The organism is Amycolatopsis sp. A1MSW2902 (genome assembly GCF_017312175.1).
In the GTDB taxonomy this organism is placed as follows: Bacteria; Actinomycetota; Actinomycetes; order Mycobacteriales; family Pseudonocardiaceae; genus Amycolatopsis; species Amycolatopsis nivea.
Genome location: NZ_QJPO01000001.1, coordinates 7,233,783 through 7,348,636, shown reverse-complemented (window position 1 = coordinate 7,348,636; position 114,854 = coordinate 7,233,783). Strand labels below are relative to the sequence as shown.

Below are 114,854 nucleotides of genomic sequence, written 5' to 3'. Positions count from 1 at the left end.
TCCCGGGCGTGGTCCGCGGCGCGCTGGGCCGCTGGCTGCACACGCAGGGCGCGGCGATCCAGAACCCCGACGGTTTCCTCGTCAAGGTGCCCGAACTGCACGCCCGCCGCGCGATCGAGGACGCCGAGCTCAACGCGTACCACGCGCTGGTCACTGGCGATCCGCAAGCCGCGCCGATGTCGGGTCCGGCCGCGCTGCTCGGCGCGCTGCCCGCGGTGCTGACCGCGGCGGGTCCGGGCACCGGGTTCAGCGGCGGCATCGGCCAGGTCGTGCGCGATCTCGCCGGAGTGACGCACCAGCCGGACGACGTGGCCGCCGCGACCTACCTGGCGTGGGTGTTCGAGAAGGCGCTCACGAAGGATTCGTTCAGCTATCCGGTGTGGAATCTGTCCCGCGAGGTCCTCGAGGAACACGACGGCCCGGAGTGGGGGCCGGTGCGCGACCTGGTGGCCGAGGCGGTGCCGTTCTTCGGCGAGCACGGCCTGCCGGACCTGCGGATGCCGGAGCTGATCGGCGACGGGCACAGCACGCTGTCCGTCCTCGGCCGCTCGTTCGCCGCGTTGTCCGGCTTCGAGAACTACCCGGAACAGGCCATGCTGCGCGCGGTTAACCACTCCGGCCGCAGCGCGCTCACCGGCGCGTTGACCGGTGCGCTGCTTGGCGCTCGGGTGGGCGTTCCCGGGTTGCCCCGGAAGTGGGTCGAACAGCTTGAGCTGCATCACCTGATCGAACAGGTGGCGACCGACGCGCTGTGGCATTTCGACCGCCATTCGGCGCGGAACGCACTCGGCGACGCCTGGGTGCAGCGCTACCCACGGCACTGATCGGTCACCCGAGCAGGTATTTGTGGGCGCATATTCTCCCGTCTCCGGTGACCGATGGTCGGGTCGTGACACGGTCAGATAGGTTCGTTGCGGCTACACGGGGGACTTCGGGGAGGAACCAGACGTGCGGTACCGGGTGGAATCGGGAGAACGCCCAGACGGCCTGTACGCGACGCTCGACGATCGCACTTTCGCGGCACAACGCTCGACCACCGACGGCACGCTGCTGCTGACCGTCGTCGGCGACGAGGAAGCGCCGGAAGGGTTCGACCGCGAGCACGAGGGGAAGCCGGCGCGAGTCGTGCTCGCGAACGAGGTGCCCGCGACATTCGATCTGCGCACCTACGTCGAATACGACGACGAACTGTTCGAGGTCGCGCCAGGCGACCAGCCGAACCTGACCCTGCGCTGGACGCGGCACGATCCGGTGCGCGCCGCGCAGCTCGGGCTCACCGATTTCTCGGTGACCGTCCCGGGCAAGCAGCTCACCGGGCTCTGGCTGACCCGGCACGACTACGGCGAGCCGAAGGCCGAGACCGAGGGCGGCGACCAGACCCGCATCTTGCGGGGGATCGGCCGCACGCTGCGCCAAGTACCCGGCGGGTGGACGCGGGTGGCGGCGCAGTTCCGGCAGGTCGGCGACTACTCCGAGCTGGAAGTCCGCGCGGTCGGCGACGAGAACGGCCCGGTTTCGGTCGCGCTGCCCGGCACGCCGCAGCTGAGCACGCTGTTCTCCCAGCTGCGCGCCGCGATGTACCAGCCGGAGACCGGCACCTGGTTCCAAGGCACCTTCACGCTCGACGCCGACTCGCAGTTCGATTTCGACTTCGACGCCGACCAGGAGCCGGACTGGCGGCTGCCGCCCAACGACGGCGGCGAGCCGGCCCGCGAGTCCTATCTCGTGGAGCTGACCCGTTTCCCACGCCCGGACAAGCACCTGCCGGACTGGCTCGGCGCGAAAGCCGGGCTGCCGCTGACCGTCGGGTTCCGCCAGGCGCGGCCGGTCGACGCGCACAACGAGGGCGAGCGCCCCGTGGTGAACCGCCCGCCGGTGCCGCCGGACCAGGTCCGCGGCGTCCTCGACTACCTGTTCCGCTCGCCCGTCGTGCTGCACCGGCCCGTGCCGCAGCCGGACATCTTCGCGCCCGGCGCGCCGCCGGACGTACCGCAGGCCTTCCACACCGACGGCACCTGGATCTGGCCCGCCGCCGTACCGCACTACCTTCGCAAATACGGTGTTCCGCCGGAGCCGGAGCTGGTCGAGCACATCCGCGCCGCCGGGTTCCGCCCGCCGATCGTGCGCGACCTGGTACGCGCGACCGCCGAAGCCGACGTGCTCGGCAAACCGCGCCCGGGCCGTACCGAGGCCGACATCCCGGACGACAGCTCGCTCGCCCGCGCGGTCCGCGGCGAGCCGACCCTTGGCCTGCGCAGTGCCGAAACGCTGTCGCTGTTGCAGCAGCGGCTCGTCGAACACGGCGTGCCGTCGTCGGCGTACCGGATCGGCGCGAACGAGGTGCCCGCCGAAGGCGTGTGGACGTTGCGCCGCGCGGAAAACGGCTGGGAGGTGTCGCGTCCGCCCGCAGTGGAGCCGGTCGCGTTCGCCAACCTCGCCGACGCGGCCCGGTTCCTCCTCGGCACGCTGCTGATGCTGCCGCCGCAGGCCCCGGACGAATCCGATCAGCCCGCGGACTGGCCGATCCTGCCGATGCGCGGCGAGCCGCCGTTGTCGTTCTTCCGCGGCAAGCGGATCGTCGTGCTGCCCGCCGGAACCACGGTGGTCCGCTTCGGCCCCGAGACCGGGAACCTGGTCCACGCGAATTCGGTGCGGTTCCTGGAAACCTCGCTGACGCCGGACCGCGAACGCGACCGGCACGAGTACCGCGTGCAGCGCACTATCCGGGTGCTGACCGGCGTCACCGCGCCGTGGGCGCAACAGCCCGGCGGGGCCACCGCGTACCTGCTGCCGCGCCCGATCGCGCAGCACCTCGAGCAGGGCGCGCTATCCCGGCTGTGAAGCCGTGATCAGGACGGCGGGCGACCACCAGTAGTCCGCGAGCGGTTCCACCGTCACGTCGGCGAACCCGGCGGCCTCGAGCTGCCGGGTCCACTGCGCGGCCGGATGTTCCCAGTTCGTCCGTGCCGTCCCGGCAGCGACGCCGAGCAGCACCGGCAGCAGAAATCCTTGTGCCACCAGGGAAGCCTGCTCGCCGTATTCGGCGACGCCGCGTTCGTACCGGCGCACGAGCGACTCCAGGTCAGCAGTGTCCGGCACGTCGAATTCGGCCAGCACCAACCGTTCCGTCCGCGCTCGCAACGCACTCAGCACCTCAGCGCGGACGGAGGGCTCGATCGACTGCAGCGCGAACGTCGACTGCGTGAGGTTCCACGTGGAACCATCCGCGGCGAGAAAGTCCTGCGCGGTCAACGAAAACCGGCGCGCACCAGGCACTTCGACGTCCGCGAGCAGCGCATCGGACGGCTCCACCAGGTCGATCCGCTCCGGCCGGAACGAGGCCCGCGCCAACGCCGGTTCGATCGCCAACCCGTCGCCGCACCCGAGATCCAGCAACGCGGCCGGACGCCAGGAGTCGTACCGCGCAGCCAGTTCTTCGCTCAACCGCCGGTACAACTCGACGTTGCCGCCACCGCGGATGAACGCCGTGAACGCGGCCGGCTGGTCGTACACCGGACCGCTCGGACCCGCCGCGAGATACGTCGCCAGCTCGGCGCCCAACGGCGTTCCAGCCTCTGCGGCAAGCGCACCCGCCCGCTCGACCTCGCCGTCCCGGTACGCCGCCAGCGCACCCGCCACCCCGCTCACAGCGGCACCCACAACGTCACCCTCGTTCCGCTCCCCGGACTCGATTCGACCAGCGAGGTCCCGCCGACCTCGGACAGCCGCGCGGTGATCGACTCGCTGATGCCGAACCCGGCCGGCCGGTCTGCCGGACTGAACCCGGTGCCGTGATCCCGCGTGATCACCGCGATCCCGCCGTTGCGTTCTTCCACGCGTACCACGACCTTGTCCGTCTCCGCGTGCTTCATCGTGTTCCGCATGGCTTCCCGCACCGCGTCGCGGATCGCGATCTGCCGGACCTCGGACAGCGTGTCGTCGTCCAGCTCGGCGATCACCAGCTGCGCGCGCAGCCCGTCCCGCGCCATCTCCGCGGCCAGCGCCGCGAGCTTCTCGCCGAGCGGCCGCGCGCCCTCCTCGGCCCGCTGCGCGGCGGCGGTCTCGATCGTCTGCCGCAGTTCGATCGCCTGCGCCCGGGCCAGCCGCTGCACCTCGACCAGCCGCTGATCCGAATCGCCCGGACCGCCGAGCGCGATCGCCTCCAGCGTCTGCAGCACCGTGTCGTGCAGCATCCGGTGCTGCCGCGCGCGTTCGGCGAGCCGTCCGTTGCGAATGCCGTACGCCAGCGCCAGCCGGATCCCGAGGCCGAGCAGGATCAGCGCGCCGACCGCGGTGAACAGGACGCCGAACATCGTCGGGTACAGCGACGCGGCCTGCGCGAAATCGAAGGTGCCGTGGTTGAGCAGATCCGACAGCAGCCGCACCGGCAGGCTGAGCGCCGCCAGCCCGATCCCGGACGGGATGCCGACGGCGAGGGTGAGCAGGGCGACGCTGCCGAGCAGGTGCTTGTCCGCGACGCCGACCGCGTCGTGGAATACCGCGGGCGACACCGTCGCGCCGATGAACAGCTCGAACGCGAGCGTGGCGACGAGGTCGATCAGCAGCAACCGGCCCGCGAGATCACTGCGGAACGGGGCCCGGCGCATCATCCAGAACAGGCCGAACGCGCTCAGCGCCACCGAGCACACCGCGACGATCGCGACCGACGCCAGCCCGGCCGACCCGTGCCTGACCGCGTACGACCCGAATGTCGCGGGCACCATCAGCAGCCGGTAGACCAGCGGAACCAGCACCACGTACCGAGCCGCGCGCAGCAGCAGCCCGTCGCGCTGCCGCTCGTCGACCGGACCGGCCATCCGCGAGATCCGCTGCAACGCGCGCACCGGGGTCGGATCGCCGATCTCATCGGTCAGCCCGGTCGTCGCCGTGGCCAGCGCCGGCGTGCCGCGCCGCAGCAGCATGACGAGAAAGCTGGCTCCGCGCCGGTCCCCGTCCTGCTGCCGCGTCATCGATCCCCCCGGTTCGGTTCGAGACAGGGAGTATCTCGGCTGGCCGAGCGATGATCCAGAGGCCAAAGGGGGATCGTGGCTGTAATTTGGCGTCGGCTCCGCCGCCGCGGCGGGATCGCCTTTAAGTCGGCGTGTGGAGGGGCAGCGCACCCGGCCCGGGGGCCGTGCACACTGCCCCTCCACACGCCGACGCGATCCCGCGGTTCGGTTCAGTTCGGCGGCTGGTCCGAGCCGAGGCCCTCGGCCGCCGCCCACTTCTTCAGCTCGGCGACCGCCTCGTCGTGCTCCAGCGGACCGCGGTCCAGCCGCAGCTCCTTGAGGAACTTCCAGGCCTGCCCGACCTGCGGGCCCGGCGGGAGGCCGAGCAGCCGCATGATCTCGTTGCCGTCGAGGTCCGGCCGGACCCGGTCGAGGTCCTCCTGCTCCTTGATCCGCGCGATGCGGGCCTCGAGATCGTCGTAGGTCGCCTGCAGCGCGGCCGCCTTGCGCTTGTTGCGCGTGGTCGAATCGGCGCGGACGAGCTTGTGCAGCCGGGTCAGCAGGTCGCCGGCGTCGGTGACGTAGCGGCGGACCGCCGAATCGGTCCACTCGCCGCCGCCGTACCCGTGAAACCGCAGGTGGAGGAACACGAGCTGGGAGACCTGCTCGATGATCTCCTTCGAGTACTTCAGCGCCCGCAAACGTTTGCGGGCCATCCGCGCGCCGACCACCTCGTGGTGGTGGAAGCTCACGCCGCCGCCCTGGGTGAACTCGCGGGTGGCCGGTTTGCCGATGTCGTGCAGCAGCGCGGCCAACCGCAGCACGAGGTCCGGCTCGCTGGTCGGTTCGTGCGATTTCTCCAGCTCGATCGCCTGCGCGAGCACGGTCAGCGAATGCTGGTAGACGTCCTTGTGCTGGTGGTGCTCGTCGATCGCCAGCCGCATGCCGGGCAATTCGGGCAGCACCCGGTCGGCCAGTCCGGTGTCGACCAGCAGCTCAAGGCCCGGCCGCGGGTCGGGGGCCAGCATCAGCTTCGACAGCTCGGTCTGGACCCGTTCGGCGGTGATCCGGTCGATCTCCTCGGCCATCGACGTCATCGCCTCGACCACGCGCGGCGACGCAGTAAAGCCGAGCTGCGCGGAGAAGCGGGCCGCGCGCATCATCCGCAGCGGGTCGTCGGCGAACGACTCCTGCGGCAGCGCCGGGGTGTCGAGCACCTTCAGCCGGAGCGCGTCCATGCCGTCGTGCGGGTCGATGAACGTCTTCCCGACCAGGTCGATCGCCATTGCGTTGACGGTGAAGTCGCGGCGGAGCAGGTCGCCCTCGATGGTGTCGCCGAAGGTGACCTCGGGGTTGCGGCCGACGCGGTCGTAGCTGTCCGCGCGGAACGTGGTGATCTCCAGCGTCGTGCCGTTCTTGGTGACGCCGACGGTGCCGAACGCGATGCCGACGTCCCAGACCGCGTCACCCCACTCGCTCACGATCTGCAGCACCCGGTCCGGGCGTGCGTCGGTGGTGAAGTCGAGGTCGTTGGACAGCCTGCCGAGCAGCGCGTCGCGCACGCTGCCACCGACCAGGTACAAGCTGTGGCCGGCGCGGGCGAAGCGCTCGGCCAGCTCGTCGGCCAACGGGGACACTCGCATCAGTTCCGTCACCGCGTTCTGCTGGGCGACCAGGTTGTTCACTCGAATCCCACCACGAAAATGACGCCGCCACCGCGGACGCCGCCGGACACGGACACGGAGAGCCAGAGTACCCGGGCGACCGTTTGCTCTAGCATCGCAGCATGTCTGGATCCGCCGGTCGCGCCGGGCCGCCGACGCCGCGCCGGCGGCGACGGCGCCACCGCGGCAGGCGGCTGACCACGGTCGACGAGACCTCGGCTGGCGGACTGGTCGTCGACCCGGAGCGCGAACACGCGGTGCTGATCGGGCGGCTCGACCGACACGGCAGACTGCTGTGGTCGCTGCCGAAGGGCCACATCGAGGACGGGGAGACGGTGGAGCAGACCGCGGTGCGCGAGGTGAAGGAGGAAACCGGCATCTCCGCGCGCGTGCTGCACCCGCTTGGCGCCATCGATTACTGGTTCGTCGCGCAGCAGCGCCGGGTGCACAAGACCGTGCACCATTTCCTGCTCGAAGCCACCGGTGGCGAACTGTCGGACGAGGACGTCGAGGTGACCGAGGTCGCCTGGGTTCCGCTGGCCGAGCTGGAGACCACCCTCGCCTACGCGGACGAGCGCAAGCTGGTTCGCGGGGCAGCAGAACTTTTCGCGCCCGACGAGCGCGGCTGAGAGGGAGCACCCGAGTGAAGCGGCCCGCCGCCTTCTTGCTGTCTTTGCTGATCGTCGCCGCCACCGCGTTGTTCGGTGCGCCGGCGGGCGCGCAGGAGAATCCGTCTCCGGAACCGGCCCGGCTGCGGCTCGACCTCGGCCAGTTGACCCCGCGCGTGATTTCCAGCGCGGACCAGGCGATCACGGTGGCCGGGACGGTCACCAACACCGGATCCCGCCGGATCGTCAAGCCGATGGCCCGGCTGCAGATCGGCGAACGCCTCGCCAGCCCGCGCGCGATGGACTCGGTGCTCGCCGGGACCCCGGTGCAGGACACCCCGCTGACCGAGTTCACCACGCTCGCCGAGGACCTGGAGCCTGGTCAGAGCGCCCGGCTGAACATCACCGTGCCGCTCACCGGGCCGCGCGGCGCTGGCCTCCGGCCGGGCGTGTACCCGCTGCTGGTGAACGTGAACGGCACCCCGGAGTACGGCGGCCCGGCCCGGCTCGCCGCGGTGAGCTTGCTCATGCCGGTGCTGTCGACGCCGGGCCACGCGAACAACCAGGCGACGCAGCGGCATTCGAAACTGGCCGTGCTGTGGCCGATCACCGACAGCACCCCGCACATCCAGTCCGCCCCGTTCGGCGTGCCGATGACGCTGACCGACGATTCGCTCGCCGACCAGCTGAGCCCCGGCGGACGGCTGTATTCGCTGGTCTCGGCGGCGCGAGCGGCGCAGGAGACGAATCCGAAGATCGGCGGCTCGCTCTGCTTCGCGCTCGATCCGGACCTGCTGCGCACCGTGGACGCGATGAAGAACGGCTACCGGGTCAGCGGCGGGGCGGCGGGCAAGGGCGCGGACGCCGCGTCGAACTGGCTGGCGGCGCTGCGTGCGCTGGTCACCGGCCGGTGCGTGATCCCGCTGCCGTTCGCCGACGCCGACCTCACCACGCTGGGCAAGATCCGCGGCGCCGACGGCAACCCGGACACCGGCCTCATGACCACGGCGCTGAACGGCACCGCCACGATCCGCCAGGTGCTCGGCGTCGAGTCGAAGAGCGGCGTGCTGTGGCCGGGCGGCACGCCGGACGACAAGGCGCTGTCGGCGATTTCGTCGGGCGGCTTCCAGACCGTGCTCACCGACAGCGGCAAGCTGCGGGCGGGCGGTGACGACGAGACCGTCACCGGCGCGGCGACCCTGTCCGACGGCCTGCGCGCGCAGCCGACCAACTCGATGGCCACCGCGGGTCTCACCGGATTCACGCCGAGCCCGCAGGCGCCGACCACCTACAGCGGAGCGTCGCAGCGCGCGGTCTCCACGCAGAACGGTCTCGCCGCGGTCGCGTTCGAAGCCGGGCTCGGCCGCACCGAAGGAACCACCGGCGGGCCGCTGCTCATCGCGCCGCCGCGGCGCTGGGACGCCACCACCGACGAGCTGAACGCCTTCCTGTCCGGGCTCGGCAAGCTCACCACCGCGGGCGTGACGGCCGGTTCGACGCTCGACGACCTGCTGGGCACCGCGCCGGAAGGCAGCGCTTCGCTGGCCGCGGACACCCGTTCGGACGGCGGCGCGGCGGTCGCCGGCCAGCTGTCCGGCCTCGACCAGGACGCCACCGGCCTGGTCTCGGCGATGCAGGTCGACCAGCGGAACCAGGTCGAACCGAAGGCCGTCGTCGGTCCGGTGCGCGACGCGCTGGTCCGCGGCAGCTCGACCGCGTTCGGCCCGTCGGCGGTGGCGTCCGCCTCGGCGAACGCCACCGCGGAACTCGCCGCGATCCGCGACCAGGTGACCGTCGAACAGCCGAAGCAAACGTTTGCGCTCGCGTCCGGGTCCTCGCCGCTGCCGGTGTACGTGCACAACGACCTGCCGGTCGGCGTCACCGCGCAGATCGTGCTCCGGAACAACATGGGCGTCCGGCCGGAACAAGCGGGCAAGAACCTGCTTTTCCCGGCGAAGGGCGGGCAGACCAAGTACGTGCAGATCGAGGCGCTGCGGGCCGGCCGCCTGTCGGTCGATGTGTCCTTGACCACCCCATCGGGCACGGATCTCGGCGCGACCGCGCGGTTCGAGCTGACCTCGACCGAATACGGCCCGATCACCATCATCGTCACCGTCGTCGCTGGTTGCGCGCTGCTTCTGCTGGCGTCCCGGCGGATCTACCGGCGGATCAAGGAAAGCCGCGGCGGCACGCCCTGACAGGCCAAGGGGCCGGGTGCTCGCGCCCGTTCCCGATTACCCTGAGTCCGCGCTGCCACAATGGCAGGGGCAAGGGGACCGCCGAGGATTGGGCACGCGTTGGACAAAGAGCCGGGTCAACCACCCGAGCGTGCGGGTCGTCCTCGGCGGGACGGCGCGGCGCCGAGGCGGAGCGACCAGCCTCGCCGCGCGGTGCGGGACGCCCGTCGCCAGCCGCCCCCTCCGCCGCCGCCCGCCGACCGCAGGCAGCCGCCGCCCAACGGCACCCGCCGGATGCCGTTGCCCGACGAACGTCCGCCCGCCGACCGGGCGCCTTCCGACCGGGCCCAGCCGCGCCGGATCGATCCGCGCCGCGGCGACCCCCGTGAGCCCCGCGAACCTCGTGAACCCCGCGACCCCCGGGACCGCACGCCGCGCCGGGTCCCGCCGCCGCCTCCGAACGGCCAGCGTCCGGCCCCGACCAGGGCCGCCATGCCGCCGGTGCGCAGGCCGCCCCCGCCGAGGCAGTCCGGGCCGCCGTCCGGCCCGCAGCAGCTCCCGCCGTCGGGTCCGCAGCCGATCCCGCCGAACCAGCCGCCGAACCGCGGCCAGCTCCCGCAGCCGACCCCGCCGCCCGCGAACGTGCCGGGCCCGCAGCCGCCGGTGCACCGCGGCCGCGGCCCGCGTCCCGGCACGCCGATCCGGCCGTGGCAGGAAGAGGCGATGCGGGACCCGGACGCCACCCGGTTCATCCCGCGCACCGCGGGCGTTCCGCTGGCGGCCCCGTCGCGCTGGCCGACCGCCGACCCGGACGTGCTGCGCCCGTACGACGCGCTGGCCACCCAGGTCATGCCGCGGATCAAGGACGCGCCGCTCGCGCGTCCGGCCGAGGCGCCCGAGCAGCCGAAGGACGAGGGTCCTTCGGTCGCGAAGGAATCCGGCCGGATGGCGATCGCGTCGCTGATCAGCCGGATCACCGGGTTCCTGTGGAAGGTGCTGCTGGTCGCGGCGATCGGCAACGGGATCGCGACCGACTCGTTCAACGTCGCGAACACGATGCCGAACATCATCTTCGAGCTGCTGCTCGGCGGCGTGCTCACCAGCGTGGTGGTGCCGCTGCTGGTGCGTTCGCAAGACGACCCGGACCACGGCCAGGCCTACGCGCAACGGCTGCTGACCACCGGCGTCACCGTGCTGTTCATCGGCACGGTGATCGCGGTGATCGCGGCGCCGGCGTTCACGTCGCTGTACATCGATTCGTCCGGCAACGCGAGCGCGGGCCTGACCACCGCGTTCGCCTATCTGCTGCTGCCGGAGATCTTCTTCTACGGCGTGTTCGCGCTGGTCTCGGCGATGCTGAACGCCAAGCACGTGTTCGGTCCGACCGCGTGGGCCCCGGTGATCAACAACCTGGTGGTCATCTTCACCATCCTCGTGGTGTGGCTGATGCCCGGTTCGATCGACACCGGCAATCCGTCGCTCACCGATCCGAAGGTGCTCACGCTCGGTCTCGGCGTCACCGGCGGCATCGCCGCGCAGGCGCTCATGCTGATCCCGCCGCTGCTGCGGTCGGGCTTCCGCCCGCGCTGGCGCTGGGGCCTGGACAGCCGGATGAAGGAGTTCGGCGGGCTGGCCCTGTGGGTCGTCGGCTACGTCGCGGTCAGCCAGGTCGGCCTCACGATCACCACTCGCGTGCTCACCAAGGGCACCTCGGGCGGCGTCACCGCCTACAACTACGCGTGGCTGCTGTTCCAGCTGCCCTACGGCGTGCTCGGCGTCTCGCTGCTGACCGCGATCATGCCGCGAATGAGCCGCGCCGCCGCCGACGGCGACACGAAGAAGCTGGTCAGCGACCTGTCGTATGCCTCGCGGATCTCGACGGTGACCCTCGTCCCGATCTCCGCGGTGATGACGATCGTCGGCTCGTCGATGGGTGTCGCGCTGTTCGCGCTGGGCAAGGGCTCGCTGGAAGGCGCCGAGCGAATGGGCCAGGCGCTGGCGATCACGGCGTTCGCGCTGCTGCCGTACGCGCTGGTGATGCTCCAGATGCGGGTGTTCTACGCGATGAAGGACGCCCGCACGCCGACGTTGATCATGATCGTGATGACCGTGGTCAAGGTGCCGCTGCTGTTCCTGTGCCCGGTGCTGTTGAACCCGGAGAACGTCGTGCTCGGCGTGATGATGGTGAACGCGCTGACCTACGTGATCGGCGCGATGCTCGGCCAGGTGTGGCTGTGGGTGACGCTCGGCAACCTGCGCAGCAAGCGGGTGATCGGGGTGATCCTGTTCACGGTCGTGGCGAGCGTCCTCGGGGTCGGCGCGGCGTGGGTCGTCGGGCTGATCGTGCCCTCGTCCCTCGGCCCGGTTCTGCACGCCTGGATCAAGCTCGTCCTGCAGGGACTCGTCGGGATCGTGGTCTCGTTCGGGGTGCTCATGGCGCTGAAGGTCGAGGAGCTGAAGCCCGTAACATCGAGATTCACCCGATTGATCAAGCGCGGGTAACGATTGATTCACGACTCACGACGCTTCTACGGCTGATGATCCGGGTACCCTCGGTGCCGGGAGCGAAGCGGGAGAGAGCGTGGACACGAGACGAAGCGAGCAGGCGGGGGACGCCGCGGGCATTCGCGCCCGGGGCGGATCGCTCGCGCCCGGACGCGTCGTAGGGGACGGCCGGTATCGCCTGCTTGCCCAGTTCGGGGTAGACGAGCGGGCCGCCGCGCACCTCTGGCGCGCGCGGGACGGGCAGCTCAAACGGGACGTCGCACTGACGCTGCTGGTCGGCGATCCGGCCGATCCGGAGGCGGCGCGGCAGGCGAGGCGCACCCTCGAACGGGCCGCGCACGCGTCGAAGTTCGGGCACGGCGGCGTCGCGCGGGTGCTGGACGTGCTCAGCCTCGGCAGCGGGGTCACCTCCAGCGAGGGGCTGCTCGGCGTCGTGGTGGCGGAGTGGACCAAGGGCAGCGACTTGGTGGACCTGGTCGCGCAGCGCCCGGTGGCCCCCGCCGCGGCCGCGCGGATGGTGCAGGCGCTCGCCGAAGCGGTCGACCACGCCCACCAGAACGGTCTCGTCCTCGGCCTCGACCACCCGCAGCGGCTGCGGCTCACGCCGGGCGGCGCGCTCAAGCTCGCCTTCCCCGGCCCGCTGCCCGAAGCCACTCTCCGCGACGACGTCAAGGCGCTCGGCGCGGTGCTGTATCTGCTGCTCACCGGACGCTGGGCGCTGCCGGGCGGACCGCCCGCGATCCCCGCGGCCCCGCTCACGCCGCAGGGGCACGTGGTGCCGCCGCGGTCGCTGGTGCCGGCGGTGCCGCCGGAGCTGTCCTCGCTGGCCGTGCGCACGATCGAGGACGGCGGCAGCGGCGGGATCCGCACCAGCTCGGCCATTCTGCGCGTGCTCGGCCAGGTCGCCGAGCAGGAGGAACGCACCCAGCTGATCAACGCGGTCGGCAAGGACGATCCGGCGGCGGAGACCGACGGCACGATCTGGACCACGAAGAAGCCGGTGAAGGACGTCGCGCGGCGGCGGAAGCTGGCTTTCGGCGTCACCGTGCTCGTGGTCGCGACCGTGGTCATCCTCGCGTGGGGCGGGCTGATGCTGATCAACCTGTTCCAGGGCGACGGCAAGCCGACCGGTCCCACGATCAACGTCGCGGCCCCGCCGAGCAGTGCTCCGGCGAAACCCGGCAACCCGGCGCCACCGCCGGGCAACCAGCCGCCCGCGGCGCCGAAGATCGGCGACCCGGTGGCCCCGAAGTCGGCGACGCTCTACAACCCGCAGGGCTCCGGCGACAACGCGGGCCGGGCGAAGAACACGATCGACGGCGACCCGGGCACGGTCTGGAAGACCGACCAGTACCAGCAGCAGCTGCCCGCGCTGAAGCCCGGCGTCGGCATCGCGGTCTCGTTCGACAACCCGGTGAACCTCGCGCAGGTGAAGATCAGCGCGGACAGCCCGGGCACGAAGGTCGAGATCCGGTCGGCGGACAGCAAGAATCCGCAGCTCGACGACACGAAGGTGGTCGGGAGCGGCGACCTGAACGGGCCGGACACCACGATCACCCTGCAGCAGCCGACGCAAAGCCAGTACTTCATCGTCTGGATCACCCAGCTGGGCGACAACGGCGGCGACGGCTTCCTGAGCCAGATCGGAGAGCTGAGCTTCCTGCCTGCGGCGTGAGCTGCGAGCACGACTCAGTAGGCTCTGCCGGGTGACGGCTGCAGCTCCCACGGATGCGGATCTGATCGCGGCGCACGCCGCGGGCGATCCGCATGCGTTCAGTGAACTGGTCCGGCGGCATCGAGACCGCATGTGGGCGGTAGCGCTGCGCACGCTGCGCGATCCGGAAGAGGCGGCGGACGCGCTGCAGGAGGCGTTCATCTCGGCCTTCCGCGCGGCGGGCAAGTTCCGCGCGGAGTCGCAGGTCACGACCTGGCTGCACCGGATCGTGGTGAACGCGTGCCTCGACCGGATCCGGCGGAAGCAGGCCCGGCCGACCGTGCCGCTGCCCGAGACCGGCGAGTACAACGAACCGGCCGCGCCCGGCGACTCGATGGCCGAGAAGGAGACCAGCCTGCTGGTCCGCAAAGCGCTCGACGAGCTGCCCGAAGACCAGCGCGCGCCGATCCTGCTCGTCGACGTCGAGGGCTATTCGGTGGCCGAGACGGCGAAGATGCTCGGCATCGCCGAGGGCACGGTCAAGAGCCGGTGCGCGCGCGGGCGGGGAAAACTCGCGAAGGTTCTCGGGCATCTGCGGAACCCGGACGGGGGTGGCGACGTCCCAACTAACGAAAGCAAACGCAAGCACGCCACTTCGGAGGGGTCCCGGAGTGCCGGGCGAGCCCAGCGCTCGCCGGGGAACGGGGAGGGACGATGACGGACGAGAGCCGGGGGGCAGGCGGAACCATCGGGCCGCCCTGGTCTGTCGACCTGCTCGCCGACCTCCACGCCGGGGTCCTCGACGACCAGGAGGCAGCGCAACTGTGGCCGCGGGTGAACGCGGATCCGGAGGCGCGCGCGATCATCGAGGCCCTGGAGGCGACCACCGCCGACCTGTCCGCGCTCGCCGCGGAACCGGCGCCGCCGATGCCCGCCGAGTTCGCGGCGAGGCTCGACGCCGCGCTCGCCGCGGAGTCGGCGGCCCGGCAGGAGGCGACGTTTCCGGCGGCCGCACCGGAGCCCGCTGAACAGGCGGTCGCGCCGGTGGTGGACCTGTCGGCGGCGCGGAAACGGCGGAACCGGCAGCTCGGCTGGGGCGCCGGGATCCTGACCGCCGCCGCGGCCGCCGCGGTAGCGATCACGCTGACCGTTCCCGGTGCGACCAAGACCAATACGTCCGGCGTCGCCGCGCCCGCGCCGTCTTCGGCAAGCGGCCCGTCCGTCGGCAGCGACGGCAGCGGTGCGGAAGCGCTGCTGGGCGGCGGTCTCGGCGTGCGGAACTACGGTCCGCTGCAGGACTCGAAACGCTTCGACGCGTGCGTCGCCGCGGCCGGCCTGGACCCGGCGGTGCGGCCGGAGGGCGTGCGGCCGGTGACCGTCGAGGGCAAGCCGGGCGTGGTGGCGATTTACACCACCGGCAAGCTCGCGCAGTTCCGGCTGGTCGCGTTCGGCGCGGACTGCGGCCCGGGGAACCCGGACAAGCTGTTCGACAAGGTGGTCGGCAAGAAGTAGCGGGCAGGACGTAGCGGGCGTCACCGCCGGGAACACCTCCACCTACGATCGTGTTGAGCCTGGAGCACAGGTCATGACGAGCGGAGGGTTGACGGGTGGCTGCCGAGGAAATCAGGAACCTGATCGTCGTCGGGTCGGGTCCTGCCGGTTACACCGCAGCGGTCTACGCGGCGCGCGCACAGCTCGAACCGCTGGTGTTTGAGGGCACGCAGTTCGGCGGCGCGCTGATGACGACCACCGAGGTCGAGAACTTCCCGGGCTTCCGCGACGGGATCCAGGGTCCGGACCTGATGGAGGAGATGCGCAAGCAGGCCGAACGGTTCGGTGCGGAGCTGCGCGCGGAGGACGTCGAGTCGCTTGAGCTGACCGGCGACGTGAAGTACGTCGTCGCGAACGGCAAGCGCTACGCCGCCCGCGCCGTCGTGCTGGCCATGGGCGCCGCCGCGCGGTACCTGAAGGTGCCGGGCGAGCAGGAGCTGCTCGGCCGCGGCGTGTCCGCCTGTGCGACCTGTGACGGTTTCTTCTTCCGCGACCACGACATCGCGGTGGCCGGCGGCGGCGACTCGGCGATGGAGGAGGCGACCTTCCTGACGAAGTTCGCCAAGTCCGTCACGATCGTGCACCGCCGCGACGAGTTCCGGGCGTCGAAGATCATGCTCGAGCGCGCTCGTGCGAACGACAAGATCAAGTGGCAGCTGAACTCGCAGATCACCGGCGTCGAAGGAGACGGGACCGTGTCCGGCCTGAAGGTGCGCGACACGCAGTCCGGCGAGGAGAAGACGCTCGACGTGACCGGGTTCTTCGTCGCGATCGGCCACGATCCGCGCAGCGAGCTGGTGCGCGGTCAGGTGGACGTGGACGAGGACGGCTACGTGCTCACGCAGGGCCGCACGTCGTACACGAACCTGCCCGGGGTGTTCGCCGCCGGCGACCTCGTGGACCGCACGTACCGGCAGGCGATCACCGCGGCCGGTTCCGGCTGCAGCGCGGCGATCGACGCGGAACGATGGCTCGCGGAGCACGGCGAGGCCGAGGCGAACGAAGCACCGGAACTGGTCGGCGGCGGCTACGGCGCCGGCGAGCACTGACTTTCCCACCGAGTTGAAGGAGCAAGCGATGTCCGAACCCGTGAAGGTGACCGACAAGTCGTTCGTGGACGACGTCCTGACCAGCGAGAAGCCCGTTCTCGTCGACTTCTGGGCGACCTGGTGCGGGCCGTGCAAGATGGTCGCCCCGGTGCTCGAGGAGATCGCGAAGGAAAACGGCGACAAGATCACCGTCGCGAAGCTCGACATCGACGAGAACCCGAACACGGCGCGTGACTACCAGGTGATGTCGATTCCGACGCTGATCCTGTTCCAGGGCGGCAAGCCGGTGAAGCAGATCGTGGGCGCGAAGCCGAAGGCCGCGCTGCTGTCCGATCTCGCCGACGTGCTCTGAGCGGTCCACCTGCTGAGAACCCGGGCCAGCGGCTATCGACTCGCCGGTCCGGGTTCTCGCACGTTCGGGAACCACCCGCACGGGGGTGGGCACGCAGGTGCACTCGGCGTGTCCGCCGCGCGGCGACGCACCCGCCGGTGGCGCACCGACCGGGCCTGCGTCCTTACCGAGAGTTCACAGGGCACAATAGGTGCCTGGGTACACCCCCTACCCGGGTTTCTGTTTCGCATCGAGCCGGTTTCGGTGCCTGAGGAAGAGCGAGGAGTGCATGCGGGTACTCCGCCGCGGTGACGCCGGTCCCGACGTCGCCGAGATCAGGTCGATCCTTGCCGGGATGGATCTGCTCCCGCCGGTGGCGGGGACCGAGCGGTACAACACGTTCGACGTCGCGGTGGAGCAGGCCGTGCGCGCGTTCCAGCAGCGCCGCGGGCTCATCACCGACGGGGTGGTGGGCCCGGCGACGTACCAGGCGCTCAAGGGCGCGAGCTATCACCTCGGGAGCCGCCCGCTCCAGTACCTTTTGTCGTCGCCGGTGCACGGCGACGACGTTTTCACTCTTCAGGAGCGGCTCACCGAACTGGGCTTCGACGCGGGCCGCCCGGACGGCTATTTCGGCCCCCAGACCGAACGCGCCCTGCGCACGTTCCAGCGCGACATGCGGCTGACGTCGGACGGCATCTGCGGCCCGGCCACCATCCGCGAACTGCACCGCCTGTCCTCGCCGCGCGCTCGCGGCGGCCGCCCGGTTTTCCTGCGCGAGCAGGAGCAGGTGCGCCAGGCGGGCCCGCGGCTGCGCGGCAAGCGCATCGTGATCGACCCGGGCCACGGCGGCGAAGACCTCGGTGTCGTCGCGGGCGGCCTGCGCGAGGCGGACATCGCCTGGGATCTGGCGCGGCGGCTGGAAGGCCGGATGCAGGCCACCGGCATGGAGGCCCTGATCAGCCGGGGCCCGAACCACAGTCCGACGGATTTCGAACGCGCCCGTTTCGCCAACGACGCTGGCGCGGACCTGTTCCTGTCGCTGCACAGCGACGGCAACCCGTCGCCGCGCGCGCAGGGCGTCGCGAGCTTCCACTTCGGCACCGGCAACGGCACGACGTCCACCGTCGGCGAACTGCTGGCCGGCTTCATCCAGCGCGAGGTCGCGGCCCGTACCGGCCTGCTGGACTGCCGCACGCACTACAAGACGTGGGAGATCTTCACCCGCACGCGCTGCCCAGCCGTCCGCGTGGAAATCGGCTACCTGACGAACCCGGACGACGCCGCCCGCCTTGGCGACCCCGCCTTCCGCGACGTCGTGGCCGAGGGCATCCTCATCGCGGTCAAGCGCCTCTACCTCCTCGGCGAAGGCGACCAGCCCACCGGCACCTTCACCTTCGCCGACGTCCTGGCCCACGAACTAGCCAAGGCCGAATAGCCCTCTCTCGCTATTCGCCCCCTCCGGTTCTCCCTGCCTTACCCCTAGCCCCACCCTGATTCGCCCTGCCCCGGCCTTTCCCCGCGAAGACCACCCAGGGCCCCACTCAGCGCGCCCCGCCGCCGCACCGCCCTCTCAGCCCGTGTTTACCCGTGCTGACCCGCCCGCACCCCGAGCAACCACTACCCACAGTCACCACCAGCCGCCACCCCCTCGGCGACCCCTCCCGAGCACCGCCACCCCCGAACCAACCGCACCCGGACCCCAAACAACCGGAGCCCCCACACCGCTTAACCGGCGCCACAAGAACTTGCGCCGAACTGCCACACCACCAACCACACCTGGGGGGCAGCCCCCACCCTTCCCGGGGGGCGTCCCCAGATCCATTCTATCCATCCACAGCTTTTCCACGGCCTCTATCTGCAATCTGTGGATAACTCGGGGACTCTTCCACAGTTGTGCACAGGTACCGGGAGTGGGTGTTTTCCCTGCGGATCCGAGGTGGTATGGGGCTCGTCGGACTCGGTCCTGGGGCATCCGAGTTCCACCCCCGGCGGCGGCGAACAGGCCTGGGCTGACCTCGGGCGATGCTGGTCGAGCGGCTGCACAACCCAGTTGGGAATGGGGATTGCAGTAAGCAGGAAAGCGGCGAGCGGCGGTAGTTGTCGCAAAGGTGGGCACGGAGAGTGACCGGGTAGCCGGGGAGTGGCGGAGTACTGCGGGCTAGCCGGGCGGGGCGTTCAGGGTGGGTGCCAGCGAGGTCATTCTGGCTGACCTGCCTGGGGCACGAAGCCGGTCAGGCGCGGCCGAGGCTCGGTTCCGCGGTCGTGATCGTCACTTGGCCCAGCAGACGTTCGAGTGCCGCTTCGACGTCTTCCTTCCAGGTGATCGCCGAGCGCAGTTCCAGGCGCAGGCGCGGGTACTTCGGGTGCGGACGCACCGTTTTGAAGCCCACGCTCTGCAGGAACGCCGCGGGGAGCACGCACGAGTGCTGGCCCAGCGGGTCCTCGTCGTCAGGGGTGGCGTCGCCGAAGGATTCGATCGCGCGGACGCCGCGTTTGGTCAGGTCCTTCGCCACGGCCTGCACCAGCATCCGGCCGAGGCCGCCGCCGCGGAATTCCGGCAGGACCTGGAAGGCGGTGAGCAGGACGGCGTCGGCGCTCGGCGGCGACGTCGGGAAGGCCAGCGAGCGGGGCACCGCGTTCGGCGGGGCGTAGAGCACGAACCCGACCGGCAGCGTGTCGCTGTAGACGATGCGGCCGCAGGAACCCCATTCCAGCAGGACGCTGGACACCCAGGCTTCCTTCTCGACCTCGGTGGAGCCGTACTCCTCGGCCTGCGCCTTCAGGTGCGGCGCGAGCTCCCAGTACACGCACTGTCGGCAGTTCTTGGGAAGGTGCTCGAGATTGTCCAGGGTGACGCCCACCACGCGACGTGACACCTGAAACCTCCCTGGACCCCGCAACTCCGGCCATCGCGCCCGCAAGAGCGCAGGCAGCACCGGAAGAACCACCCCGAGGATAGGCCGATGTGACAAGCGCCGGAAGAGCGGGGAGCCGGAAGAGGCCGCGGTTACACTCGATGGATCTACCAGCAGGTACCCACCGAGCCCTCAGGTGTCCGATGACCGAGAACCGCCCCGCCAAGCCGCAGACCGGCCGCCACAATCTCGACCCGCACCTCGACCGGTACGCAGCACGTACCGCCGGGATGACCGCATCCGAGATCCGCGCGCTTTTCGCAGTGGCAAGCCGGCCGGAGGTCGTCTCGCTCGCCGGCGGCATGCCGAACCTCGCCGCGCTGCCGCTCGACACCCTCTCGGCTCAGGTCGGCGAGATCATCGCGGAGGAGGGGCTCGTCGCCCTGCAGTACGGGTCCGCGCACGGGATTCCCGCGCTGCGTGACCAGATCTGCGAAATCATGGCTCTCGAGGGGATCAAGGCGCACCCCGACGACGTCGTGGTCACCGTCGGTTCCCAGATGGGCCTCGACATGGTGACCCGGCTTTTCTGCGACCCGGGTGACGTCGTGATCGCCGAGGGCCCGTCGTACGTCGGTGCGCTCGGTTCGTTTTCCGCTTACCAGGCGAACGTCGTGCACGTCGCGATGGACGAGCACGGTCTCGTGCCCGAAGGGTTGCGGGAAGCCTTGCGCCAGGCCGAAAAGGCCGGGCAGCGGGTCAAATTCCTTTACACGATCCCGAATTTCCACAACCCGGCCGGCGTGACGCTGTCGGTCGACCGGCGGCCGGAAATCGTCGAGATCTGCCGCGAGCACGGCGTGCTGATCATCGAGGACAACCCGTACGGCCTGCTCGGTTTCGACGGCCAGACCTACCCGGCGCTGCGCTCGCTCGACCCGGACAACGTCGTGTACCTCGGCTCGTTCTCGAAGACGTTCGCCTCCGGGCTGCGCGTCGGCTGGGTGCTCGCGCCGCACGCGGTGCGCGAAAAGCTCGTGCTGGCTGCGGAATCCGCGACGCTGTGCCCGCCGACCTTCAACCAGATGATCGTCTCGCGCTACCTCGCGACGCACGATTGGAAGGGCCAGATCAAGAAGTTCCGGGAGAACTACCGCGAACGCCGCGACGCGATGTTGTCGGCGCTGCAACAGTATTTGCCTCCCGGCTGCTCCTGGACCCACCCCGACGGCGGCTTCTACGTGTGGGTCACCGTGCCGGAAGGCGTTGACACCAAAGCGATGTTGCCGCGTGCGGTCACCGCTCGGGTCGCGTACGCGTCCGGCACCGGTTTCTACGCCGACGGTTTCGGCTCCCGCCAGATGCGGTTGTCGTACTGCTACCCCACGCCGGAACGCATCCGCGAGGGCGTGCGCCGGCTCGCCGCCGTGCTCGAGTCCGAAATGGACCTCAACCGCACCTTCGGTAGCGTGAAGGCGCGCACCATCCCGGGGCCCGAGACCCCGTCTCCGGACACGGTCTGACCGGCCCAGCAACACTAAGGAGTTCCCACGGTGGTCGACCGTACCGTTGCCGTGCTCGCCGGCGGGCTTTCCCACGAACGCGACGTTTCGCTCCGCTCCGGGCGCAGGCTTTCCGCCGCGCTGCGTGCCGAGGGCCTCACGGTGGAGGAGTGGGACACCGACGCCGGGCTGCTGGAACGGCTGCGCACGCAGCGTCCGGACGCGGTTGTCGTCGCCCTGCACGGCGGTGAGGGCGAGAACGGCTCGGTGCAGACCGTGCTGGAGATGCTCGACGTCCCGTTCGTCGGCACCCACTCGCAGGGCTGCCGCCGCGCCTGGGACAAGCCGACCGCGAAGGCGTTCGTGCAGCAGGCCGGGTTCTCGACGCCGGACTGGATTGTGTTGCCGCACAGCACTTTCCGCGAACTGGGCGCGCAGTCGGTGCTCGACGCGATGGTCGAGCGGCTCGGTCTGCCGCTGATCCTCAAGCCGGATCAGGGCGGGTCGGCGCTCGGCACGCAGGTGGTCCGGGAAGCGGCGGAGCTGCCCGCGGCGATGGTCGGCTGCTTCGCCTACGGCGACACCGTGCTCGCGGAACGGTTCGTAGACGGCGTTGAGGTGGCCGTCACGGTCATCGAAGGGGAGAACGGGGCCGAGGCCCTGCCCGCGGTCGAGATCGTGCCGGAGAGCGGCGTCTACGACTACACCGCGCGCTACACTGCGGGGCTCACCGATTTCTTCACCCCGGCCCGGATTTCCGACGAGGCCGCGAAGGCGGTCAGCGAACTCGCCGTCGGCGCGCACCGGTGGCTCGGGCTGCGCGACATCTCGCGCACCGACGCGGTCATCACGCCGGACGGGGGAGTCCACTTCCTCGAAGTGAACCTCTCGCCGGGTCTCACCGAAACGTCGACGGTGCCGATGGCGGTCGAAGCCGCCGGCACCACGCTCGGTTCAGTTTTCGCGGACCTCGTCGCGCGCGCCGTCGCTCGCGCGAACTGAAAACTGGCGGACGGGGGCGGGCGGCGGACTGCCGCCCCTCCCCGCGCCGGTCGATTTCCGGCGGCCACTCCGCGTGACCGTGGCCGCCTCGATCCGCAATCATCACCGTGACGAAACGCCCCTGGGTGATCCCTAATCGGTTTCGTCGCTCTGATTCGCCGATTTTTCCCCGGAATTCGCGTCGATGATCCCGACGATCCGCTCAAGATCGTCAACCGACCCGAACTCGAGAACGATGCGCCCCTTGCGCCGGCCGAGGTCGACCTTCACCCGGGTGTCGAACCGATCGGACAGCCGGTTCGCGAGTTCCTGCAATCCGGGCGCCTGGATCTGCTTTCGGGGAGCGGCCTTCGGCTTCGCCGGCTTCTCGCTCTTCTTCAGCGTGACGGCTTCCTCGGTGGCCCGCACCGACATGCCCTCCGCGACGATCCGCGCCGCCAGTTCCTCCTGGCTTTCCGGATCCTCCAACGACAGCAGCGCCCGCGCGTGCCCGGCGGACAGGACGCCCGCGGCCACCCGCCGCTGCACGGGGAGGGGGAGCTTGAGCAACCGGATGGTGTTCGTGATGACCGGACGGCTGCGGCCGATGCGCCCGGCCAGCTCCTCGTGCGTCACCGCGAACTCGTCGAGCAGCTGCTGATAGGCCGCCGCCTCTTCGAGCGGGTTCAGCTGCACGCGGTGGATGTTCTCCAGCAGCGCGTCCCGCAGCATCGACTCGTCGGCGGTCTGCCGCACGATCGCCGGGATCGCCTCGAGCTCCGCCTGCTGCGAGGCGCGCAGGCGGCGCTCGCCCATGACGAGTTCGTACTCGTCGTCGCCGAGTTCGCGGACGACGATCGGCTGCATGAGCCCGAACTCGCGGATCGAATGCTCGAGTTCGGCGAGTGCTTCCTCGTCGAAAACCTGACGCGGCTGCTTCGGGTTCGGCTTGACCGAGCTGACCGGGATCTCGCGGTACACCGCGCCGGCGACCTCGCCACTCGGCTGGCCCGCGGCACCGTTCGCCGCGAACCAGCCCTTGTCCTCGCGTACCGCTTTCTCCGCGGGCGTGCTGGCCTCGGTCGCGGCCGGAGGAGGCGTCGCCGGTCCGGTCGGGATCAGGGCCGCCAGTCCGCGGCCGAGCCCTCCTCTGCGCTCAGTCATGCGGTGCTGCTCCTCTCGTTCACACCCCGCTCGGCGATCTCCTTCGCCGCGTCGAGATAGCTCATGGCGCCACGTGAACCGGGGTCGTAGGAGAGGACGGTCTGGCCGTAGCCAGGCGCCTCGGACACCTTCACGCTGCGCGGGATGACGGTCTTCAGCACCGTTTCGCCGAAGTGGTTCCGGACCTCGTTGGTCACCTGGTCGGCCAGTTTGGTGCGACCGTCGTACATGGTGAGCAGAATCGTCGACACGCTGAGTTCGCGGTTGAGGTGCTGCTGCACGAGTTCGATGTTGCTGAGGAGCTGCCCGAGACCTTCGAGTGCGTAGTACTCGCACTGGATCGGGATGAGCACTTCCTGCGCCGCCACCATCGCGTTGACGGTGAGGAGGCCGAGCGACGGCGGGCAGTCGATGAAGACGTAGTCGACGCCGATCTCGTCGAGCGCGCCGGACGACAGTGCCTCCTTGAGCCGCGTCTCGCGGTTCGCCATGGAGACGAGTTCGATCTCGGCACCGGCGAGGTCGATCGTCGCGGGCACGCAGTAGAGGTTGGGGGACTGCTCGCTCTGCTGCGCGGCCTCGGCGATCGAGACCTCGCCGATGAGCACCTCGTAGATCGACGGCGTCCCGGAGCGGTGGTCGATGTCGAGCGCGGTGCTGGCGTTGCCCTGCGGGTCGAGGTCGATCACCAACGTTTTCAGCCCGTGCACGGCGAGCGCCGCGGCCAGGTTGACGGTGCTCGTCGTCTTGCCGACCCCGCCCTTCTGGTTGGCGACGGTGAGCACCCGGCGACGAGACGGCCGGGGGAGTACCCCTTCCTTGGGGTGGAGCACGCTCGCGGCGCGAACGGCTTCTTCAGCGATCGGCGTCCAGCCCATCTCCTGGCTGGCCTCCGCGGAGTCGGACGGCGGGGGATTCACCGGTCTCGACACCTCCTCCTGGTAGACGATTCGGGGGCGTTCACACCGCGATGTTTCACGTGGAACGGCGCGGCTGTTGTCGTTCGCTAGCTCCGTCTGCCGCGTGGCCGGTTCGGCTTCGGCGGCAGGCGACGGATCAGGACCACCGTGCTGGGGACTTCGAGTACTGCCTTCCCGCATTCCGCGACCTGTGGTTCGGCCCCACCGGCCTTGCGCACCGCGTCGCGGTCACGGGAGATCTCTTCGGCGGCGCTGGCGCCTTTGAGGGCAACCAGTCGACCTTCGGGACGAACCAGGGGAAGGCACCAGCCCGCGAGCCGAGCAAGAGGGGCGACCGCGCGGGCGGTGACGACGTCTGCGCCACTCAGCTGCTCGCGTACGGACCGCTCCTCGGCGCGTCCACGGACGATGGTGATCGGGAGTTCCAGCTTCTCGGCGACCTCGGCCAACCAGTCAACCCGGCGAGCCATGGGTTCCAAGAGCACGATATCGAGGTCCGGTCGAGCGATCGCCAGCGGTACTCCCGGAAGCCCCGCGCCCGACCCGACGTCGACCACGCGCGCCTCGGACGGGATCTGCTCACCGATCACCGCGGAGTTCAGCACGTGCCGCTCCCACAGCCGGTCGACCTCACGCGGTCCGATCAACCCTCGCTCGACCCCATGAGTCGCCAGCAGCTCCACGTACCCGGCGGCTTGCTCGACGCGCTCCCCGAACACCTCCACCGCCGCGGTCCGGACCGTCCCGGTGGCGCCGTCCAAGCTCACTACTCGCACTCCTCGCTCCGCGCGTTTCACGTGAAACGCGCTCGATTGATTGTCCCTGATGCCGACGCCAAATCGAGCCGACAGACCGCAACTGTGGACAAGTCCACTCGAGTCGCCGAGCGATCCACAGGTCGTTTCACGTGAAACGCGATCGGCCGGAGGAGGAGGCGGCGAGTTTCACGTGAAACGCCACGCTTGTAATTCGCTGCGGCGTCGAGTCGGAGCGATGACGATCCTCGGGCGACTGCAGGCTCGGGCGTCACTCGTCGCGTGCGAGGGAGCCGGGCGGCGGCTGATGAACGTGACGGCAGTCGTCCTTGCCTAACCGCTGCCTAGAACATGACAGGGAACAGGAGTGCCGCCAACGGACGACGCGCGACGCGGCATCGCCTAGAGGCCAGGGGCTGCTCGGCGGGTCCGACAGGCACGGTGCCGGTCGTACTCGCGGTGCCGAGGGACCGCGTCAGAAGGCAGGCATAAAAGAAGCGGCCCACCGGAGTGAATCCGGTGGGCCGCTTCCGCTCAGTGCTTCCGAGGGCTCAGTCCTCGGGGAAGATCACCACGCGCCGCTTCGGGTCCTCGCCCTCGCTCTCGCTCGTGACGCCCTTGACCGTCGCGACCGCGTCGTGGACGACCTTGCGCTCGAACGGGCTCATCGGCTGCAGGCGAACCCGCTCGCCGCTCGACAGCACCGACTCCGCGGTGGACCGGCCGAGTTCGCGGAGCTCCTCGCGGCGGTCCGCGCGCCAGCCGGCGATGTCCAGCATCAGCCGGCTGCGCGAGCCGGTCTCCTGCTGCACCGCGAGACGGGTCAGCTCCTGCAGCGCTTCGAGCACCGTGCCGCGGGGGCCGACCAGCTTCTCGAGGTCGTCGCCGCCGTCGATGCTGACGATCGCGCGGCCGGCTTCGACGTCCAGGTCGATGTCGCCGTCGTAGTCGAGCAGGTCCAGCAGACGCTCGAGATAGTCGCCGGCGATGTCGCCCTCTTGCACGAGAGCGTCGTCACCGCCCGCCTTCGGCTCGGCCGCCGCACTCGTCTCTTCCTGATCGGCGTCGATCGTGTCGACCGTCTCCGACATCTTCAGTCTCCTCTCCGAACCCGAAGCGTCAGCGACGCTTCCGGCCCGACTTCCTGTTCGAGTCCTTGAGGAGCCCGGGCACTCCGGTGCCGTTCTCCTTCGATCCGTTCTGGGTCGACGTCTGCTCCGGCGCGCTCTCCGCCGCCTCGGCCGTCTCGGCTGCCTTCTTCTGCGAGGAAGCGACACCGCCGGACTTGCCGCTGGAGGACGAGGTCTGCGCGAAGCCGTGCGCCGAACCCGCCTTGGTCACCTTGCCCTGCTGACCCTGCTGCTGGTTCTTCTTCTGCTGCACCGGCTTCTGCCCGACCTTCGGCGCGGTCGGCTTCTGGCCCGGCTTCGGGCCGAGCGACGCGCGCTTCTCGGCCGCCTCGGCCTTGCGGGCTTCCTCTTCCTTGTCGATCTTCGTGTAGACGAGGCGCTGCTGCATGAGCGTCCAGCCGTTGTTCGCCAGCCAGTAGAAGAGCAGGCCGAGCGGGAAGAACGCACCGAAGACGAGCACACCGAGCGGGAAGACGTACATGGTGAGCTTGTTCATGATCGCGGTCTGCGCGGTGCCCGCGGCCGACGCGTTCTGCCGGGAGACCGAGTGGCGCGCGGTGAGGTGCGTGGCGATCGAGGCGATGATCATCAGCGGCAGCGCGACCGGGAGGACCTCCCAGTGCCACCCGCCGTTCGCGACGTGTCCGGCGACGGCGCCGACGCCGTTGTTGACCGCCTCGCCCAGGTTAACGCCGAAGAGCTTCGCGCTGACGTAGGAGTTCACGTCATGGGCGTTGAAGAAGTAGTTCTCGGTCTTCGGGCTGCCGTCGGCGGGCTTCATGGTGAACGCGCGCAGCACGTGGTTCAGGCCGATGAAGACCGGGATCTGAAGGATCATCGGAAGGCAGCTGCCGAGCGGGTTGACGCCGTGCTCGCGCTGGAGCTTCTGCATCTCCTGCGCCTGGCGCTGCCGGTCGTTCGCGTACTTCTTCTGGATCTTCTTCATTTCCGGCGCGAAGTCTTGCATCTTCTTCATCGACCGGACCTGGTTCACGAACGGCTTGAACATGATGCCGCGGACGGTGAACGTCAGGAAGATGATGCCGAGGATCCACGAGATCGCGGTCGCTTCCCCGAAGACGAACCCGAAGACCTTGTGCCAACACCACAAGATGAAGGACACGGGGTAGTAGATGAAATCGAGCACTGAGCTACTCCTCGATCGGTGTTTCAGGCGTGCGGTGCCGCCACGAGAACTTCTCGGGCACCGGGTCGCGGCCGGGCGGGGTCCACGGGCCGCAGCGAAGCAGCCGGCGCAGCGCGAGGTAGGAGCCCTTGGCCGCGCCGTGGCGGGTCAGTGCTTCGACTGCGTACGCGCTGCAGCTCGGGTAGAACCGGCAGGCCGGAGGAAGAAAGGGCGAAATCGCCTTGCGGTAGAACCGCACGGGGAGGAGCAGCACCCACGCGACCGGTCCAGGCCGGGGCGGCGACTCGTCCTCGGGTACTTCGGTGGTGCTGTGTTCGGAGGTGGCGTCCATAGCCGTTTACACCGCTGATCCGTGGTCGGGTGCCGTGCCCTGCTGGCGCGGCTGCCGGGGAGCATCGGCCCCGGCCGGGCGGCCGGACGGCGCGAGGCCGAGCCGGCGCAGTGCGGCGTCGAGATCCGCGGCGAGCTCAGCGCTCGACGCGGACGCGGCCGGAGGCAATGCCCGTACCACCAACGAGCTGCCCGCGGGCAGTGTTCCGAGACGCGCGGAAACCAGGTGCCGCAACCGCCGGGTCACCCGGTGGCGCACCACCGAGTTCCCGACGGCCTTGCTCACCACAAAACCCGCCCTGGCCGCGAACGAAGCGGCCACGGACGGGTCCGTGGTCAACGCGTGGACGACGAGGCGGCGCCTGCCGGCTCGGGACCCCCGGCGGAGGACGACCCGGAAGTCCTCGCTCCGCCGCAGACGTGCGCCAGCGGGCAGCACGACGCGGTCCGGCTGAGCCGGATCAGGCGGACAGCTCGGCGCGGCCCTTGCGACGGCGCGCCGCGAGGATCGCGCGGCCCGCACGGGTCCGCATGCGCAGGCGGAAACCGTGGGTCTTCGCGCGACGACGGTTGTTCGGCTGGAAGGTGCGCTTGCCCTTGCTCACTGCTTCTCCTGTGTCTCGGCCGTCGGGCGACGGCGGATTCCCCGGCGCCCGGCGTGTCGTGCGGGTCGCACGGAAGTTCGTGCTGTCTCCTACCACCGGGTGGCCTCGTCACGACGAGCGACGACATACGTAGGCACGCGAAACGCACCCGTCGCATACGGGAGACCTTACGAGGGTACGCACCCCGGTCGTGAACGCTGCAGGCGCCCCTCCGGCGCCCTCGGCGACCGACCGGCGAGACTGCCTTCCGGCACGGCGCGGCACCGAATGGCAACACGCCGTACACCGTGAAATGCTTGCGCAGCACCACGTCTTGTGGCATCGAGCAGGGCTTGTTAGCGTGCCTCTCTCGGCCTCCGGGCAGGACTGATTCGGCCTCGCCGACGCCGGGGGGTGTGGAGGCGCCCGGGGAGTACGCCGAGCCCGCAGGTCGCGTGGCTGCGGACGGCCGTACATTAGTGCACAGCTGTGGACAACTTTGTGGATATCGCTGTGCCGTCGCGCGGGTGAGTCCGGACCGCGTGCTCGAGGCGAGCTTCCAGGACGTGCTCGGGGCGGGTCGCAGGCGTGCGCGCCGACGAGGGGAGGGGAGTCAGACCGGTGTCGGAGCACCAGCACAATCTGGGCGTCATCTGGGAGCAGGTGGTGCGGGAGCTGTCCGACGGCACCCTCTCCCCGCAGCAACGAGCCTGGATGCGGGTGACCCGCCCGATCGGTCTCCTCGACGGCACCGCGCTGCTCGCCGCGCCGAGCGATTTCGCGAAGGAAGCCATCGAACGCGCGCTGCGCACCTCGATCACCGAAGCACTGTCGCGGCGGCTTGGCCGTCCAGTGTCGCTCGCGGTGAAGGTCGACAGCACCGAACCGGTCGCGCCCGCCCCCCGCTATGCGGCGTCACCCGCCCGGGTGGAAAACGATGTCCCGCGGCCGGAGCCGGTGCCGCAGGCGAGCCCGCACCTGGAGAACGGCCAGGCCGACCACGTGCGCCCGGAGCGCCCGAAGCCGAAACCGCCGCCGCGCCGGCCTCAGGTCGAAGCGGCCGGTCTTCCGCCGGCCCGGGTCGACCCGCCGCCGCCACCGCCTCCTCAGCAGCCGCTGCACCCCGTCCTCGACGACCTCGAGGACCCGGACGAAGAAGTCGACGAAGAGGGCGAAGCGCTGGCGACCGCGAACGAGATCTGGCCCCGGTTCGCCGGGCAGCCGATCGCGGGCCAGCCCTACACCGCTCCCGCGCAGCCGCAGACGTCGAAGACGAAGCTGAACGAGAAGTACAACTTCGACACCTTCGTCATCGGCGCGTCCAACCGCTTCGCGCACGCCGCCGCGGTCGCCGTCGCCGAGGCGCCCGCCCGCGCGTACAACCCGCTGTTCATCTGGGGCGAGTCCGGGCTCGGCAAGACGCACCTGCTGCACGCGGTCGGGCACTACGCCCAGCGGCTGTTCCCCGGCATGCGCGTGCGCTACGTCTCGACCGAAGAGTTCACGAACGACTTCATCAACTCGCTGCGCGACGACCGCAAGGTCGCGTTTCAGCGCCGCTACCGCGACGTCGACATCCTGCTGGTGGACGACATCCAGTTCCTGGAGGGCAAGGAAGGCACCCAGGAGGAGTTCTTCCACACCTTCAACACGCTGCACAACCAGAACAAGCAGATCGTCGTCAGCTCCGACCGACCGCCCAAGCGGCTGGAAACCCTGGAGGACCGGCTGCGGACGCGGTTCGAATGGGGCCTGATCACCGACATCCAGCCGCCTGAGCTGGAGACCCGGATCGCGATCCTGCGCAAGAAGGCGGCTCAGGACCGGCTCGCGGTGCCCGGCGAGGTGCTGGAGTTCATCGCGTCGCGGGTCGAGGCGAACATCCGCGAACTGGAGGGCGCGCTGATCCGCGTCACCGCGTTCGCGTCGCTGAACCAGCAGCCGGTGGAAGTCGGGCTCGCCGAGATCGTGCTGCGCGATCTGATCCCGGATTCGCACACGCCGGAGATCACCGCGCCGACCATCATGGGCGTCACCGCCGAGTTCTTCGACGTGACGCTCGACGAGCTGTGCGGGCCCGGCAAGACGAAGGCGCTCGCCACGGCGCGGCAGATCGCGATGTACCTCTGCCGCGAGCTGACCGAGATGTCGCTGCCGAAGATCGGCCAGACGTTCGGCGGCCGCGACCACACGACCGTCATGCACGCGGACAAGAAGATCCGCAAGGAGATGGCCGAGCGCCGGCGGATTTACGACCAGGTGCAGGAGCTCACCTCGCGCATCAAGCAGCGCGCTCGGCAGTAGCCGACTGCCGCGTTTGGACACTCGCTTGTAGACAGTCTGGTTTCGACCTCAAGGGCACCACGGACCCCCGTGGTGCCCTTTTTGCTGCCATGACTGGCTTCTCGCGCGTACGCAGCCGAAGCGTGCGTACGGATCAGCAGCGGAGCTAAGCACGCGTACGCATCCACAGACGTCCACAGCCTGTGTACAGAGAATTTCCCAAACTCATTGATACACAAGGGGTTTTCCCCAGGGTGTGCGCAGTTTGCCCACAGTGCCAACGAATCCCAGACCTGCGGGGACCCGGATTTGATCCACATCCCGTTCACACCGAATCCACAGGTTGTCCCCAGGGTTGTCCACGCGGATTCCCCAGGTTGCCCACAGGTCATCCACAACTGTGGGTCGTCACTCACCAGGGCGATCCCGGCCGCTTCGGCTGCCCCCAGAGCCTGGGTACAACTCGGTCCCAACCTGGGGACAACCGTGGGGATAACTGGGGACAACTGTGGATGAATCCGGGACGGCTCGAAACCATCCACGGATCGCCCGAACCATCCACCGATCCGCCACCAGGGCTGCCCACAGGCCGACGCACGCCACGACCAGCGCGAACGAGCGCTGTCCACACAATCCACAGCCCCTATTACTGCTACTGGTTTTTCATCTCTTCTCAGAAAGAACAGAACAAAAACAGGCGGAGGACGAAACTGGGGACAAGCCGAGATTCGTGTCGTCTTGTCGACAAAGTGAAGGGGAGGCCGAGGTGACGGCACCCCCGGCGACGGCCTAACGTGGATGTCTGCAGCTGGTCCGTTCCCGCGCGGGGCGGACCGGACCGGCGGGGACCCGGTCGCGCGCGGTGCTCACGACTGGCGCCCGGCGACCCCTTCACGAGCCGAGGGGCTCGGCTGTCGAAAGGAAGCGCGCATGAAGATCCGCGTCGAGCGCGACGGGCTCGCCGACGCCGTCGCGTGGGTGGCCAGAAGCCTCCCCTCCCGGCCTCCGGTGCCGGTGCTGGGCGGTGTTCTCCTCGACGCGGGCGCGGACGGGGAGTCCGACGCGCTCACGGTCTCCGGCTTCGACTACGAGGTCTCGGCCACGGTCGGCGTTCCCGCGACCATCGCCGACGGCGGACGGCTGCTCGTATCCGGCCGCCTCCTCGCCGACATCACCAAGGCGCTCCCCGCGCAGCCGGTGGAGATCTCCGTCGACGGCGCCCGCGCCACCATCACGTGCGGCAGCGCCCGGTTCAGCCTCCCGACCATGCCGGTCGAGGACTACCCGCAGCTGCCGTCCCAGCCCGCGCACGCGGGCGAGCTCACCGGCGACGTCTTCGGCCAGGCGGTCACCCAGGTCGCCACCGCGGCGGGCAAGGACGACACCCTCCCCATGCTCACCGGCATGCGGCTGGAGATCTCCGGCGAGACGCTCACCCTCGTCGCCACCGACCGGTTCCGGCTCGCCATGCGCGAGTTCACCTGGAAGCCCGCCGAGGGCCTGTCCGACGCCGCGGTGCTCGTCCCGGCGCGCACGCTCGCCGAGGCGGCCAAGACGCTCGGCGGCGCGGGCACCACCGTGCAGCTCGCGCTCGCTTCCGGCGACGGCCTGCTCGGCCTGTCCGGGGCCGGCCGCTACACGACCACCCGGCTGCTCGACGCCGAGTTCCCGCCCTACCGTCAGCTGCTGCCCGCGAACCACACCTCGCGCGCGGTCATCGAGGTCAGCGCGCTCACCGAGTCGATCAAGCGCGTGTCGCTGGTCGCCGAGCGCGGCACCCAGGTGCGGCTCGAGTTCGGCGACGGCTCCCTGCGGCTGTCCGCTGGCGGCGACGACGAGGGCAGCGCCGAGGAAGAACTCCAGGTCGACTACGAGGGCGAGCCGGTCACCATCGCGTTCAACCCCGGCTACCTCGTCGACGGGCTCGGCGCGCTGCACAGCGACCGGGCCGAGCTGACGTTCACCACGCCCAACCGCCCGGCGCTGATCAAGCCAGCCGACGCCGAGGGCAACGTCGTCCCCGGGTATCTCTACCTGCTCATGCCGGTCCGGCTGCCGGGCTGAGCCGCGCGCGTCCAACCGAGGAAAACCGATCCAATCCAAAGGGGATCTCATGGTTCAGCTGGGTCTCGTCGGCCTGGGCAAGATGGGCTTCAACATGCGCGAGCGGCTGCGTGCCGCCGGGCACGAGGTGGTCGGCTACGACCGCAACCAGGACGTCAGCGACTCGACGTCGCTCGAAGACCTGGTGTCCAAGCTGTCCGGTCCGCGGATCGTGTGGATCATGGTTCCGGCTGGCGAGCCGACCCGGCAGACCGTGACCGAACTCGGGCAGCTGCTGTCCGAGGGCGACCTGGTGATCGACGGCGGGAACTCGAAGTTCACCGACGACAAGCTGAACGCTGATCTGCTCGCCGCGCACGGCGTCGGCTACCTCGACTGCGGCGTCTCCGGCGGCGTGTGGGGCAAGGACAACGGCTACGGCCTGATGGTCGGCGGCGCGGCGTCGGACGTCCAGCGCGCGATGCCGATCTTCGACGCGCTGCGTCCGGAGGGCCCGCGCGAGGAAGGCTTCTCGCACGCCGGCTCGGTCGGCGCCGGGCACTACGCGAAGATGATCCACAACGGCATCGAGTACGGCATCATGCAGGCCTACGCCGAGGGCTTCGAGCTGCTCGAAGCCGCGAAGACCGTCGACGACGTGCCCGCCGTGATCAAGGGCTGGCAGCGCGGCACCGTGGTCCGCTCCTGGCTGCTCGACCTGCTGGTGCGCGCGCTGGACGAGGACCCGGAGCTGGACGACCTCGAAGGCTACGTCGAGGACTCCGGCGAAGGCCGCTGGACGCTGGAGGAAGCGGTCAACAACGCGGTGCCCGCCCCGGTGCTGTCGGCCGCGCTGTTCGCCCGGTTCTCCTCCCGGCAGAAGGACTCCGCCGCGATGCGTGCCGTCGCCGCGCTGCGCAACCAGTTCGGCGGCCACGCTGTGAAGAAGGCCGGGAGCTAGCTCCCGCGGTCCCCGCCCGTGTATCTGCGACATCTCCAGGTCACCGACTTCCGGTCCTGGCCGCTGGCCGACCTCGCCCTCGAACCGGGGCCGGTCGTGCTCGTCGGCCAGAACGGCCGGGGGAAGACGAACCTGCTCGAAGCGATCGGCTACGTGGCGACCCTCGGTTCGCACCGGGTCGCCACGGACGCCCCGCTCGTCCGGCACGGCTGTGAGCGCGCGCTCGTCCGGGTCGCGGTCGTCAACGAAGACCGCGAGCTGACGGTCGAACTCGAGATCACGCCCGGCCGCGCCAACCGTGCGCGGGTGAACCGCGGCGCGGTCGGCAAGCCGCGCGACGTGCTCGGCATTCTGCGTACGGTGCTGTTCTCTCCGGAGGACCTCTCGCTGGTGCGCGGCGATCCGAGCGAACGCCGTCGGTTCATGGACGAACTGCTCGTGCTTCGCGCGCCTCGGTACGCAGGCGTGCGCGCGGACTACGAGAAGGTGCTTAAGCAGCGCAACGCGCTTCTCAAGACTGCGGGCAAACGCCGTACTGGTCGCGAAGACCCGTACGCGCTGTCGACGCTCGACGTGTGGGACGACCATCTCTCGGTGGCTGGCGCGCAGCTGCTGGCGGCACGGTTGAACCTCATCGCTGACCTCGCGCCGTACACGGCCGACGCCTATATGGGGGTCGCGCCCGACTCTCGCCCGGCGAAGATCGCGTACAAGTCTTCGCTCGGCGAAGCGCTTCCGCCGTCGTACGGAGTGCCTGGCGGAGAGCGTGCCGAGGCAGAGGTACTGCGCGAGTTGTTGCTGAAGGCGCTGGCGGACACGCGTCGGCAGGAGCTGGAGCGGGGGATCAGCCTGGTCGGCCCGCATCGGGACGAACTGGAGCTGATTCTCGGCGAAGCGCCGGCGAAGGGGTACGCGAGCCACGGCGAGTCGTGGTCGTTCGCGCTCGCGTTGCGGCTCGGAAGTTACGAACTTCTGCGCGCCGAAGCGGGCGAACCGGTCTTGTTGCTGGACGATGTGTTTGCCGAACTCGACCGCAAGCGCCGGGCGCGGCTGGCCGAGGTCTCCGCGAGCGCCGAGCAGGTGCTCATCACCGCGGCGGTGGCCGAGGACGTGCCCGAGGAACTCGCCGGTGCGAGGTTCACGGTGGCCGACGGGGAGGTGAACCGTGCCTGAACAGCCACGACGACCACGCGGGGTGACCGGGGTCACGCGGGTTGCCCACCGATCTGGGGACAAACCTGTGGACAGTGTGGATAAACCCGGAGCCGCGTTATCGCCGCGAGTGACGAACCGGCCGGATGGCGGTCTTGACACCCCGGCAGCGGGCGACACTTCCGGAAATCCCGCGCGTGGCGCGACTGAGCGTGACAGTTCCACTGGGCCGAACGAGACGGCCGCTGGGGACAAACCGAGCGGCCGCGACCTCGCGCACGCCGCGCTCGAAGCGGCGAAGGCGAAAGCCCGCGAACGCGGAGCCCCGCCGAACCTCCGGCGCGGCCGGATCAACGGGGGCGGCGGGCAGAACCGGGCGCGGCGGCGCTGGTCCGGTCCCGGCGCGGATCCGCGCGACCCGCAGCCGCTCGGCAGGCTCGTCTCGCGGCTGATCTCCGACAGCGGCTGGCAGGACACGATGACGAACGCGCGCGTGTTCGGGCAGTGGGCTCGGCTCGTGGGCGAGGACGTCGCCGAACACGCCCAGCCGGTCGCGCTGAAAGACGGCGAGCTGACCGTTCGCGCGAGTTCCACCGCGTGGGCGACGCAGTTGCGGTTGCTGCAGGGCAAATTGCTGGCGAAGATCGCCGCGGGCGTCGGGAACGGCGTGGTCAAGCGGATGCGGATCCAGGGTCCGACCGCTCCGAGCTGGCGGAAAGGGCCCCGGCACGTGCCTGGTCGCGGGCCGCGTGACACGTACGGCTGACGGGGGTTGCGCTCCGGCGGATGAGTTCCCCGAGGACCGGGCCGCGCAGCTTCGGATACGAGATGACTCAACTGAGGGTGATTTCGTCCCTCTGCGACCGGCTGAGGGGTGTCCTAGCCGCATGTGAGCGCGTGCGGGCAAGTACACTGTTGTAGTAGCGGGCGTCCGCTCGGGCGAGACGAGGAGAAACAACGCCGGTGACCGAGAACAAGAGCGAGTACAACGCGTCGTCCATCACCGTGCTCGAAGGCCTCGAAGCAGTTCGCAAGCGCCCCGGCATGTACATCGGTTCCACCGGTGAGCGCGGCCTCCACCACCTGGTCCAGGAGGTGGTGGACAACTCCGTGGACGAGGCGATGGCGGGGTACGCCACCAAGGTCGAGGTTACCCTGCTCGCGGACGGCGGGGTGCGCGTCGTCGACGACGGCCGCGGCATCCCGGTCGACATGCACCCCAAGGAGAAGAAGCCGACCCTCGAGGTCGTGCTGACCATCCTGCACGCGGGCGGCAAGTTCGACAGCGACTCCTACGCGGTGTCCGGCGGTCTGCACGGCGTCGGCGTCTCCGTGGTGAACGCGCTGTCGACGAAGCTGCTCGCCGAGATCAAGGTGAACGGGCGCAGCTGGCGCCAGGAGTACACCAACCAGGTCCCCGGTCCGCTCGAGGACCTCGGCCCGGCCAGCGACACCGGCACCACCATCACCTTCTGGGCAGACGGCAGCATCTTCGAGACCACCACCTACAACTTCGAGACCATCTCGCGCCGCCTGCAGGAGATGGCGTTCCTCAACAAGGGCCTCACCCTGTCGCTGCGCGACGAGCGCGTCGCCGACGAGGAGACCGAAGAGGACGCCGCGGGCAAGCAGGCCAGGGTCAAGGAAGTCGTCTACTGCTACCCGGGCGGGCTCGAGGACTTCGTCAAGCACATCAACGGCAGCAAGGACCCGATCCACGAGAGCGTCATCTCCTTCGACGCCAAGGGCGCCGGCCTCGAGGTCGAGGTCGCGATGCAGTGGAACACCGGGTTCACGCCGTCGGTGTACACCTTCGCCAACACGATCAACACGCACGAGGGCGGCACGCACGAAGAGGGCTTCCGCGCCGCGCTCACCCGCGTGGTCAACGCGTACGCGCGCGACAAGAAGCTGCTCAAGGAGAAGGACGCGAACCTGACCGGCGACGACGTGCGCGAGGGTCTCGCCGCGATCGTGTCGATCAAGCTGTCCGAACCGCAGTTCGAGGGCCAGACCAAGACCAAGCTGGGCAACAGCGAGGCCAAGACGTTCGTGCAGCAGCAGTCGAACGAATGGCTCGGCGACTGGTTCGAGCGCAACCCGAGCGAAGCCAAGACGATCATCAACAAGTCGATCTCGTCGGCGCAGGCCCGGCTCGCCGCCCGCAAGGCGCGCGACCTGGTGCGGCGCAAGGGCGCGCTGGAGATCGGCGGTCTTCCCGGCAAGCTCAAGGACTGCCGTTCGAACGACCCCGGCGAGTGCGAGCTCTACATCGTGGAGGGCGACTCGGCCGGCGGTTCGGCCAAGGAAGGCCGCGACTCGATGTACCAGGCGATCCTGCCGATCCGGGGCAAGATCATCAACGTCGAGAAGGCCCGCATCGACCGCGTCCTCAAGAACACCGAGGTCCAGTCGCTGATCACCGCGCTCGGCACCGGCATCCACGACGATTTCGACATCTCGAAGCTGCGGTACCACAAGATCGTGCTGATGGCCGACGCCGACGTCGACGGCCAGCACATCACCACGCTGCTGCTCACCCTGCTGTTCCGGTTCATGACGCCGCTGATCGAGCACGGCCACGTGTTCCTGTCGCGGCCGCCGCTGTACAAGATCAAGTGGCCGCGGTCGGAGCCGGAGTACGCGTACTCGGACAAGGAACGCGACGCGGTCATCCAGGCCGGCGTCGAGGCGGGCCGCCGTCTTCCGAAGGACGACGCGATCCAGCGGTACAAGGGTCTCGGCGAGATGAACGCCGAGGAGCTGTGGGAGACCACGATGGACCCGGCGAACCGGCTGCTCGGGCAGGTCACCCTCGACGACGCCGCACAGGCCGACGAACTGTTCTCCGTGCTGATGGGCGAGGACGTGGAAGCCCGCCGTTCGTTCATCACGCGCAACGCCAAGGACGTGCGCTTCCTGGACGTGTAGGCGTCCCCTTCTCACCCGCTTCCCAGGACTGCTCACAAGAAGGACCCCATGACGGAAACCTTGCCGCCGGAACACGACCGGATCGAGCCGGTCGACATCCAGCAGGAGATGCAGCGCTCCTACATCGACTACGCGATGAGCGTCATCGTGTCGCGGGCGCTGCCGGACGTGCGCGACGGCCTCAAGCCGGTGGCGCGCCGGATCCTGTACTCGATGTTCGACTCCGGGTTCCGCCCGGACCGCGGGTACAACAAGTGCTCCCGCGTCGTCGGCGACGTCATGGGCAACTACCACCCGCACGGCGACTCGGCGATCTACGACGCGCTCGTGCGCCTCGCCCAGCCGTGGTCGCTGCGCTACCCCTTGATCGACGGCCAGGGCAACTTCGGCTCGTCGGGCAACGACCCCGCGGCCGCGATGCGGTACACCGAGTCCCGGCTCGCGCCGCTCGCGATGCAGATGCTCGCGGACATCGAAGAGGACACCGTCGATTTCCGCGACAACTACGACGGGCGCACCCAGGAGCCCGACGTTTTGCCGTCGCGGTTCCCGAACCTGCTGGTCAACGGCGGTTCCGGGATCGCGGTCGGGATGGCGACGAACATCCCGCCGCACAACCTGCGCGAGGTGTCCGAAGGCGTCGTGTGGGCGCTGGAGAACCCGGAAGCGACCGACGACGAACTGCTGGCCGCGCTGCTCGTGCGGATCAAGGGCCCGGACTTCCCGACCAAGGCGATGATCCTCGGCACCTCCGGCATCGAGGACGCCTACCGCACCGGTCGCGGTTCGATCCGGATGCGCGCGGTCGTCGAGGTCGAGGAGGACGCGAAGGGCCGCACCATCCTGGTCGTGTCCGAGCTGCCCTACCAGGTCAACCCGGACAACCTGGTGGAGAACATCGCCCACCTGGTGCGCGACGGCAAGATCACCGGCATCGCGGACATCGCGGACGAGTCCAACAGCCGTTCCGGCATGCGGATCGTCATCACGATCAAGCGCGACGCGGTGGCGAAGGTCGTGCTGAACAACCTGTTCAAGCACACCCAGCTGCAGCAGAACTTCGGCGTGAACATGCTGGCGCTGGTCGACGACGTGCCGCGCACGCTGCGGCTCGACCAGATCATCCGGCACTACGTGAAGCACCAGGTCGACGTGATCGTGCGGCGGACCCGGTACCGGCTGCGCAAGGCCGAGGAACGGGCCCACATCCTGCGCGGTCTGGTCAAGGCGCTCGACATGCTGGACGAGGTGATCGCCCTGATCCGGCGGTCGCCCTCGGCCGACGAGGCCCGGCCGGGCCTGATGTCGCTGCTCGAGATCGACGAGATCCAGGCGACCGCGATCCTGGACATGCAGCTGCGCAGGCTGGCCGCGCTGGAGCGGCAGCGGATCATCGACACCCTGGCCGAGATCGAGCTGGAGATCGCCGACCTCAAGGACATCCTCGCGAAGCCGGAGCGGCAGCGGTCGATCATCCGCGACGAGCTGATGGAGATCGTCGACAAGTACGGCGACGACCGGCGCACGCAGATCATCCCGTTCGACGGCGACGTGTCGGTCGAGGATCTGATCGCGCAGGAAGACGTCGTCGTCACCATCACCCGCACGGGCTACGCCAAGCGGACGAAAACCGATCTGTACCGGTCGCAGAAGCGCGGCGGCAAGGGCGTGCAGGGCGCGACGCTGAAGCAGGACGACATCGTCCAGCACTTCTTCGTGTGCTCCACGCACGACTGGATCCTGTTCTTCACGAACAAGGGCCGGGTGTACCGGGCGAAGGCCTACGACCTGCCCGAGGCCAACCGCAACGCGCGCGGCCAGCACGTGGCGAACCTGCTCGCGTTCCAGCCGGACGAGCAGATCGCCCAGGTCATCGAGATCCCGAACTACGAGGTCGCGCCGTACCTGGTGCTCGCCACGCAGCGCGGCCTGGTGAAGAAGACGAAGCTCACCGACTTCGACTCCAACCGCGCGGGCGGGCTCATCGCGATCAACCTGCGCGAGGGCGACGAGCTGATGGGTGCGGTGCTGGCCGCGGCCGAGGACGACCTGCTGCTGGTGTCCGCGGGCGGCCAGTCGATCCGCTTCCACGCCACCGACGAGGCGCTGCGCCCGATGGGACGGCCGACCTCGGGCGTGCTGGGCATGCGGTTCAACGAGGGTGACGAACTGCTCGGCATCAGCGTGGTCAAACCGGACAAGTTCCTGCTGGTCGCCACGGACGGCGCGTATGCGAAGCGGACGCCGATCGAGGACTATCCGGTACAGGGCCGCGGCGGCAAGGGCGTGCTCACCATTCAGCACGACAGCAAACGTGGCAGGCTGGTGGGGGCACTCATCGTCGACGAGGACGACGAGCTGTTCGCCATCACGTCCAGCGGCGGGGTCATCCGCACGCCGGCGCGGGACGTGCGCAAGGCGGGCAGGCAGACCAAGGGCGTTCGGCTGATGAACCTGGGTGACGGAACCACTCTTCTCGCGGTCGCACGCAACGCGGACGAGGGTTCGGACGTCGCCAATGGTGGCGAGGACTCCGCCGAGGAAGCTCCCGAGATTTCGGGGACTCCGGAAGACTCGGCCTCCGAGACGGTTTCGGAGGACGCGGCGGAGGCTACGCCGGAGGAGCCCACAGCAGAAGACGGCACGGCGCCGGAGCAGTGATCGGCGCCCCACGCACGGGTAAGGACTGACTCAACGTGGCACCATCCGACAAGGCCGACGACGCGTCGGCCAACCCGCCCTGGCAGCGCACCGCCAAGGACGGCGGCGGCGACTCCGAGGCCATGGCCACGGCGCGGATCGCGACCGAGGACGTGCCCACCGCGGCTCCCGAACCGGCCGCGCCCGAGAACGACTACCCGGTGACCGGCTCGGCGGCGCCCCGGCTCTTCGGAGGCGAGGCGCCACCACCGGCGGCCGACGTGCCGGCCGCGGGCCGCACCCGGCCGACGCCGAGCGCGCTGCGCCGCCCCGGCCGGGGCCCGCGGCGGGCGAGCCTGCAGATCAAGCGGTTCGACCCGTGGTCGGTGCTGAAGCTGGCACTGGTGCTCGGCGTCGCGATGTTCTTCGTCTGGCTGGTCGCGGTCGGCGTGCTCTACACGGTGCTCGACGGCATGGGCGTGTGGGACAAGCTGAACGGCACGTACTCGTCCCTGGTCGGCGGCGAGGGCGCGAACGCCTCCGCGGAACCGCTGATCAGCGCCGGTCGCGTGTTCGGCATCGCGGCCATCCTCGGGGCGATCAACATCGTGCTGGTGTCCGCGCTGGCGACGGTGAGCGCGTTCATCTACAACGTGTCGGCGGACCTGGCGGGCGGCCTGGAGGTCACGCTCTCGGAGCGAGAGTAACCCGGTTGCAAGGGCGGATGGGGAGTCCGGTAGAGTTCTCCTCGTTCGACGGGCCCATAGCTCAGGCGGTTAGAGCGCTTCGCTGATAACGAAGAGGTCGGAGGTTCAAGTCCTCCTGGGCCCACATTTCCGGAAGGCCGGTTCGCAGTCGCGGACCGGCCTTTCTGGTATTTCGGATGACTGCCCGGCTGGGTTCTCGCCAGAATCAGCGGCATGCAGACTCCCGCGCAGATCCGTGCGCAGCTGAGCCTCGGCCGTGATCAGTCTGGTCTGGCCGAAACCGAGGCATGGCTCGCGTCGGCGACTGCGCGCGAGCTGCTGCGGATCGACCACTACGCCCGCCAGGCTCGTTATCCGGTGCCGCTGCTGGGACGGGCGCGCAGTTGGCAGCTGAAGAACGCCTCACCGGTTGTCGCGGCGCTGGCTTCGATGCATCCCGACGGTCGTCTTCGGGAGCAGGCCGTACGCGTGTTGTGCGGGTTGGCTGGTGCGTTGAGCGATCGAGCGTTGGCGATTCGGGTTGCCGATCACGTCGAGGTGGTCCGCGAGCTGGCCGAAGAAGAGGTGCTGCGGCGTACGACGTTGGCGCAAGCGGAGCGGATCGTGCCGGTGGTGCAGCGGATTTCGCAGCGCGGTCGGGGTTCGCAGGTGCAGGCGCGCTATCTGCGGGCGCTGGTCGACGCGCATGGCGAGGCGTCGGTGTGGGCGTGCTTGCGAATTTCTGCGGACGTCGACGTACGGCGGAGCGCGTTCCGGCACAGTTTCGAGACTGGATTGCTCGGCTCGGTGGACGCGGTCCGGTTGCTGCCTCGGGAACGGGACCAGGTCGTTCGTCGGAAGTTGATCCAGGTGATTGCCGAGACGGCGACGCCGGAGGTTATCGCCGAGACGTTGCTTCGCGGCCGGTCCGCGGAAAGCCGGGTGCTGGGGTTGGTGAAGCTGACCGCGGCGCAGCTCGATCCCGTTGCGGTGGAACAACTTCTGCTCGACCGGTCGGTGCTGGTGCGGTTGTGGGCGCGGTTGCGCTGGCAGGAAATGGGCCGGGATGCGGGCGAGGTTTATGCCGCGGTCGCGCGTTCTGCTGCCAAGCCGGTGGTGCGGGCTCGTGCGTACGCCGAGCTCGCGGAAACCGGGGCTGAGTTCGACCGGGCGGAGGTTGTCGAGCTCGCGCAGAACGCGGATTTGGCGTTGAAGAAAACCGGGTTGTCGTTGCTGCGCGGCAAAGTTGTCGCAGCGGACGTGCCTTGGCTGCTGCGGGAGATGACCGGGGAGGACTCCCGGGTGGCCCGGCTGGCGGGAGACGTGCTGAGCGGTAGTCCGCAGCTGTGGTCGTTGGCGGATTTGGGTGTGCTGAAGGATTCCGCGGATGTCGTGATTCAGCGTCGGGGATGGTGGCTGCACCGCAGTCTCGGCGGTTGGGAGGCGGTGATCGTCGACCTGGAGTCCGGAGCGTTCCGGGATCGGCTGGAGCTGCCGATGTATGTTCGGCCGACTGTCGCGCAGCAGCAACGGATCGCGGACCTGCTCGACACGCTTTCCCTTGGCCTTGATCAGGTTTCGGGGATCGCGTTCGCGGCGGGGCTTCCGCGGTGAGCGGCGAGGAACTGGGCGAGGGCTGGGACAGCGTCGCGACGCTCGTCGACGGACGGTGGGTCGAGCGACGGCCCAAACGGGACGAGGTGCGCGCGTGGCTGCTGCGCGAGACGCGGGTGCTGCCCTGGCTGGCTCCGCAGTTGCCGTTGGCGGTGCCGATTCCGTTGGTGTGGCAGGAAAACCCGTTGGTGATCCGGCATGAACTGGTGCCGGGCGAGCCGGGCGAACTGACCGCTGACGACGGCCGCGCGCTCGGCCGGTTCCTCCGCGCGTTGCACAGCGCGGACGTCGCCAAGGCGCGTGAACTCGGTGCCGCGACGGAAGTACTGGCGCTGGACGCGGTCCCGCCGTTGCTCGGTCCGCTCGCTGATCGCGGGTGGGCGCTGCTGGCGGAAGTCCGGGGTTATCCAGCAAACACGGTCATCCATGCCGACCTGGGACCGGAGCATGTGCTGAAGCGGGACGGCCGGGTGAGCGGGGTGATCGACTGGACCGACGTGTCTGTCGGCGACCCCGCGCGGGACCTGGCGTGGCTGCTGCACGGGACCTCGGCGGAGTGCGTCGCGGGGTTCTCCGCGGAGTACGAGGTCACGCCGGAACTGCGTCGGCGCGCTGGGGCGTGGAACCGGCTGGGACCGTGGTACGAGGTGACGTACGGGCTGGAGAACGACCGGCCTGACCTGGTCGAATCAGGCCTCGCCGGCACCCGCGCGCGGCTCGCGGAGACGAGTCAGCCCTGCCGGGAAGAGAAGGACCGGCAGGGCTGAGTTGTGCGTGGCCGCTGGGACCGTCTGTTTCAACGGACCGCTCACTCCGGATATTCCCCGGTGTTCCACGTGGAACGAGCGAGACGGAACCGCTGGACGGGACGCGCGGCGGGTCCGGTAGCATCGTGGGGTAGCGCAAGCACTCAGAAGGGGGCTTCAGGTGAAGAAGCTGTTGGCACTCGCGGTCGTCGCGGGCGGCGTCCTGTTCGTCGTCAAGCGCAACAAGGCGGCCAAGGCCGAGGCTGACCTGTGGCGGGAAGCCACCACGCCTGCCGCCCCGTCGGCGAACGGCAGCGCGCCGGCCAAGGCCGCGGACGCGTCGCGCAACTGACGTAGTACTTAGCGGACCCCGGTCCGCACCGGGCCTGTAGCTCAATTGGTAGAGCACCGCCTTTGCAAGGCGGGGGTCAGGGGTTCGATTCCCCTCAGGTCCACCCGCACTCCCCGTTCGGCCGAAGCCGGGCGGGGATTTGTGCGCTTCCGGGTTGATGTCTTGACTTTAACTTCCCTTGAAGTTCGATCCTTCAAGAGTCGTCATCGATCTTGGAAGGACACTCATGACTGTCAATCGCGTTGCGCGCCCTGACTTTGTGCGCACGGACGTCGACGCTGTGCTGGTTGCCGAAACGACCGTCGAGGCGGCGGAGGTGCTTGCCCGGCTGGAGAAAGAACCGTGGCCGGCCGGGCTGATTTCGTTCAATACCTTGGCCAGTACTGAGGGCGACGGGACGCTGGTCTATACCCAGTGGGCCGAGGGAGCAGCTGATCCCGGTCTGGTGCAACGGGTTTCCGCGAGTGATCCGGTCGAATATCGGTTGTATCGCAGCGGAAATCGGGACAACGCGACCGTTCCGGGGTGCATTGTCGTGGTGAGCGTTGAGTTCGACGGTGCGGACGCGCAGCGCCAGCGGCGTTGGGTGGACACCGTGTTCGGCGCGTTGGCCAGTGAGGAGAAACCCGCGCCGGGCGGGCTGTCCGGGCACTTCCATGTCAGCACCGACGGGACGCGAGTGCTCAACTACGCGGAGTGGACCGACGAACAGTCGCATCGCGACGCGTTGGCGCGGTCCGGCCGGGGGACGGTCGGGGTGTCCGACGAATGGCAGAAGGTGCAGGAATTCCCGGGCGTGCGCGGCGGCGGGTTCCGGCGGTATCGGATGGTGCGCAGCCTTTCGCTCGGGCTGTCCGCGAAAGAGCCAGCCTGATTCAGGCGTCTTGCGGAGCGAAGTCGGGCGCGGGCAGCGTGCCGAGCTGGATGCGGGCGCCGAGTTCGTCCCGGACGCCCCAGTGTTCGGCGAGCAAAGTGCCTTCGGTGCGGTAAATGTGCACCGTGGTCATCTGGTACGGCTTGCCTGCGGCGCCCGCGCCGTGCACCGCGTCCACTCCGGTTCCGGTGGCGGTCGCGCGGACGACGACGCGGTCGTCAGTGTCGAAGATGTCGTCGATCGCGTATCTGATGTTCAGCACGTGGTGCACGAAGGTGAGGATCTGCCGGTAGCCCGCGGGTCCGGGCGGCAGCGGGAACGGGGACCCGTGGTCGACGAAGTCCGGGGTGACCAGGTCGTCCAGGACGGAAAGCTCTCCGGTGTTGATCGCGTCGAACACGGCAAGGGCGGCGGTGCGTGCGGGGTTGGTCACGGCTAAGCTCCTCTTCGAACTTGACTGGAACCCAAATCCAGTGGAATCAGAATCTAGCGGATTGGGAGGGCTGTGGCAAGGCAATACAGTGCCCCGCAGCGCGAGGAGAAGGCCCAGGCCACCCGCGCGCACATCGTGCGGACGGCGCGCGGGCTGCTCCTCGGCGGTGGTGGCTACGCGGGCATGACGATCAGTGGCCTCGCCGAGGCGGCGGGCGTCAGCCCCCAGACGGTGTACAACTCCGTCGGTGGCAAGGCCGAGGTCATCAAGGCGGTCTATGACGTGATGCTCGCCGGCGACGAGGATCAGACGCCGATGAGCGAACGTCCCGAATTCCGCCGGGTGGCCGACGCGACCGACGTGCCGTCCTACGCGGCCGCGTATGCCGCTTGGGTGCGCGCCATCTCCGATCGGGTCGGGCCGCTGCTCGGGGTGCTGGTCGAACACGGTCCCGGCGGCGACAAGGTGCTCGAGGCCTTCGTGGCGACCATCGACTCCGAACGCAGAAAGGGCAACACGAATAGCCTGCGCGGTCTCGCGGAACGCGGGCACCTGCCGCCGCAGAGATTCGACGAGGCGGTCGACGCGGTCTGGACGCTCACCGCGCCCGAGGTGTACGACCGGCTCGTCCGACGCTGCGGATGGACATCGGCGGCCTTTGAACGATGGCTGGCCAACCAGTTGGGCGCGGTGCTGTCCGGTTAACGGTGGTAGTCCGGCGTGGTCATCGGCAACGGGGTCGGGTTGAGCCGGACCCACGCGACGGCGAGTTCGGACAGCCGGGCCAGTTCGTCGTCGGCTCCGTTGCCGGAGCGGATGCGCTTGGCGAGGGTCTGCGCTTCCTGAAGTTCGGGCAGCGGGGTGCCCGACGCGAAGCAGGCAGGGAGCGCGTCGGCCATCGCGCGGAACGAGCGGTCCCAGTTGATGCTGCCGTTGTCGAGGATCTCGTGCGCAACTTTGCCGGAGAGACGGATCGCTTCTCCCTGCACGGTTTTCGCCGCGCCGGAAGGCGGTACGAGCAGCTCCCACAGATGGTCATGCTGCTTCTGCCAGGGTCCGTCGGGCACCGCGATCGGGGAGGTTCCGTCGTGGATCAGCCGCGGCGGGACCGGTTCGACGTCGAACAACCGGTACAACTCGTGCAGTCCGGCGTCGGTCGCGTCGAGGAGATCGTGGCTGAAATTCGGGCGGTGGAACTCGAATTTGGCCCCGATCCGGCGGACCAGCTCTCGCGCCTCGTCCGGTATGGGAGCGCCGGCTTCGAGGAGCAGCGCGGCAGTTTCGGCCATCCCGGCGATCCCGATGTTCTCGGTGAGCTGCAAGCCGTGCAGGAGCGGGGTGCGGCCTGGTTTGCCGTCGATCGTCGCGTGCACATTCGCGCCGTGCTCGATCAGGACTCGTACGGTCTCCGGTCTTTGCCTGCCGGCCGCACCGTGCAATGGAGTACCGCTGTGCGCGCGTGACCGTTCGATGTCCGCGCCGAGCGAAAGCAGCAGCGGGATTTGCGCAGCCGCGCCTCTCGCGGCTCGTGTCCACAGTGGAGTCTCGGCGTACTGGTTGGCGGCGTCCACGTCGAGGCCTTGCTCGACTAGCCAGACGATGAGTTCGTCGGGACACTCGAGAAAGCCAATCGCAGTCTCCTTGCCGTAGCCGCCGCGCGCGGCCAACTCGGTGCGCCGGAACACTGCCTGGAGTTCTGCGAGCGATGCGGAGGACAGCAGTTCGCCGAAGTTCTTCGGCAGCGTTTTTCGCTTGCGCATCGAGGGTTTCTCCTTGGCGTGGCATCCGGCGACGCCAGCTTAGGTCAGTTCGGACCGCAGACGATGGCGCAGCTCGATGAGCGTCTGCCGGGCCAGTTCGAGGCGTTCCAGGTCCAAGCCGTCGGTCGTGCGGAGAGCCAGATCTTCGTACGCTGCTTGCATTCGGTGCAAAGCCGTGCGTCCGGCCGGAGTCGCTTCGAGCAGTTTGGCGCGTTGGTGCGCGGGGTTCGGGCGATAGCCGGCGAGGCCGTCGTCGACAAGCAGGTCGGCGACTCGTTGGACGCTTTGCCTCGTGTGGCCCAGCTGCGAGGCGATGGTTACGACCGGGGCGGCTTCCGCTTCGACCGCGGCCAGCACCTGGTACCGCGCGACGCTCAACCCCGTCGGGCGGGCGATGCCGTTGCCGACTGCTTCCAGGACGTCGGAGAGCCGGATGACCTCGTCCATCAGGTCGTTGTAGGCGTCGCAGGCCTTCTTGACAGCATGCTGTCGTATCGCTAGCTTGTCGGACATGACAGCATGCTGTCATTGAGAGCCGGGTCAGGCAACAGTTCGAGAGGATCATCGGGTGCGAATCAGCATCGGACTTCCGAATCAAGTGCGCGACGTCGACCCCGCGGTCGTGCCGCGGTGGGCGGCGCGGGCGGAGGAGGCGGGGTTTTCCTCGCTGGCGACGATCGGCAGATACGCGTATCCGGGGGTGAGCGACACGGTTTCGCTGGCCGCCGCGGCCGGGGCGACGACACGGATCGGTCTGCTGAGCGGCGTGCTGCTCGCGCCGACGTGGCCCGGAGCGTTGCTGGCCAAGGAAATCGCGAGCATCGACGGGGTTTCCGGGCATCGGCTGACGTTCGGGGTCGGGGTGGGGCTTCGGGAGGAGGAGTTCACCGTGCCTGGGCTCGGCGCACGTGGCCGGGGCGCGCGATTTGATGCGGACCTGGAGACTTACCGGGAAGTCTGGGGCGGCAAGAACGCGGCGGTGCCGAGCGGGACCCGGCAGGTGCCGATGTTGTTCGGCGGCTACACCGAGCAGGCGTTGCGGCGGATGGTGCGGTGGGGCACCGGATACATCGCCGGTTCGGGCTCGGTGGCGGCGACCGCTCCTCGGTTCGAAGCGGCGAAACGTGCTTGGCGCGAGGGCGGCCGGACCGGGGAGCCGCGGCTGGTTTCGTTGGCGTACTTCGTTTTGGGAGACGTCGACGCCGGGTTGGCGAACGTCCGGGACTTCTATCGGTTGGCTCCGAAGGAAGTCGCGGACAGTGTCGTGCCCTGTGTGTCTCCGGAGATGGTCCAGAAATGCATCGCGGATTTCGCCGAGCTGGGCGCGGATGAGTTGGTCTTCGTGCCGACGACTGACGACGTCGACGAAATCGCCCGGCTGGCGGACGTCGTCAGCTGAGCATCGTCCTGGAAGATGACTTCGCTATCGGGGGCATCACCGATGCTGCCGGGGGTCGCGCGGCTCCAAGCTGGAGTCATGAGACTACGCGTAATTGCGATCGTCGCGGCGATGCTCGCCGTGGTCGGGGCGGGGACAGCGCAGGCGGCACCGAGATTGGCGTTGCCGCGGCCTGGCGGGGTCAGCCCGGTCGGGACTACTGCCTTTCACTTCACCGACACTTCCCGCGCGGATCCGTGGGTTCCTTCGCAGCGGCGGGAAATGATGGTGACGCTGTGGTATCCGGCGCAATATCCCGGATGGCGGCCCACGCAGTACCTCACTCAGCGAGAGTCGGAGCTGATGGTGAAGGAGCTGGGCGATAAGTCAGTTCCGGAGGACGCGCTGACGAAGGTGCGGACACACTCCACTGTGGACGCTCTGCCGCAGTTCCGGCGGATGCCGTTGGTGGTGCTGTCGCCTGGGTTCACGTTGCCGCGCGCGACGTTGTCGTCGTTGGCGGAGGAGTTGGCCAGCCGCGGGTACGTCGTGGCGGGGATCGGGCACAACTACGAGTCGACGGCGATCACCTTCCCGGACGGGCATACGACGGAATGCGTGGCATGCGTTGCGAAGGACTGGGTGAAACTTGTCCAAGCCCGGGCGGCGGATGTGTCGTTCGTACTCGATCGGCTCGTGGGCCGGAATCCGGTGTGGGGCGGCGGGCGGCTGATCGACGCGCGGCGGATCGCGATGGTCGGGCATTCGATCGGGGGAGCCAGCACGGCGCCGGCGATGCTGGCCGACCGGCGGATCCGCGCCGGCGCGATGCTGGACGGCATGTACTACCTCCCGGTGACCGGGCTGGATCGGCCGTTTCTGCAGTTCGGAGCGCCGGTGCACGAGCCGGGCGGGACGGTTGATCCGTCGTGGGATTCGGCGTGGCGCGAGATGACCGGATGGAAGCGGTGGATCACCGTTAACGACGGGGAACACAGCATGTTCACTGATCAGCTGCTGCTCTGCCAGCAGGCCGGGGTGCCGGTGCCGGGACTGAAGATCGATCCGCTGCGGGCGATCCGGGTCAGCGAGGCGTACCTGACCGCGTTCCTGGACGAGCACCTGCGCGGGATGCCCCAGCGGCTGCTGGACGGGCCGTCGCCGCGGTACCCCGAAGTGCGGTTTTGGGGCTGAAGCGCTTTCCCGACGAAGTCCGCGGAATTTCTTCGCAACCCTCTCCAGCGGTGTGCGTCTCTATAGGCAAAGGGAAAGCCAAGAGCTGGTCAGGGGAGAATGGAAATGCTCAAGAAGACTGTCAAATTGGCCACCGTCGGAGCGGCTCTCGGTGCGGTCGCACTGCTTTCCGCGTGCTCTGGCCAGAATTCGGCAGCCCCGGCGAGCAACCAACCCGCCCCGGTCAACGTCGCGGCGAAAAGCCAGGTGCAGCAGCCGGAAACGCCGGTGAAAAAGGGCGGCAGCGGTGGTGGCGGGGCCAGTGCGGAGGACGTTAATTGCAGCACCCTCGGGGGTCCGGTCGGTCCGCGGAAGGTTGATTTGATCGCGGACGAAACCAAGGCAGGTACCGTTGGTTGCGTCGAAGCGTTCAATGTCATCACCGAATACTTCGACAATATCGACAAGGCCGTCGGGTCCAACTACATGATGACTGTTCGGGGCTGGCAGTGCCTCACCGACACCGGCGCGGAGGGCACGCACGAGATCCGCTGCGCGAAGGACGGTTTCAAGCTGCACACCACGCCGCCCAAGGATGAGAACACTCCGGACCCGCAGGAACAGGGCACCGGCTACAACGGGGTGCCGATCGACCCGCCCGCCGACCAGGACCAGGGCACCGGCTACCACGGGGTTCCGGTGGACCCGCCGAACGCGCAGGACCAGGGGACTGGGTACCAGGGCGTGCCGGTCGACAGCCCGGATCAGAACTGAGCCAGCGCGAGCTGCGGGAGCGGGCCAGGCCTTGCGAGGTCTGGCCCTTTTCGCGCGGCCCGCGGACTGAGTCACAGGACCGAAGCCAGCCCCTCCCGCAACATCCGATACGCCGCCTCCGCCTGGGCAACAGCGTCCGGATAAGTTTCATCAGCGCTACGCCCACCGCGGATTTCCCGGGCGTTGTGGAACCCCAAGATCCGCTGCGCCCCGAAGATCTGCGCAGCCACCAACCGTGCGGTGAACTCGTCCGGAACCCCGCACGACGCGCGCAGTTCCTCGACCAGTTCCTGTTCCTTCTCCAGCAGATACGTGGCAAGCCGCGCCAGTAGCGCAGGCGTTGAGTACAGCAGCGTGTGGCACGTGATCGCGTCCGGCGAGTCGTTCAGGCCGGTCAGCGGGTCGCGGGCGGCCAGGCGGTCCAGGAAAGAACGTTCCAGCGCGGACAGTGCCGACACCTCAGTCGGCCGCGCGCGGACGATCTCCGCGGGGCCGTTTTCGTCGACGAACTGGTGGATGACCAGATCTTCCTTCGTCGGGAAGTACGCGAACAGCGTCGGCTTCGAGATCTCGGCCTCGGCGGCGATGTCGGCCACCGACACGCCGTCGAAGCCGGATTCGCGGAACAGGCGCAGGGCCGCCGAGGCGATGGCTTCCCTCGTGCGGCGGCGTTTGAGCTCGCGCAGTCCTGACACGGCCGTCAGCCTAACCGGAACTCGAACCAGGATAAAAACTTGACTCGGTTGTATATTTAACCCAGTGAAGATACTGGAACCAGAGATCCGGGCGGAGCGCGAGTTTCTCCAGGCCTGTCACGCCGAGCTGGACCGCATGCGGGCAGAGATCAAGACCGCGATCGCGACGGGAATGGGCGAGGGCGACGCGGTCGACGACAAGTACTTCAACCACGTCCTCAGGCAGTTTCGCATCGAGATCGCCGAGGAGCTAGCGGATATCGACGAGGCGCCGCTCTTCTTCGGCCGCCTCGACTATCCGCCGGGCGAGGTCTACGAGGCGGCGCGCGGGTCGCATACCCGATCGCCCGAGCATGACCTCGTTTACCTGGGCCGCAGAGGGATTCGTGACGACGACGGCGAACCTCTGGTGATCGATTGGCGGGCACCGCTCGCGAGGGCGTTTTACGAAGCCGATCACGATCATCCGATGGGCGTGCGGGTCCGGCGGCGCTACGGGTTCGACCAGGCCGGAGTGCTCAGCGCGTACGAGGACGAGCCGCTCGATCAGCCCGGCTCGTCAGAGAATCGGCTGCTCACCGCGGAGATCGAGCGGCCTCGGCAGGGGCCGATGCGCGACATCGTCGCGACGATCCAGCCGGACCAGATGCGGCTCGTTCGCGCGCCGGTCGACCGGACGATCTGCATCCAGGGCGCACCGGGCACCGGCAAAACCGCGGTGGGGCTGCATCGGCTGGCGTACCTACTCTACACCGAGCGGGTGCGGCTGCAGAAGGCAGGCGGGGTCGCGGTGATCGGGCCGAACCGGTCGTTTCTCGCTTACATCGCGGGTGTGCTTCCGGCGCTCGGCGAGGTGGCGGTTTCCCAAGCCACGATTGACGAACTGACCGGGGCGGGCCAGCCCGCGGACTACGTCGACGATCCGCGGACGGCGCGCATCAAGGGCGACGTCCGGATGGCGGAGGTCGTCCGGCGGCACGTGTGGGCGCGGATCCGGCCGGTCGACCGGACGCTCGAGGTGAAGTACCAGCACCGGACCTGGCGGTTGTATCCCGAGGACATCGCCGAGGAGCTCACGGAAATCCTCAGCCGCGGCGCGGATTACAGCGCGGGGCGCGAATTGCTGGCCCAGCGGCTCGCGCATCGGGTCCTGCGCGAGATGGAGCGGTCCGGCGGCACGAGCGCGACTCTGCATCAGCTTCGCCGCAATGCCGCGATCAACAAGGCGGTCCGCGACATGTGGCCTGCCGTCGAGCCCGCGCGGCTGGTCTATGACTTGCTTACCGATAACGCACTTCTCGCCGAAGCGGCCGACGGAATTCTCACTGCGGAGGAACAGGAAGCGCTCATCCGTCCGCGTCCGCGCAGTCGCAAGGCGATGACCTGGTCGACGCTCGATCTCGCGTTGCTGGACGAGGTCGCGGCGCTGATCGAGCGGCCGGCGAAGCTCGGGCACGTCGTGGTCGACGAGGCGCAGGACCTCAGCCCGATGCATTTGCGGGCGATCGCGCGCAGGCTGGCCGGTGCGTGCACGGTTCTCGGCGACGTCGCGCAGGCGACCAGTCCGTCCGCGGTCCGCGATTGGACGACCGTGCTGACCCATCTAGACCGGCCCGGCGGGCGGATCGAAGAACTCACGCACGGCTACCGCGTTCCGGCGGATGTCCTCGACTTCGCTGCCCGGCTGCTCCCGCACATCGCGCCGGAGCTGCGGAGTCCCACGTCGTTCCGGCATTCCGCGGATGCCTTGCACCTGACCGAAACGGACGAGACGGTCGCCGCTGCGGTCGACGCTTGCGCGACAGCTTTACAGGAGGAAGGGTCGATCGGGCTGCTGGCCGCGGACGCGGATATCCCCGAATTGCACCGCGTCCTCACCGAGCGCGGGCTGGACCACACGGTGCTGGGTACCGAGGGGACAGCCCGGATTACGCTGGCACCGGTGAGTTTGGCGAAGGGGCTGGAGTACGACACGGTCCTGGTGGTCGAACCGGCGCGCATCGTGGCGGCGGAAGAGCGTGGGCTGCAACGGTTGTACGTCGCGCTCACCCGCGCGGTCAGCACCTTGCACGTACTCCACGCGGACCCGTTGCCGGAGCCGTTGCTGGCTCAGACCGCGGCGGTCTGACGGCGCGTCGAGTAGCACTGCCAGCCCAGAAAACCCAGCGCCAGCAGCAAGTAGCTGTTGCCGATGACGTGCTCGACCGGTCCCCAGGACAGCTCCAGGTACCCGTTCTTCGGCAGCCACGCATGCGGGGCGATCACGAAAATCGCCGCCACGGCAGCCAAACCGGCGACCGCGGTCCGGGTGTGCGCGCGAGCGGCGAACAGCACGATCGCGGGCACGATCCACACCCAGTGGTGCGACCACGAAATCGGCGAACACACCAGAATCGCCGCCGCGTTGAGCAGGAACGCCATCGACGGGTCGGCGCGCAGCATCGCGGGAACGGTCAGCGCGAGCGCGGCCAGGGTCAGCACCGCGACCAGGATCAGCGTCGGCGTTTCGGCGAGCCCGAACCGGTGCACCGCGCCCTGGATGGTCTGGTTTGTCGCGAAAATCGATCCGCTCATCCCGGACGCGCCGGTCAATCCGCCGCCGAACCAGTACTTCATCGACGCTTCCGGCGCGATCACGAACCCGGCCACGCCGGCGAGCACGAAGGTGATCACTGTGGTCAGTGCCGCCCGGAAGTCCCTTTTCAGCAGGAAGAACAGCAGGAATCCGGCCGGGGTGATCTTCATGGCGGCGGCGAGGCCCAGCAGGACGCCGCGGGGCAGCCGGGTCCGGGGGCCGAGGCAGTCGATCACCACGAGGGCCATCAGCAGGAGGTTGATCTGCCCGAACCACAACGTCTCGCGGACCGGTTCGAACGCCAGCGAACCAGCGCCGATCACGAGCGCCGCCAGCATGGCGGTCCGCCGCTCGGCATGCGGCCGGACCACGACGTAGACCGTCCCGCACAAGCACGCCAGCGAGACGGCGAGCATCAGCATCGCGCCCAGCGGCAACGGCATCGCGGCGAACACCAGGAACACGACGGCCGCGAACGGCGGGTAGATGAACGGCAGGATCAGCCCGGCGCGGGTCGGCGGGAGCGGACCGTAGACGTCCTCGCCCTGGGCCAGCGCCCGCGCGCCGGACCGGTAGATCTCCAGGTCGAGCGGCCACATCGTGCAGACGAGCCACAGAATCGTCACTGCCGCCGCCACCGAGGCGAGGACCAGCAGGAACACCGCCGGACGACGGGTGCCGGCGTCGTCTAGCCACCGGCGCAGCGCGACAGCGGGGGGCCGGATGGAAGTCACTCCGCGATCATGCCGGTGCGATCACCCGTTCGCGCAGTGGGGGCGAGACCAGGCGACCTCGTCGACCGCGAGCCACGGCGCGTTCGCGGCGGCGGAGGGGGTGACCCCGGCGAAGGCTTTGACCTCGTGGTGCAGGTGCGACTGGTCGACGTAGCCGCTCTCCACCGCCACCAAAGCGGGACTTTCGCCAGCGGCGAGCCGGTGCACCGCGTGGTCGAACCTGACCAGCTGCGCGGCGCGTTTCGGGCTGAGCCCGAGCTGGCTCCGGAACCGGGACCACAGGCGTTTCCGGCTCCATCCGGTCTCGTCGGCCAGTTGCTCGATCCGCACCTGACCGTGGTGCGCGTCCATCCGCCGCCAGGCGAAGGCGACTTCCGGATCGACCGTGCGACCGGCCTCGTATCGCTTGCCCAAAGCGGCTTCTACCAGGGCGAACCGGTCGTTCCAGGAGTCGAGCGCGCGCAGCCGGCCGGGCAGTTCGGTGGGCCAGACGTCCTCGAGCGACACGACCTCGCCGCTCAACTCCGTCCCGAGCACCGCGTGTGCGACCTCGGGCGACAGCCGGATCTGCACGCATTCGATGCCCTGCCCGCGCACGCGCATCCCGTGCGGCACGAGTCCGGCGACGACGCTGCCGCGCGTCACGTCGTTGACGAGCAGCTTTTCGCGCAGGTTGAGAAACAGCGTGACGGCCGGGTACGGGACCACTGTCAGGTCCACCTGGTCCACGGTGTCGCCGACGAATCCGGCCATTCGCACCCCGGGCAGCCGGAGCGGCCGGGACGGCACGGCGATGCCCCACACCGCTGGTCCGTCGCGAGCCCACTCGGCTGGTCGCATGCCGCCATCGTACGTAACTTCGCCCGCGCGACATTTCTCCAAGACCGGCCACCACCGCCCCGACCAGGCTGAACGGGTACCGGAAAGGGGATCCGTGATGATCAATCCGTTCAGCTCCGCCGTCGAAGTCGCCGCCGCCATCCGCGCGAAGGAGGTGAGCCCGGTCGAGGTCGCTGATTGCTACCTGGACCGCATCGCCGAGCTGGATCCGAAGTTCAACGCCTTCTGCTTCCGCGCCGACGACGAGGTCCGTGCCGCGGCGAAAGCCGCCGCCGACGCTGTGGTGCGGTGCGCGCCGGAAGAACTGCCGCCGTTCCACGGGGTTCCGCTGCCGATCAAGGACCTCGTCAACGTCCAAGGCTGGCCGACCACTTACGGCTCGCTGGCCACCGACCGTTCCCCGCAGCCCAAGTCGGACCCGATCGTGCAGCGGTTCACCGACGCGGGTTTCCTCCCGCTCGGCAAGACCACGACGTCGGAATTCGGCGCGGTGCCCTTCACCGAGAGCGAGGCGCAGGGCATCTCGCGCAACCCGTGGGACCCGGACCGCACGCCCGGCGGTTCGTCGAGCGGCGCGGGGGCCGCCGTCATCGCCGGAATGGCCCCGGTCGCGCACGCGGAGGACGGCGGCGGGTCGATCCGCATCCCGGCGTCGTGCACCGGTCTCGTCGGGCTGAAGCCGACCCGCGGCCTGGTCACGAACGCCGTGGTGGAGGTCGAGGGCTTCGCGACCAGCGGAGTCGTCAGCCGGACGCTGGCCGACACCGCGGCCGCGCTGGACGTCCTCACGCGGCACGACCCGGGCGCGTGGTGGTCGCAGCCGACGCCCACCCGGTCGCTCACCGATGCGCTGAACACCGAACCCCCGACTCGCCTGCGGATCGGTGTCCTCACCACCTCGCTGATCGACGGCATCGAGGTCGACCCGGCCTGCCTGACCGCGGTCGACAAAACCCTTCGCGCGCTGGAGGAAGCCGGACACCAGATTGTCGACAAACCGCTTCCGCTGCCGACATCCGCGGAACTGCTGGCGACATTCCTGAAGGTCTGGAACGTCGCCAGCGCAGGCGTCCCGGTGCTCGACCAGGACCGCATCGAACCGCACAACCGGGCACAGCGCGAAGCCGCGAAGTCGGTCGATTCCTGGACTTACGCGGAGAGCGTGCACCAGACCCAGGTGTTCTCCCGCCGTATTGTCGAGGCCTTCGTCGGCAGCTTCGATCTGCTGGTCACGCCGACCATGGCGTGCCTCCCGCCGAAGGTCGGCGCGTGGCGAGCGAGCGGAAATCCGGTGGTGGCCGCGTACCCGATGGGCGTGTTCACGTCGCTGTTCAACGTGACCGGCCAGCCCGCGATCTCCCTCCCGCTGCACCACGACGCGGCGAGCGGCCTGCCGGTCGGCGTCCAGCTGGTCGCCGCGCCCTGGCGGGAAGACCTGCTGCTGCAGGTCTCCCGCACCCTGGAACAGGCGCTGCCCTGGACCGACCGGCGGCCGCCGCTCGACTAGCCCACGTAGGCGGCCAGGTGCTTCCCGGTCAGCGTCCGCTTCTTCTTCACCAGCTCGGCGGGCGTCCCCTCGAAGACCACCTGGCCGCCGTCGTGCCCGGCCCCAGGGCCGAGGTCGATGATCCAGTCGGCGTGCGCCATCACGGCCTGGTGGTGCTCGATGACGATCACCGACTTGCCCGATTCGACCAGGTGGTCCAGCAGCCCGAGCAGCTGTTCCACGTCGGCGAGGTGCAGGCCGGTGGTCGGCTCGTCGAGGATGTAGACACCGCCGTTCGACCCCATGTGCGTGGCCAGCTTCAGCCGCTGCCGCTCGCCGCCGGACAGCGTGGTCAGCGGCTGTCCGAGGGTCAGGTAGCCGAGTCCGACCTGTTCCATCCGCTCGAGAATCCGGTGCGCGGCGGGGGTTTTCGCGTCGCCGTCGGCGAAGAACGCGGTGGCCTGGGCGACCGACATCGCGAGCACCTCGCTGATGTCGCGTCCGCCGAAGTGGTACTCCAGCACCGAGGCGTCGAACCGCTTGCCCTCGCAGACCTCGCAGGTGGTGGCCACCCCGGCCATCATCCCGAGGTCGGTGTAGATGACGCCGTTGCCGTTGCAGTTCGGGCACGCGCCCTCGGAGTTGGCGCTGAACAGCGCGGGCTTCACGTTGTTGGCCTTGGCGAAGGCTTTACGGATCGGTTCGAGCAGCCCGGTGTAGGTCGCCGGGTTGCTCCGCCGCGAACCGCGGATCGGGGCCTGGTCCACCGACACGACGTCGTCGGATTCCCGAATGGACCCGTGGATCAGCGAGCTCTTACCCGATCCGGCGACCCCGGTGATCACGCACAGCACGCCGAGCGGGATGTCGACGTCCACGTCCTGCAGGTTGTGCGTGTTCGCGCCGCGGATTTCCAGCACACCCGTGCGCTCCCGCACCGATGGCTTGAGCGAGGCACGGTCGTCCAAGTGCTTGCCGGTCAACGTCTTGCTCGCGCGCAGACCGTCCACAGTGCCCTCGAAACACACCGTGCCGCCGTTCGTGCCCGCGCCCGGGCCGAGGTCGACCACGTGGTCGGCGATCGCGATCGCTTCCGGCTTGTGCTCCACCACGAGGACGGTGTTTCCCTTGTCCCGCAAGCGGAGCAGCAGGTCGTTCATCCGCTGGATGTCGTGCGGGTGCAGGCCGATGGTGGGCTCGTCGAAGACGTACGTGACGTCGGTGAGCGACGAGCCGAGGTGCCGGACCATCTTCACCCGCTGCGCTTCGCCGCCGGACAGCGTGCCCGCCGGACGGTCCAGCGACAGGTAGCCGAGACCGATCTCCACGAACGATTCGAGCGTCTCGTGCAGCGATTTCAGCAGCGGCGCGACCGACGGGTCGGACAGCTTCCCGACCCAGTCGGCGAGGTCGCTGATCTGCATCGCGCACACGTCGGCGATGCTCATCCCGTCGATCTTGGACGACCGCGCCAGCTCGCTCAGCCGCGTCCCGTCGCATTCCGGGCACGTCGCGAAGGTGACCGCGCGGTCCACGAACGCGCGGATGTGCGGCTGCATCGCCTCGACGTCCTTGGACAGATACGACTTCTGGATCCGCAGCACCAGACCCTCGTAGGTCATGTTGATGCCTTCGATCTTCATCCGCGTCGGTTCCTTGTACAGGAAGTCCTGCAGCTCGCGCTTCGTGTACTTGCGGATCGGCTTCTCCGGGTCGACCAGGCCGGACCCGGTGTAGAGCCGGTAGTTCCAGCCGCCCGGGGTGTAGCCGGGGATGGTCAGCGCGCCCTCGGCGAGCGACTTCGAGTCGTCGTACAGCTGGGAGAGGTCGATGTCGTTGATCGAACCGCGGCCCTCGCAGCGCGGGCACATGCCGCCGGTGACGCTGAAGCTGCGCCGCTCCTTGATCTCCTTCCCGGCTCGCCGCACGGTGACCGCACCCGCACCGCTGATCGAGGCGACGTTGAACGAGAACGCCTGCGACGACCCGATGTGCGGCGTGCCGAGGCGGCTGAACAGGATCCGCAGCATCGCGTTGGCGTCGGTGGCGGTGCCGACCGTCGAGCGCGGATCGGCCCCCATCCGCTGCTGGTCGACGATGATCGCGGTGGTCAGCCCGTCGAGCACGTCGACCTCGGGACGGGCCAGCGTCGGCATGAAACCCTGCACGAAACTGCTGTAGGTCTCGTTGATCAGCCGCTGCGATTCGGCCGCGATCGTGCTGAACACCAGCGAGCTCTTGCCCGAGCCGGACACCCCGGTGAACACCGTCAGCCGGCGCTTCGGGAGTTCGACGCTGACGTCCTTGAGGTTGTTCACGCGGGCACCCTGCACGCGGATCAGGTCATGGCTGTCCGCGGCGTGCCCCGGCGTGGTCTTCCCCTTGGCCTTGGTCATCTCTCTCCCAGTTTCTTTTCCCGGCGGTCCGGCTCGGACTGCTTCAGCTCGCTTGCTGGATGCGGATGAGGTTCCCGGCCGGGTCGCGGAACGAGCAGTCCCGGACGCCGTAGGGCTGGTCGGTGGGCTCCTGCACGACCTCGGCGTCGCTGGCCTGCAACCGGTTGAAGGTCGCGTCGACGTCCTTCGTGGCCAGGTTCAGCGCGGCGTAGGTGCCCTTGGCCATCATTTCGGTGATCATCCGGCGTTCGTCGTCGGTGAGGCCGGGGAACGCGGCGACCGGCTGCAGCACGAGCGAGGTGTCCGGCTGTCCGGGCGGGCCGACGGTAATCCAGGCCATGTCGCCGTATTTGACGTTGTTGCGCACCTCGAAGCCGAGGACGTCGCGGTAGAAGGTCAGCGTCGCTTCCGGATCGGTGTGCGGGAGGAAGCTCGCGTGAATCGTCATGTCCATGCCGATCACACTAGGTTCGCGCCGAACGGGGTGCTTCTCGATTCCTGATCGGTCGCGTGACCTGTTTGGCGACGCACGGAGCCATGCCCTCGGTCGCCCCGGTCTCCTCCTGGCGGTACACGCTCGGCGGCTTTCCGACCAGCTCGGTGAAGCGCGTGCTGAACGTCCCCAGCGACGAGAACCCGACCTCGAAACACACCTCGGTGACGCTCAGGTCGCCGCGCCGGAGCAACGCCATCGCGCGCTCGATGCGGCGGGTCATCAGATACGAATACGGCGACTCTCCGTAAGCGGCGCGGAACTGCCGGCTCAGGTGCCCGGCGGACACGTTGACGCTCCGCGCGAGCGCCTCGACGTCCAGGGGACGCGCGTACTCGCGGTCGATCCGGTCGCGCACCCGGCGCAACCGTGCGAGATCGGCCAATCGCTGCGCGTCGTCCGGTTTGCTGGTCACTTCCGAATCGTGCCACGGCGATCGCCCGAGCCCCAGCAATCCGCTCTTTCGGGCTGGTGGCCGATTCGTTCAAGACCCGCGCGCCGGACTCGTGCGACGGTTTCCGGGTGACTGTGAACTTGGAGGCCGTCGCCCCGTTCCTCGCCGGGCACGGCAGGGTGCTGGACCAGCGGCGGTTCGAGCTGCTGAACGGAAACGGACGGGCCGAGGAGGTGCTCGCGGCGGTCGCCGCCTACCGGAATCCGGACGGCGGATACGGCTGGGGCCTGGAGCCGGACCTGCGCGCGCCGGAAAGCCAGCCGGGCGGCGCGCTGCACGCGTTCGAGGTGTTCGCCGATGTCGCGCCGGTGACCACGCCGCACGCGGTGCAGCTGTGCGACTGGCTGGAATCGGTGTCGTTCACCGACGGCGGGCTGCCGTTCGCGTTCCCGGTCGCCGACCCGGCCGCGTGCGCTCCCTTTTGGACCGGAGCCGATCCGGCGGCGTTCTCCTTGCAGAGCACCGCGTTCGTCACGTCCGCGGCGTGGCGGGTCGCCGAACCCGACCCGGCGGTCGCGGCGCATCCGTGGCTCGCGCGGGCGACCGAGACGTGCCTGCGGGCGATCCGGGAGCTCGAGGAGATGCCGCACGTCATCGAGTTGAGCTTCGCGATCCACCTGCTCGACGCCGTGCACGGCAGGTATCCGGAGGCCGATGAACTCCTGACGAAGCTGGGGAAGTTCTTGCCGGAGAGCGGAATCGTCCCGGTGCAGGGCGGTTCCGAGGGCGAGGTGCTGCGTCCGCTCGACTTCAGCCCGGTGCCCGGCCCGTCCCGGCGGTTGTTCACCGCGGAGGCGATCGAAGCGGATCTGACCCGGCTGGAACAGGGCCAGCAGCCCGACGGCGGGTGGACGGTCGACTTCGCCAGCTTCTCCCCGGCGGCCGCGCTGGAATGGCGCGGTTACGCCACCGTCGGCGCGATCGCCAAGCTGCGCGCCAACTCGCGGCTCTAGGGCCAGAGGCGTTCGCGGACCCAGCCCGCGGGTTCGCGGCGGTAGCGGACCCGGAGGTGCTGCCGGTCGTGCGAGGCCTGCCAGAACTCCACCGATTCCGGCTGGATCAGGTAGCGCGTCCACGTTTCCGGTGCCACATCCGGGTTCTCGGCTACCCAATCCGCAGCCGCCGCGGCCGCTTCAACCAGCTTCGCCGGATCGGAAAGCACCTCCGACTGATGCCCGACGTACGCCTCGGCCCGCGACGCGGGCGGCCGAGCGAGGAAGTCGTCGGCGGACACCTCGGGCGCGGCCGGGACCACCAAGCCGCGCACCCGGACCTGACGTCCGCGGCCAGGCCAGAAGAAGGTCAACGCCGCGCGCGGATTCGCCGCCAGCTGCTGGCCTTTAGGGCTTTCCGAACTGGTCGCGACCGCCCAGCCGTCCGCGTCGACGTTCTTCAGGATCACCACGCGAGCGTCCGGAGCCCCGTCGGCGTCCACTGTGGACAGAGTGACGGCGTGCGGGGCCAGCACGTGCTCGCCCGCCTCGGTCAGCCAGGCGAGGAACAGCTCCTCGGGCGTTTCCGGGGTGTGGTCCGGGTCGAATTCCGGGAGCTGTTCGGGAAACGACTGCCAGCCGCGCAACGAAACCATGTCACCGACCGTACGGCGGTTGCCCCGGCGGCGGGTAGTGCGGCGGCTGCGGCCCGGCCGGTCCGGCGGCGGGCGGGGGACCGGTCTGCGGCATCGGCCCGGACGGGATCTGCCCCGGGAACCCACCGGGACCCGGTTGCGGGGGCTGACCGTAGGCGGCCTGTTGCTGCTGCCATTGCACCTGCTGGAGAGCCTCGCCCGGCTGCGGGAAACAGAACGTCAGCTTGGCCCTGATCGCGCCGTGCATCGCCGCGCCCCAGAGCTTCCCGCCGGTGAACGCGTAGGTCGCGCCCGCCTGCGGATCCACCGCGACCATCCGGGTTTCGCCGCCGAACTGGTTGCTCGTCTTCGCGCTCGCCAGCTGCGCGGCGTCCGGGTGCACGCGCCCGACGAGCCCGCAGATCACCACCGACGCGGCGGTCCAGCCGATCGTGCCCTGCACGTTGGCGCGGGCGTGCTGGGTCGCCATGCCGGTGAACTGCTGCAGCGTCGCCGCGTCGATCTCCGGATAGGCCCCGGCGACCACGCAATAGTTCATCGTGGACAGCATGATCGACTCGGTGAACAGGCCGACCGCGCACGTCACCGGTCCGATCTGGACGGTGTTGAGCCTGCCGCCGCTGCGCACCACGCGTTCGGCGACCACCTGCAGGTACTGCTCGGGCGTGAGCACGTCCGCGACCTCCCCGGGCTGGGCGGAATCCGACGTCATCGTCGCACGCGCCGCCTTCGCACGGACTTCACCGGGCATGGTTGACTGTGCCCGCCATGCGCCGACTTCTCGTTCTCGCCCCAGCCCTGGTCCTGCTCGCCGGCTGCAACCCGTCGAGCCCGGCGAAGGAGACTCCGTCTTCGGCGCCGGCGAGTTCCGCTTCGGCCTCCGCGGCGCTGCCGCCGGATCCGCAGCCCGCGCGCACCGCGGAGTGTCCGTACCTGTCCAACGAGACGGTGCAGGACGCGAACGGACAGCACGTCACCAAGGTGAGCGTGTCCGACGACGAGCCGCATCCGACGTGCTTTTTCTACCGCCCGGACGGCAGCCTCCAGCTGACCGTGCGGGTGTACGTCGGCAAGAGCGACGTCGCTACCGCGCTGGTCAACAAGGCCGCGCCGGTCGACACGTCGAACCCGGCTTCGGAGCCCGCGGGGTGGAAGGGCGGCTACCAGCCCGCCGGGGACGGAGTGGTCTACGCCGTCGCCAAGGGCGAGGCCGCCGTCATCGTGACGAGCAACCAGAAGCAGAGCATCAAAGCACGCACAGTGGCGAAAAAGGCTATCGCTGCCCTGAAGCTCTGAGTAACGGGCTCCGCACGGGTGAGTGAAGTTGATCTTGTATTACTCTAAGCAGCACGCGCGGTTCCCCCAACACTCGCGCGGCGGGTGCCCGTCCGGCACCGAATACTTGGTTACCCCTTTTGACGACAAGGACAGATTCGTGGCTGACACCCTCAAGGAAATCCTGCTCGACTCGAGCCGTCGCCCCAACGTGGTCACCGACCTCGGAGAGCTCGTGGACGCCGAGGTCTCCGACAAGGGCGGGGTTTCGGGCGCGGTCGTGAAGACCGGCTTCGCCGCCGTCAAGAAGATCAAGCCGGGCATCATCCCGTCCGCGGTCGACAGCCTGCTGGACGACTTCGCCGGTGCGCTCGAGCCGTTCTACGGCGACTACCGCGCCCAGGGCGGCAACGACTTCGGCGCCTACCTGACCAGCCGTTCGGACGAGGCGTCGGACGCGCTGCTCGGGGTCACCGACAGCCGCGCCGAGCGCAGCAGCCGCGACAGCATCAAGAAGGTCTACTCGAAGCTGCGCCCGAACGGCAAGAAGAACGTCGAGGAGGCGCTGCCGCGTCTCGGCCAGCTGATCGACAAGCACGCCGCCGCGGTCTGAACCGACTGAGCGACAACACGAAAAAGGGCCCCGGGACGCACTTCCCGGGGCCCTTTTCGCGCGTTCAGTTCTTCTTCTCGGCAGCCGACGGGCTCGGCGCCTTGCCGTTCGTCTTCGGCTCGCCCGGCTTGGCGTCCTTCGCGTCCTTGGCCTCGGCGGCCGGCTTCGCGGGCGGAGCCGGGGGAGCAGGCGGGGTGGCCTTCGGCGGCACCGGGGCGACCGGCGGCTCCTGCTGCCGCGACTTCAGCGCGACGGCGGTGCCGACCGCGACCGCGCCGAGACCGAGGATCCACGGCCAGCGGCGACGCTTGCGGGCGCCCTTGGCCGCGCTCTTCGCCTCCTCCAGAGCGGCGCGGAACTCCTTCTTCGCCGCTTTGAAGTCCTTCTTGCCGCGGCGCTTCGACTCGCCCGCCGACGCGGCGGCCTTGATCGCGGCCTTCTTGGCCTTGCGGCCCGGCTTCTTCATCTCGGCGATGCGGGCGAGCGCTTCCTTGCGCGCCGCGGCGGAGCTCTTCTTCAGCTCCTTGCGGGTCAGCTCCGTCTTCTTCGCCAGCTTGCGCCGGGCGCGGCGGCTCCGCTTCCCCAGCTCCTCCGCGCCGGCCTCGGCGGCCTTCGCGCCCGCCTTGCCCGCCTCGACGACCAGCTTCCGCAGGTCCGCCGAGCCGGACTTGGCCGACTCACCGACCGATTCCACGGCCCGGGTCATGGTCTTCACCTCATCAATCGTTGTGAAACAGATCTGTTGCTTGACATCTATCCTGCCCTTTTTCCGCCGACACCGCTGCGGCTTCCCGCTGCGGGCCTCGCGGAAACCTCGGGAAAGTGCCTTCTTCCTGGGCCGGTGTCCAGCGCGACGGGCCGGGGACGCCCCTGAACCCCCCATTTGTGCGAAGGGGTGGCACGATGGCGGCGTGACTGAAAGCGCCCGCAAGGCCACCCTGCACACCAACCAGGGTGACATCCACGTGAACCTGCTGCCCGACCACGCGCCGAAGACCGTGGCGAACTTCGTGGGGCTGGCCACCGGCTCCAAGGAGTACACCCAGCCGAACGCGAAGGGCGGCAACTCCGGTCCGTTCTACGACGGCTCGATCTTCCACCGCGTCATCGACGGCTTCATGATCCAGGGCGGTGACCCGACGGGCACCGGCCGCGGCGGCCCCGGCTACAAGTTCGGCGACGAGTTCCACCCCGAGCTGCAGTTCTCCAAGCCGTACCTGCTGGCCATGGCGAACGCCGGGCCGGGCACCAACGGCTCGCAGTTCTTCATCACCGTCGCGCCGACCTCGCACCTGAACTTCCGGCACACGATCTTCGGCGAGGTCGCGGACCAGGAGTCCCGGGGCGTCGTCGACGCCATCGCGACGACCGCGACCGGACCGGCGGACCGCCCGCTGTCCGATGTGGTCATCGAGAAGATCACCGTCGAAGACTGACGCGCCGCAGGCAGGGATGGGGTTTCGGTAGGTTGGAGTCATCGTGAGCCAACCGCCGAACCCGTCCGCGCCCTCTCTTCCCGGTTGCTGGTGGCATCCGAACCGCCCGACCGGCCTCAGCTGTGCCCGCTGCGGACGTCCGGCCTGCCCGGACTGCCTGCGCGAAGCCCCGGTGGGGTTCCAGTGCACCGACTGCGTCCAGTCCGGGGCGCACCAGCAGAAACAGCAGCACCGGCAGTATCAAGACGCCGGAATGGGCTCCCGCACGATCGCCGGGGCCCGGCTGTCGAACTCTTACACCGTCACGGCGACTCTGATCGCGGTGAACGTGGTGGTCTTCCTGATCACCGTCATCCAGGCGAAGAGCCTGTTCAACAACAATCTGTCCCTCACCCACGCGTGGTTTTCCCTGGAGCCCGTGCTCACGCTCGGCGCGGGCGAGTGGTGGCGGATTTTCACCTCGGGCTTCCTGCATTACGGACCCATCCACATCGCGGCGAACGCGTTTTCGCTGTGGATGATCGGCCGTGCGCTGGAGCAGGTCTTCGGCAAGGTCCGGTACCTGGCGCTCTACTTCGTGTCGATGCTCGGAGCTTCCACCGCGGTGCTGCTTTTCGGGGATGGCAGGCCGACGGTGGGCGCCTCCGGCGCGATCTTCGGGCTTCTCGGCGCCTACGCGGTCATCACGCTCAAACTGCGCCTCAACCCGACCGCGCTGCTCATCAACCTGGTGATCAACGCCTACATCACCTTCACGATCCCCGGCATTTCGATCTGGGCCCACGCTGGCGGCCTCGTTACCGGGGCTTTGGTGACAGCCGCCATTCTCTACGCTCCCGCCCGCAACCTGGTCCGGTGGCAGGCGATCGGCACGGCCGTCATCGCGATCGCGCTCGCCGGGCTGATCAGCTGGCGTGCCACGGACTACCCGTCGCTGGATTGCTCCCCCCGGCTGGTTCAGGGGGAGTACCGGTACTCGTGCGAGCTATCCCGCTGAGCGGGCCCGGAGTTCGGTAAGCACGTCCAGCACGTCGCGAGGATCCTCGCCGAGGTCGGTCTGCCCGAAAATGAACAACTGCTCGTCGCGCTCCAGTTCGAGCGTCACGCCGTCGCGGCCGAGGCGGCGGGTGCTGCGCAGCCGGACCGTCGTGCCGGTCCACGGGAGCCGGTGCGTGCCGGAGAGCGTGCGGGCCTGAAGACCGTGCTCGTCGGCGGCCAGGCGCGGCCGCACGAGCGTCCAGTGGCCCGCGAACGCGCCGACGGCCAGGGTCGCGAGGCCGGTGAGCACCGCGCCCTTGCCGTCGCCGAAGAACGCGTCCGCGACGGTTCCGACCAGCAGCAATGCGGTCAGGCCCCACGCCACTACCACGAGGTTTCGGCGCGGGGCCCAGGAGGTCGGGTGGTTATCCACAGGGGTTATCCACACTGGGGATGAGTCACACCGGTGTGATTCGGTGTCAATCGGCCGACCGGAGCAAAGCTGATCCGGCGGATGGTCAGCGCCACCGCATCGTCATCAGCAGGCCGGCGATCATCGCGGCGAATCCGATGGCGAAATTCCAGTTTCCGAGCTCGCTGAGGAACGAAACTTTGTCGCCGGCGATGTAGTTCACGACCAGCCACACCAGCCCGAGGAGCATGAGGCCGAACATGACGATCTTGTAGAACAGGTTCGACGGTCCCGCGGCCTGGACCTTCACCGGGGTGCGGCGGTCGACAGGCGGGGTGTACGCGGTCTTCTTGCGGACCTTCGACTTCGGCATCGTTTCCTCGCGTGCTCTCGGGCATTCCTGGTGGCGGCATCCTGGACGAGGTCCCGCTGTCGGGGTGCGCAACCAGCGCCACGTGCACACGTTAACGTAAAGGACGGCTCCGCAGCACCGGGCGGGAGCGGTCGGGTTTCTCAGACTGTGACAATAGCGCCACCTGGAGTGCCGACGAGGCCTCCGGCCGGGCGCGGGAGGAGCTTGCGTGACGCCGCAAGATTGGCCGGGCGAGGACGACCGCCGCCCCGGCACCGGACCTGACCGCCCGGTCCGCCGTCAGCCGCCGCCGCCGAGAAGGCAGCCAGGGGAGACCCCGCCGCGGCGAAGAGTGGCCGGGAACCCCAGCGGCAGATCACCCGAACAGCGCACGCCGATCGACCGGGGCGGACCGCGCCGGGACGGCGGCGAAAACCGGCCCGTGCAGGGCCGGCCGGGCGAAGGCAGGCCCCGCGAGGGTGACCCCCGCGGCGGTGATTTCGGCGGTCCGCGCGATCCCGGACCCCGCCGTACCGCGGAGTTCCGCGCCGAAGGCGGTCCGCAACGACGTCCCGGCGACCCAGGCGGACGTCCTCGCCGCCAGCCGGAAGAAGGCCGGCAGATGCCTCGCCGAGTCGGCGCCGCGGCCCCGGACCCGTCCCGGCGGCGGATGACCGGCCCGGAGTTCGCCGAGCAGCCGACCGAGGTGTTCTCCGCGGTCGCGGTGGAGGACAAGGACGACAAGAAGGCGAAAAAGACCCCGCCGCCGCTGGGCAAGGGCGGGCTCGCGATCCGCACCGCGGGCGAAATCTTCATCACGCTCGGCGTGGTCGTGCTGCTGTTCATGGTGTACGAGGTGTGGGTCACCGACCTGTTCTCCGCCGAGAAACAGCACACCGCGAGCGACCAGCTCGACGGCGACTGGGCGAAAGACCGCACGCTGCACCCCGAGCTGATCGACGGCAAGGCGTTCGCGCGCATCCACATCCCGTCGTTCGGCGCGGACTGGAACTTCACCATCCAGGAAGGCACCGGCGAGGATTCGCTGGCGATCGGCCCCGGCCACTACAAGGGAACCGCGCTGCCGGGCGAACCGGGCAACTTCGGCGTCGCCGGGCACCGCGTCGGCAAGGGCGCGCCGTTCAACGACCTGGACAACCTGAGTTCCTGCGACCAGATCGTGATCGAAACGCACACCGATTTCTTCATCTACCAGGTGCTGCCGTACGACGACGAGGTCAAGGGCTGGAGCAGCGGCAAGGGCGCGCAGCCGGAGTGCAAGGGCGTGTCGACGCTGCGCAACTCGAGCATCCCCGGCGGCGGACCGTACGACGAGACGTTCGGCCGCAAGGTCGTCCAGCCGAGCCAGGGCGACGCGGTGAACCCGGTGCCGTACAAGCCGGCCGGGGCGCTGCCGAAGGCGCAGCAGGCTTCGCTGCTCACGCTCACCACGTGTCACCCGCAGTTCTCGGCGAAGGAACGGTTGATCATCACCTCGGTGCTGACCCGCCAGGTGCCGAAGACGCAGGTGCCGGATTACACGACGTTGCTGAAGAAGATCGGAGTCGCGTCCTGATGTACGGCTGGCTCTGGCGGCATCTGCCCGGACCGTTCGCGGTGAAGTTCGTGATCGCGCTCGTGCTGGTGCTCGGAATCGTGGCGCTGCTGATGTTCGTGGTGTTCCCGTGGCTGGACCCGCTGCTGTGGTTCAACAACGTGTCGGTGAGCAACTGAGGTTCGGGGTCTTCCTGGTCTCGGGCCGCTTCCCAGGCCAGGACGACGCCGCCGTACTGCGCCGCACCGTCCACGCGGCTCGCGCGGCCGAAGCCGCCGGTTTCGACGACGTGTGGCTGGCCGAGCACCACTTCATGCCGTATGGCGTGTGCCCGTCAGCCATCACGCTGGCCGCGCACGTGCTAGGCCAGACGTCGCGAATCGATGTGGGCACGGCGGTAAGCGTGCTGTCCACGACGCATCCAGTGGCGTTGGCAGAACAGTGGTCCATGCTCGACGCGGTTTCTGACGGCCGCCTGCGATTAGGCGTCGGCCGAGGTGGGCCGTGGCAGGACCTGGAGGTATTCGGGACCGGATTGCCGCGCTATGAAACGGGTTTCGCCGAGTCGCTGGACCTGTTGCTGACCGCCACTGGCGGCCGAGTCTCGGCCCGGGGCGCGCATTTCTCCTTCCGCGAGGTACCGCTGCGCCCGACTCCGCAACGAGCCCCGAATGTCGTGGTGGCCTGCGGCGGCCCGACTTCCTCCGCAGTCCGGCTGGCTGCGAAACGTGAGCTGCCGTTGTTGCTGGGCCTGCACGCGGATGACACAGAGAAGGCCGCCACTGTTGCTGCTTACGGTGCTCCCGCGGCCCACGTGTCGACGGTGCTGTGCCAGGTCGGCGACGATGCTTCCGCGGTGGTGCGCCACGCTTTGCCGGGATGGCTGGCGGATGGCTTGGCTGCCCATGTGCCGGTGGACGATCGGCCTGGACCGGCGCGGGATCCTTGGGAGTACACGGAAAAACTGTGCGCGATCCATCCGGTGGGGTCGGTTGAGCATTGTGTCGAGACTCTGCGGACGAGTTTTGCGCGCACTGGGGTGTCGCACGTGATCATGTTCGTGGAAGCTTCCGGCACGGAGGAAGGCACGATGGCAAACATCGCGCGGATCGGTGCCGAGGTGTTGCCCGCACTGCGGGGATAGCCGGACGCTGGTTTTCCGGACACGGGGTTCGCGCGCGACTATCTCACGCCCTGTAACACCGATGGCGATCCTTGCGAGTTCAAACCTGACACGTTCAGCGGCGAACGGTGGGGAGAACGAATGTCGGCTCACAAACTCATCGGTTTTGCCATCGCCGCAGCTGTCTTGGCGATTTCCCTGTCCGGATGCGGATCGTCGACAGGTGCCGATCCAGCAGAACCTGCCTCGCCAGTGTCGACGTGGAAGAGCATGTTCGACTCGAGCACGGTGAACCCCTCGGCACCGTTGCCGACCACGGAGAGCACGTCCGTCCCACCTGCGGCGAACGATTTCGAGATTGCGCTGAAGACCGTTTCCAAGCATTGCTTTGGCTCTGCCGGTTGCAATGTGGTGGTAGAGCCGAAATTCACGTACAAAGGCACCTCGGATCTGGATCACTACACGTGTGACATCACGTACGAGATCACCGGTGACAAGAGCGGTCCGATCACGGAGACCGCAACGGGCACGACCCCGGGGAAAACGATGGTGCGCAACACCGTGATGACTACGTCCTCCACGAAGACCAAGGTCGCCGCGGCGGTGACTTCAGCCGAGTGCAAAGCAAGCTGAAGCGGCCCGGCCAGAGAAACCCTGACCGGGCCGGTCGTCCAACCCGAAACCGGACTCAGCAGTCCCGCAGTTCAGGGCTCTGGTTCAGCAACTGCCCCCGAGGCGAAACGAACGCCCGGTACCGATCCCCGTCCGTCTCGCGGAACACTGCTACCCGGTGGCAGTTCTGGAACGCCAGCTTCACTCCGAAATGCCGCTCCAGCCCGCCCCGGATGGCGTCTGAGGCCAGTGCTCGCAGCAGTTGACCGCGGGCGGTCTCGTCCGGCGGCGGGGTTTCGTTGTCCGCGAATCCGTCCGCGGCGGTGTCTGCTTCCGCGATCACTCCGGTGATGACCTCCCACGCGTACGGCAGCGATTCCCGTACGCAGGCCACGAACTCGGCGTCGGAGACCTCCCCGCGTTCGGCCTTTTCCAGCAGCGCGGGCGATACGTCCAAGGACAAGACAACCTCCATGGTCAGCGGTACCCCTCAGAGCTACCGGCCAGCCCGACCCGGCCACAAGAGAAAACGAGTTTCATCACCACTTTGGTGGATCACTCCCACCGGAACAGCCGCACGGTGAGCATCCTTGCTAAGCGCGGCCGAGCGGCACCCGCACAGCTGGCGGCAGAGGTCCGGCATCCGGGTGCGCCCGGAACGACTGGATCAGCAACGCCGTGAACCGACGCACCGCTGCGACCCGCGCAGAAGCTGGTTCCACCTGGATCCCCTCGTTGGCGACCAATGCCAGCACGAGGTCTTCCAGTACGAAATCCGCGCGCAGTTCGCCAGTGTCCTTCGCTCGGTGGATGAGTTCGAGCAGCAGCCGCAGGGTGTGGGCTCGGTCGGCGGCGAAGTCGAGTCGCCGGGGCAGTTGTGCGACGAACGCGCGAAAGCCCTGCTCACGGGCATGCGCCTCGGTCAGCTTCTCCAGCACCAGGACGAAACCCTGCCACGGATCAGCCGCCGCCAGGCCCTCTTCGACGATTGATGAGCACAGCGCCAGTTCCTCGGCGAACGTTTCGGCGATCAGCGCGTCTTTGGTCGGAAAATGCCGGTAAACCGTCGCGACGCTCACCTCGGCCTGCCGGGCGATCTCCCGCATCGGTACGCCATATCCGCGGACCGCGAAAGCCACCCGCGCCGCCGCGAGGATGCGGACTCGGTTGTGGGCGGCGTCGGTCCGTCTCACTTCGGCCGCCACCTCTCTCACTTCCGGCTGGATCGCTGACCTGCTGGAATACCTTCGGGCACATGAAAGCCGTCCAGTTTTCCCAGTATGGCCCGCCCAGCGTCGTGCACGTCGCCGATGTCGCCGAACCGCACGCCGGACCCGGGGAGATTCGCGTTTCCGTGCGCGCGTCCGGGTTTTCCGCGGGCGAAACCATCATCCGATCGGGAGCGCGCAAGGACACGATGCCGGTGACGTTCCCGTTCCGGACGGGCTACGACGCTGCTGGCGTGGTCGACGAGGTGGGCGACGGGGTCACCGGAATAGTGCCCGGCGAGCACGTCTTCGGCATGACCGACGCGAATCGTCGGGGAGCCAACGCGGAGTACGCCGTCTTGGTGCATTGGGCTGCCAAACCGCACGCCTGGAGCTGGGCTGAGGCGGGCGGTGCCGCGGGCGCGATCGAAACCGCGACCCGGGTGTTGGACCAGCTTCCTGGCGGAAGGATCCTGGTGAACGGCGCGGCGGGCGGCGTCGGCACGGTCGCGGTTCAGTTGGCGATCGCGCGCGGGGCCGCCGTTATCGGCACGGCGAGCCCGCGCAACCACGATTTCCTGCGTTCCCTCGGGGCCGAGGCAACGACGTACGGTCCGGGGCTGGTCGACCGAGTCGGCAGCGTCGACGCGGTCTTCGACTGTGCCGGGGGCGCATTGCCGGACCTGATCGAGATCGCCGGAGACCCCGCGCGGGTCGTGACGATCACCGATACCACCGCGCCACAGCACGGCGTGCACTTCTCGCACGGTGCCGCGCTCCCTGGTGCGGATCCGTTGGCAATACACGGACTTGCCCCCGCAGTAAAGCTCGCCGAGGGAGGCCGCTTGCGGATTCCCGTCGCAGCGACCTTCCCGCTGAGCGAGGCCGCGGCCGCGCATGAGCTGAGCGAAAGCAGGCACGCCCGCGGGAAGATCGTCTACCTGAACTGACCTCAGGCGCGCGAAACCCGCACCATCTCGTCGCGTTCCACGACCTTCACCCGCTCGCGTCCCTCGGCCTCGCCGAGCGACTTCTCGTGCGCGTCGAGTTTGCCCCAGCCTTCCCAGGTGGTGAACGAAATCCCGCGCGCGGCAAGGAATTCCAGGATCGCGTCCGGCGACGAATGCCGCGGCGCGGCGAGGGTGTCCGCGTCCGCCAAGAGGTTCGCGACGGTCTCGGCCGCGTCGCCCTTCGTGTGGCCGATCAGGCCGACCGGGCCGCGTTTGATCCAGCCGGTCACGTACACGCCGGGGACCTGGTTCTCGTCCAGGTCCAGCACCCGGCCGCCCTGGTTCGGGATCACGCCCGCGGTGTGGTCGAACGGGATTTCCGGCAGGTGCGACGACAGGTACCCGACCGCGCGGTACACCGCCTGCACGTCCCAGTCGTGGAACTCGCCGGTGCCGACGACCTTGCCGTCGCGGTACTCGGTGCGTTCGGTGCGCAGGCCGACGACCTTGCCGTCCTCGCCGAGCACCTCGACCGGTGCGTGGAAGAAGTGCAGGTGCAGGCGGCGCGGGCGGGTGCCCTCGTCGCGGATCGCCCATTCCTGCAGCGTCTTCACGACCATGTCGGTCTGCTTCGAGGACCGCAGTTCGGCGACGCTGGCCTCGTCGAACTCCATGTCCTCGGGGTGCACGATCACCTCGACGTTCGGCGAGTGGTCCAGCTCGCGCAGCTCCAGCGGCGAGAACTTCGCCTGGGCCGGACCGCGGCGGCCGAACACGTGCACGTCGGTGACCGGGCTGGCCTTGAGGCCCTCGTAGACGTTCGCCGGGATGTCGGTCGGCAGCAGTTCGTCGGCGGTCTTGGCGAGCACGCGCGCCACGTCCAGCGCGACGTTGCCGACGCCGAGCACCGCGACCGACGACGCGGTGAGCGGCCAGGTGCGCGGCACGTCCGGGTGGCCGTCGTACCAGGACACGAAGTCGGCGGCGCCGTGGCTGCCGTCGAGGTCGATGCCGGGAAGGTCGAGCGCGCGGTCGGCCATCGCGCCGGTGGCGAAGATGACCGCGTCGTAGAACTCGCGCAGGTCGTCCAGCTTCAGGTCGGTGCCGTAGTCGACGTTGCCGAGCAGCCGGATGTTCGGCCGGTCCAGCACCTTGTGCAGGGCGTTGACGATGCCCTTGATGCGCGGGTGGTCGGGCGCGACGCCGTAGCGGATCAGCCCGAACGGCGCGGGCATGCGCTCGAACAGGTCGATCTCGACGTCCGCGTCGGACTTGTCCAGCAGGTCGGCGGCGTAGATGCCGGCGGGGCCGGCGCCCACCACGGCGACACGAAGGATTCGGCTCACCCGCTCCACGGTAAGTTAGGTGATCCTAACAATCACTGTGATCTGGCGTACGGTCCAGCAGGTGGGAGCCGCTAAGCTGGCGGCATGCGCGTTCTCGTCGTCGACAACTACGACAGCTTCGTCTACAACCTCGTCCAGTACCTGGCGCAGCTCGGCGCCGACTGCACGGTGTGGCGCAACGACGTCGTCGACCTCGATCGCGTGCCGGACTTCGACGCGGTGCTCGTCTCCCCGGGTCCCGGAACGCCGGAACGCGCAGGTCAGAGTATTGAAGTGATCGCGAAATGCGCCGAGACGCGCACGCCGATGCTGGGCGTCTGCCTCGGCCACCAGGCGCTGGGCGTGCACTTCGGAGCCACCGTCGACCGCGCGGACGAGCTGCTGCACGGCAAGACCAGCCAGGTGCGGCACACCGGCTCCGGCATCCTCGCCGGGCTGCCGGAGGAGTTCACCGCCACTCGCTACCACTCGCTCACCGTGCTCCCGGACACCATCGATCCGGACATTTTCGAGGTCACCGGCACCACCGAAACCGGCATCGTGATGGGCATGCGGCACCGCGAACTGCCGCTGGAGGGCGTGCAGTTCCACCCCGAATCCGTGCTCACCGAATGCGGCCACCGGATGCTGGCGAACTGGATGGCCTCGGCGGGCCACCTGGTCGCGCCGACCGTCGTCGACGACCTGGAGCGGGCCACCCGCACCCTGCAGAAGGCCGCGACTGCGTGACCGCGCCGACCCCGCTGATCCGGCTCAGCGGAGTCGGAAAACGGTACGGCAGCGGCGAACCCGTCCTGACGCACATCGATTTCGAGGTGCCCGCCGGACGGGTGGTCGGCATCCTCGGCACTAACGGATCGGGCAAATCGACGCTGCTGCGGATCCTCGCCGGGGTGTCGCGGGCGTCGTACGGCGACATCACCGGAAACCCGGCGGTCGGCTACCTGCCCGACCGATTCCCCGGCGGCCAACGGCTGAGCGCGCGGGCGTACCTGCGGCATCTGGCGCGGATCCGCGGGCTGACTGACCTGTCCGGAATCGATCCGCTGCTGAAACGGCTCGCGCTGGTCGGCAGCCCGGATGCACAGCTGCGCACGCTGTCGAAAGGCAACGCGCAGAAGGTCGGCCTCGCCCAAGCCGTGCTGGTGCGCCCGGATCTGCTGATCCTCGACGAACCCTGGTCCGGCCTCGACGTCGGCACGCACGCGGTGCTCGGCGAACTGGTCGCGGAAACCCGCGCACGCGGCGCGAGCGTCGTGTTCACCGACCATCGGCCGGACGTCGTGCGCGAACACGCGGACGAGGTGTACCGGCTCGCTTCCGGCCGGGTCGCGCCGCTGGAAACGCATCCGGAGCGGAAGCGGATCACGCTGCTGCCGGTGTCGTCGAGCGTCGACAACTGGTCCGCCGAACCAGGCGTGCACGCGGTCGCCGACCAAGCGGGCGGCGTGGTCCTGACGGTCGACGCCGAACACGCCGACGCCGTGCTGCTGCGCGCGTTGTCCGGCGGCTGGTCGGTGCGGGAGGTGGCGCCGTGCTCGCAGTGAGCCGCTATTACCTGGCGCTGCTCGGCCATTCGCAACGCTATTTGCCAGCCGGGCTCGCGTACCTCGCGTTGTGCTCAATCCTTTACGCAGACCCGAGTTCGCCAGTGCTTCCGCTGTTTGGCGTGAGCGGCGCGGGGGTTCTCGTACTCGGCTGTTGGCTCACGATCGCGTTGCTGGACATCGAAGATCCGGTGCAGCGCCTGATCACGCTCAACCACGCGGGCGGCAACCGCAAAACCATCGGCGGCGCGGTGCTGACGGTGTTCGGCTGCACCTTGGTGTGCACGCTGGTGACCGTCGGCTGGGCGGCGACGCATCGGAATCAGTTGCAGGCGCAGATCATCGGTGCCGGGCTGGCGACCCATCTCGCGTGCGCTCTGGTCGGCATCGCGATCGGCCTGCCGTGCTCGCGGCTGCTGGTGTCGCGCATCGGCTGGACGGTGCTCGCCGCGGTTCTCGTGCTGGGCGTGGTGCTGCTGGGAAAGTGGGTTCCGCTGGTGCATCCGCTGCTGCAAGCGCTGATGAACGGCTCCCCGTACGGCGGCCCGCTCGGTTTGGCGACAGGCACGTCGGTGGTGCTGCTGGCGGCGAGCATGACGGTGGTGGGCACGGTCTCGACCCGCCGCTCCTGACTCTTTCTGCAAATTGCATTCGGCAAATGCCGATTTGGGGGTTCCGGGTCGGGCAGCGAGTCGGTTACCCTCGCGCCGTCTGTTGGGCCCGGGAGGGGAGCATCCGTGACGGCAGGGATCGCCGCGATCACCGTGGACGGCTCAGCGGACGAGGTGCGGCACCTCGTTTCCTGGCTCGGCGCCGAGGACGAACTGGCCGGGCGCGTGCGGCTCGCCGGGCCGGGCAGCGGCGTGGTCGTGATGGTGAGCAGCCGGTCGGCGGGAACCTTCTGCCGGTCGCTTTTCGGCTGGCTGCACCGGCAGCGCGACGGACGGCAGGTGTCGCTCACCGTGAAGCGCTCCGGGGCCGTCGAAGAGCTGGACGTCGACTGCGGCGGTGGGCACGACGTGGACGAGGTGCTCGCCAGCGTGCGGAATTTTCTCGACCAAGACTGATCGGCCGGCGCGAAAAAAGGGCCCGCACGGTGCGCACCGTGCGGGCCCTCCTTAGGCGTTGCGAGCGGGGTCAGCCGCCGTTGTTGTTGCGGATCCCGCCCGGCGGGAAGATCCCGCCGGAGCTCGACGTCGGCGAGCCGCCGCTGCCGTCGTCCTCCTTGATCGTCAGCATGATCGGCTGGGTCGGGCTGATCTGGCTGCCTGCCTGCGGGTTCTGCTTCACCACGGTGTTGGCCTTGCCGCTGCCGGACGAGGTCGACTGCGTTTGGATGCTGCCCGACCAGCCAAGGCTCTGCAGCTTCTGCGTCGCCTGGTCCGAGGTCATCCCGGTCAGGTCCGGCATCTGGATCTGCTGCGGACCGGACGACACGGTCAGCTTCACCGTGCTGTTCGGGGGCAGGTTGCCGCCGTTCGGCTGCTGGTCGATGACCTGGTCCTTCGGCTGGTCCGAGGCCTGGTCGACCCGCTGGGCCTTGAAACCGGCGTTCTGCAGGATCTGCTTCGCCGTCGCGTAGTCCTTGCCGACCGTGTTCGGCACTTCCTTCTGGTTGACGCCGGACCCGACGACGATGTCCACCGGCGTGCCTTCGGTGGCCGAGGAGTTCGCGGTCGGGTTCTGCGACACGACCTTGCCGACGTCGTCCGGGGTGTCGACGGGCTGCGAGGTCGTGTTGCCGAGCTTCAGCTTGGCCTGTTCGAGCGCCGTCTTCGCGTCTTCCGCCGACTTGCCGTGCAGGTCCGGCACGGTGGTGTTGCCCGGCTTCTGCCCGACGGTCAGCGTGATCGTGGACGTGGTCGGCACCGTCTTGCCGACCTCCGGGTCGATCGCGATGACCTTGCCGATCTGGTCCTCGGTGCAGGTCTGCCCACCGGGGTTGCTCGCCTCCGGACCGCACACCACGTTCTTGTTCGGCGCGAACGACGAGAAGCCCGCCTGCTGCAGCGCCGCCTTCGCCTGGGTGACCTGCTGGTTGACCACCGGCGGGATCTGCGCCGTCTCGTTCTTGTCGCGGAACGACCCGCTCAGCCAGAAGATCAGCAGCACCACACCCGCCACGAGCAGCGCGGCGATCACCCCGAAGATGATCCGGCGGCGGCGCTTGGCCCGCGGGTCCTCGTCCGGCTCGTCGGCGTAGTCGTCGTAGGCCACCGGCTGGCGGCGGTCGGCGTTCATCACCTGGGTGCGCTCGTCGTCCGACATCACCATCGGGGCCGACGGACGCTGCCCGGACAGCGTCCGGACCAGGTCCGACCGCATTTCGGCGGCCGACTGGTACCGGTTCGCCGGGCCCTTGGCCAGCGCCTTCAGCACGACCGCGTCCAGCTCCGGCGACACGGCCGGGTTCACCGACGACGGCGGGTTCGGGTCCTCCCGCACGTGCTGGTACGCCACCGCGACCGGGGAATCGCCGGTGAACGGCGGCTCGCCGGTGATCAGTTCGTACAGCACGCAGCCCGCCGCGTAGACGTCCGACCGGGCGTCCACCGACTCGCCGCGCGCCTGCTCCGGCGAGAGGTACTGGGCGGTGCCGATGACGGCCGCGGTCTGCGTCATCGCCGACTGGCCGTCGTGCATGGCGCGCGCGATGCCGAAGTCCATCACCTTGACGGCGCCGTTCTTCGTGATCATCACGTTCGCCGGCTTCACGTCGCGGTGCACGATGCCGTGCCGGTGCGAGAAGTCGAGCGCGGCGCAGACGTCGGCCATGACCTCCATCGCGCGCTTCTGCGACAGCGGGCCCTCGGTCTTGACGATGTCCCGCAGCGTCCGGCCTTCGACGTACTCCATCACGATGTACGGCAGCGGACCGACGTCGGTGTTCGCCTCGCCGGTGTCGTACACGGCGACGATCGCGGGATGGTTCAGCGCGGCCGCGTTCTGCGCCTCGCGCCGGAACCGCTCCTGGAACTGCGGATCGCGGGCGAGGTCCGCGCGCAGGACCTTGATCGCGACTTCCCGGCCCAGCCGCACGTCGTGCCCGTGGTGGACCTCGGACATACCGCCGTACCCGAGCGTGTCGCCCAGCTCGTACCGATTGGAGAGCAGTCTGGGTGTCGTCATCGCTTCGTGCCGTTCCATTCCGTCCAAGGTGTGGTCATCATGCCTTGCAGGCCCTGGGCCTCGCTCGTACCGGCCGGGGTGGCTGAGGTCGGTCCGCTCCCGCTGTCCACGCTTCGCGGCGGTCCTCCGTTGCCGGAGGACACCACTCTCGCGATCAAGAACGCCACGGCCACCAGGACCACGACGATGACCACCGCGAGCAGCACCCACCAGCCCCACTGGTTCCGTTTCGGCGGCGGGACCGGCGGACCGGGCGGGCCCGGCGGAGCCGACAGCGGCCGGAACGCCGGGTTGGAACTGGGTCCGACCGGGGCACCGGCCGCCTGCGGCACTGCGGGCGGAACCGGTGGCACCGGCGGTGCCTGACCTGCCGCGTAGGCGGCGTTGACCAGGCCGAGCGGGGTGGGCAGCGGGCGGCCGGCGCGGACCGCGGCGATCGCGCCCGCGAACTCGCCGCCGCTGGCGTAGCGCTGCCGGGGGTCCTTCACGAGCGTCGCCTCGATCACCGCCCGCGCGCCCGGCGGGACGTCCGGCGGCAGCGGCGGCGGGACGTCGCGGATGTGCATCATCGCGACCGTCACCGCGTTCTCGGACAGGAACGGCCGGTGCCCGGCGAGACATTCGTACCCGCACACCGCGAGCGAATAGACGTCGCTGGCCGGTTCCGCGTCCTGGCCGAGCGCCTGCTCCGGCGCGATGTAGTGCGCGGTGCCCATGACCATGCCGGACCGGGTGACCGGGGCCGCGTCGGCGGCCTTGGCCACGCCGAAGTCGGTGATCTTCACCTTGCCCGCGGGGGTGACCAGGATGTTGCCCGGCTTCACGTCGCGGTGCACCAGGCCCTGTTCGTGCGCGGCCTGCAGCGCGGTGCCCGCCTGCTCGAGCAGGTCGAGCGTGTAGTCCGCGGTGAGCCTGCCGTGCTTGGCGAGGATGCCCGCCAGCGGATCGCCCTCCACGTACTCCATCACCAGGTACGCGATGGAGAGGTCCTCGTTGACCGTCTCGCCGTAGTCGTGCACCGCGGCGATCCCGGCGTGGTTGAGCGAGGCGGTCATCCGCGCCTCGGTCCGGAAGCGGTGCAGGAATTCGGCGTCGCCGGACAGTTCGGCCTTCAGCACCTTCACCGCGACGATCCGGTCGAGCCGGGTGTCGCTCGCCTGCCAGACCTCGCCCATCCCGCCGACGGCGATCCGGTTCGTCAGCTTGTAGCGCTCGGCCAGCAGCTGACCCGAGGACAGCATCGGCTATCCACCCCCGAGCCGGGCGGCGATGGCGGCACGGCCGATCTCGGCGGCCACCGAGCCGCCGGTCGCGGCGAGACCGCGGTTGCCGCCGTTCTCGACGATGACCGACACGGCGATCTGCGGGTTGTCCGACGGCGCGAACGCGGTGTACCACGCGTGCGGCGGGGTGTTCTTCGAGTCGGCGCCGTGCTCGGCGGTGCCGGTCTTCGACGCGATCTTCAGCGCGTCGTTCTTGCCGCCGCCCTTGGTGAAGGACTCCGACGCGATCATCATGTCGGTGAGGATCTTGTCGTTCTCCGGCGACAGCGCGGGCTTGCCGGTGAGCTGCTCCGGGTCGACGTTCTCGACCGTCGACAGGTCCGGGGCCAGGATCGACTCGATCAGCTGCGGCTTCATCGCGTAGCCGTTGTTCGCGACGGTCGCCGAAAGCAGGCAGTCCTGCAGCGGAGTGAGCCGGACGTCGCGCTGGCCGATGCCGCTCTGGTAGAGCGCGCCCGGCGAGTCGAGCGCGCCGACGGTCGAGCCGACGACCCGCATCGGCACGGTCAGGTCGTTCTGCCCGATGCCGAAGTTGGTCGCGGCCGCCTTCATCTTGTCCGCGCCGAGCTGGCCGGCGAACGTCGCGAACGGGACGTTGCACGAGTGCGCCAGGGCGTCCTTGAACGTGTTGCCGGGGCAGGTTTCGCCGCCGTAGTTCTCCAGCGTCGTGTTCGTGCCCGGCAGCTGCACGTTCGGCGCGGTGCTGATCTGGGTGTCCGGGCCGATCCCGCTCTCCAGCGCCGCGGTCGCGGTGACGATCTTGAACGTCGACCCCGGCGGGTAGTTCTCCGAGATCGCCCGGTTCAGCATCGGGTTCTTCGGGTCTTTGGAGTAGGCGTCCCAGGCCTTGTTCTGGTCGGTGCCGTGCGTCGCGAGCTGGTTCGGGTCGTACGACGGGGTCGAGACCATCGCCAGGATGCGGCCGGTCTTCGGCTCCATCGCGACCACCGCGCCGGTGTAGCCGCGCTGCGTCATCAGGTCGTAGGCGGCCTTCTGCACCTTCGGGTCGATGGTGAGCTTCACGTTGCCGCCGCGCGGATCGCGGCCGGTGACCATGTCCGACAGCCTGCGCACGAACAGCCGAGGGTCGGATCCGTTCAGCACGTCGTCCTCGGCGCGCTCGAGCCCGCCCGCGCCGTAGTTGATCGAGTAGTACCCGGTGACCGGGGCGTACATCGGGCCGTCGGCGTAGGTGCGGAAGAACTTGAACTTGTCGGTCGAGGGCTTCACGCCGGCGAGCACGGTGCCGTCCGGTGTGACGATCTGCCCGCGCTGCCGGGAGTACTCGTCGTAGAGCACGCGCTGGTTGCGCGGATCGGTGCGGTACGTGTCGGCCTTGATGACCTGGACGTAGGTGATGTTGGCCAGCAGCAGCACGATCATCGCGAGCATCGCCATGCCGACCTTGCGCAGGGGGGCGTTCACGCGGTCCTCCCGTTCGGGTCGCCTTCGGCGGGCGGACGCCGCACCATGACGGTGTGTGCCTCGGCGATCGGAGCCTGCGGCTGCTGCGGCTTCGGCCGGGAGGCCGGCCTGCGCGCCGCGTCCGAAATGCGCAGCATCAGGGCGACCAGGATGTAGTTCGCCAGCAGCGAAGAGCCGCCGTAGGACAGGAACGGCGCGGTGACGCCGGTTTCCGGGATGAGCGCGGTGACGCCGCCGACGACCACGAAGATCTGGATCACGATGGTGAAGGCGAGCCCGCCGCCGAGCAGTTTGCCGAACGTGTCGCGCACCGCCAGCGCGCTGCGCATGCCGCGCATCGCCAGCAGCATGTACAGCATCAGCACCGCGGCCAGGCCGATGAAGCCGAGCTCCTCGCCGATCGCGGCGGTGATGAAGTCGGTGCTCGCGGCGGGCGGGATGTCCGGACGGCCCGCGCCGAGCCCGGTGCCGCCGACGCCGCCGGTGCCGAGCCCGAACAACGCCTGCGCGAGCTGGTAACTGCCGCCGAGCACGTCGTAGCGAGGGCCGAGCGGGTCGGTCCAGTTCTCGACCCGCTGCTGCACGTGGCCGAACAGGTTGTAGGCGATGATGCAGCCGCCGATGAAGAACGTCAGCCCGACGACGACCCAGATCGCGCGTTCGGTCGCGACGTAGAGCATCACCAGGATGATGCTGAAATACAGCAGCGACGTGCCGAGGTCCTTCTCGAACACCAGCACGCCGATCGCGACGGCGGCGGCGATCAGGATCGGGCCGAGGTCACGGGCGCGCGGCAGTTCCACGCCGAGGAACTTCTTGCCCGCCACCATGAACAAATCGCGTTTGGACACCAGGAACGACGCGAAGAAGATCATCAGCAGGATCTTCGCGAACTCGCCCGGCTGGATCGAGAAGAACGGCAGCTTCAGCCACACCTTCGCGCCGCCCGCCTCGGACAGGCTGGCGGGCAGCACCGCGGGCAGCGCGAGCGCGCCGAGCCCGACCAGCCCGGCGATGTAGCTGTAGCGGGTCAGCGTGCGGTGGTCGTTGACCACCACGAGCACGATCACGAACAGCACCAGCGAAACCGCGGTGAACAGCAGCTGCTTGGTGATCTCCGGCGAGTACTCCTTGCCGCGCTGCATGAACGATTCGGCCTTCGCCAGATCGAGCCGGTGAATCATCACCAGCCCGATCCCGTTGAGCAGCGCGACGCACGGCAGCAGCACCGGATCGGCGTACGGGGCCCACCGGCGCACGGCGAGGTGCGTCGTGGCGAGCACGCCGAGGTAAGCGAGTCCCACCCACAGGATCGAGAGCGTCAGCTCCTGCTCCTGGTTGGCCTCGACGATGACCAGCGCGAGCGTGACGATGCCCGCCGCGAACGCCAGCAACGCGAGCTCCGTGCCCCTGCGCTTGGGGAGGTCTCGCGGCGGATTCGTGGCGAACTGGGCGGACGTCGGGTCGGCCAGCGGCTGGCCCATCAGTTACCGCCCCCCGTCGGCGGCGTACCCGCCGTCGAGCAGTCCCTCCCCGCAGGCTGGTTCGCCGACGAAGGCGTGCCCCCGGGAGGCGCCACGCTGGACGAGGGCGCGCCCGACTGCGGGGTGCCCGGAGGATTGGCCGGCTTGCAGTCCGACAGCTTCTTCTTGAGACGCAGGAAATCGTCGATGTACTTGCGCGCGTCGTCGAGGCTTTCGCGCTTCACACCGTTCTGCACGGCGATGCGCGCGTCCTCCTGCAACGCGGAGACGCGGAGCTTGTCGGTGCACAGCTGGCCCGGCGGGCACGAGCCCTGCTCGAGCGAGTGCAGGTCGATGCCGAGGATGCTGCCCGGGACGCCGCGGTAGATCACGACCTCCTGATCGGGGCCTTCTCCGACGTAGTACTGGCTGAGCACGAAGTATCGAGTCGCGATCGCGGCGGCGCCCAGCACGATCAGCACCACGACCGCCCCCACGAGCCAGCGGAACCGTTTCCGCCGTTTCGCTTTCGGGTCTTCCGGCGGGGGCTGCTGCTCCGGTCGCGGCTGCGGCGGCGGCTGGGTCAGCGCGCGCGCCCTCGCCGCCGGGGAATCCCCCTGATGCATCTCGTCGCTGCCGTCGCCAGCCGCGCCGCCCACGATCGGGGCGTCGTCGCCGAAATCGACGTCGACCACGTCGGCGATGATGACGGTCACGTTGTCGGTGCCGCCGCCCTTGAGTGCCAGTTCGATCATCCGGTCGGCGCAGTCCTGCGGGTCCGGGATCTGCACGGCCTCGGCGAGCGTTTCGTCGCTGACCATTCCGGACAAACCGTCGGAGCAAATCAGGTACCGGTCACCGGGACGCGCCTCGCGCACGGTCAGGCTCGGCTCGACCTCGTGTCCGGTGAGCGCCTTGAGCAGCAGCGACCGCTGCGGGTGCACCGCGGCCTCTTCCGGCGTGATGCGGCCCTGTTCGAGCAGTTCGTTGACGAAACTGTCGTCGCGGGTGATCTGGGCGAACTGGCCGCCGCGCATCAGATACGCGCGCGAGTCGCCGACGTGGACCAGACCAAGTCTGCTTCCCGCGAACAGGACGGCGGTGAGCGTGGTGCCCATGCCGTCCAGGTCGGGGTCCTGGGAGACCAGTTCGGCGATCGCCGCGTTGCCGTTCTGGACGGCTTCGCGAAGCTGGGCGAGCAGGTCGTCGCCCGGCTCGTCGTCGTCGAGCGGGGCGAGCGAGGCGATGACGACCTTGCTGGCCACCTCACCTGCGGCGTGCCCGCCCATGCCGTCGGCGAGCGCGAGGAGACGCGGGCCGGCGTACACGGAGTCCTGGTTGTTGGAACGCACCAGGCCCCGGTCGCTGCGGGCCGCGTAGCGGAGGACGAGAGTCATGGGCGAAGCTCGATCACCGTCTTGCCGATCCGGATGGGGACTCCGAGCGGGACCCGGAGGGGTGCAGTGACCTTAGCCCGGTCGAGGTAGGTCCCGTTCGTCGAGCCCAGATCTTCCACGTACCAGTCCTCCCCGCGCAGCGCGATCCGGGCGTGCCGGGTCGATGCGTAGTCGTCGTCGAGCACCAGCGTCGAGTCGTCGGCCCGGCCGATCAGGATCGGCCGCCCGTCGAGCGCGATGCGGGTGCCCGCGAGGGCCCCGTGCGTCACGAGCAACTGCTGCGGGGCCTTGCTGCCCCGCGGCTTCTTCTCTTTGTTGCGGCGGAAGGACGGCACCTGGACCCGAAGGCCCGACGCGGCGTAGAGGTCCGAGCGCACGACTCGGAGCGCGGCGAACACAAAGAGCCAGAGCAGCACGAGAAAGCCCACTCTGGTGAGTTGAACGACCAGCTCTGGCACTTGTTGTGTCCGCTCCCGCCTGTGCCTGCAAGCCGCGGCGCCACGCGCACCGCGGTTCCCCCCGCATGACAATTCTGCGGGAACCCCGTGGACGGTCTGCGATCAGCCCTGGGTTCGGAACACCAGAGACGAATGACCCACCCGGATCACGTCGCCGTCCGCCAGCTGCCACGTCTGCACCGGAGTGCCGTTGACCGTGGTCCCGTTGGTCGACCCGATGTCGGCGAGCGTCGCGCTCTGCCCGTCCCAGGTGATCTCCAGGTGCCGCCGCGAAACGCCGGTGTCCGGAAGCCGGAAGTCCGCGTCCTGCCCGCGGCCGACGACGTTGCCGCCCTGCTTCAGCGAGTAGGTGCGGTTGGAGCCGTCGTCCAGCTGGAGGCTCGCCTGAAGCTGCCTGCCCGCGGCCGGGGCGCCCTGCTGCGCGTACGGGTCCTGCCCGTAAGCCGCCTGCGGCTGGCCGCCGTACTGGTCGTACCCGCCCTGCTGGCCGTAACCCTGGTCGTACCCGCCCTGCGGAGCCTGGCCGCCGTAACCCTGGTCGTAGCCGCCCTGCTGGCCGTAACCCTGGTCGTAGCCCTGCGCGGGCGGCTGCCCGCCGTAGCCCTGGTCGTAACCAGGCTGCGGAGCCTGTCCGCCGTACTGGTCGTAGCCCTGCGCGGGGGGCTGGCCGCCGTAGCCCTGGTCGTAGCCCTGCGCGGGAGGCTGGCCGCCGTAACCCTGGTCGTACCCGGGCTGCTGGCCACCCTGCTGTCCGTAGCCGTACTGGCCCTGCTGGCCGTACGGGTCACCCTGGTCGTATTGGCCGTAGCCGGGGGGCTGGCTCATTGGTGGGTCTCCTGCGTTGCTGGGTCGTGCCGACCGTGACGGCCCTTCTCCCGCAGTGTCGCGGGCGTCGGGATCGACGGACGAACGGGTCTTGAACTGTCCAGTATGCAGCGCCTCGTTGCGCTCGAGTGATACGACGACGTCACCATAGGTGTCCCAGCCCTGCGCGGCGAGGTGTTCCGCCACCGCCCTCGCGAGAACCCCGGTGACCCGCTGCTCATCGCCGGCCATGCGATCGTGGTCAGCCGCCCCCAACGACACGATGTAGTGATTCGGGGCGAGCTGCCGACCGCCTGCCAGCTCACGAACGTTCTCCTCGCCTTCCCTCTCGAGCGCAACCGCCACTTCCTGCGTGACGACGTTGCCGCCGAACATGCGCGCGAAAGTATTCCCCACCAGGTTCTCGAGTCGCCTGTCAAAGCGCTCAACGCGACCCACCGGGGACAACCTCCTCACACGTGTGCTTCCGCATCGATCCTATCCGGGGGAGGAAGGGTTGGGCATGCCCCCGGTGAAACCCGTCAGAAGGCCCTGCTAAGCTTTGCTGGCTGCCTCAAGGAAGCAACTCGGGCGAGTGGCGGAATGGCAGACGCGCACGGTTCAGGTCCGTGTGTCCGAAAGGACGTGAGGGTTCAACTCCCTCCTCGCCCACCATGGTCAGGCCCCCAGCCGCTTGCGCGACTGGGGGCCTTTTCCGTTGTCGGTCGTTCCTTTGCCCGGGGGCCGAGCCCCCGGACCCCCGCGGTGCCTTTGGTGCGGTTGGCGGGCGGGGCCGGTTTTGGGCGGGCTCGGTCGGGCTGGGTTGTTGGGCTGGGTGTGGGCCAGGGCACATTTTTGGTGGGTGGTGGTTAGAAGGCGTCGTTCACGTCTGGGTGGGGGGCGTTGAGATCGCAGTACGAGTACAGCTCGGTGTGGTTGTCGTCTGCGTTCTTCGGGATGTTCTGCAGCGGGACGATCCAGGTGCTGCGTTCTCCTGGCGAGCAGGACGGGCTCGACGGCGGTTCTTGCGGGCTGCCCGCCGGGTTGCCCTTGCCGTCCGGAGGCACCAGGTCGCCGCCCACGATCGCGCCGTTCGCGTCGCGGAACACGACGGCGGTACGGCGGCTCGCCAGCGCTCGGCAGTTCGTCGATTTCTCGGTGTATCGGACCGCGTCGGCGGGCAGCGACGCCTTCGCGCGGCTGGTCGACTCGTAGGTGTCGGTCGCCGGGGTGAATCCGCCGAGGGCGCCGTTCGGCAGCCAGGTCGTCGTTTGGACGTCGACGTCGGCCGAGATCACCTTGTCTGTCCCGCCGACGTTGATGAGCGGCCTGCCGATGCCGGCTCGTTGACCTGGCAGCAGCACCGGGACCTCCATGGTCATCGGCGCGCCTTGAATCGGGCCGGGCGGCAGGCCGTTGACGGAGACGATCACCTTGAACGTGACTTTGGTCCGGTAGGCGATGCGGTCGCTGGTGTTGCGCAGCACCGCACCCATGCTCGCCAGCCCGGACGACGAAACACCCTTTTCCGCGACTTCGACCGCACCGCCGCCCGGCGCGCTCTTCGCCGACACCGGCTGTTCTCGGACTGAATTCGGAATATCGCACGGCTTCGCCGCCGAGTCGCCGCGGGTGGACAGCACCACCGTGACGACCCCGGCGGCTACGACTAGCGTCGTGACGATTCCGGCCACGACCAGGTTGCGTTTTTTCATTCGTAGTACCGCTTCTTCAGCTCGTCCACCTGGTCTTGGAAGTCCTGGATCAACTTCGCCGCCGCAACGGAAACATCGACGCTGAACTGGTCTTCGGGTATCTCGCGGACGGTTCCGGGCTTGATCGCGACCGAGAAATTCTCCATGCCTACTGCGGAGATAGCGACCCGTTCGCCTGCTGACGCGCCGACTGCTTCGACGTTGGCCCGGTCGGTGAAGAAATGTGAATCACGCAGGTCGTCAACATCGATGTTCAGGCCGGTCTCGTCGATCGCCGCCCGGTACTGCCTCTGCCACCCGGCCCATAGCAGCCGCGCCAGGCTGGCCAGCGCGGTCTCCAGAGCTGATTCGTCGATGAAGTCGTAGACGCTTTCTCCGAACGACACGGTGATATCGGTGCGTCGGCGCAACTCGGCTTCGATTTCCGCACCAGGTGCGCGCACGCGTACCTGAATTCCGTCGAGCCTCTCGGCAAGATCCGGCACAGTCCCCTCCTGTCGTCAGTCCGATCCGCCCATGCCGCTGTCGCTGGCCAGGTCATGTTCGTTCATTCCGGCCAGCTTCGGCCGGGCGGAGACGAGCTTGTCTTTGTTCGCGCGCACGGCGCCGGCGAGCGCCCGCACCTTGTCCGCGATCTCCCGCGTCTCGACCTCTTCGATGTGCCGGTGGAGCTCGTCGATCGCCTGCTTCATCGAGTTGATGATCGTCTCGACGGAGTCCCCCGATGCGGTGAGTCCGGCCACGCCCGCGCTGCCCGCGGAAGCGACCGCCCCGATCGCGGCCAGCGGCACCACGCCTCCCGTCGCGATAGCGACGAAAACACCGCCGACCGCGCCGACCGCGGAGAGCACCGAGAAATCGAAAGTCCACTGGTTCTTGCCGCAACCCCCAGCGTTGTCCAGCGCGTTCTTGGTGTTTTCCGCGATCTTGTCGACGTCGTCGCGGGCCTTGGCCCACATTGCCTGGTGCGCCTGCAGGACACCCTTGAGGGTGGACAACACGGTGAACTGGTTCCCCGCGACAGTTTTGAAGGTGTCGATGAAACCGGCCTTGAACGCCATCGCCGCCTCGCCGGTCCAGCCTTGGAGGTAGCTGCCCGCGGTCGTCATCTTGTCCAAAACCGGGTTGCCCAGACTCACCTCGCTGCTGAGTTCGGTCGTGTGCACCGACCCGGGGTTCACCTTGGCCATCGCCGCGTTGAGGTCGGCGATCAGCGGGTCGTACGCGGAGGGATCGGGCATCCTGGAAAACGGCTCGAACATCGATTCGATGAACGAGTAGTGCTGGTTGAACGGTCCAGGGTCGCGGACCACTCCGGATTGCGTCGCGTACTTTTGATCATGTTCCTTGATCGCCAGCTCGACGGCCTTGTCCTTGATGTCTTTGGCGTGCTGCATAAGCTGGTCGAAGGTCACAGCTTGCCGTCCAGGTCCGGGTCGGTGCGGGCGCGGCGGTGCAGTTCGTCGCTCGCTGATTGATCGGTACCCGCGTAATGCTGTGCCGCTGTGCCGAGCGCGGCAGCCGTGTCGTCCAGATTGGTCTTCGTTTCCTTGAGGAATCCGGCGACAGTCTCGTGCAGATCAAGATATGCCTGGTAGACCGGCCCTAGCGCGCCACCGCCGAACTGCTCTGGGCGGCGCATCGCGCGATCCACGCCGCCGAGGATCCGATCGCAGCTGCTGATCGCGTCCCCGTAGCCGGCCGAGACGGCCGGGAAGTCGACCTTTGCCACTTTCTCCAGTTCATACAGGTCAACGCCAAACTCTTTGCCTTGATGAACCATGTTTCCCACCCCTCAATCCTCATCGCCCGTCATGGTTGCCGTTGCGGGTTCTCTCTTCCTCCTGCGAAAGCGGTCGCTGAAGAGAGCGGCAGGCTGGGGCGAGGATTCCGGGGACGTGCTCGTTCGGCCATCTGCGTCCTCCCCTTGCGCCTGGCCATGCCCGTACCTTCACTGAGCTGATCTGATGGTAACCAAGCTGTCACGGTGTGTCCTGGAAATGACGCAGACCGCGGTTCGTGGGCAGCGTTCAGACAGTGCGATGTTGATGCTCGCGCCCCGGTGAATCGGTAAGCTTGCGGTGACTCGGGGTGAGGGGCGGACTAGTGCACAACGAAGTCAGATCGGTCGACGGCGGTAGTTCTCTCGTGCAGGCGCAGTACATCGGCACGGTCAACCAGCAGCTGCCCGGACCCGAACGGGTGGTGCCGCACGAAACGCCACGAGCGCTGCGGCGATTGGTCGGGCGAAACGAACAAATCGAGGCCTGTCTTGCCGATCAGCGTGTACCGCTCGTCGTGTTCGACGGATTGACTGGGGTCGGTCGGCGCGCGTTGGCCCGGTATGTCGCTGAGCAAGTAAAAGACCGCTATCCCGGCGGGGCCTATTACACGGATTACGCGACGCACACGGTCGACGGCGAGTCGGTGATTTCCGCGGCGCTGCGTTCGTTGTTGCGTCGCGACGGGGTTCGCGACGAAGTGATGCCCGCCGAACCTGGGTTGGCGAGTCTGTGGCGAAGCCGGTCGTCCGGGGCGGCTGCCGTGCTGTTGCTGGAGAACGTCACGGAATCCGAGCAGTTTCTGCAGTTGATGCCTGGCGGGCGGGATTGGCTGGTGCTCGTCGCGGGCCGGGTGGAGTCGCGGCTTGAGGTCCGCGAGGTCGGCGGCGAGACGATCCCCGTCGAGCCGCTCGACGACGAGCAGGCTGCTGAGTTGTTTCGCGAGCTGAGCGGACTGGACGCGGACCCAGACGATCCGGTGGTAGCCGAGATCCTCGGCTACTGCGGCGGATTGCCGTTGGCCATCCGGAACGCCGCGACGCTCGTCGTGGTCGGGCGGTGTCCTTCGTTGCCGGAGCTGGCTGCCCGGCTTCGGCGTTCACGCGCCGAGTTGATGCGATCCGACCGCGGGCCGAACAAGGGGAATCCGGTGTTCGAAGCGACGTACCAGGAAGCGACCGAACCTGCTCAGCGCGCGTACCGGCTGCTCGGCGCGTACCCGGCGATCGACTTCACCCCGCCGGTCTTCGGTCTGCTGATCGGGCTGGACGAGGCCACGTCGAGGGACATTCTCGCCGAGCTGGTTCTGCTGAAGGTGCTCCAGGAAGAGCACGGCCGGTACTCCATGCATCCGCTCGTCCATGACCACGCGGCATCCCTTTCAGGACTGGACGACGAGGAAACACACGAGGCGCTCGCCTGGGTGGTGCGCGGGTTCCGCAACGCCGCCTACTACGCGGACGCGGCGATGATCGGCGTCGAGCGGTACCGGGTCGCGGACGCGCCGGAGATCGCGGACCCCTTCAGCGGCGATCGCCGGGCCAACGGACTGGCCTGGTTCGAGGAGAACCGGCGCGCGCTGCACGAATTGCTGCCGGTGGCCGAGAAGATCGGCCTGGTCGACGAGATTTGGCAGATCGCCGAGTCGCTCGCGGCCTACTACTTCGACCGCAAGCGGCAGGCCGATTCGCTCAGCAGTCTCCGGCACGGCATCAAGGCCGCGGAAGAGGCCGGGAATCGCGCGGCGGAGGCGCGGTTGCGGAGTCTGGCGTCGCGTCCGCTGACGGATCTCGAGCAGTTCGAGCAAGCCGGGGACTTCGTACGACGTTCGATCGAGCTGGCGGATCAGGACGGGCACCTCGTGCTGCGGGCCTCGGTGCGAGAGTTCGCTGGCCGGTACCACGATTTGACCGATCAACGGGAGCTGGCGCAGCAGCGGTACCGCGAGTCGATCGAGTTGAACGAGGCGGCTGGGGAGGCGCGGGGAGAGGCGCTAAGCCGGATGTTCCTCGGCCAGTCGCTCGGCGATGCGGAGGGCCTGCGTGAGTTGGAAACAGCGCATCGCGCGTTCGGCGAGCTTGGCGACAGTCGCTCGGCTGCGCGCGCCTTGCTGATCACCGGTCAGGTGCGCGTGCGCACTGGGCTGCCGGGCGGCGTTGACGCGTTGACCGCGGCGGCAGAGGCTTTCCAAACGAGCGGGGCGACTTTCTACGAGGCCCAGGCTCGGGAGGCGCTGCACGGCGCGCTGGTCGAGGAGAATCCGGCGGAGGCACGCAGCCACCTGGATCGGGCGATTCAACTGTATCGAGAACTGGGCAGTCCGCGGGCGGAGAAGTTGGCGTCAGAAAACGACGGTGGTCTCGACGGAGCCGAGTCGTAGGGACAACGGACGGCCGCCTTCTCGACTGGTCGCCAGACACGCGTGCAGCGTCGAAGCCAGTGCAGCGACGTCAGCTGAGCCGGTGACGGTGAACATCTCGCCGGCCCTGGTGCGCGCGACACATCCGTCCGGGACGGCGGCCGCGGCCAGCGTGCAGGCAGGATGGAGTCGCAATGCGTTGGCACACCAGTCTTCTGGAGCAGGACGCAGTGCGGTTCTGGTGAGCACGGTGGCGTTGCCGATCCGGCCGAGGTTGTCGTCGCTTTCGTCGGCGACCACGTGTCTCAGTCTGGGTGAGGCCCGCTCGACGTCGGGTCGCCATTCTTCTACCGAGCGGGGAAACCGATGCAAGGTAAGGGAATCCGGGCCGGTAAACTCCGGGTACGCGGTGAAGGCGAGCGGAGTGATGGGTTTCGGTTCCGGGTCCGGTGCGCGAAGGAGTTCGAGCGGACGGGGTTCGAGATCCGTCAGACGGAGTACGAGCGCGTGCAGTTCCGCGGTTGCTCCGTGCGGGTTCGCAAAGGTGCGCTCAGCGAGATCCTGCTGCCACGGCTGAGTTTCGGCCTCGTCGATTTGGTCACGCAACGGCCGGTCCCGGGTGAGCCGGGACGCGTGCCGACCGAGCAGTTCGGCGCTGGTGCCGGGCACGACCTCGCTGCCGAACGTGCCAAGCAGCAACGGCCGTCCCGTCGCGGCGGCCAGCAAAGAGACCGATCCGTGGTCCCCGACGACGACGTCCGCGGCGACGATGGCAGCTTGCCATCCGCGTTCCGGCGGGAGGAGCAGCAGCCCGGCGTCCTCGGCCGCGGCGAACCAGGACCGGATCTGGAACGGCCGGTAGCGCGACCAGACGTTGGGATGGAGCACGAGACCGACGGCCGCGGAGTCATAGTCCAGTGACGCCAGCAGCTCGGCCGGGAGCCGAGGACGGCGGCCGATCAACGAGGTCTTCCCCCAGGTAGAGCTGACCAGCACTAATGTGCGATCAGCCACGCCGAGCGCGGCACGGTAGTGCTCGCGGTGCGGTTCGCTCCGGAGAAGCTGCTCGAACTGCGGATCGCCGACGAGCACGGTCCTGCCGTCGGTCAGCGGGTCGGCGTCGCGCAACTGTTTCTGCTGGCTCGGATGCGACACCGCCATCAACACCCGCCCGGACCGCAGCGCGGCGGACGGGATCAGCCCGGAAAGCCGGGTGCCTGCCGAACCGGAGTCGGGAACGTACTTGTGGAATCCGACGCCGTGCGGAAGAACGAGAACCGGTCCGGAGACGTGCTCGAAATCAATGTTTTCGCTAGCCGTGATCGCGAGTGCGTAATGGAGTTCCGGAACGTTTTCCCACGGCGTGCAATGCGCTTCCGCGCGGGCCAGCAACTCCTCGACGCCCGCGCTGAACCGAGACCCGCGGTCGACCGTGAACGTGAAGCGAATCCGCTGGTCATCCTGAAACAGACGGCAGACCTCGAGCAGCTTGATCGCCGAAGTCCAGGTGCGCACGACCCCGAGCACGACGACCGGGTCGAAGGTCCGCCACCTGCTTTGCTGCTTTGCTGCTTTGCTGCTTTGCTGCTTTGCTGCTTTGCTGCTTTGCTGCTTTGCTGCTTTGCTGCTCAATTCAATTCTACCAAATCCGTCCTGGAATTCCTGGGCAGAACCATACCCGGACCCGATCGTGGTGAAAGGCTGGACACGGACCGTGACGTTTCCGGTAGCCTGAGCCGGGACCAGCTGGGCGGGGGAAACGGTGAGCGACGGCAACTACTTCGACGGCGAGGCGGACAAGGTCTTCCAGGCGCGCGACGTGTACGGCGACGTGCACTTCCACGGGCCGCGGCAGCCCGCGGCACCGGCGTTGCAGGTCCAGGCGCCCCCGGAGCATTACCGGAACAACGAGCGTCAGCTGGCCGCGCTCACTCGCATTCATGACGAGGTGCCGGACCGGGTAGCGATCGCGATCGTGCGAGGTGCGCCGGGCAGCGGGCGGACGACGCTGTGCGAAACCTGGCTGCACCAGCATCAGGACCGGTTCGACCGGTTTTACGACGTGCGCGTGGGCCACCGGGCCGGCGCTGATGTGCTGGCCGAGTTGCTGTCCAAGCTGGGTTACGGGCCGGACGAGATGCAGGCGAGTCTCGAGGGGCGTGCGGCGATGTGGCAGTCGCAGACCGCCAAATTCAAGGTCGCGTTGCTGGTCGACGACGCGTTGAGCGCGGCGGAAGTCAAGGCGCTGCTGCCGACGCATCCCGGCTCGTACGTGCTCGTAGTCGGGTCTGGGCTGGAGGCGCTGCGTGCCCGGTATTCCGCTCGCGAAGTCGAGTTGGAACCGTTGAGCGACGAGGCGGCGCTGGGTGTGCTGACGGCACTGGTGGGTGACGAAAAGCTCGCTGCGGAGCCAGAACAGCTGAAAGAACTGTTGCGGATCTGCGCGGGATCTGCCGCGGAACTCAACGTCGCGGGCGTGCTTCTGGCGCGGCCGGGTGCGACGGTGCGGCGGCTGGTCGGGCGGATCCGGGCGAAAGGTGCACTGGCCAGCGCGGTGTACGACGTTGCCTACGAGCAGATGGGCGAGCGTGAGCAAGCGGCGTACCGGATTTTCGGCGCGCATCCGGGCGACGGCACCGTTCGGCTGGAAACTGTGGCGGCGCTTCTCGCCCTCGACGAGTACGACACTGAGGACACCCTGCAGAAGCTGGTCTCTGCCAAGTTGATCGAGGTCATCGGGGGTCGCTACCGGATGTCCGAGCTGGCGCGCATGCATGCCGCGACGCTGGCCGGTGAGCTTTCCGACGCCGTGGTCGGTTACTACGCCGAGCACGGGCTCCGGATCGCGGAACGCGCGCTGTCTACTGGCTGGCCGAAGAAGATCTGGCCGGGCTTCACTCCAGTGCCAGCCGACGTGGATGCCTGGGAGTGGTTGTTCGACGAGCAGGGGAACCTGGCTGCCGCGGCGGAGGTCGCGTTGCAGGAGGGGGCGCACGAAAACGTCATCCGGCTGGCGAGGGCGTTGTGGCCGGTCTACAAAGACGGCGCTTACCCCGTCGAACTGTTGGCGGTGAGCCAGGACGCGGTCCGGGCCGCGCAGGCTGCCGCGATGCCGCTTGCCGAGGGGTTGGTCCGTACCCAGCTCGGGTTCGCTCAGCTGCAGCGGCGGGATTGGGCGGCGGCGTTGGAGCAGTACGCGGCGGCGGCCGAGTTGGCTACGACGCCGGACGAACACGCGTCCGCGCTGGAAGCACGAGGGCTCGCGTTCTTCGAGCCGGGGTTGATCGCGCAGCAGCAGGGGCGGCCGGACGACGCGGTTCCGCTGCTGGGCCAGGCGGAAGTCTGCTTTCGGGAAAGTCTCGAGCTTGCCGAGCAGATCGGTGATCCTCGTAGGCTCGCGTTGATCCGGATGCATCTGGCCAAGGTCGTGCCGCCGGAGGAAGCGGCCGTCTTGCTGGAGCAGGCGGAGCAGGGCCTGAAGGACGAACCGGGCAATCTGGTGAAGATCCGGCTGTGGCAGGGGCGGAAGCTGATCGAGGCTGGTTCGTACGAGGAAGGCGCGACTCTGCTGGCCGAACTCGATGCCGCGGCGGAGAAGGCCAAGCTGCAGCGAGAACGTATCGCCGCGTTGCGGTCTCGGGCGGAGGCCGCGCTTGCTCGTGGCTACCGTGACCAGGCGAAGGCGCACGCGGAGGACGCGTTGGGCATCGCACAGCTGCACGGATTCACGGCCGAGGCGACCGATCTGCTGATCTGGATCGAACAGCTCTGACTATCCATAGTGGACAGTAAGTCGCACCTCGTGCTTGCGGCCGCCCGCGGTGAACGGAAGCTGTTCGGGGAAGTCGAGGCCCAGTTGGTCGCGCGTGTACAGCAGCGACGGCACGGCCTGCGGCAGGTCGGTGCCGGTGAAGGAGACGACCAGGCCGTCTCGGCTGCCGGCTAGCCAGCCTGGTCCGGCTTGGCACGCGGCCCATTCGCAGCCGGGGAATTCGGCGAGGGTGACGGCGATCCAGCGGCCTGGGTCGGGGAAGCGGTCGCCCAGCACGATGTCGGCGCGGCGTAGTTGGCGTGGGTCGGGGGCATCGACGTGGACTACTAGGTGAGCCTCAGGTGTGGTGGTGGCGAATCTGGTGACGTCGTCGCCGCGGACGCGGACCCACTGTGCGCCGGGCTCGGGGCGGTGGACGCGCGGCAGCGGGAACGCGATGAATCCGGCTGGTCGGGCTGGCGGCGGGAGTTTGAGCGTGCGGTAGCCGAGGTCGGTCAGGAGGGCGGCGGACTGGCCGGGGACGCTGGTGGCGAGGGAGGTCGCGGCGACCAGGTCCGCGGGCTGGGTCGCGGTGCGCAGTTGGTCGGCCAGGTTTTCGTCGGTCAATGAAGGGGCGGCGCGCAGCAGGGCGGCTACCGGGGAATCCGGATCGACGGCGTCGTGTGGTGCGGCGGCCAGCAGGACTGGGGTGCCCAGGCAGGCCGAGTAATACGTGACGGAGCCGTGGTCGCCGATGGTGACGTCGGCGGCTACCGCGGCTGGTTGCCACAGATCTTCTTCCGGCAGGACGATTACGCCTGCGCGCTCGCATTCTTGCAGCCACTGTTTCAGTTGCCACGGGTAATGGCCCTGGCCGATGTTCGGGTGCAGGGCCAGGACGACGGCGAATTCGTCCAACGGTAGTTGCTGGGCGATGCGTTGGGGGAGGTCTGGGCCGGAGCCGTACGACGAGAGTTGGCCCCACGTCGAGGAGATCAGTACCAGGGTTTGTTCGCCGGTTACGCCGAGGGCTTGGCGGTAGGACTCGCGGAGTTCCCGGGCGTCGCGCAGGCGGTCCAGGCAGGAGTCTCCGGCGATGACGGCGTGGTCAGCGGCTTCCGGACAGTACTGCCGCAGCCGGGTGAGTTGTTCGGGGTGGGACAGGACGTGATGTTCGGCGATCACCTCGCCGTTGTGCATCAGCCATTGCTCGGACAACCCGAAAACCGGTTTCCGGTTTCCGGTTTCCGGTTTCCGGTTTCCGGTTTCCGGTTTCCGGTTTCCGGTTTCCAAGAATTTATTATACCCCATTCCGTGCGGCAAAACCGTCAACGGAGCGCGCAATTTATGCAAATCCCCGCCGTAACTGGCCGCCAGCGCCCAGTCGAAGTCCTCCGTCACGACGTCTTCCCACGGCTCCAGCGGGATCCCGCGCGCGGCGAGGTACTCCTGCGTCCCCCGGGTGAACGCGCTCGAATCCGGGCACGTGAACACCACCTGCACCCGGGGATCCCCGGCGAACAGCGGCAGCACGTCCAGCAAGCGGGTCGCGGCGGTGACGTTGTGTACTACCGCCAGCAGCGTCCGTTCCGTGGGCACGGTGCGCCATCGGCGCGGCACGGGGTAAGACGACGACGGCACGGAGAGCGATCCTACCGATCGCGCTCCGTGCCGGTCGTCGGAAAAGGCTCAGAGACTGATATTGCCTTGTACGTCACGCAGCTGGACGACCTTGGCCCCTTCGGCCACGGTGCCCACGTGGTTCGTCACCCCGCCGCTGCGGGCCTCCTGGTGCACCTCGAACTCGGTGCGCAGCGCCGCGCCGAAGTCCGGGTCCTGGCGGCTGGCCTCGTCGAGGCGTTCGGCCAGTGCGGTGACGGTGGCCGGGTTGTCGGGGGTGGCCGCCTCCAGTTCCGCGGTTGCCTTGCTGTTGCCGGAGAACTTGCGCTTGACCAGGTCATACAGCCCGGTCGCGGCCTTTGTGGCCAGCGCGGTGGCGACAGCGGTCAGGATCGGCTCGGGCATGCGACTCTCCTCAGGTCGGCGGCCCCTCCACCGTACTCACTTCGCGTGCTCGTCGATCCAGTCGGCGATCACATCGATGCGCGACGTCGTCTCCGCGCCGGTGTGCGGGCAGTCCGGGCCGTTGTTCTCGATCGAGATCAGCTTGCCGTCGGTGAAGTACGGCGCGCCCGTGTCGTAGGTGCACGCGCTGGTGGACGCTTGCGGGGCGACGCCGTGGATGCCGACTGTCGTGCCGCCGACCGACGAGATCTTCATCGTGCCCTGCTGCAGCTGCTTGGACGGCACCGGATTCTGCGCCGTCCGGCTGCCCCAGCCCGCTAGCGTCACCTGCTGTCCGACGCCGGGCACCAGGTGGTTCACCGTGAGCGGCTTGATCTCGGAGACCGGGCTGTCGAGCTGGGCCAGCGCGACGTCGTTCGGGCCGGCTTGCAGGACCTGGGTGACCTTGCGCTGGACGCCTTTCTCCTTGGTCTCGTCGACCAGACCCAGCGACACCGTCGTCGGGTACGGCACCGGGCCGGACACCCGGTTCTTGTTGGCGTCGTGGAAACAGTGGCCGGTGGTGACGATCCACTGCGGTGCGACGAGCGCTGCCGAACAGAAGCTCGAGTACGTGCTTCCGTTCGGCAGCGGGATTCCGGTCATGCTCAGCTTCGCGGCGAAGCCGAATTGGCCTGGCGGGACGTCAGAACCGTTGGCGACGGCCAAGGCCGGGCTCGCGGTGAGGATGGGCAGGAGTACTGCTGCGGAGATCGCGGCGCGGACGCGCATTCTGTCCCTTCGTCCGGGTCACCGGCGGACGCCGATGAACTCGGCCTTCCACGCTAACGACACCGTCCGCGATGCGGAATTCCCTTGATGGGCGACGAAAACCGACCGATCTCGCGACTTGTCCTCACTGGGTGTGCGAGGCGATCCAGTCCTTGAGGATGTCGACGCGCGCGGTCGTCTCCGGCGTGGAGTGGGGGCAGTCCGGGCCGGTCGACTCGACCGAGACGAGCCGGCCGGTGTTGTCGCCGTCGTCGACGAAGTACGGCGCGCCCGAGTCGTAGCTGCACGCGCTGGTGTCCTTCTTCGGCGAGACGCCGATGATGCTCGCGGTGGTGGCGTCCGAGCCGACCACCTGCATCTCGCCCTGCTGCAGCTTGTCCGACGGCTTCGGCGAAACCTCGGTCAGGCTGCCCCATCCGGCGAGCAGCACCTTCTGGCCGTTGGTCGGCGCGGCGGGCGAAACAGTCAGCGGCTTGATGTCGGTGACCGGCTGGTCGAGCTTCGCGAGCGCGACGTCGTTGACGCCCGCCTGCTGCACCTCGGTGACCTGCCGACGCTCGCCCTTGCCCGGCTCGTCGGTGGTCGCGCCGAGGAGCACCGAAGTCCCGTACGGCACCGGGCCGGAAACCGGCTTGCGGTTGACGTCGTGGAAACAGTGCCCGGCGGTGATGATCCACTGCGGCGCGATCAGGGAACCCGAGCATCCGCTCGAATAAGTGGTGCCGTCCGCGCGCGGGATGACGGGCATCGACAGCTTGGCCGCGAACGGATACTCGCCGGGCGCCACATCGTTGCCGTTCGCGACCGCGGACGCGGGAGCCGCGACGGCGAGCGCGGCGCCGGCGGCGAGGAAGGCAGCGGAAAGGGCAGCACGCAAACGCATGAAATATCCTCCGGAAGACGACTACTCAATGCGAACGTTAGGCGCCTTCCGGTTCCCCCGAAAGGGGGATCAGCCGGGGCTGCCCGTTCGGGCTTTCCCGGCTGCCCGCGTTTTCGTGCAGATCAGCTCACGCCGACGAGATCGACGACGAAAATCAGCGTTTCGTTCGGGGCGATCACACCGCCCGCGCCGCGTTCGCCGTAAGCCAGGTGCGGCGGGATGACCAGTTGGCGGCGGCCGCCGACCTTCATGCCGGTCACGCCCTGGTCCCAGCCCGGGATGACCTGGCCGGCACCGAGCTGGAAATCGAGCGGCGCGCCGCGGTCGTAAGAGGCGTCGAATTGCGCGCCGGTGGAGTGCGAGACGCCGACGTAATGCACGCTGACCGCATTGCCGGACTTGGCTTCGGGGCCGTCGCCGACCGTGATGTCTTTGATCTGCAGCTCGGCGGGCGGCGGTCCGTCCGGGCGCTCGACTTGGGGCTTTTCCACGCTCATGGGGCTCACCGTACCTATCGGGCAAACGCTGCGCCGGATGGAGTACCGCCAGACGGACTACTCCCAACGAGGGGATAAACGCGAAAACTCTTCACATGTGCGCTACCCGTCGGTAGCGTGCGCTGGGTCACCCTGGGGCATCCTTCGTGGACGGAGCTGTGGCATGCGACGACGCATTCCCATCCTGGCCGCGGGCGCGGTAGCCGTGCTCACGGCCGGGCTAGTGCAGATCGGGACCGCGGCACCGGCTTCCGCCGCGTTGCCCGGCAACGACTATTGCGCTGGCCAGTGCAACGACATCCTCCCGCCGGGCGAGAACGGCAGCGCGACGCTCGCCGAAATCCTCGCCAACAAGGCGTTCGGCACTCAGCCCGGGCACGCCGACGACCAGCTCGGCAAATACGCCGATCTGGCGGGCGGGTACAAGACCCTGACGACCGACACGATCGGCAAATTCTTCAACGACTCGTCCTTCGGGGTGCCCGCCGACCAGGTCGCGAGCACGATCAAACCGCGCGACGACGTGACGATCACGCGTGACAAGGCCACCGGCGTCCCGCACATCCAGGGCACGACGCGGTCCGGCACCGAATACGGCGCGGGATACGCCGCGGCGCAGGATCGCTTGTGGCTCATGGACATCATGCGTCGCGTCGGCCGCGGCCAGCTGACGTCGTACGCGGGCGGCGCGGAAGCGAACCGCGAGCTGGAGCAGTCTTTCTTCGCCTCCGCGCCCTACACCGAGGACGAGCTGCAGCAGCAGATCGACGCGGTGGCGGCGAGCGGTCCGCGCGGCAAGCAGGGTCTCGCCGACGCGCAGGCGTACATCGAAGGCATCAACAAATACATCACCGATTCGCACAACGGCCGGTACTTCCCCGGCGAATATGTGCTGACCGGGCACGTCGACGCGATCACCAACGCGGGCACCATCGAACCGTTCAAGCTCACCGACCTCGTCGTGCTCGCCTCGGTGGTCGGCGCGCAGTTCGGCGCCGGCGGTGGCGGCGAGGTGCAGAACGCGGTCGCGAAGCTGGCGCTGCAGGAGAAGTACGGCGTCGAGCAGGGCGAAAAGGTGTGGCAGAGCCTGCGTGCCGCGGATGACCCCGAGGCCGTGAAGACCCTGCACGACGGGCAGAACTTCCCGTACGGCAACACTCCGGCGAACCCGCAGGGCGCGGCGTTGCCGGACAAGGGCTCGGTGACGAACCAGCAGCTCGTGTTCGACCCGACCGGTTCGGCCGCCGCCGCGCAGCCGAAGGTCAAGGTCGCCGCGCCGAAGGACCAGGAGTCCGCGCGCGGCATGTTCGACAACGGCGTGCTGCCGGGCAACATGCTCAAGGAAAAGCACGGCATGTCCAACGCGCTGCTGGTGTCCGGTGCGAAGACCGCCAGCGGGCATCCGGTCGCCGTGTTCGGTCCGCAGACCGGGTACTTCGCGCCGCAGCTGTTGCTGCTGCAGGAAATCCAGGGGCCGGGCATCAGCGCGCGGGGCGCGTCGTTCGCCGGGCTCAGCATGTACGTGCTGCTCGGCCGCGGCCAGGACTACTCGTGGAGCGCGACGACCGCGGCGCAGGACATCATCGACACCTACGCGCTGCCGCTGTGCGACCCGAGCGGCAAACCGGCCACAAAGGACTCGAACTACTACCTCTACCAGGGCAAATGCCTTCCGATGGACACCGTGGAGCGCAAGAACGCCTGGTCGCCGACGGTCGCGGACGGCACCGCCGCCGGGTCCTACACCCTGCGCAGCTACCGCACGAAGTACGGCCCGGTGACCTCGCGGGCGACGGTGGACGGGAAGCCGGTGGCGTACTCGTCGCTGCGGTCCTCGTACTTCCACGAGGTGGATTCGCTGATCGGGTTCCAGGAGTTCAACGACCCGGGCTTCGTCAAATCGGCCGCGGACTTCCAGCGCGCCGCGAACGACGTCAACTTCACCTTCAACTGGTTCTACGCGGATTCGAAGGACATCGCGTACTTCAACTCCGGCGCGAACCCGGTGCGCAATTCCACTGTGGACCCGATGATGCCCGCGTGGGGCGATCGCGGGTTCGACTGGAAGGGCTGGAACCCGGCGGGCAACAAGGCGGACTACACGCCCGCGTCGGAACATCCGCAGTCGGTGAACCAGGACTACTACATCAGCTGGAACAACGCGCAGTCCAACGGCTACGCGTCCGGCGGCGCGGACAAGTCCGCCGTGCACCGCGGCGATCTGCTCGACGCGCGGGTCAAGGCGCTGCTTTCCAGCGGCACCAAGGTGACCCGGGTGAACCTGACCCAGGCGATGGAGGACGCCGCGCTGGCCGACCTGCGGGCGGAGAAGGTGCTGCCGCTGTTGTTGCAGGTGCTGGACAAGGCTCCGCTCACCGGTGCCGCGGCGGACGCCGAGGCGAAGCTGAAGACGTGGATGCAGCACGGACACCAGCGCGTCGAGTCCAGTCCGGGCAGCAAGACCTACAACGACGCGGACGCGATCCGGATCATGGACGCGTGGTGGCCGCTGCTGGTCACCGGCGAGTTCAAACCGGCGATGGGCGACGACGCGTTCGGCGCGATGACGAACGTGCTGCAGATCAACGAGAGCCCGTCCGGCTTCCAGAACGAGACGCCGGGCAAGCACGTCGGGCAGCCGCACCAGGGTTCGGCGTACCAGCACGGCTGGTGGGGTTACGTCAGCAAGGACATCCGCACCGCGCTCGGACAGCCGGTCGCGGGTCCGCTCGGCGCGAAGTTCTGCGGCGGCGGCGACCTGACCGCGTGCCGCCAGACCCTGGTCGATTCGTTGACCGCGGCCGCCGGCCAGCCCGCGAACACGGTGTACCCGGGCGATGCCGACTGCTCGGCGGGTGACCAGTGGTGCGCGGACACGATCATCCAGCGTCCGCTGGGCGGCATCGCGCACGGCAAGATCAGCACGCAGAACCGGCCGACGTTCCAGCAGGTCGTGGAGTACCCGGCGCATCGCGGCGACAATGTCTCGAACCTCGCGGCGGGTAAGCCGGTGAACGCTTCCAGCGCGGAAACCGGCTTCTACAACTCCCCGGCCTCGAACGCCGTCGACGGCAACCCCGGCACGCGCTGGGCGAGCGACTGGAGCGACAACCAGTCGATCACCGTGGACCTCGGCTCGGTGCAGAAGGTTTCGCGAGCGGTGTTGTCGTGGGAGAAGGCGTATGCGAAGGGATACAAGATCCAGCTGTCCACCGACGGCACCGACTGGCACGACGCAGCTGTGGTGACCGACGGGAACGGCGGGGCGGACAACGTCTCGTTCGCGCCTTCGGACGCGCGGTTCGTTCGGATGCAGGGAGTCACTCGCGGGACTAAGTACGGGTATTCGCTGTACGAGTTCGAGGTTTACGCGCACTGACCGCAGTCGTTGCGGAACCGCCCCGGCCAGCAGGATCGGCCGGGGCGGTTCTTGTGCTCTGGGTATCGCCCACGTTGTGGAATGGCTGACCACCTGGTGACATTCGTCGCCTGCCGTTTCGGCGGTCGCGAAGTTACCGTGTCCGCATGGACGACTGGACTCCGCGGACCCGCGCGATCGCGGCGGGCCGGCCGCACGGCCCTGGCGAGCCGCTGAACACGCCGATCGTGGCCACGAGCACCTTCGAGGCCGGCGGTGACGCGGTGTATTCCCGCTCCGACGGCACCGCTACCTGGGACGCCTTCGAAGAGGTCGTCGGGTCCCTTGAAGGTGGCACCGCGGTGTCCTTCGCGTCTGGCGTCGCGACGTTGTCCGCCGTGCTGGATTCGTTGCCGGTCGGGTCGACGGTCGCGGTTCCGTCGTTCAGTTACGCCGTCACGCGCGGAGCGTTGAAGCACGCGCAGCAGCTCGGTCGGCTCACGGTCACCGAATTGGAGCCGACGGACACGCAGGCGTGGCTCGACTGCGACGCCGATCTGTTGTGGCTCGAATCGCCGACTAACCCGACGCTCGACGTGATGGAGATCGAGACCATCGCGCGCGGCACTAGGGGACGCGTAGTCGTCGACAACACCTTCGCGACTTCGCTGCACCAGCAACCGCTGTCGCTCGGCGCGGACATCGTTGTGCACAGCGCGACGAAGCTCATCGGCGGACACAGCGACCTTCTGCTCGGCGTCGCGGTCGCGGCCGATCAGGACATTGTGGACGAACTTCGCGCGGCGCGGACTCGGGTCGGCGCGACGCCGGGTGCGCTTGAAGCGTGGCTCGCGTTGCGCGGTTTGCGGACGCTTCCGGTTCGTCTTGCCGAGCAAACTCGCACCGCGCAATTGCTGGTGTCCCGGTTGGCGGAACACCCGGCGGTAACCAAGGTCCGCTATCCCGGTTTCGGGATGATGGCGGCGTTCGAGGTCGCCGACGCCGACGCTGCGGACAAGGTGTGCGCGAGTGTCCGGTTGATCCGGCCCGCGACCAGTCTCGGCGGGGTGGAAAGCCTGGTGGAACGGCGCGCGTGGCTGCCCGGCGAGGAACGCGTGCCGCCGGGGCTCATCCGGTTTTCGATCGGTTTGGAAGACCCGGAAGACCTGTGGCGGGATTTGCTGACCGCGCTCGGCTGATTTCCGCCATTCTTTAACGAGGGCTGTGCGGGTTGCCTCGCAACTGTTACGGTATGGGCACGACGGGCCGGATTCCCGGCGATCGGGCGGAATCATCGCTAGCGAGAAGGCGTTCGTTACCGCTTTCCCTCGTGTCATTAATCACCAGCTAAAGGGTTACCCCTATGTGCTGAATGTTCGGCAGGATCAGCACGCGCGGTGGGGGTCATCGCGCTTTTCCTCAGAGGGGTAATCATCTTGAAGAAGACCCTGGGCAGACTTGCGGGCGCAGTGCTCGCGGGCGCCCTGATCAGCCTCACCGTCGTGCCTGCCGCGAACGCGGAGACCGCGCCGGAAACCTCGGCCTCGGCTCCGGCCACCTCGGGCGAGACGGCTCCCACCTCGGAGGCCCCGGCCAGCGAGACCGGCAAGCCGACCGAGACGAGCAAGCCGACCGAGACCGGCGCGCCGACGGAGACCGGCAAGCCGACCGAGACCGGCAAGCCGACTGAGACGGGCAAGCCGACCGAGACCGGCAAGCCGACTGACACCAGCAAGCCGACCACGCCGTCCTCGGAGACCTCCACTCCGGAAGAGCCGCCGTACGTCGACGACACCGGCTACGGCGTCGACCTCGACGAGAACCTCGGCGTCGTCGTGATCGCGTGCGCGGCGGGCGAGCCGACCGGCCTGCGCTCCAACGACTTCGACCTCCTCGAGGGCCCGCACCAGGACGAGACCGACGGTCGCTACTGGGAGTGGCTCGTCAAGCGCCACGACGGCGTCTCCTTCGACAGCGGCACCGTGCGCGCGGAGTGGACCTGCGGCGGCAAGCCGACCGATGGCGGCACGCTTCCCCCAGCGGGCGGCGCGGGCGCTGGTTCGGCCGGCACCACCGGCGGCCAGGGCGGCTCGCAGGTGAAGTACGCGCCGAAGCACGGCATCGAGACCGGCTTCGGGGGCATGGCCGCCTGATGACCAGGAAGTACGGGCAGGGCGTCGCTCTCGCGGGCGCTCTGCTCCTCTCCCTCTCGCTGAGCGCGTGCGGCGGTTCGGACGCCCCGGCGGCGCCGGCCGCGCAGGCCCCGGCCAGTGCGGCGGTTCCGGTGACCAAGCCGTTCACCGGGCTGCGGCCGACCTCGGTCGAGATCCCGAAGATCGGCGCGAAATCGTCGCTGATCACCGTCCTGCCGAACAAGGACGGGCAGATTTCGGTGCCGTCGGTGAAGAACCCGATGCAGGCCGCGTGGTACCGGCTCTCGCCGGTGCCGGGCGACGTGGGCCCGGCGATCGTGCTCGGGCACGTCGACGGCAACCACAAGCCGGGCATCTTCTACAAGCTCAAGGACGTCAACCCGGGCGACGAGATCGACATCGAACGCAGCGACGGCAAGAAGCTGAAGTTCGTCGTGGACCACAAGGACCAGGTCCCCAAGGACACGTTCCCGACCCAGGCCGTCTTCGGCAACACGGACAAGCCGCAGCTGCGCCTCATCACCTGCGGCGGCGTGTTCGACCACGCCGAGCACAGCTACAAGGACAACATCGTGGTGTACGCGAACCTGGTCTCCTGACTCAGGTCAGCAACGGGGTGAGCAGCGTTCGCTGTTCCTTCGGCACATACTCCGAGTAGTTGTCATACAGCGCTTGCCGCGCCAGCCGCGCCGCCGACTCTCCGTCGGCGGCGCGGATCGCGTTCAGCACCTCTTCGTGGTGGCGCAGCCAGGAACGCATCAGCGTGCCGCGGTCGTTGGCGTGGCTGAGTTTGTCCTCGATCAATTCCAGCACGACGCCGCGGACCACTTCGCCGCTCACCACCAGCAGCGGATTTCGGGACACCCGGGCAATGACGTCGTGGAATGCGACGTCCGCGCGGCTGAATTCGGCGTATCCGTCCGCCTCCGCCATTCCTTCCAACGCGCCGTCGAGCGCGGTCAAATCCTCGGCGGTGCGCAGTTCCGCGGCCAGCAGGTGCGACGAACCGTCGAGCACCATCCGGAATTGCAGCAGTTCCGCGAGTCCGACGTGTTCCGCGCGCGCCAGCCGGTGCATCGACCGGTGCAACGCGCCCGGGGACGCGGCCAGCACCTCGGGTCCGCGCGGATCGCCCGGTCGCGACCGGATCAGCTCGGCGGCCTGCAACACCCGCAGCGCCTCGCGCACGGTCGAGCGGCCGACGCCGAACTGCGTCATCAGCTCCCGTTCGCCGGGCAGCCGTTCGCCGGGCTTGAGGCGGCCGCTGACCACGGCCTCCTCGATCTGCTCGACGATCCGCTCGTAGGCGCGGACCGGAGCCACCGGTTCGAACTTCATCTTGACCTCGGTGTCTTCCGGATGCGAGTCTGCTGTCCGAGTTACTGGTCAGACCAGTGTACTGAGCAGGAGGCGGAATGAAAGCCCGGAGCACTGCGGCGGCACTGGCACTGCTGCTCGTGACGTCCGGCTGCTCGGCAGGCTCCAGCGCGAGTGTTTCCCCAGGTCCGGACACGCTTTCCGTCGGGTACACGGCGGAACCGGCCAACTTCGACTTCACTCATTCCGACGGCGTGGCCATCCCGCAGGCGCTGCTCTACAACGTCTACGAGGGCCTGGTGAAGCTCGATCCGCAGGGCCGGATCGTGCCGCTGCTCGCGAAGTCCTGGACGATCAGCCCGGACCGCAAGACCTACGACTTCCAGCTTCAGCAGGGCGTCAAGTTCAGCAACGGAGCGCCGTTCACCGCCGCCGACGTCCAGTTTTCGCTGATGCGGGTGAAGACCGACTGGACGATCTCGATCAAGTCGGCGATGGACGTCGTGGACCACGTCGAGGTCGTCGCGCCGGATCACGCACGCGTCGTGCTGGCGAAACCGAGCAACGGCTGGTTGTTCAGCCTCACCAGCAGGCTCGGCGCGATGTTCAGCCCGACCGGCGTCGCGGATCTGGCGAACCATCCGGTCGGGACCGGACCGTACGAGGTGGCCTCGCGTCGTCGCGGCGATTCCATTGTCCTGCGGGAGAATCCGCGGTACTGGGGACGGAAACCGGCGTATCGCACGGTCGTGCTCAAGTACTTCGCCGATCCGACCGCGCTCAACAACGCCTTGCTGTCCAACGGAATCGACGTGATCTCCAACCTCACGTCGGCCGATTCGATCCCGCAGTTCCAGGGCGACGACCGGTTCACCGTGCAGCAGGGCACCACGAACAGCGAGGTCACGCTGGCGTTCAACGGCCGGCGCGCGCCGCTGAACGACGTGCGCGTCCGCCGCGCGCTCACCTACGCCATCGACCGGAAAGCCGTGCTGGACCTGGTGTTCAGCGGTCGCGGCACGCTCATCGGCAGCATGGTCCCGCCCACTGACCCGTGGTACGAGGACCTGTCGAAGGTCTATTCCTACGACCCGGCGAAGGCGAGACAGCTGCTCGCCGAGGCGGGCGTGCACGATTTGAAGCTGCGGCTGCGGATTCCGAACCTGCCGTACGCGGTGTCGGCGGCGCAGGTGGTGCAGTCGCAGCTGGCGGACGTCGGGGTCACCGCGACGATCGAACCGCTCGACTTCCCGGCGGTGTGGCTCAAGCAGGTCTTCACCGATCACGACTACGACCTGTCGATCATCCAGCACGTCGAAGCCCGCGACATCTCGACGTTCGGAAAACCCAAGTACTACTGGGGTTACGACAACAAACGTGTCCAGCAGTTGCTCGCCGCGGCGGACAGCGGCACCCCGCAGGAGCAGGTGAGCGACATGAAGGAGGTCGCGCGGCAGCTGAACGCCGACGCGGCCGCGGACTGGCTGTTCCTGTTCCCGAACGTCGTGGTCGCCAAGAAGAAAGTGACCGGGCTCGCGCGAAACCAGGTCAGCGAGTCCTTCGATCTGACCGGAGTGAGGCCGGCATGACCGCGCGCGTGCTGCGGCGGGTGGCCGTGTTCGCGGTGAGCCTGTTCGTGGCGTCCATTGTGGTGTTCCTGTTCATGGCGGTGCTGCCGGGCGATCCGGCGCAGGTCGCGCTCGGCGTGAACGCGACGCCCGAACTGCTCGCGAAGACCCGCGCCGAATTCGGCATCGACCGGCCGCTGGTCGAGCAGTACCTGAGCTGGATGGGCGGGGTGCTGCACGGCGACTTCGGCCGGTCCTACGTCACGCGCGAGGCGATCAGCCCGCAGTTGCTCGACCGGCTCGGCGTCACGTTGTGGCTGGTCGGCGCGGGAATGATCGTCGCGCTGGTAATCGCTCTCCCGGCTGGCGCGTTCGCCGCGGTGCGGCATCGGAAAGCCAGCGGTGTCGCGGTTTCCGGGCTCTCGCAGGTCGGCGTGGCGATCCCGGCGTTCCTCGCAGGCATCATCCTGGTGCAGATTTTCGCCGTGCAGCTGCGCTGGCTGCCGAGCGGCGGATGGACGCCACCCGACCAGGACGCGGGCGAATTCCTGCGCGGGCTGATCCTTCCGGCGTTGTCGCTCGGTCTCGTGCAGGGCGCGGTGCTCACGCGCTACGTCCGCTCGGCGGTGCTCGACACGCTCGGCCAGGACTACCTCCGCACCGCCCGGTCGAAGGGACTCTTGCCTGGTCAGGCGCTATTCCGGCACGGGCTGCGCAACGCGTCCGTCCCGGTGGTCACCGTGCTCGGCCTGCAGTTGACGACGCTGTTGATCGGCGCGGTCGTGGTGGAGCGGGTGTTCGTGCTGCCCGGGCTCGGCAGCATGCTGCTGGACGCGGTCGCGCAGCGCGATTTGCTGACCGTGCAAGGGATCGTGCTGGTGCTGGTGGCCGGGGTGCTGCTGGTGAACTTCGTGGTCGACGTGCTCTATTCGGTGCTCGACCCGAGACTGCGGGGGTCCTGATGCGCCGCAACGGAAATCTCCTGCTCGGCGGGATACTGGTCGCGCTCGTCGTGGTGGCCGCGCTGGTGTCGTTCGTCTGGACGCCGTACGACCCGGTGCAGGTCAACGCGGCGGACCGGCTGCTGGGCTTTTCGGCCGAGCATCTGTTCGGCACGGACAAATTCGGTCGTGACGTCTTCAGCCAGATCCTCGTCGGCGCGCGAACGACGTTGTACGTCGGTGTCGTCGCGGTCGGCATCGCGGCGGTGATCGGCACGCCGCTGGGCGTGCTGGCGGCGATGGCCCCGCGGTGGCTCGGCGAGTTCGTGATGCGGGTGAACGACCTGGTGCTCGCGTTTCCCGCGCTGCTGCTGGCGATCATGTTCGGGGCGGTGTTCGGCGCGGACACGCTCACCGCGATGGTCGCCATCGGCATCGCGACCATCCCGTCGTTCGCCCGGATCGCGCGGTCGGGCTCGCTGCAGGTGATGAGCAGCGAATACGTGCTCGCGGCGCGGGCAGGCGGCCGGTCGCGGACGCGGATCGCCTGGTCGCACGTAGTGCCGAACATCGGCGGGCTGCTGATCGTGCAGGCGTCGGTGTCGTTCGCGATCGCGGTGCTGGCGGAAGCGGCGTTGTCGTTCCTCGGCTTCGGCACGCGGCCGCCGACGCCGTCGTGGGGTCGGATGCTGCAGGAGTCGCAGGAACTGCTCACCGCGCATCCGCGGCTGGCGCTCGTGCCCGGTGTCGCGATCGCGGTGGCAGTGCTCGGTTTCAACCTTCTCGGCGACGGTCTGCGCGACCGTCTCGACCCCCGATTGGCGGCGCGGGTATGACGCTGACCGTAGAGAACCTGCAGGTCGCGGACCTGGTGCGCGGGGTTTCGTTCGAGCTGGGCGCGGGCGAGCGGGTCGGGCTGATCGGCGAATCCGGGTCCGGGAAATCGCTCACCGCGCTGTCCGTGCTGGGCCTGCTGCCGGAAGGATTGTCGGCCACCGGTTCGGTGCGATTGGACGATCGCGAGCTGCTCGGTGCGTCGGAAAAGGAGCTGTCCCGGTTGCGCGGCAACGGGATGGCGATGGTGTTCCAGGAGCCGATGACGGCGCTGAACCCGACGATGCGGATCGGACGGCAGGTCACCGAGCCGTTCCGGGTGCACGGCCGTCGCGGGCGTCCGGCGGAGGAACTGCTGGCCGCGGTCGGATTGCCGGACGTCGCGCGGGCGTATCCGCATCAGCTGTCCGGCGGGCAGCGGCAGCGGGTGGTGCTGGCGATCGCGCTGGCCAACGACCCAGCACTGCTGATCTGCGACGAGCCGACCACCGCGCTGGACGTCACCGTGCAGGCGCAGATCCTCGGCCTGATTCGCGAGCGGCTGTCGGCGGAGAGCTCGCTGCTGTTCATCACGCACGATCTGGCGGTGGTGGCGCAGATGTGCGACCGGGTGCTCGTGATGCTCGACGGGTCCATTGTGGAGCACGGCTCGACGCGGGAGGTTTTGACCGCGCCTCAGCATTCTTATACGCAGCGGTTGCTCGCGGCTTCCGATCTGGAGGGGGCGCGATGATCTCCGTCCGGGATTTGGAACGACGGTATGCGCGGCGGGACGTGCATGCGTTGCGCGGCGTGAGTTTCGATGTTTCCGCTGGTGAGCGGTTCGGGATCGTCGGCGAGTCCGGGTCCGGGAAGTCCACGCTGGTGCGGTTGCTGGCCGCGTTGGACCGGCCGACCGCGGGCTCGGTGTCGTTCCAGGGGAAGCGGATCGACTCGCTGCCCGAACGGAAACTGCGGTTCCTGCGCAGCGAAATGCAGATCGTGTTCCAGGATCCGATGGGCTCGCTTGATCCGCGGATGCGCGTGCGGGACATCGTGTCCGAACCGCTCGGCCGCCGGTCGCCGGAGCGTGTCGCGGAACTGCTGACCGCGGTCGGGCTGCCCGAGGACGCGGCGATGCGGTACCCGCACCAGTTCTCCGGCGGGCAACGGCAACGGATCTCGATCGCCCGGGCGCTCGCGCCGAACCCGAGCGTGCTGATCGCGGACGAACCGGTGAGTGCGCTGGACGTTTCGGTGCGCGCGCAGATCCTGGACCTGCTGGCCCGGCTGGTCGAAGAGTTTTCGCTGACGTTGATTTTCGTCTCGCACGACCTCGGCGTGGTGCGGCACGTGTGTGATCGCGTCGCGGTGATGCGGAGCGGCGAGATCGTGGAAATCGGTGCGGTCGAGCAGGTTTACGCCGCTCCCGAGCACGAGTACACCCGGGAACTGCTGGCCGCCGCGCCGAATCTGCGGACCGAGCTGGCCCGGTTGAAGGGAGAAACGGATGCCTGACTACCCGGACGGCCTGCCGGTCGGTCCCGGCTGGGTGTCCACAGTGGATACTGCGGACGTCGTGTTTCCCTACGACGGCAGTGTGATCGGCACCGCCCCGGTCGGCACTGCCGCGCTGGCTTCGCGTGCGGTGGACGAAGCGGTGGCAGTGGCTCGCGAAGTCGCTTCGCTGCCTTCGCGGACTCGCCGCACCTTGCTGAACGACGTGGCTTCGGCCGTGCGCGAGCGTCGGGCGGAGCTTGAGCAGCTGCTCGTGCTGGAGACCGGAAAACCGCTGGTCGACTGCCAGGTGGAGGTCGCGCGGACGATCGTCACCTGGGAGGCCGCGGCCGAGGAAGTGTCCCGGCTGCACGGCGAAACTGTGCCGCTCGACCTGCTGCCGTCCGGCGACGGACTGGTCGGGTTCTGGAAGCGCAAGCCGATCGGGGTGGTCGTCGGCATCGCCGGGTTCAACTACCCGTTTCTGCTGGCGTCGCACAAGATCGCCCCGGCCATTGCCGCCGGCTGTCCGGTGGTCGTGAAACCGGCGCCGCAAACCCCGTTGGCGACGCTGTGGCTGGTGCACCTGGTCCGCTCGCTAACCGATCTTCCCGCGATGGTCCAGCTGGTCACCGGAGACGCTTCGGTCGGATCCGCGCTGGTCACGGACCGACGGATCGGCGCGGTGTCCTTCACCGGCTCGGCCGCTGTCGGCCACCAGATCGCCCGCGACGCCGCGCCGACGAAGACCCTGCTGGAACTGGGCTCGAACGCCGCACTGGTGGTCGCCGAGGACGCCGACCTCGACGCGGCCGCGGACGCCGTGCTGCGCGGCGGGTTCTACGCGTCCGGGCAGGCCTGTATTTCCGTACAACGCGTGCTGGCGGTGTCTTCCGTGGCTGAAGAATTCACCTCCAGAGTGCTTGCGCGGCTGGGCGAAGTGACCGTTGGTGACCCGCGATCCCCGGACACGAGGGTGTCCGCGCTGATCGACGAACGCTCGACCGCCCGGGTCGCCGAGTGGGTCGACAAAGCGACCGCGGCGGGCGCCCGGCTGCTGGCGGGCGGTTCGGTGCGCGACGGCGTGCTGGAGCCGACGGTGCTCGCGGACGTCCCGGACGGCGTCGAATGCTGGGACGAGGAGATCTTCGGACCGGTCGTCTGCCTGCGCACAGTGTCCGATGTGGACGAAGCCTTCGCCGCGGTCAACGCGTCGCGGTACGGCTTGCACGCGAGCGTGTACAGCCGCTCGCTGAAGACCGCGTTCCGCGCGCTGGACGAGCTGGAGGTCGGCGGGGTAGTGGTGAACGAGGTGCCGGGTTTCCGGTCCGACACGATGCCGTACGGCGGGGTCAAGGACTCCGGGATCGGCCGCGAGGGGCCGCGATTCGCCGTCGAAGAGCTGACCGTGACCAGGATGGCGGTGCTGCGCCCGTGAACTACGCCGGATTGTTCCGCATGGACGGCCGCCGGGCCGTCGTGCTCGGCGCGGGCAGCGGGATCGGCCGCGAAGCCGCCCGAGCCTTGGCCGCGCACGGCGCGTCGGTGATCTGCGCGGACCGGGACGTCGCCGCCGCGCGGGAGACCGGCGTCGGCGAAGCGTACGAGATCGACCTGCTCGCCCCCGGTGCCGTCGAAGCCGCCGCTGCTGAACTGGGTCCACTGGACGCTGTCGTGCTGACCGCAGCCACCAACGTCCGGAAACGCCTTCTGGACTACACCCGCGAAGAGTTCGACCGCGTGGTGGAGCTGAACCTGGGCGTCGCCTTCGAGGTGCTGCGCGCGTTCGGTGCCCCGATGGTCGAGCAGGGCCGGGGAAGCATCATCGGCTTCTCCTCGATCCGCGGCACCACTGTCGAACCCGGCCAAGGCCCGTACGCAGCGACGAAGGGCGGCTTAGTGCAGCTGTTCCGCACAGCTGCCGCTGAGTTCGGACCGTCCGGCGTACGCGTCAACGCCATCGCTCCTGGCGTTGTCGAGACGCCATTGACCGCACAGATCAAAGCGCGCCCCGACTGGTACGACGCCTACGCCCAGAAAGGCGCCCTCGGCCGCTGGGCGCGCGCGGACGAACTGGCCGGCGCCGTCGTGTACCTCGCTTCGGACGCTTCGACCTTCGTCACCGGCTCCGTCCTGGCCGTCGACGGCGGCTGGACCGCAGTCGACGGCCGCTTTGACCCACCCGCTTCGTGAATCGGAGGTTCCGCGATGACCGAATTGGCTGACCTGACCGCTAACGAGCTGGTAGCCGGGTACCGCGCGCAGACGTTCTCGCCCGTCGAAGTCACCGAAGCCGTCCTCGCGCGCATCGATGCTCGCGAACCCGAACTGCGTGCCCTGTACGCGTACGACGCCGCTTCGGCGCGCGAAGCAGCGAAGGCGTCTGAAGCCCGCTGGCACGCCGGTGAGCCTTCCGGTCCCATCGATGGCGTCCCTCTGACGCTGAAGGAGAACATCGCCTCCGTCGGCGTCCCCACACCCCTAGGCACTGCTGCTACGGCCTTGAAGCCCGCCGCTGCCGACGCCCCCGCCGCAGCCCGCGTACGCGAGTCAGGCGCAGTACTGCTGGCAAAGACGACCATGCCCGACTACGGCATGCTCACCTCAGGTCTCTCGAGCTTCCACGCCGCTTCGCGCAACCCGTGGGACGTCACACGCACCCCCGGCGGCTCCAGCGCGGGCGCCGCCTCCGCAGCCGCCGCGGGCTACGGCCCCTTGCACGTAGGCACCGACATCGGCGGCTCAATCCGCCTCCCCGCCGGTTGGTGCGGACTGGTCGGCCTGAAACCCAGCTTCGGCCGCGTCCCGGTCGACCCGCCTTTCCTCGGCCGCGTCGCCGGACCCCTGACCAGGACCGTCGCCGACACCGCCCTGCTGATGAGCGTCCTGGCCCAACCCGACTCGCGAGACCACCTGAGCCTGCCGCCCGAGTCCATCGACTGGCTTTCCCTGACGGGTTCGCTAAACGGTCTCCGCGTCGGCCTGCACCTCGACCCCGGCGTCGGCCTCCTGGTAACCCCAGCTGTCGCCGACGCGGTCACCGCAGCCGCCGACTTGTTCGCCTCCGCCGGTGCGATCGTGGAACCGGTCGCCCCGTTCCTGACCCGCGAACACCTGAACGGCCTGGACACCTTCTGGCGAGTCCGCGCCTGGTCGGACCTGGCCGCGCTGTCGGAGGAACAGCGCGCGCAAGTCTTGCCGTACATCGCGGAGTGGGCAGCCGGGGGAGCGAATGCGTCCGGTGTGGACACTTACCGAGGTTTCGCCGCCATCGACGCGATCAGCGTGGCAGCCCTGCGAGCGACGGAACCGTACGACGTGGTGCTGTCGCCGACCTGCCCCGTCCTGCCCCCGCCCGCCGACTGGCCATCCCCGACAAACGACCCGACGAGGCCGTTCGAGCACATCGCTTTCACCGTGCCGTACAACATGTCCGGCCAACCCGCGGTATCGGTGAACTGCGGCTATACGACGGAGGGCTTGCCGATCGGGCTGCAGATCGCGGGACGCCGGTTCGCGGACCTGGAGGTCCTGCGAGTCGCGGCGGAGTTCGAGAAACTGCGCGGGGAACAACGTCCTTGGCCGGTCAACTAAGCGGGTTTCCGCTCAACACGGCCAGTTTGGCGGCTACCTCGGCCACATCAGCCTGCAGAGTGCTGAGGTCGGTGCGCAGGTTCGCTTGCATCGGCCAGGCGAGTTCGTGGTCACGACTGCCGATGCCCGGCGGCCGAACGTCGTGATGGTTGTCCAGTCGCGGATGCCATCTGGCCAGGAACGGCCGCAGGATCTCTTCCTGGAGCTGGTCGATGAGAGTGCGCAGTCCCGGCCTTACCGGCGTCGAGACGCGCAGGGCGTCCGGGTCGGCCTCGCCGCGGATCTGCCGGATGCGGTCGAACAGCGCGTGGAGCGACGCGAGCGCCCCGCGGAGCAGGCCTTCGCTGTCCGGCAGTTCACGGAGCGAGATCCGGCTGGCCAGCTCGTTGTAGATCCGGTGCGCGGTCCGGCGCTCGGCCTCGTCCAAGTCTGATCGCCGCCTTCGCGCGATGGCGAGGTGCGGGGGCCGCGTGCGGTCGGCAAGAAGCTCGACAGCGGCCTCGCGCAGTCGCTCCGCTCGGCCCGGCCGGGGGTCTTTCTGACGCAGCACCAGCCGGAACGCCGGGGGCAGCGCGAAATGCCCGACTCCGTCGTCGACGAGAATCCCGGCGGCGAGCAGCCCCGCGAGACCAGGGTCGACCTCGGCCGCCCCGACAGCTCTGGCCAGTACGTCGTTGAGGAGATCCCGGGTCAGGTGCTCCGGAGCGACCGCGACGAACACCCGGACCAGGTCCCAGCCTGCTTCACCGGTGCGGTGCATTGCCGGGAGAAGCCGTTCGGCCAGCGGCTCCAGCAACGGCGAGCCGAAGCCGTGCAGCCGGTCGAGCACGGAGTCCGGGCTTCCGGAGAACTGAACGGCGAGCCGGTGCGCCAGACCGGTGCTGCCTTTCGCCGCCGTGCGAAGCGCCGGTTCCAGGTCGAGTTCATCGTCGCGCAGATCGGTCAGTTCGATGGCCGTGCCGAGCTTCGCCAGATTCCGGTCCCGGGTCAGCAGCAGGACGGACGCTTCGTCGGGGAGCCGATCGGGTGCGGTGGTCACGTCGTCGAGCACGATCAGATCGCCGGCGGCCGCGGAGGCGGAGCCGCCGAGAAAGACCCGGTGGTACACCTGGCCGAACAACTGCACATAGGCGTGCGCGAGGGTGGTCTTGCCGACGTCGACGACCCCGTGCACGACAGCGGTTCCTCCGGCGCGCAAGGCCGAGTGCAACTGCCAGAGTTCCGTCCACCGGCCGGTGAATTTCGGTAACGCGGGCGATCCGGCCGACGCCGATCGGCTCCTCATCGGACCAGGCAGCGCGGTGCTCCGCTGCCGCACCGCGTCGACCAGGCCCGCCACCGCGGTTTCGGTCACCGGATGCCCGGGCAGCAGCAGCTCGCGGATCTCCTGCGGGGTCAGGTGATCGACACCCGGCTCCGGGTTCACGGCCAGCACGCGTTCGGGGCCCGCCAGATAGGCAGCGGTGAATTCTTCCTGGCAAGCGCGCCGAGATCCGTAGCTGCGGCTGTAGTAAGCGAGCAGCACCCGGGAGTTTTCAAGAGCGT

The 114,854-nt window shown here is 68.7% G+C and carries 107 protein-coding genes and 3 tRNA genes (2 of these 110 cut by a window edge); 62 read left to right on the top strand and 48 right to left on the bottom strand.

The annotated features are described in order from the left end of the window. On the top strand, positions 1-824 hold the final stretch of the coding sequence (locus DMP23_RS34215) for an ADP-ribosylglycohydrolase family protein (protein ID WP_337823536.1). Its footprint begins 1,405 nt before the window's first position; only the last 824 of its 2,229 coding nucleotides appear in the window; its start codon lies beyond the left edge, outside the window; its stop codon occupies positions 822-824. A 124-nt stretch (positions 825-948) separates the two neighbouring features. Continuing rightward, positions 949-2,841, top strand: coding sequence for a TNT domain-containing protein (locus DMP23_RS34210; protein ID WP_337823535.1), 1,893 nt, complete (start codon positions 949-951; stop codon positions 2,839-2,841). Here DMP23_RS34210 and DMP23_RS34205 read toward each other — a convergent pair. The 3 genes from DMP23_RS34205 to DMP23_RS34195 form a co-directional block, all read right to left on the bottom strand. After that, a complete protein-coding gene (locus tag DMP23_RS34205) occupies positions 2,827-3,660 on the bottom strand; it encodes a class I SAM-dependent methyltransferase (protein WP_337823534.1) in 834 nt (277 codons plus the stop codon). The two genes, DMP23_RS34210 and DMP23_RS34205, sit on opposite strands and share 15 nt — an antisense overlap. Beyond that, positions 3,645-4,970 carry a sensor histidine kinase gene (locus tag DMP23_RS34200; protein WP_134664165.1) on the bottom strand — a complete coding sequence of 442 codons (1,326 nt, stop codon included), beginning with the start codon at positions 4,968-4,970 and terminating at the stop codon, positions 3,645-3,647. The genes DMP23_RS34205 and DMP23_RS34200 overlap by 16 nt, the downstream gene beginning before the upstream one ends. A gap of 209 nt (positions 4,971-5,179) precedes the next feature. Next, on the bottom strand, positions 5,180-6,634 hold the full coding sequence (locus tag DMP23_RS34195) for a CCA tRNA nucleotidyltransferase (protein ID WP_337823533.1): 1,455 nt from the start codon (positions 6,632-6,634) through the stop codon (positions 5,180-5,182). A gap of 101 nt (positions 6,635-6,735) precedes the next feature. Between DMP23_RS34195 and DMP23_RS34190 the strand changes: the two genes are divergently transcribed. From DMP23_RS34190 to DMP23_RS34150, 9 genes are all read left to right on the top strand, one after another. Continuing rightward, positions 6,736-7,242, top strand: a complete 507-nt coding sequence (locus tag DMP23_RS34190) for an NUDIX hydrolase (protein WP_037809118.1) — start codon at positions 6,736-6,738, stop codon at positions 7,240-7,242. A gap of 14 nt (positions 7,243-7,256) precedes the next feature. After that, on the top strand, positions 7,257-9,419 hold the full coding sequence (locus DMP23_RS34185; protein WP_337823532.1) for a DUF6049 family protein: 2,163 nt from the start codon (positions 7,257-7,259) through the stop codon (positions 9,417-9,419). Between the two features lie 702 nt (positions 9,420-10,121). Next, positions 10,122-11,900 carry a murein biosynthesis integral membrane protein MurJ gene (gene murJ, locus DMP23_RS34180; protein ID WP_235146700.1) on the top strand — a complete coding sequence of 593 codons (1,779 nt, stop codon included), beginning with the start codon at positions 10,122-10,124 and terminating at the stop codon, positions 11,898-11,900. Between the two features lie 79 nt (positions 11,901-11,979). After that, positions 11,980-13,578: a protein kinase family protein gene (locus tag DMP23_RS34175; RefSeq protein ID WP_037809120.1), complete on the top strand. Its 1,599-nt coding sequence runs from the start codon at positions 11,980-11,982 to the stop codon at positions 13,576-13,578. A gap of 31 nt (positions 13,579-13,609) precedes the next feature. Beyond that, the gene (gene sigM / locus DMP23_RS34170) at positions 13,610-14,275 is read left to right on the top strand and encodes an RNA polymerase sigma factor SigM (protein WP_043831404.1); all 666 of its coding nucleotides are present in this window, start codon (positions 13,610-13,612) and stop codon (positions 14,273-14,275) included. After that, entirely contained in the window at positions 14,272-15,069 is a 798-nt protein-coding gene (locus tag DMP23_RS34165; RefSeq protein ID WP_337823531.1) for a hypothetical protein, read from the top strand. Before sigM ends, DMP23_RS34165 begins: the two co-directional genes overlap by 4 nt. A gap of 95 nt (positions 15,070-15,164) precedes the next feature. After that, positions 15,165-16,157 carry a thioredoxin-disulfide reductase gene (gene trxB / locus DMP23_RS34160; protein WP_037809124.1) on the top strand — a complete coding sequence of 331 codons (993 nt, stop codon included), beginning with the start codon at positions 15,165-15,167 and terminating at the stop codon, positions 16,155-16,157. A gap of 28 nt (positions 16,158-16,185) precedes the next feature. Continuing rightward, positions 16,186-16,509 carry a thioredoxin gene (gene trxA, locus DMP23_RS34155; protein ID WP_009085330.1) on the top strand — a complete coding sequence of 108 codons (324 nt, stop codon included), beginning with the start codon at positions 16,186-16,188 and terminating at the stop codon, positions 16,507-16,509. A 268-nt stretch (positions 16,510-16,777) separates the two neighbouring features. Continuing rightward, positions 16,778-17,926, top strand: coding sequence for an N-acetylmuramoyl-L-alanine amidase (locus tag DMP23_RS34150; RefSeq protein ID WP_037809125.1), 1,149 nt, complete (start codon positions 16,778-16,780; stop codon positions 17,924-17,926). A gap of 796 nt (positions 17,927-18,722) precedes the next feature. Here the strand turns inward: DMP23_RS34150 and DMP23_RS34145 are convergent. Beyond that, on the bottom strand, positions 18,723-19,367 hold the full coding sequence (locus DMP23_RS34145; protein ID WP_106961273.1) for a GNAT family N-acetyltransferase: 645 nt from the start codon (positions 19,365-19,367) through the stop codon (positions 18,723-18,725). Positions 19,368-19,549: 182 nt separating this feature from the next. Here DMP23_RS34145 and DMP23_RS34140 point away from each other — a divergent pair, with 182 nt between their 5' ends. Together DMP23_RS34140 and DMP23_RS34135 are read left to right on the top strand one after the other, a co-directional pair. After that, complete coding sequence (locus DMP23_RS34140; protein WP_037809126.1) at positions 19,550-20,869, top strand: aminotransferase-like domain-containing protein; 1,320 nt, start codon at positions 19,550-19,552, stop codon at positions 20,867-20,869. A gap of 30 nt (positions 20,870-20,899) precedes the next feature. Beyond that, positions 20,900-21,850 carry a D-alanine--D-alanine ligase family protein gene (locus DMP23_RS34135; protein WP_009085339.1) on the top strand — a complete coding sequence of 317 codons (951 nt, stop codon included), beginning with the start codon at positions 20,900-20,902 and terminating at the stop codon, positions 21,848-21,850. A gap of 132 nt (positions 21,851-21,982) precedes the next feature. Here the strand turns inward: DMP23_RS34135 and DMP23_RS34130 are convergent, their stop codons facing one another. The 8 genes from DMP23_RS34130 to rpmH all read right to left on the bottom strand — a co-directional run bounded on the left by DMP23_RS34130 (position 21,983) and on the right by rpmH (position 27,880). Further along, positions 21,983-22,993, bottom strand: a complete 1,011-nt coding sequence (locus tag DMP23_RS34130; protein ID WP_037809127.1) for a ParB/RepB/Spo0J family partition protein — start codon at positions 22,991-22,993, stop codon at positions 21,983-21,985. Further along, positions 22,990-23,913 carry a ParA family protein gene (locus DMP23_RS34125; protein WP_037809129.1) on the bottom strand — a complete coding sequence of 308 codons (924 nt, stop codon included), beginning with the start codon at positions 23,911-23,913 and terminating at the stop codon, positions 22,990-22,992. Before DMP23_RS34125 ends, DMP23_RS34130 begins: the two co-directional genes overlap by 4 nt. A gap of 86 nt (positions 23,914-23,999) precedes the next feature. Then, positions 24,000-24,680, bottom strand: a complete 681-nt coding sequence (gene rsmG / locus DMP23_RS34120; protein WP_037809131.1) for a 16S rRNA (guanine(527)-N(7))-methyltransferase RsmG — start codon at positions 24,678-24,680, stop codon at positions 24,000-24,002. A 539-nt stretch (positions 24,681-25,219) separates the two neighbouring features. Then, positions 25,220-25,759, bottom strand: coding sequence for a Jag family protein (locus tag DMP23_RS34115; protein WP_037809133.1), 540 nt, complete (start codon positions 25,757-25,759; stop codon positions 25,220-25,222). Positions 25,760-25,787: 28 nt separating this feature from the next. Next, entirely contained in the window at positions 25,788-26,945 is a 1,158-nt protein-coding gene (yidC, locus tag DMP23_RS34110; protein WP_134728049.1) for a membrane protein insertase YidC, read from the bottom strand. A 4-nt stretch (positions 26,946-26,949) separates the two neighbouring features. Next, the gene (yidD, locus tag DMP23_RS34105) at positions 26,950-27,276 is read right to left on the bottom strand and encodes a membrane protein insertion efficiency factor YidD (protein WP_037809137.1); all 327 of its coding nucleotides are present in this window, start codon (positions 27,274-27,276) and stop codon (positions 26,950-26,952) included. Positions 27,277-27,282: 6 nt separating this feature from the next. Then, entirely contained in the window at positions 27,283-27,714 is a 432-nt protein-coding gene (gene rnpA / locus DMP23_RS34100; protein WP_037809139.1) for a ribonuclease P protein component, read from the bottom strand. A gap of 22 nt (positions 27,715-27,736) precedes the next feature. Further along, positions 27,737-27,880, bottom strand: a complete 144-nt coding sequence (gene rpmH, locus DMP23_RS34095) for a 50S ribosomal protein L34 (RefSeq protein ID WP_037363527.1) — start codon at positions 27,878-27,880, stop codon at positions 27,737-27,739. A gap of 600 nt (positions 27,881-28,480) precedes the next feature. On the opposite strand from rpmH, the gene dnaA reads away from it, so the two are divergent. The 14 genes from dnaA to DMP23_RS34025 all read left to right on the top strand — a co-directional run bounded on the left by dnaA (position 28,481) and on the right by DMP23_RS34025 (position 44,141). Next, complete coding sequence (gene dnaA / locus DMP23_RS34090; protein WP_037809141.1) at positions 28,481-30,163, top strand: chromosomal replication initiator protein DnaA; 1,683 nt, start codon at positions 28,481-28,483, stop codon at positions 30,161-30,163. A 909-nt stretch (positions 30,164-31,072) separates the two neighbouring features. Beyond that, positions 31,073-32,206 (top strand): DNA polymerase III subunit beta, encoded by a 1,134-nt coding sequence (dnaN, locus tag DMP23_RS34085; RefSeq protein ID WP_037809143.1) that lies wholly within the window; start codon positions 31,073-31,075, stop codon positions 32,204-32,206. Between the two features lie 49 nt (positions 32,207-32,255). Further along, positions 32,256-33,146, top strand: a complete 891-nt coding sequence (gnd, locus tag DMP23_RS34080) for a phosphogluconate dehydrogenase (NAD(+)-dependent, decarboxylating) (RefSeq protein ID WP_134664677.1) — start codon at positions 32,256-32,258, stop codon at positions 33,144-33,146. A gap of 18 nt (positions 33,147-33,164) precedes the next feature. Continuing rightward, positions 33,165-34,319, top strand: coding sequence for a DNA replication/repair protein RecF (gene recF / locus DMP23_RS34075; protein WP_037809147.1), 1,155 nt, complete (start codon positions 33,165-33,167; stop codon positions 34,317-34,319). A 109-nt stretch (positions 34,320-34,428) separates the two neighbouring features. Then, entirely contained in the window at positions 34,429-35,064 is a 636-nt protein-coding gene (locus tag DMP23_RS34070; protein WP_037809148.1) for a DciA family protein, read from the top strand. Positions 35,065-35,261: 197 nt separating this feature from the next. Then, positions 35,262-37,229 carry a DNA topoisomerase (ATP-hydrolyzing) subunit B gene (gene gyrB, locus DMP23_RS34065; RefSeq protein ID WP_037809150.1) on the top strand — a complete coding sequence of 656 codons (1,968 nt, stop codon included), beginning with the start codon at positions 35,262-35,264 and terminating at the stop codon, positions 37,227-37,229. Positions 37,230-37,277: 48 nt separating this feature from the next. Continuing rightward, positions 37,278-39,890: a DNA gyrase subunit A gene (gene gyrA, locus DMP23_RS34060; protein ID WP_037809152.1), complete on the top strand. Its 2,613-nt coding sequence runs from the start codon at positions 37,278-37,280 to the stop codon at positions 39,888-39,890. A gap of 35 nt (positions 39,891-39,925) precedes the next feature. Further along, on the top strand, positions 39,926-40,576 hold the full coding sequence (locus DMP23_RS34055) for a DUF3566 domain-containing protein (RefSeq protein WP_037809154.1): 651 nt from the start codon (positions 39,926-39,928) through the stop codon (positions 40,574-40,576). Positions 40,577-40,626: 50 nt separating this feature from the next. Further along, a tRNA-Ile gene (locus DMP23_RS34050) sits at positions 40,627-40,700 on the top strand. An 89-nt stretch (positions 40,701-40,789) separates the two neighbouring features. Next, positions 40,790-42,169: a hypothetical protein gene (locus DMP23_RS34045; RefSeq protein WP_337823530.1), complete on the top strand. Its 1,380-nt coding sequence runs from the start codon at positions 40,790-40,792 to the stop codon at positions 42,167-42,169. Continuing rightward, complete coding sequence (locus DMP23_RS34040) at positions 42,166-42,936, top strand: phosphotransferase (RefSeq protein WP_337823529.1); 771 nt, start codon at positions 42,166-42,168, stop codon at positions 42,934-42,936. Before DMP23_RS34045 ends, DMP23_RS34040 begins: the two co-directional genes overlap by 4 nt. 160 nt (positions 42,937-43,096) lie before the next feature. Beyond that, a complete protein-coding gene (locus DMP23_RS34035; protein WP_020663676.1) occupies positions 43,097-43,267 on the top strand; it encodes a DLW-39 family protein in 171 nt (56 codons plus the stop codon). A gap of 30 nt (positions 43,268-43,297) precedes the next feature. After that, positions 43,298-43,370 (top strand) — tRNA-Ala (locus DMP23_RS34030). 123 nt (positions 43,371-43,493) lie between these two features. Then, complete coding sequence (locus DMP23_RS34025) at positions 43,494-44,141, top strand: hypothetical protein (protein ID WP_337823528.1); 648 nt, start codon at positions 43,494-43,496, stop codon at positions 44,139-44,141. Position 44,142: 1 nt separating this feature from the next. Here DMP23_RS34025 and DMP23_RS34020 read toward each other — a convergent pair whose 3' ends face one another. Further along, entirely contained in the window at positions 44,143-44,574 is a 432-nt protein-coding gene (locus tag DMP23_RS34020; protein WP_037809158.1) for an ester cyclase, read from the bottom strand. 72 nt (positions 44,575-44,646) lie between these two features. Here DMP23_RS34020 and DMP23_RS34015 point away from each other — a divergent pair, with 72 nt between their 5' ends. After that, positions 44,647-45,279 (top strand): TetR/AcrR family transcriptional regulator, encoded by a 633-nt coding sequence (locus DMP23_RS34015; RefSeq protein ID WP_337823527.1) that lies wholly within the window; start codon positions 44,647-44,649, stop codon positions 45,277-45,279. Here DMP23_RS34015 and DMP23_RS34010 read toward each other — a convergent pair. After that, a complete protein-coding gene (locus DMP23_RS34010; RefSeq protein ID WP_337823526.1) occupies positions 45,276-46,334 on the bottom strand; it encodes an ankyrin repeat domain-containing protein in 1,059 nt (352 codons plus the stop codon). The two genes, DMP23_RS34015 and DMP23_RS34010, sit on opposite strands and share 4 nt — an antisense overlap. 39 nt (positions 46,335-46,373) lie before the next feature. Further along, entirely contained in the window at positions 46,374-46,847 is a 474-nt protein-coding gene (locus DMP23_RS34005; protein ID WP_337823525.1) for a MarR family winged helix-turn-helix transcriptional regulator, read from the bottom strand. 55 nt (positions 46,848-46,902) lie between these two features. Here DMP23_RS34005 and DMP23_RS34000 point away from each other — a divergent pair, with 55 nt between their 5' ends. The 3 genes from DMP23_RS34000 to DMP23_RS33990 all read left to right on the top strand — a co-directional run bounded on the left by DMP23_RS34000 (position 46,903) and on the right by DMP23_RS33990 (position 49,659). Further along, positions 46,903-47,733, top strand: a complete 831-nt coding sequence (locus DMP23_RS34000; protein WP_337823524.1) for an LLM class flavin-dependent oxidoreductase — start codon at positions 46,903-46,905, stop codon at positions 47,731-47,733. Positions 47,734-47,811: 78 nt separating this feature from the next. Further along, entirely contained in the window at positions 47,812-48,906 is a 1,095-nt protein-coding gene (locus DMP23_RS33995) for an alpha/beta hydrolase family protein (protein WP_337823523.1), read from the top strand. A gap of 105 nt (positions 48,907-49,011) precedes the next feature. After that, positions 49,012-49,659, top strand: a complete 648-nt coding sequence (locus tag DMP23_RS33990) for a hypothetical protein (protein ID WP_337823522.1) — start codon at positions 49,012-49,014, stop codon at positions 49,657-49,659. Between the two features lie 71 nt (positions 49,660-49,730). Here the strand turns inward: DMP23_RS33990 and DMP23_RS33985 are convergent, their stop codons facing one another. Further along, positions 49,731-50,354, bottom strand: a complete 624-nt coding sequence (locus DMP23_RS33985) for a TetR/AcrR family transcriptional regulator (protein ID WP_337823521.1) — start codon at positions 50,352-50,354, stop codon at positions 49,731-49,733. Between the two features lie 64 nt (positions 50,355-50,418). Between DMP23_RS33985 and DMP23_RS33980 the strand changes: the two genes are divergently transcribed. Then, a complete protein-coding gene (locus tag DMP23_RS33980) occupies positions 50,419-52,482 on the top strand; it encodes a HelD family protein (protein ID WP_337823520.1) in 2,064 nt (687 codons plus the stop codon). On the opposite strand, the gene DMP23_RS33975 is transcribed toward DMP23_RS33980, so the two are convergent. Next, entirely contained in the window at positions 52,464-53,663 is a 1,200-nt protein-coding gene (locus DMP23_RS33975) for a glycosyltransferase 87 family protein (protein ID WP_337823519.1), read from the bottom strand. The two genes, DMP23_RS33980 and DMP23_RS33975, sit on opposite strands and share 19 nt — an antisense overlap. A 21-nt stretch (positions 53,664-53,684) precedes the next feature. Further along, positions 53,685-54,503 carry an AraC family transcriptional regulator gene (locus DMP23_RS33970; protein ID WP_337823518.1) on the bottom strand — a complete coding sequence of 273 codons (819 nt, stop codon included), beginning with the start codon at positions 54,501-54,503 and terminating at the stop codon, positions 53,685-53,687. Positions 54,504-54,600: 97 nt separating this feature from the next. On the opposite strand from DMP23_RS33970, the gene DMP23_RS33965 reads away from it, so the two are divergent. Continuing rightward, complete coding sequence (locus DMP23_RS33965; protein WP_337823517.1) at positions 54,601-56,010, top strand: amidase; 1,410 nt, start codon at positions 54,601-54,603, stop codon at positions 56,008-56,010. Here the strand turns inward: DMP23_RS33965 and DMP23_RS33960 are convergent. From DMP23_RS33960 to DMP23_RS33950, 3 genes are read right to left on the bottom strand one after another with little or no spacing between them, the layout of a single operon-like run. After that, complete coding sequence (locus DMP23_RS33960) at positions 56,007-58,385, bottom strand: excinuclease ABC subunit UvrA (protein ID WP_337823516.1); 2,379 nt, start codon at positions 58,383-58,385, stop codon at positions 56,007-56,009. The two genes, DMP23_RS33965 and DMP23_RS33960, sit on opposite strands and share 4 nt — an antisense overlap. Positions 58,386-58,428: 43 nt before the next feature. Next, positions 58,429-58,839, bottom strand: a complete 411-nt coding sequence (locus DMP23_RS33955; protein ID WP_037809456.1) for a VOC family protein — start codon at positions 58,837-58,839, stop codon at positions 58,429-58,431. A 10-nt stretch (positions 58,840-58,849) separates the two neighbouring features. Continuing rightward, positions 58,850-59,293, bottom strand: coding sequence for a helix-turn-helix transcriptional regulator (locus DMP23_RS33950; protein WP_009085513.1), 444 nt, complete (start codon positions 59,291-59,293; stop codon positions 58,850-58,852). Positions 59,294-59,400: 107 nt separating this feature from the next. Between DMP23_RS33950 and DMP23_RS33945 the strand changes: the two genes are divergently transcribed. Further along, a complete protein-coding gene (locus DMP23_RS33945) occupies positions 59,401-60,285 on the top strand; it encodes a hypothetical protein (RefSeq protein ID WP_337823515.1) in 885 nt (294 codons plus the stop codon). Here DMP23_RS33945 and DMP23_RS33940 read toward each other — a convergent pair. Beyond that, on the bottom strand, positions 60,282-60,920 hold the full coding sequence (locus DMP23_RS33940; RefSeq protein WP_037809175.1) for a pyridoxine/pyridoxamine 5'-phosphate oxidase: 639 nt from the start codon (positions 60,918-60,920) through the stop codon (positions 60,282-60,284). The genes DMP23_RS33945 and DMP23_RS33940 overlap by 4 nt on opposite strands. A gap of 1 nt (position 60,921) precedes the next feature. Then, positions 60,922-61,593: a hypothetical protein gene (locus DMP23_RS33935; RefSeq protein WP_134664711.1), complete on the bottom strand. Its 672-nt coding sequence runs from the start codon at positions 61,591-61,593 to the stop codon at positions 60,922-60,924. Between the two features lie 95 nt (positions 61,594-61,688). Between DMP23_RS33935 and DMP23_RS33930 the strand changes: the two genes are divergently transcribed. Then, positions 61,689-62,216 (top strand): DUF2020 domain-containing protein, encoded by a 528-nt coding sequence (locus DMP23_RS33930; protein WP_199817341.1) that lies wholly within the window; start codon positions 61,689-61,691, stop codon positions 62,214-62,216. A gap of 139 nt (positions 62,217-62,355) precedes the next feature. Beyond that, entirely contained in the window at positions 62,356-62,808 is a 453-nt protein-coding gene (locus tag DMP23_RS33925; protein WP_067578357.1) for a DUF6918 family protein, read from the top strand. A 64-nt stretch (positions 62,809-62,872) separates the two neighbouring features. Here DMP23_RS33925 and DMP23_RS33920 read toward each other — a convergent pair whose 3' ends face one another. After that, the gene (locus DMP23_RS33920) at positions 62,873-63,514 is read right to left on the bottom strand and encodes a hypothetical protein (RefSeq protein ID WP_337823514.1); all 642 of its coding nucleotides are present in this window, start codon (positions 63,512-63,514) and stop codon (positions 62,873-62,875) included. A 205-nt stretch (positions 63,515-63,719) separates the two neighbouring features. On the opposite strand from DMP23_RS33920, the gene DMP23_RS33915 reads away from it, so the two are divergent. Then, entirely contained in the window at positions 63,720-64,244 is a 525-nt protein-coding gene (locus DMP23_RS33915; RefSeq protein ID WP_037809177.1) for a peptidylprolyl isomerase, read from the top strand. 43 nt (positions 64,245-64,287) lie between these two features. After that, positions 64,288-65,241: a rhomboid family intramembrane serine protease gene (locus tag DMP23_RS33910; protein ID WP_337823513.1), complete on the top strand. Its 954-nt coding sequence runs from the start codon at positions 64,288-64,290 to the stop codon at positions 65,239-65,241. On the opposite strand, the gene DMP23_RS33905 is transcribed toward DMP23_RS33910, so the two are convergent. Both DMP23_RS33905 and crgA read right to left on the bottom strand, forming a co-directional pair. Further along, on the bottom strand, positions 65,230-65,655 hold the full coding sequence (locus tag DMP23_RS33905; RefSeq protein WP_337823512.1) for a PH domain-containing protein: 426 nt from the start codon (positions 65,653-65,655) through the stop codon (positions 65,230-65,232). The two genes, DMP23_RS33910 and DMP23_RS33905, sit on opposite strands and share 12 nt — an antisense overlap. A gap of 85 nt (positions 65,656-65,740) precedes the next feature. Further along, positions 65,741-66,007, bottom strand: a complete 267-nt coding sequence (gene crgA, locus DMP23_RS33900) for a cell division protein CrgA (protein ID WP_037809181.1) — start codon at positions 66,005-66,007, stop codon at positions 65,741-65,743. Positions 66,008-66,608: 601 nt separating this feature from the next. On the opposite strand from crgA, the gene DMP23_RS33895 reads away from it, so the two are divergent. From DMP23_RS33895 to DMP23_RS33880, 4 genes are all read left to right on the top strand, one after another. After that, a complete protein-coding gene (locus DMP23_RS33895) occupies positions 66,609-67,562 on the top strand; it encodes a class E sortase (RefSeq protein WP_200864287.1) in 954 nt (317 codons plus the stop codon). Beyond that, positions 67,562-67,720, top strand: a complete 159-nt coding sequence (locus DMP23_RS33890; protein WP_162836037.1) for a hypothetical protein — start codon at positions 67,562-67,564, stop codon at positions 67,718-67,720. Before DMP23_RS33895 ends, DMP23_RS33890 begins: the two co-directional genes overlap by 1 nt. Beyond that, a complete protein-coding gene (locus DMP23_RS33885) occupies positions 67,690-68,685 on the top strand; it encodes an LLM class flavin-dependent oxidoreductase (RefSeq protein WP_337823511.1) in 996 nt (331 codons plus the stop codon). Before DMP23_RS33890 ends, DMP23_RS33885 begins: the two co-directional genes overlap by 31 nt. 120 nt (positions 68,686-68,805) lie before the next feature. Then, entirely contained in the window at positions 68,806-69,297 is a 492-nt protein-coding gene (locus DMP23_RS33880) for a hypothetical protein (protein WP_337823510.1), read from the top strand. 55 nt (positions 69,298-69,352) lie between these two features. Here DMP23_RS33880 and DMP23_RS33875 read toward each other — a convergent pair whose 3' ends face one another. After that, positions 69,353-69,739, bottom strand: coding sequence for an SCO5389 family protein (locus tag DMP23_RS33875; protein ID WP_037809185.1), 387 nt, complete (start codon positions 69,737-69,739; stop codon positions 69,353-69,355). 130 nt (positions 69,740-69,869) lie between these two features. Further along, positions 69,870-70,469: a TetR/AcrR family transcriptional regulator gene (locus DMP23_RS33870; protein ID WP_337823509.1), complete on the bottom strand. Its 600-nt coding sequence runs from the start codon at positions 70,467-70,469 to the stop codon at positions 69,870-69,872. A gap of 62 nt (positions 70,470-70,531) precedes the next feature. Between DMP23_RS33870 and DMP23_RS33865 the strand changes: the two genes are divergently transcribed. Then, on the top strand, positions 70,532-71,434 hold the full coding sequence (locus tag DMP23_RS33865) for an NADP-dependent oxidoreductase (RefSeq protein WP_337823508.1): 903 nt from the start codon (positions 70,532-70,534) through the stop codon (positions 71,432-71,434). A 2-nt stretch (positions 71,435-71,436) separates the two neighbouring features. Here the strand turns inward: DMP23_RS33865 and DMP23_RS33860 are convergent, their stop codons facing one another. Next, complete coding sequence (locus DMP23_RS33860) at positions 71,437-72,753, bottom strand: FAD-dependent oxidoreductase (RefSeq protein ID WP_037809190.1); 1,317 nt, start codon at positions 72,751-72,753, stop codon at positions 71,437-71,439. Between the two features lie 111 nt (positions 72,754-72,864). Between DMP23_RS33860 and DMP23_RS33855 the strand changes: the two genes are divergently transcribed. The 4 genes from DMP23_RS33855 to DMP23_RS33840 all read left to right on the top strand — a co-directional run bounded on the left by DMP23_RS33855 (position 72,865) and on the right by DMP23_RS33840 (position 75,394). Beyond that, entirely contained in the window at positions 72,865-73,509 is a 645-nt protein-coding gene (locus DMP23_RS33855) for an aminodeoxychorismate/anthranilate synthase component II (protein ID WP_337823507.1), read from the top strand. Between the two features lie 14 nt (positions 73,510-73,523). Next, a complete protein-coding gene (locus DMP23_RS33850; RefSeq protein WP_337824472.1) occupies positions 73,524-74,327 on the top strand; it encodes an ATP-binding cassette domain-containing protein in 804 nt (267 codons plus the stop codon). Then, positions 74,315-74,959 (top strand): hypothetical protein, encoded by a 645-nt coding sequence (locus DMP23_RS33845; protein WP_134664625.1) that lies wholly within the window; start codon positions 74,315-74,317, stop codon positions 74,957-74,959. The genes DMP23_RS33850 and DMP23_RS33845 overlap by 13 nt, the downstream gene beginning before the upstream one ends. A 105-nt stretch (positions 74,960-75,064) precedes the next feature. Next, complete coding sequence (locus DMP23_RS33840) at positions 75,065-75,394, top strand: effector-associated constant component EACC1 (RefSeq protein ID WP_134664623.1); 330 nt, start codon at positions 75,065-75,067, stop codon at positions 75,392-75,394. Positions 75,395-75,464: 70 nt separating this feature from the next. Here DMP23_RS33840 and pknB read toward each other — a convergent pair whose 3' ends face one another. From pknB to DMP23_RS33805, 7 genes are all read right to left on the bottom strand, one after another. After that, entirely contained in the window at positions 75,465-77,456 is a 1,992-nt protein-coding gene (pknB, locus tag DMP23_RS33835) for a Stk1 family PASTA domain-containing Ser/Thr kinase (RefSeq protein ID WP_037809471.1), read from the bottom strand. Beyond that, positions 77,453-78,697, bottom strand: coding sequence for a serine/threonine-protein kinase (locus DMP23_RS33830; protein ID WP_037809201.1), 1,245 nt, complete (start codon positions 78,695-78,697; stop codon positions 77,453-77,455). Before DMP23_RS33830 ends, pknB begins: the two co-directional genes overlap by 4 nt. A gap of 3 nt (positions 78,698-78,700) precedes the next feature. Next, complete coding sequence (locus DMP23_RS33825) at positions 78,701-80,164, bottom strand: peptidoglycan D,D-transpeptidase FtsI family protein (protein WP_134664619.1); 1,464 nt, start codon at positions 80,162-80,164, stop codon at positions 78,701-78,703. Next, positions 80,161-81,648, bottom strand: coding sequence for an FtsW/RodA/SpoVE family cell cycle protein (locus tag DMP23_RS33820; protein WP_037809207.1), 1,488 nt, complete (start codon positions 81,646-81,648; stop codon positions 80,161-80,163). Before DMP23_RS33820 ends, DMP23_RS33825 begins: the two co-directional genes overlap by 4 nt. Beyond that, positions 81,648-83,024, bottom strand: coding sequence for a PP2C family protein-serine/threonine phosphatase (locus DMP23_RS33815; RefSeq protein WP_037809208.1), 1,377 nt, complete (start codon positions 83,022-83,024; stop codon positions 81,648-81,650). Before DMP23_RS33815 ends, DMP23_RS33820 begins: the two co-directional genes overlap by 1 nt. After that, entirely contained in the window at positions 83,021-83,482 is a 462-nt protein-coding gene (locus DMP23_RS33810) for an FHA domain-containing protein FhaB/FipA (RefSeq protein ID WP_037718919.1), read from the bottom strand. The genes DMP23_RS33815 and DMP23_RS33810 overlap by 4 nt, the downstream gene beginning before the upstream one ends. 102 nt (positions 83,483-83,584) lie before the next feature. Further along, a complete protein-coding gene (locus DMP23_RS33805; protein ID WP_337823506.1) occupies positions 83,585-84,745 on the bottom strand; it encodes a DUF3662 and FHA domain-containing protein in 1,161 nt (386 codons plus the stop codon). Positions 84,746-84,875: 130 nt separating this feature from the next. On the opposite strand from DMP23_RS33805, the gene DMP23_RS33800 reads away from it, so the two are divergent. After that, positions 84,876-84,961: transfer RNA gene (locus tag DMP23_RS33800), tRNA-Leu, on the top strand. A gap of 194 nt (positions 84,962-85,155) precedes the next feature. Here DMP23_RS33800 and DMP23_RS33795 read toward each other — a convergent pair. The 4 genes from DMP23_RS33795 to DMP23_RS33780 are packed head-to-tail and all read right to left on the bottom strand — an operon-like array spanning position 85,156 to position 87,793. After that, positions 85,156-86,001, bottom strand: a complete 846-nt coding sequence (locus DMP23_RS33795) for a hypothetical protein (protein ID WP_134728028.1) — start codon at positions 85,999-86,001, stop codon at positions 85,156-85,158. Further along, the gene (locus tag DMP23_RS33790; RefSeq protein WP_337823505.1) at positions 85,998-86,486 is read right to left on the bottom strand and encodes a hypothetical protein; all 489 of its coding nucleotides are present in this window, start codon (positions 86,484-86,486) and stop codon (positions 85,998-86,000) included. Before DMP23_RS33790 ends, DMP23_RS33795 begins: the two co-directional genes overlap by 4 nt. Before the next feature lie 15 nt (positions 86,487-86,501). Beyond that, positions 86,502-87,416 carry a hypothetical protein gene (locus tag DMP23_RS33785; protein ID WP_043831317.1) on the bottom strand — a complete coding sequence of 305 codons (915 nt, stop codon included), beginning with the start codon at positions 87,414-87,416 and terminating at the stop codon, positions 86,502-86,504. Next, a complete protein-coding gene (locus DMP23_RS33780) occupies positions 87,413-87,793 on the bottom strand; it encodes a type VII secretion target (RefSeq protein ID WP_443111305.1) in 381 nt (126 codons plus the stop codon). Before DMP23_RS33780 ends, DMP23_RS33785 begins: the two co-directional genes overlap by 4 nt. 314 nt (positions 87,794-88,107) lie before the next feature. Here DMP23_RS33780 and DMP23_RS33775 point away from each other — a divergent pair, with 314 nt between their 5' ends. After that, complete coding sequence (locus tag DMP23_RS33775; protein WP_337823504.1) at positions 88,108-90,162, top strand: hypothetical protein; 2,055 nt, start codon at positions 88,108-88,110, stop codon at positions 90,160-90,162. Here DMP23_RS33775 and DMP23_RS33770 read toward each other — a convergent pair. After that, a complete protein-coding gene (locus DMP23_RS33770) occupies positions 90,124-91,917 on the bottom strand; it encodes a hypothetical protein (protein WP_337823503.1) in 1,794 nt (597 codons plus the stop codon). The two genes, DMP23_RS33775 and DMP23_RS33770, sit on opposite strands and share 39 nt — an antisense overlap. Here DMP23_RS33770 and DMP23_RS33765 point away from each other — a divergent pair. Next, on the top strand, positions 91,904-93,913 hold the full coding sequence (locus DMP23_RS33765; protein ID WP_337823502.1) for an NB-ARC domain-containing protein: 2,010 nt from the start codon (positions 91,904-91,906) through the stop codon (positions 93,911-93,913). The two genes, DMP23_RS33770 and DMP23_RS33765, sit on opposite strands and share 14 nt — an antisense overlap. Here DMP23_RS33765 and DMP23_RS33760 read toward each other — a convergent pair whose 3' ends face one another. The 5 genes from DMP23_RS33760 to DMP23_RS33740 all read right to left on the bottom strand — a co-directional run bounded on the left by DMP23_RS33760 (position 93,914) and on the right by DMP23_RS33740 (position 98,068). Next, positions 93,914-95,533 (bottom strand): hypothetical protein, encoded by a 1,620-nt coding sequence (locus DMP23_RS33760; RefSeq protein WP_337823501.1) that lies wholly within the window; start codon positions 95,531-95,533, stop codon positions 93,914-93,916. Between the two features lie 48 nt (positions 95,534-95,581). Beyond that, complete coding sequence (locus DMP23_RS33755) at positions 95,582-95,917, bottom strand: hypothetical protein (RefSeq protein WP_037809218.1); 336 nt, start codon at positions 95,915-95,917, stop codon at positions 95,582-95,584. A gap of 36 nt (positions 95,918-95,953) precedes the next feature. Then, the gene (locus tag DMP23_RS33750) at positions 95,954-96,688 is read right to left on the bottom strand and encodes a S1 family peptidase (protein WP_337823500.1); all 735 of its coding nucleotides are present in this window, start codon (positions 96,686-96,688) and stop codon (positions 95,954-95,956) included. Between the two features lie 124 nt (positions 96,689-96,812). Beyond that, positions 96,813-97,571: a S1 family peptidase gene (locus DMP23_RS33745; RefSeq protein ID WP_037809222.1), complete on the bottom strand. Its 759-nt coding sequence runs from the start codon at positions 97,569-97,571 to the stop codon at positions 96,813-96,815. A 122-nt stretch (positions 97,572-97,693) separates the two neighbouring features. After that, positions 97,694-98,068, bottom strand: coding sequence for an FKBP-type peptidyl-prolyl cis-trans isomerase (locus tag DMP23_RS33740; protein WP_037809223.1), 375 nt, complete (start codon positions 98,066-98,068; stop codon positions 97,694-97,696). Between the two features lie 163 nt (positions 98,069-98,231). On the opposite strand from DMP23_RS33740, the gene DMP23_RS33735 reads away from it, so the two are divergent. The 4 genes from DMP23_RS33735 to DMP23_RS33720 all read left to right on the top strand — a co-directional run bounded on the left by DMP23_RS33735 (position 98,232) and on the right by DMP23_RS33720 (position 104,178). Next, positions 98,232-101,447 carry a penicillin acylase family protein gene (locus tag DMP23_RS33735; protein WP_336156975.1) on the top strand — a complete coding sequence of 1,072 codons (3,216 nt, stop codon included), beginning with the start codon at positions 98,232-98,234 and terminating at the stop codon, positions 101,445-101,447. Positions 101,448-101,593: 146 nt separating this feature from the next. Next, entirely contained in the window at positions 101,594-102,625 is a 1,032-nt protein-coding gene (locus DMP23_RS33730; RefSeq protein WP_134728020.1) for a trans-sulfuration enzyme family protein, read from the top strand. Positions 102,626-102,862: 237 nt separating this feature from the next. Further along, complete coding sequence (locus tag DMP23_RS33725) at positions 102,863-103,579, top strand: hypothetical protein (RefSeq protein ID WP_337823499.1); 717 nt, start codon at positions 102,863-102,865, stop codon at positions 103,577-103,579. Further along, complete coding sequence (locus DMP23_RS33720) at positions 103,579-104,178, top strand: class F sortase (RefSeq protein ID WP_037809225.1); 600 nt, start codon at positions 103,579-103,581, stop codon at positions 104,176-104,178. Before DMP23_RS33725 ends, DMP23_RS33720 begins: the two co-directional genes overlap by 1 nt. A 1-nt stretch (position 104,179) precedes the next feature. Here the strand turns inward: DMP23_RS33720 and DMP23_RS33715 are convergent, their stop codons facing one another. Beyond that, the gene (locus DMP23_RS33715; RefSeq protein ID WP_037809227.1) at positions 104,180-104,917 is read right to left on the bottom strand and encodes a FadR/GntR family transcriptional regulator; all 738 of its coding nucleotides are present in this window, start codon (positions 104,915-104,917) and stop codon (positions 104,180-104,182) included. Positions 104,918-104,994: 77 nt separating this feature from the next. Between DMP23_RS33715 and DMP23_RS33710 the strand changes: the two genes are divergently transcribed. Genes DMP23_RS33710 through DMP23_RS33675 form a run of 8 tightly spaced genes read left to right on the top strand, consistent with a single transcriptional unit; the run spans position 104,995 to position 113,309 of the window. Continuing rightward, positions 104,995-106,485, top strand: coding sequence for an ABC transporter substrate-binding protein (locus tag DMP23_RS33710; RefSeq protein ID WP_337823498.1), 1,491 nt, complete (start codon positions 104,995-104,997; stop codon positions 106,483-106,485). Beyond that, positions 106,482-107,426: an ABC transporter permease gene (locus tag DMP23_RS33705; RefSeq protein WP_337823497.1), complete on the top strand. Its 945-nt coding sequence runs from the start codon at positions 106,482-106,484 to the stop codon at positions 107,424-107,426. The genes DMP23_RS33710 and DMP23_RS33705 overlap by 4 nt, the downstream gene beginning before the upstream one ends. After that, a complete protein-coding gene (locus tag DMP23_RS33700; protein WP_337823496.1) occupies positions 107,426-108,241 on the top strand; it encodes an ABC transporter permease in 816 nt (271 codons plus the stop codon). The genes DMP23_RS33705 and DMP23_RS33700 overlap by 1 nt, the downstream gene beginning before the upstream one ends. After that, positions 108,238-108,972 (top strand): ABC transporter ATP-binding protein, encoded by a 735-nt coding sequence (locus DMP23_RS33695; protein WP_337823495.1) that lies wholly within the window; start codon positions 108,238-108,240, stop codon positions 108,970-108,972. Before DMP23_RS33700 ends, DMP23_RS33695 begins: the two co-directional genes overlap by 4 nt. Further along, positions 108,969-109,736 carry an ATP-binding cassette domain-containing protein gene (locus DMP23_RS33690; RefSeq protein ID WP_043831298.1) on the top strand — a complete coding sequence of 256 codons (768 nt, stop codon included), beginning with the start codon at positions 108,969-108,971 and terminating at the stop codon, positions 109,734-109,736. The genes DMP23_RS33695 and DMP23_RS33690 overlap by 4 nt, the downstream gene beginning before the upstream one ends. Then, on the top strand, positions 109,729-111,153 hold the full coding sequence (locus tag DMP23_RS33685) for an aldehyde dehydrogenase family protein (protein WP_337823494.1): 1,425 nt from the start codon (positions 109,729-109,731) through the stop codon (positions 111,151-111,153). The genes DMP23_RS33690 and DMP23_RS33685 overlap by 8 nt, the downstream gene beginning before the upstream one ends. Continuing rightward, on the top strand, positions 111,150-111,908 hold the full coding sequence (locus DMP23_RS33680; RefSeq protein WP_337823493.1) for an SDR family NAD(P)-dependent oxidoreductase: 759 nt from the start codon (positions 111,150-111,152) through the stop codon (positions 111,906-111,908). The genes DMP23_RS33685 and DMP23_RS33680 overlap by 4 nt, the downstream gene beginning before the upstream one ends. Positions 111,909-111,923: 15 nt before the next feature. Beyond that, positions 111,924-113,309: an amidase gene (locus DMP23_RS33675; protein WP_337823492.1), complete on the top strand. Its 1,386-nt coding sequence runs from the start codon at positions 111,924-111,926 to the stop codon at positions 113,307-113,309. Here DMP23_RS33675 and DMP23_RS33670 read toward each other — a convergent pair. Continuing rightward, a protein-coding gene (locus tag DMP23_RS33670; RefSeq protein ID WP_337823491.1) for a toll/interleukin-1 receptor domain-containing protein crosses the window boundary here: on the bottom strand, positions 113,302-114,854 show its 3' portion. Its footprint extends 151 nt past the window's final position; the window shows 1,553 of its 1,704 coding nt (coding positions 152-1,704); the start codon falls outside the window, past its right edge; the stop codon is at positions 113,302-113,304. The genes DMP23_RS33675 and DMP23_RS33670 overlap by 8 nt on opposite strands.

Bases quoted from the DNA above. Each gene is read 5' to 3' on its own strand.
- DMP23_RS34200 (WP_134664165.1), bottom strand. From the start codon at position 4,970: ATGACGCGGCAGCAGGACGGGGACCGGCGCGGAGCCAGCTTTCTCGTC.
- DMP23_RS34190 (WP_037809118.1), top strand. From the start codon at position 6,736: ATGTCTGGATCCGCCGGTCGCGCCGGGCCGCCGACGCCGCGCCGGCGG.
- murJ (WP_235146700.1), top strand. From the start codon at position 10,122: ATGCGGGACCCGGACGCCACCCGGTTCATCCCGCGCACCGCGGGCGTT.
- DMP23_RS34165 (WP_337823531.1), top strand. From the start codon at position 14,272: ATGACGGACGAGAGCCGGGGGGCAGGCGGAACCATCGGGCCGCCCTGG.
- trxA (WP_009085330.1), top strand. From the start codon at position 16,186: ATGTCCGAACCCGTGAAGGTGACCGACAAGTCGTTCGTGGACGACGTC.
- DMP23_RS34150 (WP_037809125.1), top strand. From the start codon at position 16,778: ATGCGGGTACTCCGCCGCGGTGACGCCGGTCCCGACGTCGCCGAGATC.
- DMP23_RS34140 (WP_037809126.1), top strand. From the start codon at position 19,550: ATGACCGAGAACCGCCCCGCCAAGCCGCAGACCGGCCGCCACAATCTC.
- DMP23_RS34130 (WP_037809127.1), bottom strand. From the start codon at position 22,993: ATGACTGAGCGCAGAGGAGGGCTCGGCCGCGGACTGGCGGCCCTGATC.
- DMP23_RS34115 (WP_037809133.1), bottom strand. From the start codon at position 25,759: ATGTCGGAGACGGTCGACACGATCGACGCCGATCAGGAAGAGACGAGT.
- yidD (WP_037809137.1), bottom strand. From the start codon at position 27,276: ATGGACGCCACCTCCGAACACAGCACCACCGAAGTACCCGAGGACGAG.
- dnaN (WP_037809143.1), top strand. From the start codon at position 31,073: ATGAAGATCCGCGTCGAGCGCGACGGGCTCGCCGACGCCGTCGCGTGG.
- gnd (WP_134664677.1), top strand. From the start codon at position 32,256: ATGGTTCAGCTGGGTCTCGTCGGCCTGGGCAAGATGGGCTTCAACATG.
- gyrA (WP_037809152.1), top strand. From the start codon at position 37,278: ATGACGGAAACCTTGCCGCCGGAACACGACCGGATCGAGCCGGTCGAC.
- DMP23_RS34045 (WP_337823530.1), top strand. From the start codon at position 40,790: ATGCAGACTCCCGCGCAGATCCGTGCGCAGCTGAGCCTCGGCCGTGAT.
- DMP23_RS34025 (WP_337823528.1), top strand. From the start codon at position 43,494: ATGACTGTCAATCGCGTTGCGCGCCCTGACTTTGTGCGCACGGACGTC.
- DMP23_RS34010 (WP_337823526.1), bottom strand. From the start codon at position 46,334: ATGCGCAAGCGAAAAACGCTGCCGAAGAACTTCGGCGAACTGCTGTCC.
- DMP23_RS34005 (WP_337823525.1), bottom strand. From the start codon at position 46,847: ATGTCCGACAAGCTAGCGATACGACAGCATGCTGTCAAGAAGGCCTGC.
- DMP23_RS33995 (WP_337823523.1), top strand. From the start codon at position 47,812: ATGAGACTACGCGTAATTGCGATCGTCGCGGCGATGCTCGCCGTGGTC.
- DMP23_RS33990 (WP_337823522.1), top strand. From the start codon at position 49,012: ATGCTCAAGAAGACTGTCAAATTGGCCACCGTCGGAGCGGCTCTCGGT.
- DMP23_RS33970 (WP_337823518.1), bottom strand. From the start codon at position 54,503: ATGCGACCAGCCGAGTGGGCTCGCGACGGACCAGCGGTGTGGGGCATC.
- DMP23_RS33965 (WP_337823517.1), top strand. From the start codon at position 54,601: ATGATCAATCCGTTCAGCTCCGCCGTCGAAGTCGCCGCCGCCATCCGC.
- DMP23_RS33960 (WP_337823516.1), bottom strand. From the start codon at position 58,385: ATGACCAAGGCCAAGGGGAAGACCACGCCGGGGCACGCCGCGGACAGC.
- DMP23_RS33955 (WP_037809456.1), bottom strand. From the start codon at position 58,839: ATGGACATGACGATTCACGCGAGCTTCCTCCCGCACACCGATCCGGAA.
- DMP23_RS33940 (WP_037809175.1), bottom strand. From the start codon at position 60,920: ATGGTTTCGTTGCGCGGCTGGCAGTCGTTTCCCGAACAGCTCCCGGAA.
- DMP23_RS33930 (WP_199817341.1), top strand. From the start codon at position 61,689: ATGCGCCGACTTCTCGTTCTCGCCCCAGCCCTGGTCCTGCTCGCCGGC.
- DMP23_RS33920 (WP_337823514.1), bottom strand. From the start codon at position 63,514: ATGACCCGGGCCGTGGAATCGGTCGGTGAGTCGGCCAAGTCCGGCTCG.
- crgA (WP_037809181.1), bottom strand. From the start codon at position 66,007: ATGCCGAAGTCGAAGGTCCGCAAGAAGACCGCGTACACCCCGCCTGTC.
- DMP23_RS33895 (WP_200864287.1), top strand. From the start codon at position 66,609: ATGCCTCGCCGAGTCGGCGCCGCGGCCCCGGACCCGTCCCGGCGGCGG.
- DMP23_RS33890 (WP_162836037.1), top strand. From the start codon at position 67,562: ATGTACGGCTGGCTCTGGCGGCATCTGCCCGGACCGTTCGCGGTGAAG.
- DMP23_RS33880 (WP_337823510.1), top strand. From the start codon at position 68,806: ATGTCGGCTCACAAACTCATCGGTTTTGCCATCGCCGCAGCTGTCTTG.
- DMP23_RS33865 (WP_337823508.1), top strand. From the start codon at position 70,532: ATGAAAGCCGTCCAGTTTTCCCAGTATGGCCCGCCCAGCGTCGTGCAC.
- DMP23_RS33855 (WP_337823507.1), top strand. From the start codon at position 72,865: ATGCGCGTTCTCGTCGTCGACAACTACGACAGCTTCGTCTACAACCTC.
- pknB (WP_037809471.1), bottom strand. From the start codon at position 77,456: ATGACGACACCCAGACTGCTCTCCAATCGGTACGAGCTGGGCGACACG.
- DMP23_RS33830 (WP_037809201.1), bottom strand. From the start codon at position 78,697: ATGCTGTCCTCGGGTCAGCTGCTGGCCGAGCGCTACAAGCTGACGAAC.
- DMP23_RS33820 (WP_037809207.1), bottom strand. From the start codon at position 81,648: ATGGGCCAGCCGCTGGCCGACCCGACGTCCGCCCAGTTCGCCACGAAT.
- DMP23_RS33815 (WP_037809208.1), bottom strand. From the start codon at position 83,024: ATGACTCTCGTCCTCCGCTACGCGGCCCGCAGCGACCGGGGCCTGGTG.
- DMP23_RS33795 (WP_134728028.1), bottom strand. From the start codon at position 86,001: ATGAAAAAACGCAACCTGGTCGTGGCCGGAATCGTCACGACGCTAGTC.
- DMP23_RS33755 (WP_037809218.1), bottom strand. From the start codon at position 95,917: ATGCCCGAGCCGATCCTGACCGCTGTCGCCACCGCGCTGGCCACAAAG.
- DMP23_RS33750 (WP_337823500.1), bottom strand. From the start codon at position 96,688: ATGCGCGTCCGCGCCGCGATCTCCGCAGCAGTACTCCTGCCCATCCTC.
- DMP23_RS33745 (WP_037809222.1), bottom strand. From the start codon at position 97,571: ATGCGTTTGCGTGCTGCCCTTTCCGCTGCCTTCCTCGCCGCCGGCGCC.
- DMP23_RS33740 (WP_037809223.1), bottom strand. From the start codon at position 98,068: ATGAGCGTGGAAAAGCCCCAAGTCGAGCGCCCGGACGGACCGCCGCCC.
- DMP23_RS33735 (WP_336156975.1), top strand. From the start codon at position 98,232: ATGCGACGACGCATTCCCATCCTGGCCGCGGGCGCGGTAGCCGTGCTC.
- DMP23_RS33730 (WP_134728020.1), top strand. From the start codon at position 101,594: ATGGACGACTGGACTCCGCGGACCCGCGCGATCGCGGCGGGCCGGCCG.
- DMP23_RS33720 (WP_037809225.1), top strand. From the start codon at position 103,579: ATGACCAGGAAGTACGGGCAGGGCGTCGCTCTCGCGGGCGCTCTGCTC.
- DMP23_RS33715 (WP_037809227.1), bottom strand. From the start codon at position 104,917: ATGAAGTTCGAACCGGTGGCTCCGGTCCGCGCCTACGAGCGGATCGTC.
- DMP23_RS33710 (WP_337823498.1), top strand. From the start codon at position 104,995: ATGAAAGCCCGGAGCACTGCGGCGGCACTGGCACTGCTGCTCGTGACG.
- DMP23_RS33705 (WP_337823497.1), top strand. From the start codon at position 106,482: ATGACCGCGCGCGTGCTGCGGCGGGTGGCCGTGTTCGCGGTGAGCCTG.
- DMP23_RS33700 (WP_337823496.1), top strand. From the start codon at position 107,426: ATGCGCCGCAACGGAAATCTCCTGCTCGGCGGGATACTGGTCGCGCTC.
- DMP23_RS33695 (WP_337823495.1), top strand. From the start codon at position 108,238: ATGACGCTGACCGTAGAGAACCTGCAGGTCGCGGACCTGGTGCGCGGG.
- DMP23_RS33690 (WP_043831298.1), top strand. From the start codon at position 108,969: ATGATCTCCGTCCGGGATTTGGAACGACGGTATGCGCGGCGGGACGTG.
- DMP23_RS33685 (WP_337823494.1), top strand. From the start codon at position 109,729: ATGCCTGACTACCCGGACGGCCTGCCGGTCGGTCCCGGCTGGGTGTCC.
- DMP23_RS33675 (WP_337823492.1), top strand. From the start codon at position 111,924: ATGACCGAATTGGCTGACCTGACCGCTAACGAGCTGGTAGCCGGGTAC.